This window comes from Paenibacillus mesotrionivorans, from assembly GCF_046098205.1.
Lineage (GTDB): Bacteria > Bacillota > Bacilli > Paenibacillales > NBRC-103111 > Paenibacillus_AR > Paenibacillus_AR mesotrionivorans.
This window is the reverse complement of sequence record NZ_JBJURJ010000017.1, coordinates 57,672-173,014: the sequence shown is the minus strand read 5'-3', so window position 1 is coordinate 173,014 and position 115,343 is coordinate 57,672. Positions and strand designations below refer to the sequence as shown.

Here is a 115,343-nt window from a genome sequence, read left to right as displayed (position 1 = left end):
CAAAAGGATTATGAACACCTGCTGAAGCTGCGGGCTTACTGGCAATCCGGCGGCAGGGAGAATATCCGCAATTTGCTTCTACAGGTGATCCACCTGTGGGGAGGAGAAGAGGCTTCCCGCTGGCCGTTGCCGGAGGAACCGCTGACGTTGACTGGCCTCAACCTGTTTGACCCGACTACTCGGAAGCGCTATAAGACGCTCCGGGACCATTGGCAGAAAACATCCCGCAGTCCCGATACTCCTACTATTGCTGTCCTGTTTATGGGCAGCACCTACCCCGTGGATTTGCACCCGATTGTGGCGGGAATGATGGAACGGCTTCAAGCCTTCGCCCATGTGCTTCCCATTGCTTTCGGCTCCATCACCGGCGTGGATGTGGCGCAGCTGCGGGAGTTATTGATGTATGGCAGCCCCTCAAGCGGCGCAGTCAACATGGTGGTGAATTTTATTCCTTTCCGTCTTGGCGCCGGACCGGTGGGCGGGGATTCATCGGCGGTGCTGACGCTTCTAGAGGAGCTTAAAGCGCCGCTTCTGCACCCGGTGTTCCTGTCCAAACGCCTGCGCCAGGAATGGGAGGACTCCCCGGAGGGCTTGTCCCCCGGAGAGTTCCTGGTGCAGATGATGCTGCCCGAGCTGGATGGGGCCATTGAGCTGTTGCCCCTGGCGGCGATGGATGAGGAGGGTTTCCAAGAGGAGTTTGGTATCAAGTGGCGGACTCTGTCCCTGATCGGGGAGCGGGCGGACCGTCTGGCCGCCAAGATCCGGCGGTGGCTGGCGCTTCAAGCCAAACCGCGCCATGACAAACGGCTGTCCATCCTTTGCTACAATTATCCGCCGGGGGAAGCCCATCTTTTTGGGGGCTCCTTTATAGACACCTTCGAATCCGTTTCCCGGTTGCTGACCAGACTGAAGCAATCCGGCTACGACGTTCAGGAGATGTCCGCTGCGGAGCTACGGGAAGCGTTTGTGGGTGAAGGCCGGATCAACTCTGCCCAATGGAGGGACGAAGGTGGTTCAGCCTCTATGCTGCGTTACCCCCACACCCGGTGCGAAGCATATTTCCGTCATTATCCCCACCGGGCGGAGATGGAGAAACAATGGGGTCCGCCTCCGGGGGAAATCATGAGCGACGGGGGCAGTTATCTGATTCCTGGATTGGTCAACGGCAATGTGTTTATCGGGCTGCAGCCGGCCAGAGGGATTCATGAACAATCCGAAAAAGCCTACCATGACCGGTCACTGCTCCCGCCTTATCAGTATCAGGCCTTCTACCATTATCTCCGGGAGGAATTCAAAGCCGATGCTGTTCTCCACGTAGGGACTCATGGCACGCTGGAATTTATGGCAGGTAAGGAAACCGGCATGTCCGGGACATGTCTGCCGGATGAGCTGGTTGGGGAGCTGCCCCATCTGTATTACTACTATGTGGGCAATCCCGCAGAGGCCATGGTGGCTAAACGCCGCAGCCATGCGGTGCTGATGAGCTACCAGTCCCCTCCTTTTGTGGAAAGCGAGCTGTATGGCGAATACATCCTGCTGGATGCCCTTCTGAACGAAAATCATCAGGCGGAAAAGCTGAACCCCGGCCAATGCCCGGACATCTGGACCCGGATTATGAAGAAAGCCGATGAATTGCATCTGAAGGCGGAGGATGCCGAGGCCATTGAGGATGAAATCTACCGGATGCGGCGTTCCCTGATTCCTGCCGGTCTGCATGTGCTGGGGCAGGGATATGACAGGGAGGAGGCAGCCTCATATATGAAGTTCGTCCTCCGTCATGACCGACATGAGGTCCGTTCCCTGCAAGGGCTGGTGGCAGAGGCGGCGGGGCTGGACTATGAGCAGCTGACAGCCGGCAGCCATACAGCGGAGCTGCAGCGTTTGGATGACATGGTTACTGCGCTAACAGCACGGTTTGCAGAAACGGGTGTGATTCCTTCCATGGCTTCCGACAACGCAGCTCTGCAGGAGGCTTGGGCCAAAACCTGGCAGTTCGGCCGGGAGGCCTTCCGCCTGGCATCCTCCAATCTGGAGCTGGACCAGCTCATCCGTCTGTTGGATGGGGAATATTCTCCGGCCCGGTTGGCGGGAGATGCCATCCGGCACCCGGACATTTTGCCTACCGGCTATAATCTCTACCAATTTGACTGCCGGTCGGTCCCTAGTGATACCGCTGCCTCCAGAGGGGCGGCCATTGCCGACAATGTGGTGGAGCTTTATCAACGCCGCCACGGCCATGTTCCGGATACCACTGCCCTGGTCATGTGGGGGCTGGAAACCTCCCGGACTCAAGGGGAGACCTTCGGGCAGATTCTCCGGCTGATGGGGGTCCGTATTGCCGGGAGAAGCCGGTTCAACCAGCCGGTATTTGAAATTATCCCTCTCTGTGAGCTGGGGCGGCCCAGGCTGAATGTGGTGGTGACCATCTGCGGCTTCTTCCGGGATATGTTCCCCAATTTGCTGGAAACGCTGAATGAGCTGTTCCGGCAGGTCTCCGACCTTGACGAAACGGAGGAGGAGAACCGGTTCAGGCAGCATACCCTGACCCAGTACCGCAAGCTGCTGGCGGAGGGTTATGAGGAGACGGAGGCCTGGGATCTGGCCTGCGCCCGGATTTTCGGCCCCGCGGCGGCAGAGTATGGCACCAATCTCACCAAGCTGGTGGAGACCAAAGCCTGGACTCAGGAAGCCGAGCTGGGCCAATCCTATCTGAACAGCCTCAAGTATGTGTACAGCGGCGCCAGCCGGGGAAAAGAAGCGGGGGAGCTGTTTGCCGACCGTCTCGGTTCGGTGGAGCTGGTATCCCAGGTGCGCAGCGACCATGAGCATGAGGTCACCGATCTGGATCATTTTTATGAGTTTTTCGGCGGGTTGGCCAAATCGGTTAGTATGCTGAAGGGGACGGACGCTGATATCTTTATTTCGGATACCACCGGGCTGCGTCCGCATTCGGAGGATGCCGCGGCGGCTATCGGGAGAGGGCTGCGCACAAGGCTGCTGAATCCTACCTGGATCAACGGGCTTCTGGAGCATCCGTTCCACGGGGCGCAGAAAATTGCCGAACGCTTCGGGAATATGCTGGGATTGGCGGCAACCACCGGCAAGGTGGATTCCTGGATGTTTTCGGAGCTGCATCAGGCTTATGTAGCGGATGAGGAGAGGAGCCGGCGGATGGAGGAGAATAACCGCTGGGCCTACCATCAGGCGCTGGAGAGTCTCTTGGAAAGCCATCAGCGCCGGTATTGGGACGCCTCCGAGGAGGAGCTGGAGCAGCTTCGCAGCCGCTACATGGAACTGGAAGGGGAGCTGGAGGGCGGGGTCACTTGCTAACCCGATAGTCTGCCCGATCCATCCACCTCTGGCCACCCAAGTCCGGTCCACTCACCATCGGATTTGCACACGGTGGCCCACCGTCCATCGGGTCCGCCCGCTAATCCTCGGCCCTTCCCATCGTCCGGCAAATAAAAAAGCATGGACTCCCCACAAGGAGCCATGCTTTTTTTAGCATACGCTGCCCGTTGCCGGACATTGTACTCGAAAAATCATGTTCGTACAGCCGCTTTTGACCCGATTCAGGGCATTGTACTCGAAATATCATATATAAATCGCCGCCCAGGCCACATATCGCTGAATTATATATGAAATTTCATATATACAGGGCCGAACCGCCTGCAAACGGGAAATTAAACACGAAATTTCATGTTCGATGCCCTGCTTTTCTAAACAGCAGCGATTCCCGCGGCATCCTATCCGGAATGTTTATTGGGAACCCGCACGATTGCCCTTAAACTTGATAAAAGACCATACCGCCAGCAGTACCACAACAGCGATACAAGCGCCGATGCTGACCCGGTTCTGGGCATCCACCAGGAACAGGCAGGCGATAACCGCCAAACAGCCGATGGTGATGATGGTGATGTACGGGTAGCCCCAAACCTTGAAGCCGGGCTCCTTGGGATAGCTTTTGCGCAGCTTCAGCTGGGAGAGGCAGATGCTGATCCAGACCAGCAGCACCACAAAGCCCGGCACCGCCATGAGAATCCGGAACAGGCTGTCTTGATAGAAGTAAGCCAGCATTGCACCCACACCGAGGATTACCGCGCACAGCTTCAGGCTGTTCACCGGCACACCCTTGCGGGAGGTGCGGGCCAGAGCCGCCGGTGCTTCACCCTGCGAGGCCATGGAGTGGAGCATCCGCGTAGCGCCGTAAATCCCGGAGTTGGCCGCAGACAGAACGGCTGTGATCAGAATGAAATTCATCACATGGGCGGAGCCCTTCAGGCCGATGGAAGCCAGCACCTGCACGAAGGGGCTGGTATGTCCGTCCAGCTGGTCCCATGGAATCAGGCCGCAGATGATGAGAATGGGCAGGGTGTAGAACAGGACCACCCGGAGAATGAAGCTTTTGACCACCCGGGGCAGAACCTTCTCCGCATCTTGAGCCTCTGTCAAGGTCAGTCCGATAAGCTCCGATCCGCCATAAGAGAACATAACCACCAGCAAACCGGAGAAGATGGCGGTAAAGCCCTGCGGGAAGAAGCCGCCGTGCTCCGTAAAGTTCTGCGTCAGCGAAGGAGCGTCTGTTACGGGGATAATTCCGAACAGGATGCCCGCGCCTAGCACAATAAACACAATGATCATCGTGATTTTGATGCCGGCCAGCCAAAATTCCGTTTCCCCGAAGCCGCCGACACTCATCATATTAATAATGAGGATCAACGCAGCGCTGGCTAACGTCAGGAGCCACAAGGGCATGTCCGGCAGCCAATACTGGAGGAAGCTTCCCGCCGCCAGCACTTCGATAACACACACCGTCAGCCACATGAAGCAATATAGCCAGCCCACGATGAAGGACAGGCGTTCGCCGAAGGCGTCGCGGATAAAATCCTTCATGTTCTTATTGGAGTACACCGTAGCCATCTCCGCAATGGCCCCCATGACCACCAGCAGCAGCAGCCCTGCAAATACGTAGGACAGCACGATACCGGGTCCGGCGATGCCGATGGTTTCGGCACTGCCCTTGAAGATCCCGGTGCCGATGACTCCGCCCATGGCCATAAAGCTGATATGCCGCGGCCGGAGCTTTTTTTGCAATGAATCGTCATTTCCGCTCACGATTGACAAGCCCCCTGATTGTTTCCAAAATACAGACTTGTCTAGTTTACCTTGAATGTCAGATTTGGACAATCCTTTTATATCAATTGGTCAGCGATGGCTTCCAGCAGTAAACGAACCGCTTCCCGGCTGCGCTCCTGTTCGAAATAAGAGGCGGCAAGTGTTAGCTCTTCTCCGTAGGAGCTGGCCCCCAGCATAAAAGCCGGTGCATGCATGGCAGGGGTGACGGCATATATACGTCTAGCAGAGGCTTCCCCGAATTGAAGCTTATCAGACACAATCCAGCCTAAATTGGAGAAAATGGGGGCGGATTGTCCGGCTGCTTTTACCCGGGAGCTAGCCTGCAGGAGCATGGCTTGCGCCTGCGGATAAGGAAGCCTGGCCAGGAAATCCATGGAGACGGCGCTGTGCAGACCCGGACTGCATCCCTTAACAGCCGCCATCGTCTCATGAACCCGCTTGACAGTTTGTCCAAATTCTTCGTCCGGAGGGATAGGCACAGCCAGCTTTTCCATCCCGGACAGGTTGCATACCCCGGGCTGCTGACCGGAGGGAAAATATCTCCGTAAGTCAATAGTCAGATTAACGGCGGTTTGGCGGATGTCCTCGTTATGATCCGATGAACCATGCTCCAGCCCTGCCAAAACACGGGTTAAAGCCGCGAGTAGCATATCGTTGATGGTGAAACCTTCTTCCCGAGGACGCAAGTCGGCAAACGGCACACGAATAATAGTATAACGGGCTTGACCGGAGGTTCCCTCCTGGAAGGGAATAGTGACAGAGGGAAGCGGCATGTCCTTCTTCGGCTTGTAAGCCTGACGAATATCCTGGATGCCGGCGGCTTCATAAACCTGCTTGGAGGAGCGTTCCGGAAATCGGGAGGTTATGCCTTTCTCAAGACCTTGCCCACCCGATCCGGTCTGCTCCAGATATAACCCGTTGTAGATGCCGCAGAGAAGCTGCAGATACGCCTTCGCGCCTCCGCCGTCACAGCAGGCATGGTCCAGCTTGATGCAAAGCGCATCGGCTGTGGGACTGTGGATCAGTTGGACCAGCAGCTGCCGTCCTTCTTCAAGAGGAAGCTCTTCAATAAAATGACGGATACTGTTTTCAGCAGAATCCGTTGAGCTTATTCGGAGCCAATCTTCCGGTTTGTGCAGCTGTATGGGCATCCAGCAAGGCGGAGCTTGGGTGTCATCGAAGCGGCAGGCTAGGACGGGCTCTGCTTGAAGGGATTGCAGCACCGCCTGCCTCAATATGTTGTCATCCAGTGCAGACTCAAACTCTGCAATAATATGAAGCAATGAATTGGAATCCTGGATGTGGGCAATCTGATTGGCCCAATCCTGACCTGTTGCGGCTCCTGAAAGTATATTCATTTTGACTCCGCCTCTCTCATAAAATAGTCTTATCAAGCTTCTTCCTTCAGCAGTACCCCATCCAGAAGTTCCGGGCCGGGACACTGGAAAAATTCCCTCATGGTCAGCCGGAACGCACAAAGGCCTTGAAGCGAAGCCCAATATAGAATAGCCAGCTGCATGGGATCGCCCTGCTTGAAGGTACCCTCCTGCTGCCCCTCTTCAATCAACCCGGCTAAAATTTTGAAGGGGAGAGTGGAGTTGGTCAAATGGGGGGACATGCTCCCGTCCCGCACCAATCCGGCTTGCAGCATCAAGGTGAAATACTGGGCGGTTTTGGTGCCGCGCTGCAGAATATCCGTCAGGGAACGGGAGATAAGCTGGAGCCGTTCCTTGGCTGTTCCTGGATTGCCCCTGTAACGCGACATGGCTTCACCGGAAAAGCTGACCGCACGTTTAACCAGCTCATAAAAAAGAACTTCCTTGGACGCAAAATAATGGTACAAAAGCCCGGTGCTGATTCCTGCCTCCTTGGCGATACCAGCAATATTGGTTGCCGCCAGACCGTTATGAGCGAAGAGCAGCAAGGCGGCATCCAGAATTTTATCTTGGGTTGCCTCTTTAATTTGGCGGTTTTGGTCCTGTGTGCGGGGGATAGGGGAAACCTCCTTTTTATTGATTGAATAATAATTCAACCATAAACCTGATGTATGAAATTGTCAATGGGAACATCCTTTATATTCAACGCAGGGAAAATGAACTAGAATAGAAGAAGCTTCCAGTATTCGCGAAGGAATGTGAGCAGGCCAATAACGCATGAATAGTGGTGGACTTATGAAAATGGCGCGCAGAATTGTGGATATATTGCTGGTGCTGGTTGTCCTGTTTCTTCTGTTTGGACTGATCCAGCTTCGCAATCTGAGCTGGCAGGAGGATATGCCCGAATGGGCTAAGCTTAACCTGTGGGTGCAAAAAGGGTTTGCCGTTTTATTTATTCTGACCATAACCAGGCTTTTCTTGAAAAAACAAGCCTCGAAGCCAAAGGAGACAACAGAGCGTTCCCCGCAGGAATAAGAGACTTTTAGGGAGAATAAGAAGCATTTAATCAAAAAAATAAGTTAATATATGGTATATTTAGTAACGGAGAGTAAAAAAGACTTGACACATGTATGGTACAATTAGTTTATGCGGGTAAGTCAGCAAGCTTTCATATTCCAGGAATAGGAGGATATCGAATGTTCCAGGCAGGTGAGTTTGTCATTTACGGCAATAGCGGGGTTTGTGAAGTGAAAGAGGTGGGAATCCCCGGATTCTCCGCAGGGGAAAATCCCAGATCTTATTACACCCTGTCTCCGTTGCACAGTACGGAAACCATCTATACTCCTGTGGATACCAAGGTGCTGATGCGGACGGTGATTTCCTCCGCAGATGCCCAGCATCTGCTTGAGCATTTTCCGGAGCTGCAGGAGGAGGATTATAGCGCATGCAACACCAAATGGCTGGCCAATGCCTATGAATCCTCCCTGCAGGATTATACCTGTGAAACGCTTATGAAGCTCATCAAATCCATCTGCATGCGGAACTGCGAGGTTATCCTGAGCAAACGGAAGCTGAATGAAACGGACTTGAAATATTTGAAGCGTGCCGAGGACCTGCTGTATAACGAATTTTCCGTAGCCCTGGGGTTGACGGTGGATGATGTGAAACAGATCATTGAAGAGGCGCTGGATGAGCTTATGGCCCAAAAGGCAAATAGCTAACCAGCCACTGTCAAACCGGCGAAAGAAGTCCGCGGCGCTCCAGCTCCAAAAGCCCGGTTTTCATGGATAAGCCGCCACGGTAGCCGGTTAAGGCGCCTTGTTTGCCCACTACACGGTGGCAGGGCACGGTGATCAGAACCGGGTTGGCCCCGATGGCGGCACCTACGGCCCGGGACGCCTGGGGTTTATCCAACCGGTGGGCAATGTCCGAATAGGTTACCGTCTGCCCGTAAGGTATGCTGTTCAGGGCATCCCACACCGCAAGCTGGAATGGGGTGCCGTACAAATCCAGCGGAACGGTGAAGTCCTGCCGTTCTCCCTGCAGATAGCCGGTAAGCTGCCCAGTATAGGGCGCCAGCTTGCCGGCATCTTCTGTTAAGCGGCAGCCTTGAAGCCGCCTGCATGCCCAATCCTCCAGCTCCTCATAGGAGCGGTCAGCTGAACCCACGTAACAAAGCCCTTGCTCTGTCGCCGCCACGTGCAGGCGCCATGGCCCATACGCAAACCTCGTCCAATAGACAGGCGTTCCTTTTAGGTTTCTTCTCATTCCAACTCTCCTTTATCTGCACCTGTATGCTGCTTCCGGTATTGCGCCGGGGTACAGCCTATTTGGCTTTTGAACAAAGTAATGAAATAAGGGGTATTGGCTAATCCCACATCCGTGCCAATAACCGAAACCGGCTTGTCCGTGGCAAGCAGCTCCGCTGCGGCTTGTTCGATGCGGATCTGCTGGACATATGCCGCCGGTGTTTGACCTGTGATCCGTTTGAAGGTCCGGTGCAGGTGAAACGGGCTGCTGTGGGAGATGTCCGCCAAAGTTTGCAGGTGAAGGGGGGCGGCGTAATGCCGGCGGATATATCCTGTCACCAAGGAAATCCATTCCTCATCCGGCATCCGTTCTCCTGTGGGCTTGCACCGTTTACATGGCCGGTAACGGGCGTCCAATGCTTCCCGGGAAGTAGCAAAAATGTGAGTGTTTTCTTTTTTGGGCGGCCTGGATTTACAGGAAGGCCGGCAAAAAATGCCCGTTGAGCTGACGCCGTATACAAACTGCCCGTCAAATGCGGCGTCATTGTTCAGAATGGCCCGCCATTTTTCGTCTGGTAAATAGAAATCCCCCAAACCCGATCACCTCCACACCCAGTATAACCCGGATGAGGCTGGTTTGGCGGATTTGGGGGTTGTAACAGCAAGATAACGAAACTTCAGCTTATAAGCTGCTCACCACAGGTATAATTCATTGCCCTTCAGCTTGAGCAGGGCCTCCAGAAAATAATAGTCCCCGTAGATAATCGGATGGTGATGCCGGGTCCGGAAATACGCCTCCGAGCCGCGCAGCATGATGCTGTCATTTTCCTCGGTCCAGTCACACCGGGGCTCCAGCGCACGAAGCATCTTCATCGCGGCGTTCAAATACATCGCCTGCTCCGCCTCAGGCACAGCCTTTGCAATCTCGATAAGTCCACAGGCCGCAATAGCCGCTGCGGTATCGTCCTCCAGCACCGGCTCCGCAGGCTGCCGGAAGTCAACCGGAATGACCCCGTTCTCCGGAATATTAGCCATGAAATAATGGGCCACCCGTTTGGCGGTTTGCAGATAGTCGTCTTTCCCCGTGTGCTTGTAGCTCATCATGAAGCCATACAGTGCCCAGGTTTGACCCCGGGTCCATGAGGAGCCCTCCCCATAGCCTTGTCCCCCATAAGTCCGCACCACACCGCCCTGGAACGGATCAAATTCCACAATATGGTTCACCGATCCGTCCGGCCGCACAAAAGCGGTCATAGCCGTGTCCGCATGGGCCATGGCAATCTGCTTGTACCGCGGGTCCCCGGTTTCCTCCGTGGCCCAATACAAGAGAGGGATATTGAACATACAGTCGATAATTGCCCAGCCCCGGGTATCCCCCTCGTCAAGATCATTCCACGCACGGATGAAGCGGCCCGCCAGGTTGAACCGTCCTGCCAGCAGGTTGGCGGCATGCAGCGCCCGTTTGCGGGAATCGGGATTTCCGGTAACCCGGTAATTGGCTACGCTGGTGGGCAGCCACATAAAACCTACGTCATGGTGCAGCCCGTAGAATTCCTGGAAAGCCCGGTCCAGATACCCTTCCGATATCGCAGCGGTTTCCGCATATTTGCCATTGCCCGTTTCATGATGCATGAGCCACATCAGCCCGCCCCAGAAGCCGTTGGTCCACCAGCAGATGCCATCCGCCTCAGACCCGCTGGGATTCTCCGCGGCCCTGTCATCGTGGGTTCCGTTAACGGACATATAGGGGATTTTAAATTTCGACTTTTCACTGACCCAATCCAGCTTGGTTGCAAACTTCTGAATGACACTCTCCACCCATTGTTGATCCTGCTTCTGCAGCATGGTATGCACCCTACCTTCTCTATATTTACGTGTTTGCCCTCATTTTAGTGTACGGAGGCGCCGCTTGGAATGAGGTTTTTGCAGAGAAAACCGTTCTTTTTTAAGATAGTGGACGTAGGCCCGCCGTAAAAAGGGGGAAAATGTCATGATCGGTCCATTTTTTCAGGGTGATTAAAAATCGGGGGGATCATCAGAAAACATGCCTATCACTTCCGTGGTTTCCGGTATACACTGGCTGAACAAACCGCCGGTCTATCAGTACCGGCAAGAAGTAATGGAAGGATGGGCCAACCGGATATGACGAATAAATCGGCACACGCAGATCAGCTACAAGCATGGATAGAGAAGGCCCGCAGCCTGCTGGACAGGGAGGGCCGTTATTATACCGAAGGAGCCAAAGTGGCGCTGTTGGATATGGTTCAATTGGCGGAAGAGGCCTTGGCAGGCAAGGAGGTTCCTTTCATCCGCAACCGGGAATTTTACCGGCCCCGGGAAGACGAAGCGGTGTTGTTCGCCGCAGAGCGTTTCACCATGGTTCCGCCTTTCCTGGAGAAAGGGAAGGTATATTCCCATTATGGTCTGGAGCAAGCACTGAGCTGGTTTGAAGGCCAGGATATGCGGAGAGGCGGGATAGAGAAGCTGAAGGAGAGGGCAGCCCTTGCGTTGGATAAAAGCAGGGAGCTGCTGAACACGGCTAAACCCGGAAGGGAACCAGGCTGTTACAGCCAAGATGCTATTCAAAAACTGAAGGCTACCAGCCTGGTGCTGGAGGCTTCCCTAAAGAAAGACAACGCGGACAACGGCGAAGATATTGCCTTAGCAGCGGTGGCCTCCTTCAATGCCTTGCTGGAGCTTCGTCATTCCCGGGTGCTGCGCACGGATGTGGACCCGGAGGCTTCTCTTTATCTGTCCAGGGAAGGCTTGGAGCGGGTGAAGGCGACCATTGCTACGGATCCGTTGGTCCGGGAGCAGTACAACAAAATCGCCGCCATTGCCGCTCAATACAGCGAAGAGGAGATCCGGCGGGCGACCTCCCTGATTATGAACAGCCGCCATGATTATGCGGAGCTGAACCGCCATTTTTACCTATGGAGCTCAACGGACAAAATTGCCAACTTCAAAGCACCGGAGCAGGCGGCTTCGGTCTCCGTTTCCTTCGTGCTGCCGGCGGAGGAGAATGAGCAGGAGGGGCTTGGCCATGTGTGGATTGACAACCTGGAAATCCTGTCCGCCAGCGGGGGCAGTCTCCCCATTCCCAACGGAAGCTTCGACGAAGGCGGCGGAGAAGGCCCGCTCCATTGGCGGCCTGAAGCGCGCAAGGGCAGTCCCGTCCTGAAATGGGAGGATGAATATCCTTTCTGTGGAGGGGGAGACCGGAGCCGGCCGGAAACGGCTAACCTTTCCTCCCAGGTGCAAACCCGGTATCAGGAGGGGACAACCAGACACTCCTTGTACATTTGCAACCCCACCGGCCATGATGAGGGGGCATGGACCTGTACCCGGACTGTCCCTGTTGCGGAGGGAGGAGCGTACACCTTAACCTTCCAGGCCAAGCTGGACGGCAAGCTGAAATCCGGCTTGAAGGCGGTTCTGACATTTCTGGATGCAGCGGGCCAGCCCGTTGGCCAATTTGAATACAGCTTCAACCGCAAATCCTCCATTCCCGGCGGGCGGTTCCTCCTGCCCATGCAGTGCGACGCCATCCAGTATGCCATGACGGGCGAACTGATTTATGCCCGCAAGGTGAAGGACCAGCTGCTGTTTATGTTCAATGATTTCTGCCAAGGGGCGGAGCATTGGCTGGCCACCAATTTGCGTCCCGAGGGCAATGACAGCTATGGCGCGGTCCAAGGGGGAAGGATGCTGTCGGCGGCGGCGGTCAGCTATTCCTTTATCCGCGGCGCGGGTGTATTTTCCCGGGAGGAAAAAGAGCGCTTCTACCGCATGACCGATTATTTACTCCGGTACATGCTGGATATGCGTGACCGTACGGAATGGACGCCTTATGAAGCCCAAGAGGGCTGCAGCAACTGGCAGACGGATATGTGTGCGGGAACCGGCTTTATGATGATGGCACTGACGGACTTTCCCAATCGGCACACCTGGCTCCATAATGCCCATTGTATTCTGAAGGCACAGCTGATGCTGAATGTGAACCCGGATTCCTCCTGGCCGGAATCCATCCGTTACCATCATGCGGCACTGGAGCGTTTTGCCGGATATGCCAAGGCAGCGAATCATGTGCTGGGGGAAAATTGGTTCGCTGATACGCCTCTGCTGCGGATGTTCGGATACAGCGCCTCGGTGCAGACTCCGGGATACCGCTACTTTGACGGCCGGATCGGCACACCGCCTTTCGGCGACCATGCTTTGGGCGGCGGCGGGGAATTTGGCTTTTTTGCCGCCTATCTGGCGGATGTGGCCAAAACCGACGTCCAATTGGCTGATCTTATGTACCATACCTGGGCGGCGGCAGGCAAACCCTTCAAGCGGCTGTGGGGGGAGAGCGTCGCCTTGGAGAATATCCTGGGACAAGGGGATACCTACAAGCCAACAGGAGCATTGATTCTCGGCTCCACCACCGCCTTTCCCGATGCCGGAATCCATGTATTCCGCAAGGGTTACGGCACCGGCAGGGAAAGCTACTTCGCCGTGATGTCCAGTCCGCAGCCGGTGGGCCACGGCCACTTGGACCAGGGTTCTTTTATCCTCTACAAAGATTCTGTGCCTTTGGTAATGGATTCCGGAATTGAAGGCTATTTTGACAGCAGCACCCAATGGCATATCTCTTCATACTCCCATGCCTGCATGCAGTTTGCCACCACACAAACGGTGATTCCCAAGCCTGTGGAAGGTGCCATCAATTTGTCGGCAGGCACCTACAGTCTGGAGCGGGGCTGGGTGGATGTGCCGCGGATGAGCAGAGTGCTGGGAACGGTGCTTTGCGGAGATGCGGAGAGCATCACCATCGAAATAGCCAATCCCGAAGGGGCAGGGCGGCATATCCGCCATATCCTGTGGCTGAAGGAGCCTGACCTGTACATCATCCGCGATACGGTGTGGGATTTTTCTGGCCGGGTGCTGTTCAGTCTTCCTGTTGCCTCCGGGCAATCGGTTATTGAAGGCAGCCAGGTCTACTCGCAAGGGAGATATGGAGTGGATCTGGAGACTGTGTTCCTGTCTCCTCTGGAATCCCTCTGTCTGGAGCAAGGTCGCGCTACACCTTTTTTTGGTGACCAGGCAGACCGTGTATCCATGATGGATTATATCCGGGCAGTGGCCAACGCGGAGGCAGGTTTTTTGACGGTCCTGTATCCCAAAGAGAAGGGGCGGCGGAAGCTGCTGGTACAAAAGGAATCGGACGGCACCCTGCTTCTCCGCACGGAAAGCCATTCTGTCGGAATCGACGCCACATCGCACTCTTACGGACTTGCTGTACGCCGCCAAGTGCAGATATAGCTGCCAAAGCAAAGCCTAACGTCAGACATCTACACAGGCATGAGGCTCCGGGCTTCATGCCTGCATCCCGTTATTCTCTTAAAAAACCGCACCATAAACATAAAAAACCGCATACCCAAGCCGGTCCCGGTTTTTTTATAATGAAAGTTACCCTTTGTCCATGGAGGAGCCGATGAAAGCCATCAAGACCTTTTTAATGGAAAAAAAGCTGCTGATTCGCCTGATTCTGTCCTATTTGGCCGTAGGCTTGTTAATCATCGGGGGACTGACCCTCGTCATCACCTCCAAGGTGTCGGATAACCTGAAGGAGGAGCTGACTGCGTCCACCGACCGGGCCATCGAGCAGTCCTACAATACGGCCGATATTCTGCTCAGCTTCACCTACCGCCATTTCGCCAATGCCTACTCCTCTGCAGATATCCAGGCAGGGTTCTACAGCAGTGAGTTCGATACGGCGCTGATGGGACGGATCGGAGCCAAGCTATCCGATCTGGCAGTCACCAATCCCATGGTGCATTCCGTTTACTTGGTTAACCCCAATCAGAGACTGGTGTTCTCCTCGCTGACCACGGTCCGGAGCTTCGACGAATTTTATGACCAAAAGATGCTGGAGCTTCTGGCGAATCCGATGGTTTATACAGGAAGCATCTTTATCCCGCGGAAAACGGAGTTTGTGTATGATACCAAGGTGTTCTCCGGGAATCTGATCTCCGTGGCGTATATGAGCATGCGGGATGACCGGGCTATAAGCGGAGCCATGGTGCTGAATCTCGATCAGCAGATTCTCCAGGATCTGGTGATGAACGGCACGGATAAGGGGACCAAATCCTACCAGTCCATGATTTTGAACCGCCAGGGTACGGTGGTTTCCCATACGGACAGCAGCATGATGTTTGCCGATGTATCGGATAATGAGGCCATCCGGAGGATCTTGGCTTCGTCCAGCAACAAGGGCAGTATTGAAACGGTATTCAAGGGAGAGAAGCACCGTTATTCCTATCTGAAATCCGACAGCCTGGGCTGGGTGTTCGTAGGAGACGTCAATTACGGCACGCTGCTGCAAAAGGTGAACGATATGAAGCGGTTTATTCTGACGGCAACCGCCATCATGCTGGTATTGACGTTGCTGTTCGGCATCTTTTTCATCCGCCTGATCTATAGCCCTATCCACCGGCTGGTCCAGAATGTCACCCGTGCAGACCTGGGAGGGGCGGGTCCCCGGACGGGAAGCGAATACGATCTCCTCTCCGGAACCTTCCGCTATCTGGAGCGCAGGGTACAGGACCTGCAGACCAGTATGGCCGGGTACCAATACACGGAGCGAAGAGAGGCACTGCGGCAGCTGACGCTGGGCGGCTGGAGCGAAACGGAGCTTACCCGCAAGCTGTCCCGTGCCGGAATACTGTTCCGGGAGCCGGGTTTTCAGGTGGCCCTGCTGCGGCTGGATTCCTATGACGAATGGGCCGGACCCTACAGCCCCAACGACATTTCCCTGTTGAAATATGCCATCACCAATATCGCCGATGAGCTTGGCGCCAAGCGGTTTCCCACCTACAGCTTTGACGGCGGGGAGGACCAGGTGGTGGTTGTATTCAACAAGCCGGAGGGGATGGAGCCGGAGCTGCTACATATTCTCCGGGATATCCAGGAGAATGCGGAGCATTACCTGAAGCTGTCCTTGTCGGTGGCCATGGGCAGCTATGCCAGAGGGTTCCAGGAGGTGCCGGGCTCCTGGCAGACCGCTCTGAACGGCTCCCGCTACCGGATGGTGCTGGGCCCGCGCAGCCTGATTCCTGCGGATATGGAGGAAAGCCGGGAGTCCGTCCCGGACAGTGTGTTCACCGGACTGGAGAAGCAAATCACCGATCATATGAAGCTGGGCGATCTGGCCCGGACCACAGCAGCGCTGGAGGAATATATGACGGTGTTGGGCAGGATTTCTTATGATGAGATGATGCTTCTACTGAACCAGCTTCTGTTTGCCGTCTCCCGTACGGCCAAGGCCATGGCCGCTGCCACGGATACGGGCGGCTTCCGGCCGGATATCGGGGCGCTGGGCCAGCAATTGTACAAGTTCGAAACCCTTGATCAAATCCGGGAATGGCTGGCCGCCCTGTGCGAGTCTGCCATCAGTGTGAGGGACAAACAATCCTCCCAGAAAAATTGGGCCATTGTGGAGAAGCTGAAGGAGCGCATTCATGAGCAGTATGCCGACAGCAATCTGACCGTGGACGCCTTGGCGGAATTCGGGGGGCTTTCGGTCAATTACATGCGGAAGGTATTTAAGGATATTGAAGGCATTTCCATCAATCAATATCTGACGGAATACCGCTTCGAAAAGGCCAAGTCCCTGCTTCTGGGCACCGACCTGCCCGCCAACCGGATCGGTGAGATGGTGGGCTTCGAAAACACCAAGTATTTTTATTTTTCCTTCAAAAAATATAGCGGCAAAACGCCGGACCATTTCCGCAAAAGCAGCGGGGAATGAGCCGGCCCCACGCCTCCGCCGGAGACTTTCCCCTTGTTGATACAGGCGGGAAAGTCTTTTATTGAACCGATTGTTACTTTTTGAACCCTCTGCGGAGCGGAAGAACGGGATTTTTGCATGGATTTTGGGCTACCCCGGGGAGCCGACGGTTGATTATAGTTAGGCCACGGGAACGAAAGTAAGAGACAACCCTTAAAGGAGGATCTAAATGAGTGAAACCGCTGTAACCCCGCTTGAGCGGGTTTCTCCGCCCAAGATAAAGAAACGGAGAGGGCTGGCCGCTTTTGCCCACGAGCTTGCCCGCAACAAATTTCTCTACTTCCTGGCTCTGCCGGGCATGATATGGTTCTTTGTATTTGCCTATCTGCCCATGGGCGGCATCGTTATCGCCTTCCAGGATTTCAAGGCTATGAAGGGCATCACGGGCAGCAAGTTTGTCGGGCTGAAAAACTTTCAGTTTTTCTTCCAGTCCGATGATTGGATCCGGATTGTCAGCAACACGGTTTTTCTGAACGTGCTGTTTATTGCCTTCAATACCTTTACCGCTGTGTGCATCGCCATCATGGTGACCGAGCTTAGCGGCAAATGGTTCAAGAAAATTACCCAATCGGTGATGATTTTCCCCCACTTTCTTTCGTGGACCGTCGTCGCCATGTTTATCACCGCTTTTGTGGCTACAGATGGGGGCTTCATTAACCAGATCCTGTCTGTGTTCGGTCTTGGGCCGGTCCAGTTCCTGGCCTCTCCGCAATATTGGCCGGTCATCCTGGTGCTGTTGAAGGTTTGGCATGGCGCGGGCTTCGGGTCCATCGTGTATATGGCCACCATCTCTGGCATCAACCCCGATATTTATGAGTCCGCATCCATTGACGGAGCCACCCGGCTCCAGAAGATCCGCTTCATCACGCTTCCGCTGCTGAAGCCGACGATTATCCTGCTGCTGATTCTGGCGGTGGGCGGAATTTTCAACGGGGACTTTGGCATGATCTACGCCATTATCGGCCGGAATCCTGCCCTGTATCCGACCACGGATGTCATCGACACCTATCTGTTCCGCGCCATGATGGACCTGGGGGACATGAGCATGTCCGCGGCCATCGGCTTTATGCAGTCCATTGTTGGTTTTACCCTGGTAGTCACCGTGAACTACATTGCCAAAAAGGTTGCCCCTGAATCCGCCATCTTCTAAGGAAAGGAACTCTGCCATGATCAAGGAAAGCCTGTCGGACCGCCTGTTGAAAGGTCTCTTTTATATCCTCTTGGCCGTATTCGCGGTTTATTGCCTGATGCCCTTCTGGTCGGTGGTGGCCAGCTCGTTCTCCAGCGAAGCGTCCATTCTGAAGAACGGCTACATGTTCTGGCCCTCCGACTTCAGTCTGGAAGCCTATAAGCTCATCTTCGAGGACAATACTATCTACCGAGCTTATGGCGTTACGACCTTCATCACCCTGGTGGGAACCGGCATGTCCATGGTACTGACCAGCGCTTTGGCTTATGCCTTATCGGTGAAGTCCGTGAAATACCGGAACAAAATTGCCTTCTATGTCTACTTCACCATGCTGTTCCACGGGGGATTGGTGGCGTCGTACCTGCTGATTTCCAAGTACCTGGATATGAAGGACACCATCTGGGTTCTGATCATTCCCAGTATGCTGAGTGCGTGGAACATGTTCCTGCTGCGGAACTTCTTTGCGTCCATCGATGAATCCATTGCCGAGTCGGCCAAAATCGACGGGGCCAATGACGCTTATATCCTGTTCCGCATCATTCTGCCGATTTCCCTGCCGGCCATGGCCACCATCGGGCTGTTCTACGCATTAAGCTATTGGAACAAGTGGTTTGACGCCATGCTGTATATCAACGATAAAAATCTCTACCCGCTGCAATACCTTATCCAACGGATCATGACCAATCTGGATTACATCAATGCCATTTCGGCGGATGTGAACATACCCAACTTCATTCCACCGGCCTTGACCGTACGGCTGGCTACCACCGTGGTCACCATCGGGCCTATTGTGTTTTTGTATCCGTTCCTGCAGAAGTATTTCGTCAAAGGTTTGATGGTAGGCGCTGTAAAGGGCTGATACCGTGTAAGGAGTTTGCCCGTCAAGCTTCCTGGAGCGGATTAGTATATACAAGCTCAAAATGTAAAGGGAGGAACACCATGAACGTAAAACGTATGGCTACCGCAGTTTTGTCTGTTGCCCTGCTGGGTACCGCCGCCGCTTGTGGAGACAGCACCAAGGACACCGCAAGCAGCCCCGGCGCATCCGCAGGCTCTGCCGCTTCCACACCGCCGGCGGTAACCTTGAAGGGGATGCTGTTCGGAGATGCCCCCAAGGATATGGCTGCGGTTCTGACCGAGTTTGAAGCCCGCACCAAGAACACGCTGAACACCAAGCTGGATATCCAGTGGAACCCCATCAATGACCATAAGCAGAAGGTCAAACTGATGATGGCTGCAGGCGAGTCGGCGGATTTTGTATTCGATGCCGAATTTGCCAACCTGAAGGAGCTGGTTCCCCAAGGAGCCTATGCCCAGCTGGACAAATATTTTAACAATGATGCCTATCCAGGACTTAAGAAAGCCTTTACGCCGGAATTTATTGAGGCCAACAAGCGGTATGACAATCATCTGTACACCATTCCCTTCACGCAGTATTTCTACGATATCGATGTGATTTACATCCGGAAGGACCTTCGTGAGAAATTCGGCCTTTCGCCCATCAAGAGCTACGAGGATCTGCAGAAGTATTATGATACCGTACTTGAAAAGGAAAAGGGTGTGACACCTCTTGCGTTGGGCGGCTCCCGTGGGTTCTATAAGATCTTCGGCGGCATGAATCCGGAGAACAATACCGTCCGGCCCGTGGGCATTGCCGGAGTGAACTTCTTCGTTCAATTGTCCGATGATCTGAAGACCGTCAAGGACGTGGTGGCCTTCGGCGACGCGGATTCCGAATATGGCAAGCTACCTGCTCCGTACAACACGCTGAGAACCGCACACCCTGACCATGACAAGTATGCCGAATGGAGCAAGTACCTGGAGAAGGATGTGCTGAGCCAGAAGGATGCCAAGGCCTACTTTATGTCCGGCAAGGCTGCCTCCTATGAAGGCACCATCTCCAGCTTCGCCGCCGACCGCAAAAAGCTGCAGGACACCAATTCCGCAGCCGATCTGGAATTCTTCGTCTATAACGCCAATGTGCGCGATATGAAAACCAAGGCGATCAGCACCAATTACAAGTCCAACAACAGTGTGGCAATTCCCGCCAACTCCAAGAATATCGACCGCACCATGAAATTCTTCGACTGGTTGTTCAGTGAACGGGCCAACCATGATTTGTTTGAATACGGCATTGAGGGAAAACACTGGCAGGCGGTAGGCAACAACCAGGTGAAGCTTTTGGATGAGTCCAAAAACTACACCTTCCCGGGGTATGAAATGACCTGGAATCCCAACATGATCCGCATCAACGAATCCCTGGATGACACAGCCAAGAAGTATCTGGAATATTCGGCCAAGGCGGATACCTATTATTCCCCGCCCCTTGCCAAGTTTACCTTCGACAATACCAATGTGAAGTCGGAATTTGCCAACATTAACTCCAAGTTTACGCCGTTCCTGCAAATGCTGAAGGTTGGACAGTATAAGGACTGGACAGCGGATGCGGTGAAAATGAACGGAGAATTGAAAGCGCTTGGCCTGGATAAGGTACGCGCAGAATTGAAGAAGCAGGTTCAGGATTACCTGGACAAGGGCGGCAAGTAAGGTAAGCCCTATGAACCGGCGGTGCGGAGCTGTACTCCCGCCGCCGGTTTTGCCATATCTGAAAAAACCGCACAACAAACTAAAAAAACAGCATGTTCCACAAGGCGCGTGCAGGGATAGAATGGAGAGAGGGAGCGGATAAGATGGAAACGGTTATAGATTTATGGAACTGGGAGCAGCGGCCGGGCGGTGTGAAGATAGACGAGGCGGAGGCAGACCCCAAACGGGAATTCCTGCTGATTCCCGGCGAACCGTTCACCCTGCAATATCCGGGAGTGCACAAGGAAAACCACTGGTCCCGGCTGGGTTTTGTCACCTTCAATGAATATAGCGTGGATCTTAGAGATTGGCATAGCCTTGAGCTGGAATTGGAATTTCCGGAGGGGACGGGGGTATGGGAGATCAAGGCGGAGATCGGGCTGCTTATGGATAAATCCCCCTTGCCGGAGGAAATTGAATTTTTCGAATCCTACTGCCGGGTGGCCGGTGTGGAAGAGGGGCGGACAATGCTTGTCTTTCCGCTCGGTCAATTTAACGATAAGAAGGTGTTATCCGGCAGATGGAAGTTTGTGCGCTCCGTCCGGATCACTGCGGTGGGAGACGGTGGGAGCGGGGAAGCAAAGCCGGTCCGTCTTGTGAACATCCTATTCAAAAGAAGACCGGCGCTCTATGTGCATACTCCGGTGCTGTCCCGTTCGGTTCAAGCGGGAGCAGCGGCTGAATATCCTGTGTTAGTCAGCAATTGCACCGGTAAGCCGCAAGCGGTAACCCTTTCCAGGGAGCAATACGGCTGGGAAACCATGCCGGTACGGGTGGAGCCGTCTGCTTTTGTGCTGGAGGCGCGGGAAACGCGCCAGGTGATGGTATCGGTGGAGCTGCCCGAACGGGTTGCGCCGGGGGGCCATGAGGTGCAGAAGCTGATGTTTGTGCCCAATGGCCGGGGCGATCTGGCCGAGAGTCTGGAGCTGATTACCCTGCGGGAGCTTCCCCGTCCGGTGATCAAACATACGGAAGAGGGCTGGCAGACCGTTGCCCAAACGGTGAAGGAGCAGGACTGGGCCAAAGAACTGCTTGGAATGTACGTGTTTCGTGCCGAACAGTGGATGCTTCCGGCTGGCCGGACCAGGGATTTTCTGTTGGAAAGCCATCACGCCCACGAGGCAGAGAATGCAGCGATTGCCTGGAAGCTGACAGGCAGGCAGGACTTGGGGGAAAAGGCGGCGCAGTTTCTCCGCAGGGTGGTTGATCCGGCGGAGGGATACCCCTTGACCCGTAAGGCATGTAGCCAGGAGCTGGTCCATGAAGGGGAATTTTTCAAGCACACGGCAGTGGTTTACGATCTCTTGGCTGACTGGGGTTTGCTGGCGAAGGAGGATCACGTCCATACGGAGCATACTTTCCGTCTATTTATGGAGCTTATTGATTGGGCGCTTAGTGTGGGAGGCATCTCCAACTGGACCCTGGCCGAGATGACCGGGGCCTTGTACTGCAGCCAGGCCCTTCAGGATTATGAAAGGATGCAGCGTTTTTTGTATGGAGCCGGAGGATTCACTGACCATCTGTCCAAGGGAACACTGGATGACGGCTGGTGGTATGAATGCTCTGTCGGCTATAACCTCATGTCGGCGGGGCTGCTGTCGGAGATCGTCCAGAGCTGCCGTCCCTGGGGCATCAATCTGTCGGATACCTGGGTTCCCTCCCAGTATTACGGTCAGGTCACACCCGGCGGCAAGCCGGAAAAGGATGGCTTATGCCTGGACATCTGGGGACCCAGTCGCCTGAATTACCGCTCTATCACCCAGATTTGGGACAGTCTGCTTCCTTTTGCCGATTACCGGGGTGTGCTCTTCGGCATCAACGATTCGGCGGAGTCCAAGCTTCCCGGCATCTCGCCGAGAGGGTATATGGACGGGCGTTATGACCTGGCCTATTATCTGTACCGCAAGCCGGAATATGCAGATATTCTGCTTACCTGCAGCCTGGAGGACCGTGACCTGCTGTATGCCGTACCCGGTCTTGCTCCCAGCACCTCCAAGCCTTATCTATCCTCGGCGTATGCCGACAATTCGGGTGTGGCGGTGCTGCGTTCGCAGACGGAGGGCCGGAAGCCGGAGGAGCAGATCCAGGCTGTCGTGAAGTACGGCTCTCACGGCGGAGCCCACGGCCATTATGACCGGGCCAGTCTGCTGTCCGTTATGCGGTACGGACGGAGCTTCTATAATCCGGAGAATATCTGGTACAGCTACCACACCTTTATGTACAAATTTTATGTCCAAACCTCCCTAACCCACAATATGGTGGTGGTGGACCGGAAGCAGCAGGACCCGGCGGAGGGCAGCAGGCTATTGTTCCATAGCGGCCAGCTTTTCCAGGCCTGCGCGGTGGAGAATCAGGCGCGCTGGTCCTATCCCCCTTACGGCGGCTGGATGGTGGACGGCGACAAAAGCTTTGCGGAGCGCACCTGGAATGAAGCCCGGTATATCCCCATTCCGGAGAACCCTCCGGAATATACCACCCGTACCGGGTTTACGGAGCCGGTGCTCCAACGGCGTCTGACCGTGGTCACCGACGACTATGTGGTTCTGTTCGATTACCTGGCAGGCGATGAGGTGCATGATTACGACTGTCTGTTTCACTGCAAGGGGCTGACCGGGATAGAAGCGGGAGGGCCAGTGGAACGGATCAACCATACGGAGCAGTTCGACCCTGATCCTCTCAACAGCGCCCAACTGATCACGGATTGCGACTGGTATGAGCTGGAGGGACCGGTGAAGGCCCAGTTCCGGACGGGCTTCGGTACCGGGTTCGACAACAGAGCCAACCGGACGGAGCTGAATACAGACGGTCCGCTGAACATCGACCATTACACCGTCTGGCCGCCCCAGGCAGAACTGATCGTGGGCCATACACCGGAATATTACAAGGTGGAAAAACAGCTGGAGTACGAGGTCCGCAGCGGCGGCAAAGTGCTGGCATCAGGCAGCTTTGGCGCATGGATTTTGGGCCGGGATGATCTGGATTTACAGTTGGACAGTGGGGAAACGCTGGAGCTGAGAGTGAGGGCTCAAGAAGGAATTGGAGAGCATGGAATCCGCAAAACCACAGAAAAGACCATCTTTTGGGGAGACCCGTGTATTGAGACGGAGTCGGGTGAGGTTCTGTATCTGGCGGACCTCCCGCTGGTGAGGGAGAATACCGATCCTGGCTGCGGTCCGGGTGTGGATTATTATGGCGGTCCGGTGAAGCTGCAGGCCCGCCAGTTCGATAAGGCAATCCCTGCCAACCCTGTGGATATGGACCAGGCGGGGGTCATCACTGTGGACCTGACCGGTCTGAAGGCCGTCCGGTTTACGGCATCCATCGGTGCCGATTACCCCTTGGGCGATGAAGCGGCCAGACGGAAAATGCTAAGTGTCCGCTCCACCGGCAAAACCGCCAGATTCATTACTATGATGGAACCATATGAAGACAAATCGATGGTGGCCTCCGTTCAGGCGTCCTCCGCCGATGAGCTCACGGTCAGGCTTGCCGACGGCCGGGTTCAGGTATTGCGAGTGAGCGGCCTGGAGGGCAATGGAGGGCATATGCTGGTTGAGGCTAATGAATATACGGCGGATGGCCGGGTTATCCGGAGTGAGCGGACAGCCTACTAAACCCCATAGAGGAGAATGGAGGGACCCGGTTGGAGAACGAAGCAGGCGAAGCGGGCATTAAGATTCCGGATTGGACCACGGATGCCTTCTTGGGGACGCTGTACGAGAGGACGGCTGCCCGAAGACAGGAGAACCGGCGGAATGCCGGAAAGCCGGAGCAACAGGCATGGCTGCGGAGCAGGCTGAAGGCCGCATTGGGCGGTTTCCCTGAAAGGGATCATCCCCTGCGAGCCCGGAAGCTGGAACGGACAGAATACAAGGATTTTATTCTGGAGCGTGTTGTGTACACGACCATGGAATCTGTCCATGTCCCGGTGATGGTGCAGATTCCCAAGAAGGGTCAAGGTCCATGGCCTGCAGTCTTGGCCTGCCACGGTCATGGCAGCGGCCAGCGGGATGCGGCTGGCTTGGATGAGCTGGGGCGGGAGCTGGAGGAGCCTGGCATTCATAACCGCTTCGCCGTGCAGCTGGTTCGCAAGGGTATGCTGGTGGTGATTCCGGAAATCATGGGCTTCGGGGTCCGCCGGATGGCGGAGGAGCTGAAGGCCAACCCACATTATAGCTCCTGCGGCACTTTAGCCTCGCAGCTGCTGATGTATGGCCGGACACTGGCGGGGATGAGAGTGTTTGAAGCGATGAGAGCCTTGGACTACATGGCGTCGAGACCGGATGTGGACAGCAGCCGGATGGGGGTGTTCGGTTTTTCCGGGGGAGGGCTGATTGCCGCCTTTACGGCGGGATTGGACGAACGGGTCCAGGCGGCTGTATTATGCGGCTGGGCCAATACCTTCCGGGGCAGTACCCTGGCGATGCATCATTGCATCGACAATTATCTGCCCGGCCTCCTTCTGGATACGGAGCAGCCAGAGCTGGCCGGGTTGATGGCACCGCGGGCATTGTTTGTGGAGTCCGGGGATCAGGACCCGATTTTTCCCGTGGAGCATACCAGGCAGGCCATTGCATGGCTGGAGGCGCATTATTCCGCGTGGGATGCCCCCGGACAATTTGCCTGGGATATTCATCCCGGCGGCCATGAGATAAACGGAAGAAAAAGTGCGGAATGGCTCCTCCGGAAGCTTGGCGTCGGGCAGGTGCCAGGATTAGAAGCTGAATAAGAAAGGAAGAACAATTACATGACTTCAATTAAGAATCCGATTCTGAGAGGGTTTAATCCGGACCCGTCCATTATCCGGGTAGGAGATGATTATTATATCGCTACCTCCACCTTCGAATGGTTTCCCGGCGTACAGATCCACCATTCCCGGGATTTGATCCACTGGGAGCTGGCGGGACACCCATTGAACCGGGTTTCCCAGCTGGACCTGCGGGGAGTAGGCGCTTCCCAAGGCGTTTGGGCTCCATGCCTGACCTATGACAACGGCGTCTTTTATCTGGTGTATACCGTGGTGAATTCGTTCTATTGCAAAATGTACGACACCCATAATTATCTGGTGACCGCCTCGGATATTCTTGGCGACTGGTCGGAGCCGGTGTATCTGAACAGCTACGGCTTCGATCCGTCCCTGTTCCATGATGAGGATGGCCGGAAGTATATTGTCAGCATGGTAACGGACCATCGGGTGAACAAGCAGTACAGGGGGCATCTGGTGCTTCAGGAATACTCACCGTCGGAGCAGAGGATGTTAGGGGAAGCGCGGACGATTTTTGCCAGCCACGAGGGTTTCTTCGAAGGGCCGCATATTTATAAGCGCAACGGGTATTATTATCTGTTCGCCGCCGATACGGGCACGGGAGAAGGGCATGGACAATCTATCCTGCGCTCCCGGGAGCTGTACGGACCGTATGAGGCATACGAAGGCAATTCCATTATGACAGCCCGCGACCACCCGGAGCTGCTGCTGCAGAAGTCCGGTCACGGCGATCTGGTGGAAACCCAAAACGGCGAATGGTACATGGCGCATCTATGCGGGCGGGCACTTGAGAACCGCACGGACAAAGGCGACCGTAAATATACTCTGGGACGGGAAACGGCCCTCCAGAAGGTAGAGTGGACAGAGGACGGCTGGCTCCGGTTGGCAAACGGCACACGGCTTCCGGAGGCGGAGGTGGAAGGCCCCGGTCTGCCGCTGCACCCTTTCCCGGTGAAACCGTCAAGGGATGATTTTGATGGAGAGCAGCTGGATATCCGGTTCCAGTCCTTGCGTATTCCGCTGGATGAAACCTTCTATTCCTTGACGGAACGCAAAGGATTTCTGCGCCTGTACGGCAGGGAAGGGCTAGGCTCGAAATACCGGCAAAGCCTCATTGCCCGGCGCTGGGAAAGCTTTGTATTCACTGCAAGCACCTGTGTGGAGTTTAGGCCTACTATTTACAAACAATTGGCGGGCCTGATCTGCCTGTACGATACGGAGAACTATTATTATCTCCATCTCACCCACCATGACGATTACGGGCGCTGCCTGTGCATTCTGTCTGCCGTGAATAACGTGTATGCGGAGCCTGCCGGATATATTCCCCTACCCGAGGAGGCGGAGCGGGTGTGGCTGCGTGCGGCAGTGGACCACGACAAGCTGCAGTTTTCATATTCGGTAACGGGCGAGAACGCCTTTACCCCGGTGGGGCCGGTATTGGATGCCAGCACCCTGTCTGATGAAGCTTGCCGGGAGGGGTGGTTCACGGGAGCCTTCGTAGGGCTGTGCTGCCAGGATCTGACGGGCTTCCGGAGGCCCGCGGACTTCGATTATTTTGAATACCGGGAAGAGAGCTAAACGCTGGAGGAAATGGAAAAAGCCTCTTGCTGGCATAATACCGCCGTGGTACTATAGGAATCACATCAGAAAGAAGCAACCCGCTGCAGGAAGTTTTCCGTGGAGGGTTGCTTCTCTATATATCAACGGGAGAAGAGGGGAAACCATGATGATTGAACTGAAACGGACATCCTCAGAGGATACGGATTTTGAGACCTTGACCGGGCTGCTGGATCAGGATCTGGAGCGCAGGTATCCGGGTACGAGGGATTTTTTTCAGCCTCTTAATAAGATCAAGCTGGATGCCAAGGCCGTGGTGGCCTATGAGGATGGGAAGCCGGTTGGCTGCGGGTGCTACCGGGAGGCGGCAGAGGGCCAAACCGTGGAGATTAAACGAATGTACGTTTTGGATGAAAACAGGGGCAGAGGCATTGCCGGGCAGGTACTTCGTGAGCTGGAGACCTGGGCGAAGGAAGCAGGCAAAAAACGGGCCATTCTGGAGACCGGGCGTGGCCAGCCGGAAGCTATTGCGTTATATACCAAAAGCGGCTACGCCGAAATAGACCGGTATGCACCATATACCGATAGGGAAGACAGCGTTTGTATGGGGAAGGATTTGTAGAAACAGGAGGGGCAGGCAATGGAGGTTGAGCTGCGGAAGCTGTCCGTAACAGACGGACAGGATATCTATGATATGCTGCAGGACATTCCTAAAGCGGAGAATGGGTTTATTAACGGCGGGCACGGATGCTCCCAGGTGGAGTTCCGGCAATGGCTGGTCCGTCAGGATGCTGCATCCCGTGGAGAGGGGCTGGCGGACTGGATGGTGCCGAGCACCACCTATTGGCTCTATGCTGACGGGTACCCGGTGGGCTTCGCCAAGCTGCGCCACTATCTGTCGGACAGGCTGAGGGAGGACGGCGGCAACATCGGGTATGCCATCAGGCCCGGCCAGCGGAATAAGGGCTACGGCACAGTCATGTTAAGCAAGGTGCTGGAGGAAGCCCGGCGTATGGAGCTTGGTCAGGTGCTGGTGACGATATGGCCGGGAAACCAGAGCTCCATCAACGTGGCGTTGAAGAATAACGGGACGATTACCCGGTCAACGGCGGATAAGCATTACATCTGGATCGATTGTTAGCTGACGGAGGGGAAGCTCGAATGAAGCTGGGAATGCCGACTCTTGTGGAATATGCCAGGCTTGAGGAAAACCTGGAGCTGTGCCGGAGGCTTGACCTGGAGTTTGTGGAGATTAACATGAATCTGCCGGTCTGCAATCCGGAGGTGACGGGATATGCGGAGCTGCTTCGGCTGAAACAGGAATACGGGGTAGAGCTGACGGTTCATCTGCCGGAGGAGCTGGACTTGGGCTCCATCCATGGTGCCATGCGCCAGGGACATGTACAGCGGTGCAAGGAGGCCATAGATTGGGCCAGTGGGGCAGAGATCGGAATTTTGAACCTGCATCTGAATTCGGGGGTTTATTTTACCCTGCCTGACCGGAAAATCTGGATTTATGAAGCTCACCAAGAGACCTTCCTCGCCAATCTGGCGGCTTCGTACGCGGAGCTTTACCCATATGCCAGGGAAAAGGGCGTTTTAATCTGTATCGAAAATGCCTGCAACTTCCACCTGCCGTTTATCCGGGAGGCGCTGGACAGGCTGGCGGCTTTCCCGGAATTTGCATTGACCTGGGATGTGGGCCATGACGCCAAAACCGGGTTTGCGGAGGGGCCTGTGATTGCGGGTTATCCGGACCGGTTGAAGCACATGCATCTGCATGACTTTGACGGGAAGCAGGATCATGCCCGGCTCTATACCGGACAGGTTCCGGTGGAGAACAGACTAAGACTGGCGGAGCAGAAGGGCATCGGGGTTGTGGTAGAGGTCAAAACCAGCCAGGCTCTGGAGGATTCGATCCGCAGTGTACGGACTAATTTCCATTAGAGGGGAAGTGAATCCATGAAAGCGTACATGCTCCAGCAATACAGCTACCACATGTGGGCCAATGAACAGGTTTTCCGGCATGTGGAGTCTTTGCCTGCTGAGGTATTTTTGAAGGAGGTGCAGTTGGGCTTCAGCTCGGTAGCGGAGGCGATGGCCCATATTCTGGCTGTTGATGAGATTTGGTTTGCCCGGTTGAAGGGGGAAAGCCCCGTGGGTCTTGCCACGACGTCCTTTACCTCAGTCAGACAGGCGGCCCAGAGCTTCCGGCAGCTTCTGCAGGAGAATTTGGATTATCTGAAGGAACAGGAAGACTTCCACCGGATTGTATCCTATAAGAGCATAAAGGGGGAACCCTTCCACAATACTGTGGTTGAGATTATCCAGCAGGTGGTCAACCATGGCACCTACCACCGCGGGAATATTACCACCCTCCTGCGGTCTCAGGGCTACAAGGGAGCCGTTACGGATTATGTGGCTTTTTTGAGAGCGAAGTGACAGCGTCTTATCGATTAGGCTGGAGGATGGGTGCATGAACGCCAATATAACCATGAGAGATATCGCTGAAAAGCTGGGAATCAGCACAGTGACTGTATCCAAGGCTTTGAACGGCAAGGATGGCGTCGGTGAGGAGCTGCGGGTTAAGGTAAAGGAAACAGCGGCACAGCTGGGGTACCGGTTAAACACCATCGCCAAGTCCATGAAGGAAGGCTGCTCCTACAATATCGGAGTGGTTATTGCAGAGCGCTACACAGGGGCAGGCCACTCGTTCTATATGCAGTTTTACCAGCAGCTTGTGCAGGCTTTGGAGGAATATCAGTATTCCGGTCTTCTGCATGTGCTGCATGCGGACGATGAAGCCAGTCTTGTACTGCCGCGGATCTATAACGAGAGGAAAGCGGACGGGTTCATTCTCTTGGGCCAGCTGGACAAGGCCTATGTGCATGCATTCCTGGGCACGGGGATACCCGTGACGCTGCTTGACTTTTACACGGACCAGCCTGTGGACAGTGTGGTCGGGGATAATTTCTTCGGATCCTATGAAATGACCAATTATCTGATCGCTGAAGGCCACAGGGACATTGCATTTGTGGGGAATATTTATTCCACCAGCAGCATTCAGGACCGCTATCTTGGCTATTGCAAATCATTGCTGGAGCATAAGCTCCCCCTTCGCCCCGAGTATGTCCTAAGTGACAGGGACGAGCTGGGACGGTTTACGGAAATCACCCTGCCGGTTCCACTGCCTACCGCTCTCGTCTGCAATTGTGACCAGGTTGCCTACAATCTGGTGGTGCACCTGCAGAAGAAGGGGATACAGGTTCCGGAGCAATGCTCGGTGACAGGGTTTGACAATGACTTGTACTCCACGCTGTGTGAGCCGAAGCTGACCACCATGGAGGTCAATATGCGGGAGATGGCGGAGACGGCGGTGACGATGATGATCCGCAAGATCAAGCACAACGATGAAACGGCGGGGCGTGTTTTGGTGAAGGCCAAGCCGGTATACCGAAATTCCGTTAAGCCGCAGAATATATAGTTTGCTTTTAAAAAAAGCTCTTTGCCTTCGGGCAAAGAGCTTTTTTCTCAACTGCCACCCCTTTATAGTCTTCCCTTGTCATTTCGGAAGAAAATGACAACGGAGGCCATTGACCGAGCCTGAAGCAAAAGCCTAAAATAGCTTTGATTTAGCTAATCGATAAGCTAAATCATTAATTATGACAGGAGGAAACGCACTATGGAATCTCAGCATGTGCGGATTTTAGGGCAGGCATTGCCTCATATGCCATGGCAGAACAAGCCGGAGGGAGAAGAGGGGGTCATGTGGAGGCATGACGGAAATCCGGTGATTCATTGGAATCCCATCGCTAAGGCGGCACGGATTTTTAACAGCGCTGTTTTACCGTATGGAGAAGCATTCATTGGGGTATTCCGCGCAGACCACAAGAATGGAAAGCCGCAAATTCATGTGGGGCGGAGCAAGGACGCATTGCATTGGGACATCGAAGCGGAGGAAATTCAATGGACCGACGAAGCGGGTGCACTCTGCCAGCCCCTGTATGCGTATGATCCCCGGCTGGTGGAGATTGAGGGGACCTACTACATTATTTTCTGCACTGATTTTGGCGGTGCGGCGCTTGGGCCTGGGGATGACCAAGGATTTTAAAACCTTTGTACGGCTGGAGAACCCGTTTATTCCCTTCAACCGCAACGGAGTGCTGTTTTTGCGGCGGATCAACGGCAAATATCTTCTTCTTAGCCGTCCCAGCGACAGCGGCCACACACCCTTCGGGGATATTTTCTTAAGCGAAAGCCCGGATTTGGTGCATTGGGGCAAACACCGCCGAGTTATGTCCCGAAGCTCTTCGGGCTGGTGGCAAAGCGTCAAGATTGGCGCGGGTCCTGCCCCCATTGAAACAACTGAGGGCTGGCTGCTGTTCTATCATGGGGTATCCGGCACCTGCAACGGTTTTGTGTACAGTATTGGTGCCGCGCTGCTGGATTTGGAGGATCCGTCCAAGGTGCTGTACAGAACCCGCGATTACCTGCTGACACCGGAGAAGCCTTATGAAACCACAGGCTTTGTGCCCAATGTGGTCTTTCCCTGTGCAACGCTCCAGGATGCCGAAACCGGACGCATCGCCGTTTATTACGGGGCAGCCGACACCTATGTGGCCGTGGCTTATACCCGCTTGGACGAGCTGATTGCTTATATGAAGGCCAATTCCGAGCTTGCCCCTGGAGATGAAGTGAGCTTCAAGTGACAATTGAGGACTATAAATCACAATTCAGCCTCCTATAAAGAGAAGATGCGCCGGCCTATAATACAACATGTAAGCGAATCCATGTCTGTTATAAACGAATGAGAGGGGTAAGGAAAGATGAGAAAAGCAATCCCTGGGGCCCTGGTGGCCGTTTTAACCCTGTCTTTGGCAGCCGGATGCAGCGGAAGCAGTGACAACGGCAAAACGGCGGAATCCGCCAAACCTGCTGTTACGGATACCGCAAAAGCAAGTGAAAAGCCCGGCAGCAATATTAAGGGCAAGGTTACCTTTTTGACAAACCGCACCGACATGGTAGACAAGGAATACAAGGATTACGCCAAACGTTTCAAGGAAAAATACCCCAATGCCGACATTGAATTTGAAGCAATCCGCGACTATGACAAGAACGTGAAGGTCCGGATCGCTTCCGCCGATTATCCCGATATTCTGCTGGTGCCCACCATACCCAATTCGGATTTGCCCAAGTATTTTGCACCGCTGGATGATATGGGCCTGAACGAAAAAATTTACTTCAAGGACTTTAAGGCTACCAGCGGAAAAATGTACGGAATTGCCTCCGGGGCTTCCACATCGGGCATTGTCTATAACAAAAAGGTTTTTAAGGATGCAGGCATAACAGCGGTACCTAAAACATTGGACGAATTGTATGCCGCAGCGGAAAAGCTGAAGGCCAAGGGCATTGTGCCGCTGGCGTCCAACTTCAAGGACAAGTGGCCGCTTCAATCCTGGGTTTATGATCTTCCCCCCGTCATTGCCGGAAGTGCCCAGCTGGGTAATGACCGGATCAAAACCAATACCCCGTATACATTAGATAATGGTTACGGCAAGTCCATGGGGATCTTGAAAACCATGTACGAGAAGGGCTTCCTGGAGCCGGACATCAATTCCACCAATTGGGAGCAGTCCAAAAAGGATGTAGCCACCGGCAAGTTCGCCATGTACTTCCTGGGCAACTGGGTCATTAACCAGATTATCGAAAACGGCGCCAAATCGGAGGATATCGGATTTTTCCCGATGCCCTATGACAATTCCGGCAAAACCAATGCTCCGTTGAATCCGGACTGGTTCTATGCGGTGAACAAAAACTCCAAGAATCAAGAAACCGCCAAGGCATTTGTCAAATGGATGATTGAAGAATCGGGCTTTGACAGCTTTGCCGGCTTTATCCCGGTTCTGAAGGATAAGCAGCCTGAACTGGCTCAATTAACGGAATTCAAGGCCTCCAACCCGTCATTTATCGAAGGGGTTCCGGATAACGACCAAGCCATCGCCACCCAGAATAAAGCCCAAATTGATCCTCCGGCCATTGTACAGGAATTTGTGCTGGGCAAAAGCCAAGAGGTGTTTGACAAGTTCAATAAACAATGGGCGGATGCCAAAAAGGCACTTGGTTATTAATTGGGGCTGGCGGCAGAATGGATTATCCAGGGACTCCGGGTAATCCATTTTGCTTCCGCAAGCAGCTTTTCGAAGGAAGGAAGGAAACCGACATGTTCAGCACATTGCCGTACAAAACTCAAAAATGGCTGATTGTTACCGGATTTTTGCTGGTTCCGATGGCCTTACTTTGCACCTTTACATTTTATCCGGCTATCAAGCTGGTTTACTTGAGCTTTACCAACTGGGATGGGCTTAGCCCCGACAAAAAGCTGATCGGCTGGGACAACTATGCCGAGGTATTCCGGAACCCGAAGATATTCGGGGTATTTCTGCATCAGATTCCGTATTTTCTGGTAGGCATCGTTCAAAATATCGCAGCGCTGCTGTTTGCTGTCATCTTGAACGGAAAGCTGAAGGGACGCCATTTTTTCCGGATGATTCTGTTTTTGCCCTTTATTATGAATGGCATTGCGGTTGCGTTTATGTTCCAGTTTGTATTCGACACCACCAACGGCTCCCTGAACGCCTTGTTGGGTCTGATCGGTTTGGACAGTCTGCAAACAAGCTGGCTGGGCAATGCGAAGATTGTGAATTTTTCGTTAGCCTCCGTAGGCTTTTGGCGGTTTATGGGCTACAACATGGTCATCTATATCGGTGCGCTACAGGCGATTCCCGGAGACATCTATGAGGCGGCGACCATAGACGGGGCCAACGGCTTCCAGCAATTCTGGAATCTGACCCTGCCCAATCTGGCCAAGATCATCGAATTGAATATGTTCTTAACCATCAGCGGCGCGTTATCCGTGTTTGATTTGCCTTTTGTGCTTACTGCAGGCGGACCGGCAGGGGCTTCCACTACCTTCGTATTTAAAACCGTTGAAACGGCGTTCCAATATAATAATTACGGGCTGGCATCGGCCATGAGCATTGTGCTGCTATTCATAACCATTGTGATTCTGGGCATACAAAGCAAAGTCATCAACAGGAAGGGGGAATAGGTCATGAAACAGCAGCCTGTACTGAAGAGCCTCCAATATTTTCTGTTGATGGCGGCCGTCTTTGTAGTAGTATTTCCGCCTTACGTGGTTTTTGTCAATGCCTTCAAGGATAAAAGCGAGTTTGGCTCGGCGGGGCCGTTTACGCTGCCCAAAAGCTTCGCCAACCTGGAAAATTTCCGGGTTGTTTTTGAACGGGCGCATCTGGCCCAGGCCTTCGGCAATACCTTCGTCATTATTGCGGTTTCCCTGGTGGGCAATGTTATTCTGGGCACCATGGTGGCGTATGCCATTGGCCGGTTTGATTTTCGCGGAAAAGGGCTGGTTATGGGAGCATTTCTGGCTGCCACCATCATTCCGACCATCACCACGCAGGTGGCTGTATTCTCCATCATCCAATCCCTGCACCTGTTCAACACACTGTATGCGCCTATTCTGCTGTACATCGGAGCGGATGTGGTGCAGATTTACATTTACCTGCAGTTCATCAAAAGCATCCCGTATGAGCTGGACGAAAGCGCCATGATTGATGGAGCCTCGCTGTTCCGGATTTACCGGAAAATTATTTTTCCGCTGCTTACGCCTGCAACAGCCACGCTGGTCATCCTGAAAACCATCAATATCTACAATGATCTGTACATTCCTTACCTGTACATGCCCAAAGCGAAGCTGGGGGTGGTTTCCACCTCCATCATGCGGTTTGCCGGAATCAACCAGGCGGAGTGGAACTACATCTGTGCGGCCATTCTGATCATCATGCTGCCTACCGTCATTCTCTATTTAGTCCTGCAGAAATTTATTTTTTCAGGGGTGACCAGCGGGGCCGTCAAGGCCTGAACGTCTGGAGGAGAGGCATACGCCCGAAATACTGCAACCGTTTTCTGCATGTTTATGGTAAAATGAATGTGGCAAAATGCGTTGGCTGGGAGTGAGCCTGCTTGAATGTCATGATCGTGGATGATGAAGAGCTGATCCGGTTGGGAATCGCCAAAATACTGGGCAAGTCCGAGCTTTCCGTCCAAATTGCCGGTCTATATGCCAATGGCTTGGAGGCAAGTGCAGCCATGAGCAAGCTTCAGCCCGGGGAGCTGCATGTGTTGATCACTGATATCAAGATGCCCGTTATAGACGGTCTGCGGCTGATCGAAAAGGCGAAGGAGCGGTTTCCGGCTCTTCATGTGATTGTGATCAGCGGCTTCAACGAGTTTGAATATGCCAGACAGGCCCTCCGCTTCGGCGTTTTCGATTATTTGCTGAAGCCCTTGGATAAATACGATCTTTTCCAGTCCCTAACTAAAATCAGCCGCAGTCTCGACGAGACGGAACCGGATTGCCGGGAACGGGACGCAGGGGAGCAGGAGCACCGTGTGGCGGAGCGGATCAAGCAGATCCTGGATAAGGAATTTGACAAGACCTTTAATCTGGAGCAATTGGCGGAGCGGGTGGAGCTTAGCCCCAGCTATGTTAGCAAATTGTTCCGGCAGCAAACCGGTTTGACCATGACCGATTACCTGATTGCCGTACGGATGGAGAAGGCCAAGCAATTTTTGACGGATTATCCGCAGCTGAAAAATTATGAGGTTTCCTCCATGCTGGGTTATTCCGACCCGGTTTACTTTAACAAGCTGTTTAAGAAGACAGTGGGTTTGACGCCAAAGGAATACAAGGAAAAGTATATCTCGCCGTAATCCGGGCATGCCAATGCCCGGTTTTCTGTTACCCGCCGGCAGACTGGAGGACGGAAGAATGAACTTGCGTATAAATAAGCCTCTATTGCTTCTTCTCACGGTGCTATGGATGTGCGGCGGCTGCAGCTGGATTGGTCCAAGCGGTCCTCCTGCACAGAAGGAAGCGGAGCCTTCCGGCGATTCCGGGCAAAGCGGCATCATCAACGTAGTGACCAACCGGACCGATATGATTGACGGCACATATAAGGAGTATGCCCAGCGATTTCACGAGCTGCATCCGGAGATTACAGTCCAATTCGAAGCCTTCCGGGATTATGACAAAAGCGTCAAAATCCGGCTTGCCTCGGGCGAAGCGCCGGATGTGATGCTGATGCCTTCGGTTCCGGCCTCCGATTTGCCCAAATTTTTTGCCCCCTTGGATGATTTAGAACTGGATGGCGACATGTACTTCAAGGATTTCCGCGCGTATGAGGGCGTTACCTACGGTATTCCCTCCGGAGTGGCCGTAACCGGCCTGATTTATCACAAGAAGGTGTTCGAACAAGCCGGCATTACGGAGCTGCCGCAAACGCCGGATGCTTTTTTCACGGTTTGTGAACGGCTGAAGCTGCATGGTGTGATTCCTTTGGCCTCCAATTTTAAGGACCGCTGGCCGCTGCAGGTGTGGATGTACGATGTACCGCTGCTAATCTCAGGGGATGGGGCTGTAAAAACCGGTCTGGCCTCCACTGACATTCCGTTTCATCGGGAAAGTCCCTATGTAGCTGCGCTGGAGATGATCCGGACATTGTATGACCGGGGCTACTTGGAGCCCAATCTCAATGACACCAACTGGGAACGGTCTAAACGGGAGTTGGCGGAAGGGAAAATCGGCATGATGCTCACCGGCAATTGGGCAATTCCGCAAATTATCGAGAATGGAGCCAAGCCGGAGGAGATCGGCTTTATTCCTTTTCCGGCCAATCCTTCAGGAATCCAGCGGGTCACCTTGTCTCCGGACCGCTATTACGCAGTCAGCAAGAGCAGCAAGCACCAAGGGGCGGCCAAAACCTTTATTACATGGATGCTGACACAATCCGGCTACGAGAATTACGCAGGGTACATTCCGGTGATGAAGTCCAAACCCTCGGAACTGCAGCAGCTCCTGGAGCTGGAGTCGTACCGGCCCCAGTATGTGGAGATTGTCAAGGATACTGATGAACTGAGCCAAATATTGAATAAAGCCCAGCTGGACATGCCTCTGCTGGTGCAGGATTACCTGCTGGGAGCTCCCGCAGAGGTGCTGGAAAGATATAATCAGCAATGGGCGAAGGCCCGGAGTACCGTGCTGGAGAGCCATTAAAGGGCGGGAGGAAAGCTTGTGGGGAAACGGTTGCGCAAAAGAACCCGAGTTTGGCACTCCATTGCCAACAGCAGCATGAAGAAGAAACTGATTATTGTGTTTGTGTTTCTGATCACCTTGCCCTTAACGCTCACCAGCTATATTTCATTCCAATATTACTCCAAATCCCTGCAGTCCAACGCCCAGGCATATGTTTCGCGGACCGCCTCGGAGCTGATGGACAAGCTGGAAAATTACATCTCCGATGTGAAGCGGATATCTGCTCTGCCCTTATTTATGACGGATATGCAGCAGAAGCTGGCCCAGCCCTTGAGCATCGAGAAGATGCGGAGTCTGGAGCCCGTGGTGCTGAGTCTCAACAACATTAAGAAGGACAGCACCTCGGTCTACATTATCGATAACTATGATGAGCTGTATTACAATCTGAAGACAGACGGGCTCCGCCAGGATATCCGGCAGAAAATCCCTTATTGGCGGAGTCTGGCCAAGGAGGCGGAGGGGCTGCCGGTGCTTTTGCCTGTCCAGGCGGTGGAATACTCCTCCGGAAATAAGGATTATGTGTTTACCGTGGTCCGTGAAATCCGGGATGCTGTGTCCATTGTCCCCATCGGCATGATTGTGTTTGACACATCTGTAAGCGTTATCGCTAAGACGGTAGAGGAGATGGATGCCATTACCAAGGGGCATTCGATGATCTGGGACCAGCAGAACCAGATCGTCTTCGACAGCGAGAGGGCGTTCATGATGGGCCGCGCAGAGGACCTTCCTTACTTTTCCAGGATAGAGGGGGATCAGGGAAGCTTTCCGTTGGAGCTGGACAATGCGGAATATATCTGCACATACACCACCTCCGCCAAAACAGGCTGGAAGATGGTTGCTCTCATTCCGGTCAAGGAGGTGACCGCCAAGGCTACTCTGACACGGAATGTAACCATTCTGGTGACCTTGGCCATATCCGGCTTTGCCCTTGCCGTTTCCATTGTCATCTCCCACTTTTTGACGGGGCCGCTCAGCAAGATGTCCAGACTGATGAAGCAAGTGCAGGGCGGCAACATGGATGTGCGGCTTAAGGTGAAGTATGCCGATGAGGTAGGGCTTTTGGGCAAACACTTCAACCAGATGCTGGAGCGGATTAACGAGCTCATCGGAGAGGTGGCGGACAGCCGTCTGCGCAAGAAGGAGGCGGAGATGCGGATGCTGCAAAGCCAGATCAATCCTCATTTTATCTACAACACCCTGGAGACCATCCGGATGATGGCGGAGCTGAATGATGACGACCGGGTATCCGCGATGACTTATAACTTGGGCCAAATGCTCCGGTACAGCCTGACCAAAGGAGTGGAGAGCGGCACCGTTGCCTCGGAGCTGGAGCATCTGGAGCATTACCTGTATTTGCAGAATATGCGGTTCAACGATAAATTTGCCCTGACCTTGAAGGTGCCTGAGCCGCTGCTTGGCCGGCCGATGCTGAAGCTGGTGCTGCAGCCGGTTGTGGAGAACTCTATCTATCATGGCTTGGAGAAACGGGAGGGCCCCGGGGAAATTACGATTTCCGCCTATGATCTGGGAGACGATACCTATTTCATTCTTACGGACAATGGAATCGGGATGAGCCGTGAGACGGTGGAGAGGTTGAACGGTCATTACGAAACGCTGGTGTACGATACGAATTCCAGAGGAGGCATCGGCCTGCAAAATGTGAATGAGCGGATCAAGCTCCATTATGGTCCGGCGTACGGGCTGCAGGTGGAGAGCCGGCTCGGACAGGGGACTGCCGTCATTATGAAGCTAAGGAATATGGTAGCGGAATGAGAGGTAGGAGAAGCTAAAAAACCGGCCTTGCATGGATGGATGCAGGGCCGGTATAACGACGTTAGGATTGCAGCTGTGCCGTCGTGAGGTATTGCAGATTCCGGTCCACCAGGGCGATCCGTTGCTGCACACATGCGTAAGAGCGGAGCGGGTCTTCGGGCGTATGGAGCACATAATCCAGCAGTCTGTCTACCGTGGTGGAAGCCACATGGCAGCGGGTGTCGGAGGAGGCGTAATAGAGGTATACGTCTCCGTTATCCCGGGCAATCAGACCGTTGATGAAGACAACGTTGGACACATCGCCGATCCGTTCCTCACCTTCAGGAGCAATCAGATGGCCTGCTGGAGCATGCAGCAGTTTGGATGGATCCGTCAGATCTGTCAGGAAGGCGTAGACCACGTAACGCAGTCCTGCCGCGGTGTTGCGCACTCCATGGGCGACATGCAGCCAACCCTTAGGGGTTTTGATAGGGGCGGGGCCTTGGCCGTTTTTGACTTCCTTAATGGTGTGGTAATAGCGGCGGTCGATTATGGACTCAGATGTGATGATGGCGGGATTCATGCTGTTGGACAACCCCCAGCCGATACCGCCTCCGGAGCCTGCTTCGATGAAGCCGTCCTGGGGCCGGGTGTAGAAGGCGTAACAGCCGTCGACGAATTCGGGATGCAGCACCACATTCCGCTGTTGGGCGGAGCCGGTCTTCAGGTCGGGCAGCCGCTCCCAGGTCTTCAGATCTCTGGTCCGGGCAATACCCGCTTGGGCCACTGCGCTGGAGAGATCCCCCGGTGCAGCGTCGGGGTCCTTGCGTTCGGTGCAGAAGATTCCGTATATCCACCCGTCCGCATGGTGGACCAGACGCATGTCATAGACATTGATATCCGGCTCCTCCGTCTCCGGCATCACCACCGGATGGTCCCACAGCCGGAAGCCGTCAACAGGGGAGTCGCTCTCCGCCACAGCGAAGAAGGATTTGCGGTCCACTCCCTCCATACGAGCGACGAGATAAAACTTGCCGTCCAGCTCGATGGCACCCGGATTGAAGGCGGCGTTGACGCCGATCCGCTCCATGAAATAAGGGTTGGTCTCCGGGTTGAAGTCGTACCGCCAGACCAAGGGCGCATGGGCGCCGGTCAGCGCGGGGTTGGCGTAACGTTCGAAGATGCCGTTTTCGGAGAAAAGGGGCTGGTTTTTAAGCGAGATCAGCGCCTCGTAGCGGTGTTGGATCATTTGCTTGCGTTGTTCGAATAAGGTGCTCATGGAATCACAACCTTCGTATGATTTGGGTGCGCGGGATTAAACCCAGCAGGAGCTAACGGACAAGAGGAGCGTTATATGGGCTGAAACGCCGCTTTTGGGTGGCTAACGGACTCCATGGACCTTATGTTGCCTCTCGTGGGTTAAAATTAGGGGAGAAGCAGGCAATAGCGGCGCTGGAGTCCGTTAGAATTTCAAAAGTGCCATAATCAGCAACATAGCGTCCGTGGAGTCCGTTAGAGTATGAGAGAAGCTAGCACTTGTGAAGTCCGTTAGAGTACGAGAGAAGCTAGCACTTGTGAAGTCCGTTAGAGTACGAGAGAAGCTAGCACTTGTGAAGTCCGATAGTACAGGGAACGCGGTTGGACTGGGGTACATGTGGGCGGCAAAGTTGTTGTGTACAAGAGAAGCGGGTTGTGTCAGCAAAATGCTGGGCGCACCGGCGCTGCTTTATTGCGGCTGAACGCCTTCGCCCAGCCGGGTTATAATCTCGAAGCAGGCCCTGCTGTTATGGTAGGGGCATTTCCATTCGCTTACCTTCGGGTCTTCCTGAGCCGGGGTCCCGGCCCGGTCTGTTTTCCAGAACCATTCTCCGTTGGTCCTGTCCACGATATGGTCCCGTGTGAAGCTCCAGCAGTTGGCTGCCGCTTGCCAGTACCGCTCTTCGCCGGAGAGCTGCCAGGCGTTGACGAAGCCGACAACGGCTTCCGCTTGTCCCCACCAATGTTTGTCTCCGTCAACTACACCTGCTGCATCGCCTTCCCACATTACACCGCCGTCCGTATCCACACCCTCGCGAAGGACAACATCTGCCATCTGCAGCGTTATCTCCCGGGTACGGGCCAGAAGCGCCTCATCGCCGAGAACCTCGGCGGCCTCCAGCAGCAGCCAGCTGCCTTCAATATCATGACCGTAGGAGATTATGTCTGACATGCTGGTCCAATCTTCTTCAAAGAACATCAGAAAATGTCCGTTCTCCCGGTTGACAATATGCTGCAGCGTATCCTCAAGCAGACGCCGGAGCTGAGCCTCCAGCCTGCTGCTCCTGCACACCCGGAAGTAATTCGTGTACGCTTCCAGAATGTGCAGGTGGGTATTCATGGTTTTGACCGCATTCTGGTCCTGCTCGCCCAGGCGCAGACTATCGTCCCGGGACCAATTCCGGGCAAACACGTCCACGTAGCCGCTGTGCACCGGGTCAAAGCTTTTTTCGATGACCTCAAACAGCTCTTCCGCTAAATCCAACAGCTCCGTCCTGCCTGTGGCCAGAATATATTCCGTAATACCGTAGAGGTAAAAGGCCTGGCCGTATATCTGTTTCTTCGTGTCAAGCGGCTGGCCCAGATGGTCCACTGTCCAGAAGAAGCCCGGATGTAAAGGGTCCCGGAAGCGGGTTTCCAGGTAGTGGAGAGCCCTGTCGGCTATCATCCGGTATTCCGGGCGGGGCTCATGCCGGTATGCACGGGCGAAGCTCCAGAGAATCCGGGCATGCAGCACAAGGCCTTTAGGCGCTTGCGGATGAACGGTCATGTCGGAGTCGATGCGGCCGATAAAACCGCCGTTCATATGATCTTGCGTATGCGTAAGCCAGAACTGCAGAATATCATCCAATTCCACAGACATCTCCTGCAAAAGCTGCTGGGGCTGCATAATGGTATACCTCCTGTGTTAGCTAGGGCGTGTCTGAAAACTCGTTGAGGGCATCTTTCATCGCCTTTTCGTCCCTTGCTGCGTTACTTTCCCTTGACGTACCCCCGGTACGCCTGCGGAAAAGTGCCTTGCCATGAACGAAAATTCGTTAAAATCTGCTCCTCTCGGAGTTTTCAGACACGCCTAATTACGATCAGTGTAAACCTGTTTTTTTGCTAACGTCAATGAAAATTAAGCTAACAAAATTTCTTGTAAACCGCTCCTGCTTCCGTTAGTATAAGTGGTATTGAAACAGACGGATCAAGGGGGTACCCATGGGCAAAAAGGTAAGCATGCAGCAGATTGCGGATATGGTGGGCTTGTCCAAGTATGCTGTATCCAAGGCTTTGGCGGGGAAAAGCGGGGTCAGTGCCAAAACCAGGGAGCGGATTATAGAAACCGCCACCCAGCTGGGGTATTTGAAGCAGCAGAAGACTCAAAAAAGTGCGGGTGAACAAACTAAATTGGGATCTGAAGCCGCGTCAGATTACCGGTTAGAGCCAAACAAACGAGCGGTAGTAGCTGTTCTGATGCCTAACGTTAGGCTGCAAAATATGGACTCGGGGTTTTGGGGTGTCATTGTAAATGGAATCGGCAATGCCTTATCCCGGTTGAATCTGGGGATGCTGATTCTGACGGAGCACACTGCGGAGCATCTGCAAACACTCCTGAAGCCGGAGCGGCTTCTGGGGGTGATTGGCGTAGGCGACATCTCCACCTCCATGCTGTTGGAGGTACAGCGTCTTGGTTTGCCCTTCGTATTGACGGATCACGAGGATTCCCTGGTGCCGTCCGATACGGTTTTTGCCTCCAATATGGACAGCATGGCGGCATTGACCGGGCATTTGCTGGCTTTGGGCCACAGAGCCTTCTGGTTTCTGGGGGATACGGGCTTCTCCAGAAGCTTCGCGGACAGATGGATGGGCTACCGCAAGACGCTGGAGGAGCAGGACATCCAAGTGGATCCGCGTACAGGCAAGCTGCCGCTTTCGGGAACGGACAGAGAGGCCAACATCCGCTTGCTGCAGAAGCAATTGGACGGGTTGCCGGCTGGACATCCATCCTTGCCTACAGCGTGGGTTTGCGCCAACGACGAGATTGCTATGGCCGCGTTGGCAGTGTTGGAGGAGAAGGGAATCCGGGTTCCGGAGGAGGTGTCCGTTACAGGATTCGATGATATCGGGGAGAGCCGTGAGGCCAACGTTCCGCTAACCACCGTCCATGTCAAAAAGGTGCAGCTGGGAGAAAGGGCTGTTGCCGCCCTTCTGGACCGTACCCGGGACCCGGACAAACCCTTCGAGAAAATCAGCCTGGCCTGCGAGCTGGTCATCCGCAGCTCCACAGCAGGCAAATAGGAAGTATCCGTTACTAGGTTTATTGGAGTTCAATCATTCGGGCGATGACCTGCTCCTCATACTGGGCTCTGGTAGAGTTGGCTTCCTGCTCTACCTGCTCCATATGCAGGACACTGCTTGCCTGGACGTGCTTCCTGTACTGCACCGTGCTTTTGTCCATAAAGTGAAAATCCGTCCCGGCCACCAGCAGTCGGTACCACATATCAAAGTCATGGGTGTAGGGCAGTTTCTCGTTAAACAGTTGGAATTTCACCAGCAGGCTTCTGAACACAACAACAGTGCAGCCGTTAATGGGATTGCCCCAGAGCATGTGGCGGAGAAGCTCAAGCGTATTGGAAAATTTGGCTGCCGCCGCGGTTTTGATCATATTCCCTGTTTCATCGATCAGGTCAAAATTGCTGAAGCTCGCCTCTGCCTTGCGTTCTTCCATAAACGCAATCTGGCTTTCCAGCTTGTCAGGATAATAAACATCATCTGAGCTGAGCCAAGAGATGTAAGTCCCGCCGGCAAGTCGGATTCCCCTGTTCAATGCGCTGGCGGTGCCGCCATTGGGCTTGCGAATGTAACGGATATGTTTGGTGTAAGGTTTTATCAGCGGTACATGTTTGGTTGAGCCGTCGTCGATGACGATAACTTCTACATCGGGATAGGTTTGTTGAAGCGCGCTTTCGATAGCCCGGTCTACATACGGACAATTATAGAACGGAATCAGAATGGAAACTTTGGCCGGCATCAGCTCTACGCTCCTTCATGACGGGCTCGGGAACAATTCCACTGTATTGTTACCATCACCGCCGATACGTCCTGTTGGTCTATCATATTCCGGGCTTGTGTGAATGAAACGGGAAGGCTATCCATTTTTCCGTGCGTGTGCGGATTTTTCTGGGTATCCGTTGCATCTGCAGGTTCTTGCACACCCTTGGTGCACCAACATAATATAATATTTTGAATCCACAGCAGGAGGTGATTGCATTGGGTATTTTAATTGATGGAAGGACTTCCCAGAATGCCAGCACTTCCAACTCCATCGCCATTCCGATACTGGTCGTCGATACTCCCCAGTTGTTCGGCCAGATTGGCTTGAACGCCGATGGAGCTACAGGCACTCCTCGGGTCCTGTTGACGGGGACTATCGCTGTCCAGCTTCCTTTGGCACTGGTGGGGATTACGGTCACTGTGGTGAGAGGTACCTTGGCTACCGACCCTGTCGTATATTCGGCTACCTCGACATTCAGCCTCAGCGTCCTAGCGCCCCAGATCATCACATTCTCCGCAGCCGATTATAATCCGACCCTGACTCCCTTGTTAGTCTACACGGCATTTGTATCCTCCAACCTCCTGGGGACAATCCGGATAGGACCGGAGAATTTCAACGGCATCCTGATTGCCGATGGGCTTAGCGGAGGTTGAGTTTATACGAATAATGAAACCGGTAACCCGATTCGGGCTGCCGGTATTTTTTGTTGCTACACAGGAACAAATGTTCCCGAAACAAAAAACATACACACCCTGTTTTCATATCATCTTGTAGACAACATCTTAAATTCCCGCATATCGAACTGAAAAAACCGCATACTAAAAATTTTGGGGGTATGATAGTCTTAAATCACGGAAGGGGAACAGCATCAAGTTGAATACAGGCAAGGTTCTCCGGAAGAAAGCTTGATCATATAAGGGGAGGCTAAATACAAATGGCACTTACCAAAAAAGCGTTAGCAGTATCCGTCTCGGGCGCGATGGCGTTATCCCTGGTCCTGACCGCATGCGGCGGAGACAAGTCCTCCGGCTCGGACGCAAGCCCGGCGGCATCCGCAGGAGCAACAACAGCGGCCAGCACGGCACCGAAGAAAAATGTGAGCTTCACCATCGGCTACGCCACCGGCGATCCTGCATCCAAACAAGCTATGGCAGATGCTGTAGCGGCGTTCACCAAAGCGAATCCCAACATCAAAATTACCGACCTGTCAGAAGGCGGCATGGCTTCTTACCTGGATTGGTTAAAGACAAAGGATGCCGTTGGCGAATTTCCCGACCTGGTAGAGATGCGCGATACCCAATTATTCTCCGAAGCCGGCAAAATCGCCGAGCTTCCAGCCGAATGGCTGAGCCTGTTCTCCGACGCACCGAAGCTGAACGGCAAGAACTGGACGGCTCCTATCGCAGGCACCGCACCGCAAGGCATTATCTACAGCAAGAAGGCGTATGCTGATGCGGGAGTGACTGCAGAGCCCAAAACCTACGATGAGTTCTTGGCCATCCAAGAGAAGCTGAAGGCAAAGGGAATTACACCGATCACCTTCGGCGGCAAGGATATTTTCCACTGGGGCTTCTGGATTAATAAATTCTTCATGGACGGCATGCTGGCGGATGATCCCAACTGGAACTCCAAACGGACCAAAGGCCAAGCGAGCTTTACGGATCCTGCACCGCTCCAAGCCATGCAGGACTTCACGGAATTGTTCACCAAGGGTTATGTGGAAAAAGGCTTCCTGAGCACCGCCGATAATCAGACGGCCTCCATGCTGGTTACAGGAAAAGCCGCCCAGCTGTTCTCCGGACCCTGGATGTTCTCCCAAATCAGCCAGGCTGATCCCAAGTTCGACTATGGCTGGTACCCGGTGCCGGACCGCAAGGGCAGAGTGATTGTCAACGGTCTGAACACCCTGCAGGGCTGGTCCATCTCCACCAAGGCCAATGGCGATGCCGACAAAAAAGCGGCGATTACGGAATTTGTGAAGTTCTTCTTCTCCAAGGATCAATACACCAAATATATGAAGTCTGTTAACGGCATTCCGACCACCAAGGAAGCGATTACGTATGAGGCGGTTCCGCAAATGCAGCGGGTGCTGGAGGTTATGAATGACAGCAAAACCATCAAGAGCCTGCAGATTAACTCCTTCTGGGGAGAAAATCAAATGCCTCCTCAATGGCGTAACTGGTTCTACAAGATGGCTCAGGAATGGCTGACCAAGGGCGACTTCAGCGTGGAATACATGAAGAAGGCCGATGCCGAGTGGGATGCCAACATCAAGGCGAACGCAGCGGGGAAATAAGGTAAACAGGGAATGGGGCAACCTTCCAGGCAAACCCGGGCAAGGCGGCCCCTTCCTTAAATTGCTGTTCTTAGGAGTGAGAGTATGGCAAATACAGAGACCATTCAAGCTGCAACAACCAGGGCGGCGTCAAAAAAGAAAAAGTGGCCTGCTTTCTCGATATTGTTCATTCTGCCTTCCTTTATCTTGTATACCTTGTTCGTGATTTATCCGACCTTAAATAGCTTTAATCTGAGCTTCACCAACTGGGATGGGGTCAGCGATACCATTCACTATATCGGCTTTGATAATTTTGTGGAAATGTTCCACAGTGAGCGTGTCTATAATGCGTTGAAAAATACATTGATTATATCCATCTCCCTGGTGGTGCTGGAGAATATTCTGGCCATTATGCTGGCGATGCTGGTGGATCAGGTGAAGTGGTTCAAGAATCTCTTCCGCAGTATTTTCTATTTCCCGGTGCTGCTGAGCGGCATTGTAATGGGTTTTGTATGGGCAATTATTTTCAACTACAACTTCGGTGTCATCAATCAGCTTCTGGAGCGGATCGGGCTGGAAAGCCTGAAGGTGGACTGGCTGGGCAGCCCCAAATATGCCCTGATGGCCATTATTATCACCACCGTCTGGAAAGGCGCCGGGTATTATATGATTATTTATCTGGCGGGTCTCCAGGGTATCCCCCCAGAGCTTCATGAGGCGGCCGCCATTGACGGAGCCAACCGCTGGCAGCAGTTCCGGCATGTGACCTTCCCTCTGCTGGCAGGGGCCATGACGGTATCCGTGATGCTTTCGATGATCAGCGCGTTAAAAATCTTCGACCAGATTGCCGTTATGACAGACGGGGGTCCGGGGTTTGCCACGGAAACTCTCACGTATATTGTGTACAAGGTTGGCTTCGGCGAGCTGCGGCAGGGCTACGGCACCGCATTGTCTCTGGTATTATTCGTCCTGATTCTCGTCGTATCCTTAATTCAGGCCAAGCTGCTGCGGCAGCGGGAGGTGCAAATGTAAGATGAACAAATCTAAGAAATGGATCGATATCGCATTATTGGTTTTAGCCATCTTATTGGGCATCTTCTTTTTCTTCCCGGTATACTTCAGCCTGATTTCGGCCTTCAAGTCCAACGGTGAAATTTTGCGTGATGCCATTGCTCTGCCTTCAAGTTTTTACCTGGAAAGCTTCAAATACTTGCTTACGGAGACAGATTTTCCAAGAGCTATGTTAAATAGTCTAATATTAACGGTTGTGTCCATCGCGTTCATGATTCTGCTGATTCCTATGGCGGCCTATGCCATTGAACGGACCAAACGGAAGTGGAGCAATGCGGTGTATGTGTACTACCTGGCAGGTATGATGATCCCGTTCCAGGTATATATGATTCCCCTCTTTAAGGAAATGCGCACCCTGGGGCTTTATGGAACCTTAACTGCCCCGATTCTGATTTATATTTCCGGCTCAGTGGGAATGGGTGTGCTGCTGTTCACCAGCTTCATCAAGGGTATTCCGGCGGAGATCGAGGAGGCGGCAGCCATCGACGGCTGCTCCCGGTTCCGGATTTTCTGGCAAATTGTATTCCCGCTTTTGGGTCCCTGTACGGCAAGTATGGTGGTGCTGCAGGGTCTTGGAATCTGGAACGACTTCCTGATGCCCAGCCTGATTCTTCACTCGGACAAACGGACCATGATTGTGGAAATTTTCAAATTTGTCGGCGAGCTGGCCTCCCAGTGGGATATGGTGTTCGCCGGAACCACAATGTCTATTATCCCGGTGCTGATCGTCTTTGTTGCCTTACAGAAGTATTTTGTCAAAGGAATTGCCGCCGGTGCCACCAAAGGGTAATACCATCCATAAGCCGCTTCTGGAGTGTTCAGGGGCGGTTTTTACCCCGTTTCGGATGAAAATTCGGGGTGATCGTTAAAAAAACCATCCTGATGGCCGCTCTGCCCGGAAGGTAGAATAGGTTGGACGTATATATCTATAGAGAGAGGAACCGATCCGATGAACAAAGTGGTAGTGTATGGGGCTCCCATGGGGGCTGTTGGCCGGGAGGATTTCGCCGTGCGTGTCCGGGTGCCTGGAGGAGAATGGCAGGACGTATTCGTGTATGAAGTGAAGGTGGATATGCATGAGGTGCGGCGTGCTTCCATGGTCTATTTTGATATGGGGGGAACCGTGGAGGTAGAGGTGGAAAGCTTGACGGAGCCTGTGGAGCAGGTGATAATCCGGCCGCTGTCTGTTGGGATGGTGTACAGGCGGGAGGAGAACCGGATCAGCTTCACTCTGGACCGGCCGCGGAAGCTGTCTATTGAGGTGAACGGCCGACGTTTCTCCAATCTGCATCTGTTCGCCAACCCGCTGGAGACGGATGTGCCTGATCCGGAAGCGGGTCATGTTTTGTTCCTGAAACCCGCCATCCACCGGACGGAGGATATTTACCGTTTGGCCCAAACTCCCAAGGGACCAGAGGGTAAAACGCCGGATACGCTGTATTTCGGACCCGGCTTCCATTGGCTGGAGGAGGGGATTCTGCGCATCCCCTCCGGTACCACCGTCTATGTGGCGGGCGGTGCCGTTGTAGCGGGATCCTTCGTCTGCGAGCGGGTGGAGGATGTGGTGATCCGCGGCAGAGGGCTGCTGTATTTGGCGGATTATCACCGGTTTTCGGCGCTGCGGGGTGTCCGTATTGTGTTCTCCCGGAATATTGAGGTGGAAGGCATCATCGCTGTGGATCCTCCGCATTACAGCATTTATCTGGGGAAATCGGAGCATGTCCGCATCCGCAACTTCAAATCCTTCAGCACCCGCGGCTGGTCCGACGGGATTGATATGATGGCTTGCTCCCATATCGAAATTAATGATGTGTTCCTGCGTACCTCTGATGACTGTATCGCCATTTACGGGACACGCTGGGATTATGGGGGGGACACCCGGCATGTGATAGTGCGTAATTCGGTGTTTTGGGCGGATGTAGCCCATCCGTTAATGATCGGTACCCATGGCGACCATCACCGTGACGGAGATACCATCGAGGACGTGTTGTTTGAGAATATCGATATTCTGGAGCATCATGAGCCCCAGCCTAATTATATGGGCGTTATGGCCATCAATGCCGGGGACAAAAACACGGTGCGCAAGGTGGTATACCGGAATATCCGGGTGGAGGATTTTGAGCTGGGGCGGCTGGTGGATATCCGGGTGATCTGGAATAAGGATTATAATCCCGTGCCGGGCAGACGGATCGAGGATATCCGGTTTGAAGGCATCGAATATAACGGCGCTAACCGGAACCCCAGCCAGATATTCGGGTTTGACGGGGAACGGATGGTGACGGGAGTCCGGTTCTCCGGGCTGCGGATCAATGGTGAAGAGATTCTGGACCCGGTGCAGGGGAATTTCGAGTTGAATGGTTATACTGCGGACGTAACGTTCCACCCGCTGGAGTGGGAGGGGGAGGAACGGTTTCTTGGCAGACGCGGAGAACTCCCGCCCCTTTAGCGGAAGCAAAGTTCCGTTATCCGGTGCAGCGCTGCCGTGGGAGACTCATTAGCGGAAGCAGATTTCCGCTATCCGGGGTATTTGCCTCAGCATCATGGAGGGCCTGTGGCAATAGCGGAAAATCGCTTCCGCTAATCGCTATGTTGATGCCGGTAGAAGGAGAATAACGGAAATTTCTTTCCGTTATTGTTGCTGCACTACTGGTGGTGGAAAGGAATGTCTGGCGGTGGATGGAGCTGTGTAACGCTTATCTGAGCATTGTTGCTCCAACTGGTGCGACGTGTAACTGCTTTTAACTAATATAATGGGTGTATGAGCGGAGTAGCTCTTTTGGGACGAATAGCGGAAGCCTTGTTTCCGCTATTCATACACTTCGGCCTGATCCACCGGCGGAAATCTGCAATAGCGGAAGATAACCTTCCGTTATTGCAGGATTTGTCCGCCACCTCAGCCAATAGCGGAAGGCAGCCTTCCGCTGACCGCGACAACACCTGCTTAATAATCAAATGTTGACGCTTACATCACCAGAGGTTAGGGGCGACAAGGATCGATAAAGTGCAGCAAGGGCGCGAGGTGTAACAAGGGCAGCAAATTCAGCACGGTGCGGCAAGGTGCAACAAACGGAAGCATAGATGCTTATTTTGTTCAAAAGTTTCCCCCTCCGCTCCACCACCGCTCCGCCGCCAACTAACAAAGCCCGGTTGGGCTTTCGCCCGCCAACCTGCTATGATAGAGCAAGCATAACGACTTACCACTCACCTGCTGGGGAGGGGCTCATGTTGAACACACTCCGGTTCTCCCGGTTGCGCAAAAGCATCTTCGCCAAATTTGCCTTTTCCTTTATTACCGTTGGCCTGATTCCGCTGTTGGTGCTCAGCTTTTTCGCGTTGAACACCTTCGGCAATTACATGGAGCGGTACTCCATCAACAGCTTCGAGCAGATGGTCCTGTACGCAGGCAAAAACGTAGATGACTTCTACACCAAATACAACAATATCTCCAAGCTGATGTATACCTTCGGCCAACAGGGAAGCTACGGCCAATTCGGCAGACTGCTGGCGGAGCAGAGCACACCTAAGGACTACCAGCTGACGGCGACCGTGGATGACTTCCTGCATACGGTGGTGGCCACGGATGTCCACATCCGCAGCGCCGCGTTTGTGTTTCCGGATGGCAGCTACCAGGATGTCAGTCGGGACGGGAGCCGGATCGACTTCCGCTCCCAGTTCCCGCCGTCTGACTGGGGAGGGACGCTGGCCCGAAATCCCAAGCAGCTGATCATGTTTCCCACCCATCACCAGGATTATTACCCAGGCTCCGGCACCCAGGTCCTGACCTTTGCCCGTAATCTCATTGATGTGGTAGGCAGCCCGGGGCTGGACGGGAATGTGGTGGGCAGTCTGTATATGGACATCTCCTTAAGCGCATTCGATGAAATCTTCCAATACCTGACCATCAGCCAGAAGGACGGCATGTATGTGATGGACGAGTCCGGACGTATCCTCTACAGCAACAAACATGATGTTATCGGACAAATGTTTCAGCCTGTTGCCGACTCCGAGGAGTATCACTATGTGCAGCATCTGATGCCCAATTCCGCCTGGAGTGTGGTAGGAGAGGTCAACAAGGATGAGCTGTTCGGCCGGATCAACGCCATCAAAAGCACCATTGCCATTGTCATCGGCCTTTGTATTCTTTCGCTGGTGATTGTGGCCGTGTGGTTCTCTAATAATCTGTCCAACCCCATCCGGACCATCATCCGGCACATGGCGCGGGTGGAGTCCGGCAATTTTGACACCCAGGTACAGGTGAGGTCCGCTGACGAAATCGGAATGCTGGCCAGAGGCTTCAACAAAATGACCGACCGCCTCCAAAGCTACATTGACGAGGTGTATGTGGCCCAGATCAAGCAGAAGCAGGCGGAACTCACCGCCCTCAAAAGCCAGATCCGGCCCCATTATTTGTACAACACCCTGGAGGTTATCCGGATGAGCGCGGTCGCCAACGATGATGAGGAAGTGGCCGATATGATCATCGCCTTGTCCCGACAACTAAAATATGTGCTGGATTACGGGGAGGAAACGGTCACTCTGCTGGAGGAAAAGACCAATATTGAGCAGTATTACCGGCTCATGGAGCTGCGCTACGGAGAGCACCGTCTGGCTATGGACATGCGGATCGACGGGGAGACGCTTGGCTGCCTGCTGCCTAAGCTTACACTCCAGCCGCTGGTGGAGAATGCCATCTACCACGGCATCATGCCAAAAACCGGCAAAGGCACCATCCGCATCACCACGGAGGCGGAGGAGGAGAGGCTGATCATTACCGTGGATGACGACGGTACCGGCATGACGGAGGAGCGTCTGGAGCGGCTGCGGGAGAAGCTGAAGGGCCACCCCCCCGCAGAGCCGAGCGGAGGCGGCGGGATCGGTGTCAAAAACGTGCATGACCGGATTACTGCCCTTTATGGGCCGGAATATGGCATAAAAATCAACAGCACACCCAATATCGGCACATCCGTGCGGGTGATTCTACCTTATCAGAAGGAGGCGGCGGACAGTGATAACGGCACTGCTGGCGGATGACGAACCGATTATTATCAAGGGACTGAAGAAGCTGATCCCCTGGGAGCAGCATGGCATACAGGTGATCGGGGAGGCCTATACCGGGCGCGGGCTTCTGGAGCTGATGGAAAAAGCGGAGCCGGACCTGATTATCACCGATATCAGCATGCCGGATGGCACCGGGATCGATGTGCTGAAGGAAATCGGCCGCCGCGGGCTGAAGACCAAGGTGATTTTTATCAGCGCCTACCAGGAATTCTCCTATGCCAAGGATGCACTGGCTCTGGGTGCCGTGGACTATCTCGTAAAGCCCATTGAGAAGGGGCTGCTCCTGTCGGCGGTAGAGCGGGCGGTGGCTGCATTGGAGGAAGAGTCCGAGGGCAAGCGGTTCAAGAGCAAGCTGGCGGTTTACGAGCATAAGGACCGGAAAACCCGGCTGGAGGAGCTGTTTGACCGGCTCCTAGACGGAGATATCCGCAAGGAGGAAGCCGAGGAGGAGCTGCGGACGCTGGAGGCGGGCTGCGTGTATGAAAGCTTCACCGTGCTCCTGCTGGAATCCGAGCTGCCTGCCGAGGATACCCGCTGGGGCGAGCATGAGAAGCGGCTGCTGCTTTTTGCTGTGGGCAATATGGCGGAGGAGCTGCTGCGGCGGGAGCTGGCGGGGATCGTTCTCCGCAAGGGTGACCGGTTATGCGCCGTCGTCAACCACCCTCCGGGATTGATACTTACAGCCCTCGCCCAGGACATGATACGCAGCGCGGCCAGCTATCTAAAAGTAAATTTGTCCGTAGGAATCGGCCAGGAACAGCCAGGGCCGGAGGGAATCAAGGCCTCCTACCGGGCCGCAACCCAGGTTCTGACCCGGATTTTTTTTGCCGGCGGCGGAGGAGGAGCGGTGCTGTATGACCGAGAGGAAGGCGCTGAAACCAACGGCGTTTCCGAACGGGAGATGACCGATGCCCGTCAGGAAACCCTTCAGGCTTTTCTGGCCCGGGACCCGGAGCGGATGGAAACAGGGCTTGGCCTTCTGTTCGAGCGGATGGAGCGGTATGCCGGGGGCAGCAAGGACAAGGCGGTGATGGCCGCGTATGCAACTGTGGTGGAATGGGCGGAGGGGCTGGCAGGCTTCGGCGTTTCCCTGGATCAGGGGGAGCCGGAGATGCAGCAGCATCTGAATGCCATGCGGAGCACTCGCCGGTATGATGGGCTGAAGGACTATGTGCGGAATGTTGCGGAGCAGATTTTCCGGCGGATGGAGTCGGGCAGCAGCGGCAAGGAGGCCCAGCAGCTGGTCACCGTAAAGGCCTATATCGAAAACCATTATATGGAGAATATTACGCTGGAGGGTGCCGCCTCCAAAATTTTTATGAATCCCTATTACTTCAGCAGCTTCTTCAAAAAGCATACCCAGATGAATTTCAAGCAGTATCTGACGGAGATCAGGATGAAGGAAGCAGTGAGGCTTCTGCTCCAAACGGACCTGATGGTCTACGAAATCGCCGAGCGGGTCGGCTACAACAATTCCAGGCAGTTCAGCGACATGTTCAAGAAGCACTTCGGCAAGCTGCCCCAGGAATACAAGGCCCAGGGCACGCCTAAAGGCTGACCTGGAGAAAACTCCGGCGATAACAATAAAGGGAGAGACTGTCCGGTCAAGTCTCTCCCTCAAAAGGGGGATGGATATGCGGCTGTTGAAGCGTTATAGAGATACTGTGTTCACGCGGCTTATTCTTTCTTACACAATCTTCACCCTTATTCTGGTGGGGGTGGCAGGGGGATATTTGTATTCCCGGGCCAACCGTCTGATGCTGGAGGAAATTGCCAAGGAAAGCGACAACCGGCTGCAGGCGGTCCAGAAATATGCTGAGGAGACGCTGCTGCGCCAGTATGAGGAGAGTGTGGAGAACAAGGCCAAGTCCACTTACTATTTTAACGGCAAATCGGATTTGAGCTTCTTTCTGGAAAATGGGTGGGAGAATAACCTGTACCGGATATCCCAATTCCGGGAGGAGCTGATGTTCCAGAAGCAGTCCTTGGAGGGTGTGGCGGCGGTTACCGCTTTTTTCAGCAACCGGGATTATGCGGTGGACAGCAATAATTTTTATATGACTGCAGATAATTCCACGGACAAGGAATTCTTGGGCCAGGTAGCAGAGCTGCCGGCGGGCCAATGGTTCGGCAGAGTGCTCAGCGACGGCAAGGAAGTGCTGACCTATGTGACCAAGCTTCCGTATTACAGCATCAATGAGCCGGCCAGAGGATATTTGTTCATTGATGTGGAGCGGAATTACATATATAACGCAGTTGCCCGGATTATGAATGACTCCGGCAGGCTGTACATTCTCGGTCCCGACGGCAGCACGGTTTTCAACAGCGGTGAATCTCCTGATGATGAGCTGGCGATTGTACAGACGGCTATGCAGGCCGGTACCCCTGTTAACGAATTTTCCAGCGGGGAGGACCGGTATGTGCTGGCGCAGCTCAAAAGCACCGACAATGACTGGACCTATGTGATGGTCCGGCCCTTAAACGCGTTTGCCCTGTCCACCAAGGCTTTTCAAACCCAGCTGTTTGCCTGCGGACTGGCAGTGCTGGTTTTCGGCCTCATAATCTCCTATTTTATGTCCAGGCAGCTGTACACTCCCTTGAAGGGGTTGATCCAATACATCCGCGGTGTTTATCAGCAATCCGGAGCGGGTCAGGGTAACCAGGCGTGGATAAATGAATACGCATACATCGGGAACGCCTTGAGAAATATGGACGAGAAAATCGGGCTATTGGAGGCCAAATCCAAACGCAGCGAGCTGCGCAATCTGGTGCTTGGCGCCCCCATGGGGCTGGAGCAGATGGATATGCTGCCTACGGGCTACAGGTATTGCTCGGGTTACATACGTTTGCTTGCGGGCGGTTCCGGACCTCTTCAGGAATATTACGACCAGCTGGAGCACCACATCCCCGGCATCTTTATTTCCCTGAACCAGTCGGAGGCCGCCGTTATTTATTACACCCGGGAGAATGGGGTGGAGCAGGAGCTGGTAATCCAGCAGGAGCTGACCCGGCTGCAGAGAGAGGTCAAGGCGGAAATCTGCTTCGGCGGAGCAACGGGAAGCTGGGCGGAATCCGTGGAGAATATCCCGCTTTCCTTTCAGGCAGCCCGGATGGCCTACCGGTACTGCTTCTTTTATGGAACTGACGCGATTATCCGGTATACCTCCCTGCAATCCTACACCCCAAGACCGCTGATGTTTTCCTTCGAGCAGTACCAGCATATCCTGAAGGCCGGGGATATTCCCGGCACCAACCGGTTTATTGACAGCTTCGCGGAGGTGTTAAAACAGAGTATACAGTTGGAAACGGTGGAGCTGGCGCTGCTGCAGATCTCCTCGGCCATTTATCAGGTGGTGATCGAATTGGAGCTGCAGCTTCTTATTCCGCCCTCCAATCTGTTTGATGAGCTGAAGAAGGATACCCTGGATGCAACACTGGACAATATCCGCAGTCTTTCCGTGCAAATTGCCGCCCATGTGAAGGAATCCGGAAACCAGGCCCATGCCGAGGTGGTTCAAAAGCTGAAGGCCTATATCGACGAGCATCTGGAGGATAACCTGTCCCTGAACATCTTGTCCGAGGTGGCCAATCTGGCACCCGCTTATGTATCCACGCTCTTCGGCGAGGTGATGAAGGAGTCCTTCACCGATTATGTGACCCGGGTCCGGCTGGACAAGGCCGCTGCCATGCTGCGGGAGAACAAGGAGCTGTCCGTTACCGAAATTGCCAGCCAGGTCGGGTACAAGAATGTGCAGTATTTCCACAACAAGTTCAAGCAAAAATACGGGGTGACCCCTGTTCAATACCGCCATGCCATGAAATCCTAGGCTTTATACTCTGTTCCTGTGAGAATTTAAAAGAAATTGCAAGCCCAATTAAAAGAAAACGCAATGATTTGAATGGTTTTACAATTGAAAAAACGCTTTCATGTTTGTATATTTATGAGCGAGGAGTGGAGGCAACAGAAACAATACGTGAGGTTGAAAGGAGAATGAACGCATGAACCCGGAGCATGCAACAGGTGCAGGCAGCATTGAAGGGACCGCAAGCCGGAAGACATCCCCGAAAACAGGCGGGGTTTGGACACAATATGTACGGAACAGATATTTATTCCTGATGTTGTTTCCGGTCCTGATCTGGTATGGGGTGTTCGCTTACGGTCCCATGTACGGCATCCAACTGGCATTTAAGGATTATATGATCCGAGACGGCATTTGGGCTAGCCCTTGGGTTGGATTGAAGCACTTTGAATATCTGTTTTCCCTGTCCCCGGATTTCTGGCATATTATTGGAAATACGCTGATTATCAGCGCCTACCACATTATCTTCGGCTTTCCGGCGCCTATTATACTGGCGCTTCTGCTGAACGAAATCCGTTTTCCCCTGTTCAAAAAAATCGCCCAAACGATTTCCTATCTGCCCCACTTTTTATCGTGGATCGTCATCGGCGGTATCCTGATCTCTCTCTTGTCCCCCGGGACAGGCGTCATTAATTATTTCATCAAGATGCTTGGATTTGATCCCATCTACTTCCTGGGGCAGGAGAAATACTTTCGCTTTACCCTGGTCACCTCGGCCATCTGGAAGGAAGTGGGCTGGGGCACCATTATCTATCTGGCGGCCTTGGCGGGTGTGGATTCCCAGCTGTATGAGGCGGCCGTATTGGATGGGGCCAACCGCTGGAAGCAAACCCTGCATGTGACCATACCGGCTCTTTTGCCTACCATTGCCATTCTTCTGATTATGCGGGTCGGAGGCATACTTGACGCGGGCTTCGATCAGATTTATACCCTGTATTCACCGGCGGTTTATGGCGTTGCCGATGTGTTGGATACGTATGTATACCGGGTGGGTCTCCAGGGCATGCAGTTCGGCATGACCACAGCCGTGGGTCTGTTCAAGAATATCATCGGACTTGCACTGGTTCTGTCCACCAATTATATCGTCAAGAAAATGGGACAGGAAGGGCTTCTGTGATGCGCAGAAGGGTGTGGATGCGATGAAAATGTCAGCAGGAGAAAAGGTGTTCCAGGTTTTTCTGATTTTGTTTTTCACCATTCTAAGTGTGGCCATGATTTATCCGTTTTTGCATGTGCTCTCCATCTCCTTAAGCACCGCCAAGGAAGCGCTGCGGCCGGGTTTGCATTTTTTTCCGCATGAAATCTCGTTATTCGCCTGGAAAAAGGTCTTTACCACCAATACGGTGTGGCTGGCCTTCGGCAATACAGTTTTCCGGACGGTGATGGGGACATTCCTATCCCTGATCGCCATGTCCTTGGCCGCTTATCCGCTCTCCCGGAAATACTTACCGCACCGCAGCTTTTATATGACGTTCATTATCATCACCATGTTTTTCAGCGGGGGGCTGATTCCCAGCTACCTCTTGATCAAGTCCCTGGGACTGGTGGATTCCCGGTGGGTTCTCATCATTCCCGGCTTGATCAGCACCTATTCCATGTTTATTCTCCGCAATTTCTATATGGGGATCCCGTCGGAGCTGGAGGATTCGGCCAAAATGGACGGGGCCAACGATATCCGCATTCTGTTCAGTGTGATCATTCCTCTCTCCAAGCCGGTATTGGCCACCTTGGCCCTCTGGTCTGCAGTGGGACACTGGAATGCCTGGTTCGACGCGCTGATCTATCTGCAGGACCCGGACAAGATTGTGCTGCAAACCTACCTCAGACGGCTGGTTATTACCGCTGAGGGGGATCCGATATTGCCTCTCCGCACACCGGATATGGAGCCTGAAACTGTCAAAGCGGCGGTAATCATGTTTACGGCACTGCCGATTCTGATCCTGTATCCATTCCTGCAGCGTTATTTTGTCAAAGGTGTTATGGTGGGATCGCTTAAGGGGTAAAGAGACCGGTTTAAGCGGCGCGTTCCAGTGGGCGCCCGTCTAAATAATACTCGCATTCAAAACGGGAGGAATAAACACAATGGGTCAAAGAAAAAAAGCTGCTGCTGCCGCTACGGCGGTGCTGCTGTCGGCATCCCTCATGGCAGGCTGCAGCGGGGATAAAAATTCAACCGCTTCCTCAGCCCCCGGCTCCACGGCCAAAAGCGAGAAGCCCATCGAGATCGTCATTGCAAACAACTACAACGCTCCAGAGACAGACGACAACTATGTCCAGAAGAAGCTGGAGGAAAAGCTGAATATCAAGATCAAAAATGTGAAATACGAACGCAGCAGCTGGCGGGAGAAGTTTAGCGTCCTGTTAGCCTCCGGCGATGTGCCCGATTTGTTCCCGGTAGACGTTACCGAAACGGATATGGTGCAATGGGCGGACCAGGGAATTATCGCTCCCGTGCCGGTGGAGGACATTAAGCAGTATATGCCCAATTACGTGAAGGCCTTGGATGCAGTTGACAATACCGCTTGGGAAATCGGCTTGTACAAAGGCCAGAACTATGGGGTGCCCCGGGTCTACCTGGGCGGGTTGAACGGCTTTCTGCCGGCTTACAATGAGCAATGGCTGAAGAAAATCGGTTATACCTCCACACCCAAAACACTGGCCGAGGTGGAGGATGTGCTGAACAAGTTTGTCAACAATGATCCCGACGGCAACGGCAAGAAGGACACCTACGGTCTGGGCGGCAGAGGAAAGCTGACCAATCAGCTGTTCCCCAGCATTTTTGCAGCCCATAATGTGGCTCCTTACCAGTTCCGGCTGGGCGCCGACGGCAAGGCGGAGTATGGCGGCGTGTCCGAAAGCTCCCGTGCCGCTCTGAAGCTGCTGGCCAAATGGTACAAGGCCGGATATATTGATCCTGAATTCATCACCTCGGATAATAACGAGAACAATGTGAAGGTGGCCAACCAAAAGATCGGAATGCTGGACAATGTTCAGCCCGGCAACACGTATCTGGAATCCGGCTACATCGGCAAAGCTGCCTACGAGAAGGGTTTGAGCTATATTCCCGGCTCCATCGTCTCTACGGACGGACAGCTCCATGCTGTAGCCTACGGTGCCCGCCAGGCGCCTATCCTGATTGGAACGGATGCGGTGAAGGACAAGGCCAAGCTGGCCAAGATCCTGCAACTGCTGGAATATGTGTCCACAACCGATGAGGGCTGGCTGCTCACCCAATACGGAGAAGAAGGCAATACCTACACCAAGGATCCGCAAACCAATCTGGTGACAGCCAGTACAGACCCTAACAAAGCAGGCAACAAGGTGGGCGCCTCCGGCTTTTACAATATGCTGGGCGGTGTGGACCGGTCCAAGACCAAGTTTAATACCAAGCCTGTGTATGATGAATTGGCCAAGAAATATTACACCGATCCCGGCATTAAGCTGATCACCGACCTGATCGGGCCTACCTCCTTGACCAGCAAGCCGAAATACTGGACCAATCTGCAGACCCTTCAGGACAGCTATTTCATTAAAGCGATTCTGGGTGAAGTCAATACGGACGGCGATTTCGATACCTACAAGGCCAATTGGCTGAAATCCGGGGGCCAAGAGGTGACCAATGAAGTAACCAAGGTATACGAGGACCGCAAGAAAAAATAAGGATAGGGCAGACAGAGGACTGGAGCAGAGTATTGGTGTTCCGGTCCTTCTGCATATCCGATACCAATAGAAAGGACAGGATGTGCACCATGAAAGGGCAGTTGAAGGTTTATCCGGCTCCGGCGGAGGCTACAGCCAATTCCGATTATGCGGTTCGGGTCAGAGTGCCGGATGGGGAATGGCAGGAGCTGTTTACGTATGAGGTCCTGGTGGATATGCATCAGGTGCGGAAATCCAGTATGGTCACCTTTGATTTTGTGGGCGCCGTAGAGATGGAGGTGCTGTGCCGCAGGGGAGCTCCCCGGGAGGTGGAGCTTAGGCCCAAGGCACTGGGGATTGTTCCGCAGCTGGAGGGAGACATGGTTCTGTTCCGGCTGGACCACCCTTGCAAGCTGAGTGTGGAGACGGATGGCGACAGGTTCCATAATCTCCATGTGTTTGCTAATGGCTTGGAGACGGACGCGCCTCAGCCGGAGGATGGCGGTGTGGTATTCATTGCACCGGGAGTGCATAAAAGTGCCGATCTCGTTGAAAGATTGAGTGGAAAGGGGAGCGGCGGTCCCGAACCAGCGGTTCTTTATTTCGGGCCGGGTTTTCACCTGCTGGAGGAAGGGCTTTTGGCAGTCCCCTCGGGTAAGACTGTGTATCTGGCAGGGGGTTCTATGGTTGTTGGATCCATGCTGTGCAAGCATGTAGAGGATGTCACCATACGGGGACGGGGAATGATCTTCTTGCGGGATATTGCCAAAACCACCTATTGGCGGAGCGTGCAGATCGATTTTTCCCGGAATATCCGGGTGGAGGACATTATATCTGTTGATCCTCCCCATTACAGCATCCATCTGGGCCAATCGGAGCAGGTATATATCCGCAATTTCAAATCCTTCAGCACCCGTGGCTGGTGCGACGGCATCGATATGATGTCCTGCAGGGATATCGTCATTGAAGATGTGTTCCTGCGTACCTCCGATGATTGTATTGCCATCTATGGCAGCAGAGGAGACTTCAATGGGGATACACGGTCCGTTATGGTCCGCAATTCCATTCTGTGGGCGGATGTAGCCCATCCGGTAAACATCGGCTGCCACGGCGATCATGGCGGCAATGGGGATATCATAGCGGACATTCATTTTGACCAGATTGATATCCTGGAGCATCATGAGCCGCAGGACGGGTATTGGGGCTGTATGTCCATTAATGTAGGGGACAAGAATACTGTCCGGGACGTCAGCTTCCGCAATATCCGGGTGGAGCCCTTCGAGCTGGGCCGTCTGATCGATATCCGGGTGCTCCAAAATGAAAAGTACAACCCCTATCCCGGCCAGGGGATCCGCAATGTGGAATTTGAGAATGTCAGCTTCGACGGGGAATGTCCCCATCCATCGGTCATCGAAGGTTATGACGAGACTCGCACCGTGGAGGGCGTTGTGTTCCGCAACCTGCGGATTCACGGGCAGACTGTCCTGACACCGGAAGCAGGCAGCTTCGTCATCGGCCAGCATACACACCATATTCGATTTGAAGAATAAGCGGGGAGGTTTGTTATGAACAACAAGCAGCATAAGCGGCTCCACAAACTATGGAGTCTGCTGTTGGCGGTAACACTGGTAGCAGCATATTTGCCATTTGGCCAGCAGAAGGCGGAGGCGGCAGACGCTGCCCCTGCTGGCTCGGATAAGGTAGTGATTACCTCTGTCACCTCTCAGGAAGGGTTCACCCATCCGGGTATCAGCCTGACCAAAGAGATTCTGGAGAATGCCAGGGCACAGGTGATCGCCAAGCAGGAGCCCTGGTATTCCTATTACGTGACCATGAGCCAATCTGCATATGCCTCTAGCACCTTCTCCGCCAATATATTCGGCAGCGCCAATGCGGATGGCACGGATAATCCGAAGAAGCGCAGTGTGAACAGCAAAGGCGAGTTTGTGGCCGACGGATTAAGAGCCTATACACAAGCACTGATGTATGTGTTTACCGGAGAGGATAGCTATCGGGCCAATGCCATGCGGATCATTCGTTTGTGGTCCCAGATGGACCCAACCCAATATGCCTATTTTACCGACTCCCATATCCATATGGGGGTGCCTCTGAACCGGATGGTAACCGCTGCCGAAATTCTCCGTTATTCCGGGGCCCCCGGGGAGGACCCGAAATGGGCATGGACGGAGGAGGATACAACTCATTTTACAACCAATCTGATTACGCCCATGATCGAAACCTTCTGCCATTTTAACGATAAGTTTATGAACCAGCATTTATATCCGCTGCTTGGCGCCGTTGCGGGTTACATCTTTAGTGACAATGCGGATAGGTATGCAGAGGGTGTGGAGTGGTTTACAGTCAATGCCACGGCTCCCGACCAAGGACAGAATGGGGCCATTATACGGTTATTCCGGCTGGTGACGCATAATGAGAGCACTGGAGAGCCTCTGGAAACGCCCAGAGTCCAGCATGTGGAGATGGGACGTGATCAGGCCCACGGTGCGGGAGATCTTACCAATGCGGAAATTTTGGCCCGGCTGCTGGAGGCTCAGGGGACGAAGGTGGATCCAGAATCGGGTACCATCTCCACTGCGGGAAACGCTGTAACCGCTTACGCGTTTCTGGGCAACCGGATTCTTGCCGCATCGGATTATTTCGCCCGGTTTATGCTGGGGCATGATACCCCGTGGACACCTGTCATCGCCCGTTATGACAATGGTGTTCCCATTGTGTATCAGATTCTGTCCGGTAACTATCGGGGGCGGATCGGCGGCAATGTGTATGGCCAGTATTATTACTACAAATACAACCTGGGTTTGGATCTGGAAAAGGAAGCCCCGTATTATGCCGATATGTTCCGGAAGCGCCATATGTTCTGGTGGGAATCTCCTGATGCGGGAGCCGATTATTGGCTGTTTATTCCGGCGGAAGCGGCCGGAGAAGGCGACTCCACATTGCCGAAGGTATCCTCAAGCGGCTTGCAGGAGATGGAGTACCGGACGGCCACGGATCTGAATGGCGGGGAGTATGCTGCGGTCGGAACCGATGAGGGCGGAGCCTCTTATGTCCGAATTCAGGCAACGGCGGAGGGCAGCCGGGTATCGTTAGTGGCCTCCGGCACAACCTTGAAGACGGTGGCATTGAAAGTGCGCACCAATGGCACGGCCCGCTTAGAGCTGAATGGCTGGAAAGACAACGGGATAGTGCTGCCGGATACCAAAGGACAATGGCAATATGCGGTCCTCAACATGAATGAATTTCAGGGTCTGGGGGATCTGATTTATCTTAAGGCAACCGGAAACGGCACGTTTGTTGATATTGACCATATCCTTCTGGATGCGGCGGCGCAGCTGACACCTCCAGCTTTTGCGGCGGGCAAATCGGACTTGAATTTGTACGCTTACACGGGCTCACAAGCAACCCTCACCTATGATTTCTCGGCTGGGGATGCGGGAGCGGGAGAGCGTGTACGCTATCAGATGGACAACAAACCTGAGGGAGCTATGTTCGATGAAGCTACAGGGGCCTTCTCCTGGAAGCCTGTACAGCCGGGAAGCTATTCCCTGGTGGTCAGCGCCGGTGATGGGACCTCTGTAATCGCCAGATCAGTCACCATTACAGTGGCCAATGATCGCCAAGGAGCGGTGACAGCGGCTATTGCTCCGTATAAACCGGAGACTCATTATATTTCTGTCACATTGGAAGCTTTTCAAGCAGAATATGCGAAGTCCCTCCAAAAGCTGCAAACAGCGGCGGATGAGGAATTTTATAGGCAGTTATTCCAATTGGACAGCGCGGTCCGGGGGCTGCGGCTGCTGACTCCGCTTATGGAAGACGGGAGTATGGATTATGTCAATATGGTTGTCACCTCCACCTTTGGCACTCAAATTGCCAGTTTGGTAGACAATGCTCCCGACAGCTTCGCAGGTTATTATCTGACAGGTGACCGCAGCTTTATTATCGACTTCGGAGCAAATTTCAAGGTTTCCGCCGATGCTGTTAAGCTTCAGGTGAGAGCCGGATTTCCGGAACGGATCGGCGGGGCAGCCTTATACGGCTCCAATGACAGAGAAAGCTGGATCCGCTTGACGCCTGGGCGAACGGTTGCAGCCGATGATATGCAGGAGCTGCAGGTGAGCGGGGAGCTGCGGCAGAATCAGTACCGGTTTCTGAAGCTGCATATGAATGATGCGCCTACCAGCACCATGTTTGAATTATCGGAGCTGCGGATTATCGGCACCCGCCATGAAACCCATAACAAGCTGGCATCGGTCTCCGTCACTTCCCCCCAAGCTGTCCAAGGCCGGGTCAGCACCGGAGATACGGTGTCCGTTTCCTTCACCTCCACCGAACCGGTAACGGGTGTGCAGGTGGCCATCCAAGGACGGCAGGCGGCAGTTATTTCACCGGACCAGCGGACATGGACGGCGTTTGCGACAATGGACAGCACAATGGCTATGGGCAAAATAAGGTTTGCCATCGACTACAAAACGGCCGCAGGCATCTCTGCGGATACGGTGATGTTCACCACGGACAATTCATCGCTGTATTACATCAACCGGTCCGGATTCCTGGATGTTTCCAAGCTGGCTTCCGTCACTGCCTCCAGCGCGGGCTATGGCAGCGGAGGTCTGCCGGCAGACAAGGTGGGTTCCCTGCTGTTTGACGGCAATCCGGCCACCTTCGGTGATCTTGCTGCCGGTACCGATGCCTATTACACAGTGGACTTTGGCGAAGGGGCTTCCGTCCGCCTGAACGGTGTGGTCTTGATGCCAAGAACCGGTTATGCCGCCCGGATGAACGGCGTTGTTGTGAAGGGCTCCAACGATAATGCAGTATGGACCGACCTGACTCCGGCTGTATCCGGGGCGGCGGACAATGCCTGGACCTATATCAACGGGGAACAGATCAAGGACGGGAGTGCTTACCGCTACATCCGAATTTCCAACAGCGGGGCATGGAGCGGCAATATTGCGGAGGCAGAACTGTACGGCGAATATGACATTCCGGATATCAGCTCCAAGGTGCTGGGGCCGGAGGGTTACACCAGACTCAGCTATTATCTGTATAAACAGACGGCCGACCGTATTGTGGAAGCCTTCGGTCAGCCAGGTGCCAATAAGCTGGAGCTGCTGAATGAGCTGAAGGAAGGGGAGAAGCTGCTGGTCTTAAGCACTACTCTGCCGTCGGGATCGGAGAAGGTTGCGCTTGCTCCGGATATGGTAGCGGCTTCGCATAAGTCATGGGGAAGCTCCACAGATAACCGCGCTGCCAACGGCTGGAGGGCCTTCGACGGCAACACGGTTACCTATACGGATAATGAAAGCAATCCCGGCTGGATCGATGTGGATTTGGGAGCGGGCAATGAAAAGGCATTAACCAGCTTCAAGTTTTATCCCAGACCAGGCAGGGCAGGCAAACCGGCCAATGAATATGTCAGCCGGGTTAACGGGGCGGTTCTGCAGGGTTCCGCAGACGGTGTCTCCTATGTCAATCTCCACACCATCAGCGGCGCCAGCGCATTGGAATGGTATACAGTTGCTTTAAGCGGCGGAGCTCCATACCGATATCTGCGCTATTATTCGCCGTCGGGAGGGGCCAATGTTGCGGAGCTGGAGTTCTATTCCGGCGTTTCCATTGACAAGACGCTGCTGGCATATTTGATTGAGAAGTCGGCCGATTTGAACATTGAGCTGTACACAGCTTCCAGTCTGCTGGCCTTCCAAACGGCTCTGGAGGCAGCGGATGAGGTAAATAACAGCAGCGGCTCCAATCAGACTAAGGTGGATCAAGCTGTTACGGAGCTTCTGTTGGCACAGGGCAATCTTGCGTACAAAGAAGGCGTGCCCTTGATCGCCCCTATTCCGGATGTGTCGGCAGATGCGGAAACCCGGATAAGCTTTACGGTCCGGACGTTGAACAATATGCCGGGCACCCTATATTCAGTGAATCCGCTTCCCGCAGGTGCGTCTTTCGACCCCTCCACCGGCGGGTTTATGTGGACCCCCACCAAGGAACAAGGAGGAGTATACAAGCTGGTTTTCACCGCAACTGCAGGCATCTACTCCACCTCGGACACGGTCCATATTACCGTGAGGGGAGCGCCGCAGCTGGAGCAGGTCGCCAATGCGCAGCTGACAGCAAGACAACCGTTCACCTATCAGGTTACGGCATCTGATCCGTCCGGCCAGACCTTGGTGTACCAGGCGCTGCATGTGCCGCAGGGTGCAACGTTTAATCCTGCCAACGGTACGTTATCATGGACACCGCAGCAGACAGATTACGGAAGCCATACGGTTACCTTTGTCGTCAGCAACACCCAATATTCTGCCACCCAAACCTTGAGCCTGGAGGTAGGGCTTCATATTTACCCTGCCGGAGATTATACCCGGGGCAGCTATTATGGGTATCAGCAGGAAGCGGAGCGGATTACGGCTGAATTGGCGAAGCCGGGAGCAAATATCCAGCAGCTGCTTGCGGAGCTGGCGAAGGCGGAGGATTCGCTGGTGCCTAACCCTTTGTCAAAGTATGCCTTTGAGGGGAATCTGGAAAATTCCTTCGGAGCCGCCTCTGCAACAGGCATAGGTTCGCCCGTTTATGCGGAAGGACGGCATGGGCAGGCAATTCAATTGAACGCACCGGATCAGCAGTATCTGCAGCTGCCTCAAGGGCATGCTCTGGCCGGTTATGACGAAATGACAGTGGCCTTTTGGGTATATTGGACTTCGGGAGGCCAATGGCAGCGGATCTTCGATTTTGGCAATAGCACCACCCAATATATGTTCCTGACGCCGCAGTCGGGCAATAATACCCTGCGTTTTGCCGTGAAGAACGGAGGGGCGGAGCAGGTGGTCAATACGGATCAGCTTCCGCTTCAGCAATGGGTGCATGTGGCGGTTACTCTGGGCGGCGGCAATGGCAGCATTTTTATTAACGGAGTGGAAAAAGCATCCGCACCCGTAACCATTAAACCGAAGGATATCAAAGCAGGGCTGAATTATCTCGGAAAAAGCCAATTTGCGGCAGATCCGCTGTTTAGCGGCAAGCTTGACGAGCTTGTGATTTACAACCGGGCATTGGATGGGCAGGAAATAATCCGGCTGTACGAAGGGAATGCAGCATGGCGGGATGACTCTCTGCTGGAGCTCCTGCTGGCGGAGGCGGCAGCGCTTGAGCCCGGGGATTATACGGACAGCACACGGTCAGCACTTCAGACGGCCGAGTCTGCCGGGCAAGAACGGCTGCATGCCGCCGCCAGCACGCAGCAGCAAATCGACGAGGCCGCCGGAAGCTTGCGGCTAGCGCTGGAACAATTGGAGAAGCTTCCGTTTATCGAAAGCCTGAAGCCTCTGGAGGTTCGCACTGCGGTAGGCATACCGCCTGAATTGCCAAGTGTCGTCGACGCGGTTTACAACAATAAGACGGTTCTGCCCGTTCCGGTGGTTTGGAATCATGTGGACCCGGTGTTGTACAGCGTTCCGGGGAGCTTCAGCGTCTCAGGTGCTGTGTATGGAACAGCATTGCTAGCTGCTGCTCATGTAACAGTGGTAGATCCCGATGCGCCGCTGCCTGCGGCGGATCAAACGCCGCCCTCGGCACCTGCCGGGTTAACGGCCACGTCCGTCACCACCAGCTCATTGGTCCTAGGATGGACGCCATCCACCGACAACGTGGGTGTCACCGGATATGAAGTGTACCGGAACGGACAGTCAGCAGGTACGGTAACGGCCTCCACTTACAGCTATACCTTTACCGGTTTGGCATCGGGCACTGCCTATACCTTTAAGGTGGCGGCATTCGATGGGGCGGGAAACCGTTCTGCAAGTGACGACTTTACCGCCAGGACGAATTCCTCCGGAAGCGGCTCCCAGGGTGGCTGGTCAGGTGGTGCAGGCAGCACGTCCGGTACAGAAGCAGGGACGGTTGTGGAAGGCGCACGGATCAAGATAAAACCCGCCGTAAAGAACGGAGCGGCAGAAGCCCTGTTGGATGCGGCTAGCTTGAACAAGGCACTTGCTCATGCGGCAGAGGCCCAGGAGAAACGTCTGCTAATTGATCTGGCGCCGGAGGGGCATGCCGCCTCCATCTCCTTGGAGCTTCCACTGGAGGCCTGGACCAAGGCCTTCAAGCAAGAAATTGATGTCGTAATCGTTCAAACCAGCCTCGCGACCTTGAACATACCGGTTCAATCCTTTGCCGGACTAACCGGGAAATGCAGTCTGATATTCTCCTTAAAGACCGGGCCTGCTCCGGAATGGCCGGCTGCACTCCATCAAGCGCTTCATGAAAAGCCGGTGCTTGAGATCAGCATCTCGGCTGATGGGAAGCCGCTGGAAATCCTCACGCCCGGCGGTGATATAGAGGTGCGTATTCCGTATACGCTCCAAACCGGGGAGTCCCGGCACAGCCTGGTGGCGGCATCTGCCGGTCAGCAAGGACGTTTGGACATTGTCCGCCAATCCAAGTATGAAACCGGAACCGGAGAGCTTGTTTTCGCCATGAAAAAGCCCGGCATCTACGGTGTGGCCGTATTTAACTCAGTCTTCAAGGATCTGGGAGATTACGGCTGGGCCAAGGATAGTGTGGATGCTTTGTTTGCCCGCCGGATTATCGATGGAATAAGCCAGGAGCATTTCGCACCGGGGGCTGCTGTCTCCAGGGCAGAATTCCTGAAGATGATGCTGGAAGCCTTCGGCCTGCTACAAACAGGTCAAACCGCTTCCTTTACGGATGTAAGGGCGGGCGAGTGGTATTCCGACTCCATCGCATCAGCACAGACACTCCACATCATCAACGGTTATGAGGATGGAAGCTTCGGTCCCGCTCAACCGGTGACCCGGGAGGAAATGGCCGTGCTGGTGATACGGATTCTGAAAGCGGGAGGAATAGAGCTGCAGCCCACCCGAAGTGGAACAAATTTCCAGGACGGCGCCCAAATCGCTGATTACGCGGTGGATGCGGTAAGAAGCCTGAATGAAGCCGGGGTGATCCAAGGCCAGGACAGCGGTCGTTTCTCCCCTAGGTCCCCAACAACCCGTGCGGAGGCTGCCGTGATAATCACACGCATCCTGGGTTTGGAATAGTCACTTAGCAAGCAGAGTGTCTCATCGGATTGCAGCAGGTGGGATACTCTGTCTTTTGCTTTTATGAAGGGAGGTGAGGAGGGAGTAAGGGATTAGTAAGTGCCGGATAAGGTCCGGAACTGAATCGAAGGAGAGGATGAAGCAATGAAGAAGAAGTGGCTTGTATTCACCGTTATTTTGAGCCTGTTGGTTGGAGGAATGGCCGGATTGGTGGGGGAAAAGAGGGCCGAGGCGGCCCCAGCGGCTTTTGCCCATCCCGGTCTGCTGCATACCCAGACGGACCTGGACCGGATGAAGCAAATGGTCAACGCAGGTACGCAGCCTTATCTGGAAGGTTGGAACCAATTGGTCAATAGTCCCTTGTCCCAAGCGGGATGGACGCCCCGTGCTGCCGCAACCATCATCCGCGGCGGCTCAGGGGATAATGTGGCTCTGTTGTTTAATGATATTGCCCGTGCCTACCAGAACGCCCTGCGCTGGAAGATCAGCGGCAGCACCGCCCATGGGGATACAGCACGGGATATTCTCAACGCCTGGTCCTCTACCCTGACCACACTGTCCGGGAATGCGGACCGGTATTTGGCCTCCGGGCTCTACGGGTACCAGCTGGCCAATGCGGCGGAGCTGATGCGGGATTATCCCGGGTTTAACCTGACCCAGATGCAGAGCATGCTGTTGAACGTATTTTACAAGCCGCTGGTGGAGCGTTTCCTCATCGGCAATGAATATGGCAAGGACCACAATGACGCCTATATCCAGAATTATTGGGCCAACTGGGATCTCGCTAATATGGCGGCAACCGTTGCTATCGGAATTTTCTGCGACCGGCGGGATATTTACGATATGGGTGTAGAGTATTTCAAACATGGGGCGGGGAACGGCTCCATCTACAATGCAATTCCTTTTCTCCATCCCAACGGGCTGGCCCAATGGCAGGAGTCCGGGCGTGACCAGGCGCATACCCAGCTGGGTGTGGGACTCATGGCCGTCGTCAACGAAATGGCCTGGAATCAGGGAGAGGATCTTTACGGTTGGGCCAACAACCGTTTCCTGCGTGCAGCAGAATATGTGGCCAAATACAATAACGGAGATGACAATGTTCCCTTTGCCGCTTATGAATGGGGCTCGGGCACCAACGGAGCAGTGCAGACCCACGCGGTAATTTCCGCTGACAACCGCAATGAATACCGGTCCATCTGGGAAATGATCTATAACCATTATGCCAAACGCAAGGGGCTTTCCGTGCCCAACATTGCGGCAAGAGCGGCTCTGGTAAGACCGGAAGGCGGACCGAACATTCAATATCCCTCCACCTTTGACCAGTTGGGCTTCGGTACCTTACTGTATACCCGGCCAGCGGGCGGGGGCGGTACGGCTGCACTCCCCGAAGGGAATATTCCTGACGGCATATACCGCTTCTCCTTACGTCTGGACGGCAAGGTTATGGAAGCGGCCGGAACCGCCGGAGGTGCGCAGGTGCGCAAGTCCACCTACACGGGAGCAGCCCTCCAGCAGTGGACAGTGACCCATCTGGGCGGTGGCCAATACAGCATTAAGAACACCCAGAGTGGCTTGGCTCTGGAGGTGGCAGGAGGTTCATTGGAGCATGGGGCCAAGTTTGTGTTGGGGTCCAGTAACGGCGGGGATAACCAGAGGTTTGCCTTTATCCCCACCGGAGCGGGGTATCACCGGATTACGCCGGTGCAATCCAATAAACCTGCGGATGCAGCGGGCAATAACACTGCCGAAGGCGCACTGATCCAGCAATGGCGGTACGTGCTGGGAGCCAACCAGCAATGGAGAGTGGAGCCGGTTGCGGTGAACGTCCGCCTGCAGTCCTTTAATTATCCGGACCGTAATGTCCGCCACAGCAGCTACCGGGTCCGGCTGGACGCCAATGTGTCTCCGGCTGCTGATGCCCAATTCAAAATGGTTGCCGGACTGGCGGATGCTGCCGGTATCTCCTTTGAATCCGTCAACTTCCCGGGCCGTTATCTTCGGGTTCGCACCAATGGAGAGGTATGGCTGGACCTGAATGACAGCACCGCCGCCTTCAAGAACGAGGCTACCTTCCGCCGGGTCGCGGGTTTGGCCGATCCGCAGAGAGCCTCCTACCAGACCTGGGCGGACTCCGCCAAATACCTGCGGCATACCAACTATCTGCTTTATGCCCAGGCTGGCACGGAAGCCACCTTCCAGGAAGATGCCACTTTCAGGGAAGTGAGTCCTTAAAAGAATAAAAAAATAACAAAATACAATAAAAATATATTGTTAATCGATAAATCGGATGCTACAATCAACATGACATAAATGAATTGGAGTGATGTTGTCATGGCACGGGGATCGACGCTTTTTTTGAAGGCGACGGTTGTTCTGATTGGGCTTCTGATTCTGGCCGTATGCATACTGGGTTTGCCTTTGGTTGGCAAGGAGCTGCTGGAGGATTATCCGGGTTATGTGATTTATCCGATTGTGGGTGGTTTGTACCTCACCACCATACCGTTTTATTATGCGCTTTTTCAGGCATTGCGGCTGCTTGGTTTTATCGACAGGAATAACGCCTTCTCGGAATTGTCGGTGGCCGCCCTGAAGCGGATTAAGGCCAGCGCCGTCGCCATCAGTCTTGTGTTTGTAGCCATTCTGCCGTTTTTCCTCATCCTGGGGCAGCAGGACGATGCACCTGGCATCGTTTTAGTCAATTTGGTCTTCGTTTTCGCCTCTATGGTAATCGCCGTTTTTGCAGCTGTCCTGCAGAAGCTGTTGAAGAATGCCATCGATATCCAATCAGAGCTTGATCTGACGGTTTGAGGTGACGGATATGGCTATTATTATCAACATTGATGTCATGCTGGCGAAGCGGAAAATGAGTGTCACGGAGCTTTCGGAACGGGTTGGCATTACCATGGCAAACCTGTCCATTCTCAAAAACGGGAAGGCCAAGGCTATCCGGTTTTCAACACTGGAGGCCATTTGCAAGGCACTGGAGTGTCAGCCCGGAGATATTTTGGAATACAAAACGGATGAGCATAATTAAAACCGGTCTTTCGTGTAATACCTCTCCCTTGAAACATGCAGTTTCCGGGGAGGGGTATTTTTATCTGAAAATACCCCTTCCGGGCCCAGGTTGACGGCACTGGCGGACACTGTAAAATAGAGGATATATCCTTTAAACCAAACCTGAAAGGAAGACTGCGAGATGGAGGAGCCATCCTTGTTTGACGACCGGGCCTGGAGCAGTCCCTTGGCCAGCCGCCTGCGTCCGGACAGCTTGTCCGATTATGTGGGCCAAAGCCACCTGTTGGGTGAGGGCAAGGTGCTCCGGCAGATGGTGGAGCAGGACATCGTGCCCTCCATGATCTTCTGGGGTCCGCCCGGTGTGGGCAAAACCACCCTGGCGCGGATTATCGCCCATAAAACCAAAGCGCAATTTGTGGACTTCAGCGCGGTAACCAGCGGCATAAAGGAAATCAAGGAGGTTATGACCCGGGCGGAGCACAACCGGCTGATGGGGGAAAAAACCATCCTGTTCGTAGATGAAATCCACCGGTTCAATAAGGCCCAGCAGGACGCATTTTTGCCCTTTGTGGAAAAGGGAAGCATCATTCTCATCGGAGCGACCACGGAAAATCCCTCCTTTGAAATCAACGCGGCTTTGCTGTCCCGCTGCAAGGTGTTTGTTTTGCATGCGCTGTCGGCGCCGGATCTGCTGCAGCTGTTGAAGCTGGCAACAACCGACCCCCGCGGCTTCGGCTGGACCCGGCTTGTTATAACGGAGGAGATGCTGCTCCTGATTGCCAATTTTGCCAATGGAGATGCGCGGGTGGCGCTGAATACTCTGGAGATGGTTGTGCTGAATGGTGTTCAGGATGCGGAGAGCATTACCGTCACTAAGGAAATCATCGAGCAGTGCATCAGCAAAAAGTCTCTTTTGTACGATAAAAACGGCGAGGAGCATTACAACCTGATCTCCGCGCTGCACAAATCCATGCGCAACTCCGATGTGAACGCCGCGGTTTATTGGCTGGCCCGTATGCTGGAAGCGGGGGAGGATCCCCTGTATGTGGCCAGACGGCTGGTTCGGTTTGCCAGTGAGGATATTGGCATGGCGGATAGCCGAGCGTTGGACATCGCAGTCAGCGTGTATCAGGCCTGCCATTTTATCGGGATGCCGGAATGCACCGTTCACTTGACCCATGCGGTGACTCATCTGTCCCTGGCGCCCAAGTCCAATGCGCTGTACGAAGCATACAGCAGCGCCAAGGCGGATGCCCTTCAGATGATGGCGGAGCCGGTGCCTCTGCATCTGCGCAATGCCCCTACAAAGCTGATGCAGGAGCTGCGCTACGGGGAAGGCTACCAGTACGCCCATGACACGGAGGAGAAGCTGACCATGATGGAATGCCTGCCCGAATCCCTGCGGGACCGGCAGTATTACAAACCTACCACCCAGGGGAACGAGGCACGGGTCAAGGAATGGGTAGAGAAAATCGCCGCCTGGCGGGCCAAGCATCAGGAATAACCGCAGAGTAAAGCAAAAACCCGTGCAAGAGGCGCACGGGTTTTTGCTTTTGAAATAAATATTATTCATCTAAGGTTTCCACAATCAGCCGGTACAGGTTGGAGGACACCTCCCCACGGAACACATTTCCATTCAGGGTGAAGGTGTAATACAGGACTACGCTGCCTGTAAGGGTAGGGCTGACGATAAACGGGCTGACAATGGCCCTGTACGTGATCACGAGACGCTGCTGGGGGGAAACAACAGTCAGACCCAATAGACCATCCCGCCCTGGATCGGGTGCAGAGGTGCCGTTGATGCGGAAGCTGCCGGGCACTAGGATGAGCTGACCCGGGATCAGCCTGCCCAGATCGGCCACCGCCTCGAGGTTTCCGGTATTGATAATGGTGACGATCAAATCAACGGGCTCCTCTGGCGCAACAATGCCGGGCATCGCTGAAATGTCTACTTGAAATACAGGAAAATACAGGGTAGTGGAAACCGGATTGGAGACGATCTGTTCCGTTTCGATTTCCTGCCGGTCCGGCAGGGTGTAGGTGGCGGTTACGTTGGCTTGATCCTGCAGAATGAGACCAGGATAAGCGGTCCCGTAGCCCGGCACGGTTACCTCGAATGAAACGGTCACTTCACCCTGCGGAAGAAGAATCCCCAAAGAAATGCCGCTTGGCGGAAAACTGCCGCTGCGCAGAATGCCGTTAACGGTCAGGCTGTTGGGAACAAACAGTGTGCCCTCCGGGATGGGAATGAAGGCAGTCACCTCCGCAGACAGTACCCCCTGGTTGACAATCAGAAGCGTATAACGCAGGGCTTCACCTGGCGCAGCGCGGCTTTTGTCCACCGAAAGCACCACCGCGAGCTCAACGCCGCTCACCGGGTCCACCGCGATGCTGACCTCGTTGGACAACACCTCCCCGTCAACCAACCGGCCGTCTCCTGAGGTAAACACATATCTGGCCAGCAGCCGGTTTACCAGCTGTCCGGCAGTGCTGGTGGCGCTCACCATTAGCTGGTAGGCAATTACCGTTTGCGTTCCCGGATAAATAAGACCCAGATGGTATCCAGCCGCCAAATCCGCCCCTGGTATCGGAACCTGATCCCGGCTGACGCTGTTCGGCACAAATTGTGTGCTGCCCGGCAACAGATCATAAAGCGTCACATCGGCTGCACGGTTGCCTGTGTTGGCGATGACCGCGTAGAAGGCAACCGGTGCACCCGGTTGCGCTTCTACAGCGGCAGTTCCTTTTGTAATGGACAATTGCGGTCCCACAAGGGGGGTATCGGTAATATTGGAATAGGTGACAAAGCTGTTCTCGCCGAAGCTATACCTGATGTGGGATTGATTCCGAACAACGTTGTTTACCGGCGGGTTGATGCTCATGACAAGACCAGCACCTGGAAGGTTACAATAACAGTCGCTCCTGCTGCGATGGAGCCCAACTGGACACCTGCTGCCGGATTAGCGGCGGGAACGGGTGTGCCGTCAACAGCCACGCTGCCCGGTACAAAGGAGGTTCCTACAGGCGCCGGATCCACCAGGACCACATTATTAACAGGCGAAATCCCGTTATTGGTGACTGCGATGGAGTAGGTGATGATGTCGCCGGATACGGCGTCAATTGCGGTGGTGCTCTTCACGGCGCTGACATTCGGAGAGGATACCGGAATTACAACCGTATTGGAGGTGGAGGAGCCCGGCAGAGTTCTGCCGTCAGGCAGCAGATAGGTGTAGTTGGCCGTCGCGGAGTTCACCAATTGCTGGGACGGCGGCAGGGTATCGATCTCCACCTGCAGGGTAAGCGTAATGGTTACTGTTCCACCCGGAGGAATCGTCCCCACAGGAATTCCGGCGGTCGGATCTACCCCCGGCACAGGCACACCGTTGACGACAACGCTGTTGGGCACAAATTCTCCTCCGGCGGGAACCGGATCACTTAAGGTGGCCAATGCGGCAACATTGCCGGTGTTGGTTAAATTCACGAAGTAAACGATGGTGTCGCCAACCGTGGCTACCGTTACATTAGAGCCCTTAACCACAGAGAGAATTGGGACAAAAGCAGGAGTGCTCACTGTGTTGGAGAAGGACACACCGGAGAAAGCTCCGGAGGTAAAGCTGGCGCTGGCGGTATTGGTCAGGAGTTGGCTAACGGGCAGTGAAGTGACCGTGACGTTGAATGTGACCGTTACGGTGGCTCCCGGCGCAATTGTGCCGATGGAGACCCCGGAGGCCGGGTTGGCGGTAGGACGGGCAGCCCCATCCACCACTACGCTGCCGGGAACGAAGGCGGAGCCTTGCGGAATCGGATCCACCAGAACCACATCATTGACGTTAGCAATGCCTTCGTTGGTGATGATGATCGTGTACGGAACCACATCGCCAACGGATACGGCGGTGAAGGTGGTGCTTTTGGCCAGGGTTACCGTAGGCGAAGAGACGGTAGTGGTGGAGGTATTGGACGGCACAGCGCCTGTCAGTGTCCTTCCGTCCGGCAGCGTAAACGTGAAGTCTGCAGTGGATTGGTTCACCAGCTGCTGGGTGGGCGGCAGTGAGGTGATGATTACCGAGAAGGTGACGGTTACCGGTACACCAGGCACAACGATGCCCGCATTAATGCCTGTAGCAGGATCGGCTCCGGCGAGGCTGTTGCCATTGACAATAACGCTGTTAGGCACAAAGGTAGTGCCCGCCGGTATCGGGTCGGTGAGGATGACCGCTGCCCCGAAGTTGCCCGTATTGGTGATGACAGAGGTATACACAATGGTATCCCCCACGGTGGCGTTGGCAGAGCTGGAGGATTTGGCTACAGACAGAACCGGTTGGAAAACAGGTGTGCTGACAACATTGGAGAAGGAGGTTGCCGAGAACGAGCCGGATGTGAAGCTGACTGATGATTGGTTGGTAATCACCGCCGGGTTCAGCAAGGAGGTGACCGTGATGCTGAAGCCTACCAGTACAGTGGCTCCAGGAGCAATAGTGCCCAGGATGATGCCGGCAACCGGGGTAGCGGAAGGCTGCGGAATACCGTTGATGGTGACGCTGCCGGGTACAAAGGCTGAGCCGGCGGGAATCGGGTCGGTTAACACCGTATTGCTGATGGCGGTAATGCCGTTGTTGGTGACGGAAATGCTGTAGGCAATCACATCGTTTATGGCTGCTACGGTGGACGGGGTGGATTTGACGACTGTTACATTCGGCGCCGTTACCGAAACCGTAGCCGTGTTGGATACAATGGAGCCGGTGAAGACTCTGCCGTCCGGCAATGTGTACGTAAAGGTTACGGTAGCCTGGTTGTTCAACTGCTGTGGAGTCGGCAGGAAGTCGATGATGACGGAGAAGGTGACTTGAACGGTCTGGCCCGGGTTGACGATTGCGATAGGAATGCCTGTAGCGGGTGATACTCCTGCTGCGGGAACACCGTCGATAATGACGCTATTGGGCACGAAGGAGGTGCCGGAGGGAATATTGTCCGTCACAACGGCAGCCGCACCGAAGTTGCCGGTGTTGGTAACGGCAATCGTATACGACAAGGTATCGCCCACCGTTGCATTCGTGACGCCGGGTGTTTTGACGGCGGACAGGATCGGTTGGAATACCGGAACAGACAGGGTATTGGAGAAGTTGGTCCCGTTGAACGCCCCGGAGGTGAAGGAGACGGACGCTTGATTGGTGACAGCCGCCGGTGAAGGCAGTGAATTCACAAGCAGGCTGAAGGTTACGGTGGTCGAGGCGCCAGGAGCGATTGTCCCTATCGGTATACCGGCTGGCGGGAAGGCGGCGGGCACAAGAACTCCATTGACGAAAACGGTACCGGGCACAAAGGATGTGCCGGCGGGCACCGGATCCGTTACCACTGCGTTGGTGATAGCAACGATGCCATTGTTAGTGACCACAACCGTATACGGAATGGTATCGCCCACAGTGGTGGTTGTGGTGGTGGTACTCTTGACGATGGCTACACTGGGCTCCGTGACAGGCACCGTCTGCACGTTGGATACGGCGCTGCCTGTCAGAGTGCGTCCGTCAGGCGGTACAAAGGTAAAGGCGGCGCTGGCCTGATTGGACAGCTGCTGGGTCGGAGGCAGAGATGTGACCAGGACAGAGAACAAAACGGAGATGGTTGCACCCGGCGCCACGGTTCCGACTACAATGCCGGCTCCCGGATCGGCTCCCGGCACACTGCTTCCGCCCACAATGACCGTGTTCGGGATAAAGGTGGTGCCTGCCGGGATAATGTCCGTCAGGGTCAGTTGGGCCGCTACATTCCCGGTATTGGAGACTGCAATTGTATAAACAACGGTATCGCCTACCGTCGCCAATGCCGTATCAGCAGTTTTCACCAGTGTGATGGTCGGCTGGGTGACAGGAGTTTGGGTAACATTGGATAAGGAGGAAGCGGAGAATACTCCGGACGTAAAGCTGACAGAAGCCTGATTTGATAATATGGCCGGAACCGGCATAGAAATGATCACCTCGAAGGTCACGGTTGCAGCGGCGCCTGCGGCCACTGTGCCGATTGGGATGCCGGTAGCAGGAGAGGCGGACGGCACCGGAGCACCGTTAACCGTTACGCTTCCGGAAACAAAGGTGGAGCCTGGCGGGACGACGTCGCTAAGGACTGCATTGTTGATGGGCGAGAGGCCGTTGTTGGTCACAACCGAGATATACGTCAGAATGTCGCCGTTGACTGCATCGATTGCGTTGACACTCTTTACAACCGAAACATTAGGAGCAGAAACTCGCACTGCAGTCGTGTTGGAGGTGCTTGAGCCAGACAGGCTTCTGCCGTCCGGCAACGTATATGTGAACGGGCCTGCTGCTGTATTATTCAGCGTCTGGTTGGCGGGGATAGAGAGAATGGCCACCGAGAAGCTGACAATATACGTTTCCCCGGCGGCCACGGTATCCAGGGGAATGCCCGTATCCGGGCTTACGCCGGGATTGGGAAAACCGTTGATAATGACGCTGTTGGGCACAAATTGTGTTTCGGGAGCAAGGGCATCAAACAGGGTGACCTGCGCCGGGTAGTTGCCGGTATTATTCAACGTCAACGTGTACGAGAAGGTGTCTCCTACCGTGGCGTTGTTGGTGCTGGAGGACTTGGCGACGCTGATGACGGGAAGATAAGCCAACGTATTGATCAGCGGGGACGAAGAGGTTCCCGTGAAGGCACCGGAGGTATAACTGACATTGGCCCGGTTGCTTAAAAAAGCAGGATTGGCGTTGGGGATGGAGACCACCCGTGCGGAAAAAACCACGGTGGTGGTCACACCCGGCGCAATGGGAGACAAGGACATGCCGGTGGTGGGATCTGCCGCAGGAGAGACCACTCCGTTGACGGTTACCGAGCCTGGGACGAAAACGGTGCTGGCAGGAATGGCATCGGAGAAAATCACATTGTTTACGGTCTGGGCTCCGTTGTTGGTGATCACGACAGTGTAGACAATAACATCATTCAGGGTGACCGTGGTAAAATTGGCGCTTTTGGCGACAGTGACGTTGGGGGCAGTAGCCGGTATATCCACAATGTTGGAAACGACAGGGGTCCCGGTTATGCTCCGTCCGCTGGGCAGGGTAAAGGAGAAGGCTGCTGTAGCCTGGTTAACCACACGCGGCGGGGCGGGAAGGGTCTGCAGCAGGTATGAGAAGGTAACCCGGACAGCACTGCCGGGAGCAACCGAGCCTACAGGAATTCCGGTGACCGGTGAAGCCCCCGGAACAGGAAGGGAGTTTACGGTTACGCTTCCCGGGACGAATGCTGTGCCCGCGGGGGTGGTATCCGTTAAGGTGACCTGGGCGGCATAGTTGCCCGTATTCTGGACAATGACCGTATAAACCAGGGTGTCTCCCACAGTGGCTACGGACTGGTTGACGGATTTGATCAGATTGAGAATCGGCTGGAAAACGGGAATGGTGACGGTGTTGGTCAGGGTCAGACCCTGAAATGCCCCTGAGCTATAGGCAACGGATGCCCGGTTGACGAATTGGGCCGGATTAGGAAGGGTGGTGGAGGTAAACTGGAAGGTAACGGTGGTGCTGGCTCCCGGTCCAAGGGTGCCGATGGGTATGCCGCTGGCGGGATTGCCCGAGGGCTGCGGAGCCCCGTTCACAGTTACTGAGCCAGGAACAAATACCCCTCCGCTGGGCCCAGGATCGGTAACAATTACATTGGTGACGGCAGCGATACCGTTGTTGGTGACTACGGTGGTATAGGTAACGGCCTCCCCGACTGTAACATCCGGGAAATTGGCGCTTTTGACTGCCGTTACATTGGGCAGCGCCACTGGAATGGTGACGGTGTTGGATGCAGCGGAGCCGGATGAGGTTCTGCCGTCAGGCACTGTGAAGGTATAGGCGGCTGAAGCTTGGTTGTTCAGCTGCGGCGGAGAAGGCAGGCTCTGCACCAGCACCTGGAAGGTAATGATTGCCGATGAGGAGGGCGCAATGGAGCCCACGGACACACCGGTAGCAATGTTGGCACCCGGTACAGTCACCCCATTTACCGTCACGCTGTTCGGGACAAAGGTGGTGCCGGCGGGAATCGGGTCAGAGACCGTGGTGGTGGCGGCAATATTCCCGGAATTGCTGGCCTGGATGGTATAGGTTACAGTGCTGCCAACTGTGGCGTTGGAGGTGTTGGCGGTTTTGGCAAGCACAAGAATGGGCGAGTATACAGGGATTGCTACGGAATTGGACGGGATGATCGCAGAGGTTACCGGCCCCCCCGGAATGCTTTGGAAGTTGAAGGAGACGTTGGCGGTATTTACGGTTTGCTGGTTCTGGGGGGAGGAGGTAATCTGGACGCTGTAGGCCACGGTGAAAGAAGCGGAAGGTGCCAGTGTGCCTAAGGAAACGCCGCTGGAGATCACAGCATTGGGCCGGGGAATCCCTCCAACCGTAACACTGCCGGGAACAAAGGTGCCCCCTGAGGGAATGGCATCGGTAATGACGACATCAGTGGCATTGGCCGTGCCCGTATTGGTTATGGTTACCGTATAGCGGATGGTATCGCCTAACAAGGCGCCGGTCACATTGGCACTTTTGCTAACATTGACACGGGGGGCGTTAATGTCGATCTGGATAGCGTTGGCGTTAAGCACATAGGCGTCACCCGAAGTGGTAAGGCGGAGAACGGCGGTGGTCTGGTTGTTGACCAGCGTGGAGGAAACATCCACATTGGTAATATCCCAGCCCTGCCTGCCCCCCACAATATTGGTGCCCGGCGCACCATTGGTCTGGTTGCGGGTGCCGAAGGTTCCGGTGGTATCCAATTGTCCCAGACTGTTATTAATCTGCGATGCAAAGAAGTTGGCGGCAAAGTTGTTGGGTCCCGACAGAGCAACCAGCGAATTCGCCGTGGGTCCGAACAGCGCCTGGTCCCCTGTCCGGTTTGCGTCTCCCTCCTGGGCGCTGAACAATGCCCTTGCCCCTACTGTCCCGGAGGTTGGTGTGGAGAAGCCGGTGATGGTGTTGGTTACCGGTGAGGAGTTGGCCTGAACCAGGACGGCTCCGGCCCGGAGCGACATGTTCCGGAAGGGCAGCCCCGGATTGGAATAGATAACGCCCAGGGTCCAGCCTGTGTTGTTGGCGGTGGGATCGTTGCTGGTGACGATTGTGCCCACTACACGCCCGGTGGTATAGGTCCCAGAGCTTCCCTGGGCAACCAGAGTGGTCACATTGGCGGTTCTCACATAACCAAGTGCGCCGTTGCCCAGGTCGAACTGGTTGTATGTAGCGGTATCCGGCGTCACATCGAAGGTTCCGGCGGGGGTCGTGAAGGAAACAGGGTTGTTGATGGCGGAGACCAGATTGACGTTTCCGTTGGAATACGTCCCTCCCCATATCAACTCCGCATAAAGCACCGTGCTCCCCGCCGGCATACTCAGAACAGCGGAGGAACTGTTGAGCAGATACTGGTCAGTAGTTCCAAAGGGATAGGTGCCGTAACGCAATGCCGTGTTGGTTGTGACGAAGGCTCCAATGCTGTCCTGCGTTCCGGGCACTCCGGAGGTGTCGGAACGGCTCAGACCCAGCGTATTGCCGGTAAAGACAATGGCGCCGGTAGCATTGACGGTGGAACGAACTATGAGTGGAATGATATCCACCTCCATGAGAAAAATTCCGCATGGGCAGGCACACAAGAGGCGCACCCATACCACTATATGGCAAACCTGTTTTCTTTTTGTTTGTCCTTTAGAACCTTATTTGGAAAAACTAGTAATGGATTCGTGAACGCTTTTTGCGGCTGCGGTGGAGGAGCGGTTTCTTTTTGCGGAAGCGGGTGGAGGTGGAGGAGGTGGCAGCCGGGGCTGTGACATGCTCTGCGTCTCCGGAGGTTTGGGAAGGACCGGCTTCCTCCCCGTCGGGCCAGCTCTCCCTTTCCAGACGCAAGCGGGACGCACAGAAAGGCTCCGGGAAGGATTGCCGGGCCAGCTTCTCCAGCTCCTCCGCAGCAACGGGCGCCTTCACGGCCACCAGATGGTACATGATTTCGTCCACCAGATTGACCTGCAGGGATAAGAGCATTTCAAGCTCCTCCTGGTCATAAAAGGGGGGCCGGAAACTCTCGGCATAGAACAGCTCCATACGCAGCAGGCGGAAATCAAACGGAACGTCCAACCCTTCTCCGTAATCGGCAACGGGTGGCGATACAGGGCAGTGGGGAGGCTGAAAAAAATCGCCGGTCCAATACCTGGGGGTCCGTTCGTCAAAACGGTGTTTGAGCAGCGGGTTGGAGATGTGACGGAAGCTATGGGCATAAGGAGCAAGAATACAGACAATGCCGCGATGGATCAGCACCCGGTGGATTTCCGACATGAAGGCCTGCCAATCGTCCACATGGGCAAAGCGGCAAACCATCACCCATTCTGCTGAATTATCAGGAAGAGGTATCCCTTTGTTAAGATCCCATACCAGATCAACCCCCTCCAGCTGCTTCTTGTCAATCCCGAAAAAACCCTCATGCTTGCTGCTGCCGCAGCCCAAATCAAGCTTCATCCGAATCGCTCCTTGCGTCAGGCGGATATCATGAGGCGCATATTACATGGAATGCGGCATGCGGCAAAATCATGCGTACCTTCTGACGCCTTCTCACAAATGCCAAAAAAAGCTGATAGCATGTACCTCCCTGCGGGATACTTATGGTATAATGCACCTGTTATCGATAACGCTTACGGCACCGCCTTTGATTCATCCATCTCATCTCATGAAAAAGGGGAGCAAGGAAATGCGTTTTGAACAAGCTGTCGATGTTTTGTTTCAAGGAGATTCTATTACCGACACCGGCCGGAACCGGGCTGATGCATACAGTCTGGGCCATGGATATTCCGCCCGGGTTGCAGGCAAGCTGGGGGTTCAGCTGGCGGAGTCCACACCAGTTTTTCTGAACCGTGGAGTCAGCGGAAACCGGGTTTCGGATTTGTATGCCCGTTGGAACGAGGACGCCATTTATTTGTATCCGGAGCGCTTGAGCATTCTGATCGGTGTGAATGATGCGTGGCGGATCGTGAACGAACTCCCGGAGGGCGCCGCAGACCGGTTCGAAAGCTCGTACCGCCATCTGCTGGAGATTACCAAGGTTTATTTGCCCAAAACCGGACTTATCCTGATGGAGCCGTTCATTCTGAATTGCGGCGCTACCCAGGAGCGTTGGGAAGAGTGGAAGAGTCTGGTGGGTGCCTACCAGGCGGTGGTCCGGCAGCTGGCCGAGGAAACGGGCGCTGTGTTCGTTCCGCTGCAGCAAGCCTTTGATGAGGCCTCCAAACGGGCGGCAGCCTCCTTCTGGGCTGCAGACGGTGTCCACCCTACGGCAGCCGGGCATGAACTGATCGCCAGCGTTTGGATCGAGACAGTCCAGAACAGTCCGTTGGCGCTGCGTCCATAAATATAAAAACCCCCGGATACCCGCAATAAGCGGCGGTTCCCCGGGGGTTTGGTATTTATCAACTATTCCTGCGCGGGCTGCTGGTTTCCGGCGTCCGAGAATTGGTAGCGGCATCCTGTAAAATCTCCGGTGCGGTCCACATGGACCCTGTTTTCTTGGTCCACTTCTACCTTGAGCCAATTATGCCGGCCTTCCCGGTATGCATACGAAATTCCGTCATCTTCATATAAGATGCATTCCCGGGCACCGGTACCGAAGGCATGCAGCTCCACCTGAAACATGGCATCGTCCCCTACAAACGGAAGAGGTTTGGCCAACGGCAATAAGGTACCGTCCTTCACGAATACGGGAATCTGCTCCAATCCCGGTGCAAGTGTGTAGGTTTGGCCCCCTTCGTAAGTTCGGCGGGTCCAGAAGCAGTGCCATACACCCTCCGGCAAATAAACCTGGCGTTCCGTAGTACCCGTTATGACGGGAGCCACCAGGAGTGAATCTCCCATCATGTACGCGTCATCAATGCCATAGGTGCGGGGATCCTCAGGATAGTCCATCACCAGAGCGCGGAACGGCGGCAGCCCTTCCTCACTGTAACGGGCATACGCCGTATACAGATAGGGGATCAGGGACATCCGGACCTGGAACAGAGTGCGGCACAGGTCTCGGATTTCCTCATAATTAGGAAGGAACTCTCCGGCCACATTTTTATCCCGGTCCACTTGCATCCAGGGCGGGTTGGGGATCCGCCAGCAGTTCAGCAGAGCCATAGGCGAAAATACGGCAGTTTGGATCCGGCGGACCAGATCCTCCGGGGATTCCGCCTGGCGGACCTCGGGGGACCATAACAGTCCGGAGAAGCCGCAGTTGACCACTCCACGGATGAAGACCTTATGGTTATAGAGATCACTGTACAGCACAAAAGGCATCGGGGCCGCCATAGCGCCGGAGGCTCTCACCTGGGAGAGAGTCCGTTTGCCCGCTTCTTCGTAAGGGGCCAATATGGTCTGCTGGTAAAGAGTGCCCAATTGGTTATGCATCTGCTCACCATCCATGCCGGAGGGAAAGGCCGCAATGTCCGGGAAGGACCAATTGGAGTGGACATAATCGGAGCTGTCGCATTCATCCAGCTTGAAGCCGGCAATCCCCTTGTCCACGAAGGCTTCCTTGTGATGTCGGGCAAATATGGCGGAGGCCTCCTCCACAGACAAATCAGGCACCAAACCCTCCCAAACCTCATAATCCCCGGAATGGGGCTTCAGGCTTTCATACATGGGAGAAGAGGGATGCACGAATAGATGCTCCCACAGGTTCACACGGTAGTCCATGCCGTACAGCTCCTGAAGCATAGCTTCGTGGTCCGGGAAACGGCCTTCGTCCCAGACGAAGGAGCAGGAATAGGCCTTGGTCTGCCAGCCCGGCTCAAAGCCGAACACATCCACCGGCATACCGTCCTCCCGGAAGGTGCGGGCCAGCCGCATCACATCCTCCTTCTTGGCAGCGCTGTAGGCGCGGTACCACATGCCCAAGCCCCACATCGGCGGGAGAGCGCCTCCTCCTGAGAACAGATTGTAGCGCTGCACCGCCTCCAGGAGCCCCGGCCCTTCGAAGAAATAAACTTCAATTCCCTGTGCGGAGGGAATATCCACTGACACCGTGCGGTTGCCCTCCGATACCTGGTAGCCGTACAGCTCGATTTCGGAGGTGCCGATGGCCTTCTTCTCCTGCTTCTTGTGCTCGGATTCCCCTTTACGGAGATTGGTTCCGCAATAAAAGGCGGCATACCGGTTGGTATCCACCAGCACTCCGTAGCCTTTGGTGGATACATAGAAGGGGACAGGGGCATGACTGTCTCCGGTATCGGCGACAGGGTCGCTGTTGACACGGATCACCTTTTTGCGGCCGGTGTGGTCCACCGCATGGAGCTGCAGGCCGAAGCCATAGATATGCTCGTCCCCGTCTAGAGGCAGCTCAATGAGGATTCCTCTGGGTGTTGCCCGGATGGAAACCTCATCCTCAACAAACGGCGGTTTGCCCGGACAATCCAGTTTCAGAAGAGCCTCTTCCTTGGCGGGAGCGCTGCGGTACCGGACAGGCGTATGCGGCTCAGGTTCACCAAAGCTCATTTTCCAAATGCCGTTTGTCACTTTTTCCATATGGACACCTCATATATTAAATAGTAGAATAACCGGATTTATCCCGATTATAGCATTGCCGTACAGGCGAAAATTATGGCATACTATGAGGAAATATCACTATTCTATCGAACTGGGGTGCCTGATGAATAAGCTGTTCGAGCCTGTCTATTTTGACCACTCCACCATGTTCTGGGATCACCGGATCCGCATCGAGAAGCACTTCAAGGGATATTACCACTGGCATCAATGCTGTGAATGTATGCTGGTCCACCAAGGGAAGGGGACGGTTGTCCTGAACCGTCAGACCTACCGACTGCAAAAGGGGATGCTGTTCTTTTTCCAGCCGTACCAGCTCCATCAGGTGTATGTGGAGGTATCCCCGGAGGAGCCTTATGAACGGTCGATCTTCTATGTGGACCCGTTGGCGGCAGAGGAGCTCCTGCGGGCATTCCCGGTCCGGCGGGCCAGGTTCGAGGCGCTGTGCCGGGACAGCAGCGGGAACCCCCATGCATATGATCTTAAGCAGGATGCGCAGCGGATGGAATGGGTATTTGACAGCTATGAGCAAGCCCATTCTGGCGGCAAAGGAGAGGACCCGGAGGAGCTGACGCTGTTTTTTCTGCAATTTCTGGAGCATCTGCCTGGGGCGGCCTTTGCGGGCAGCGGCCCAACCGGTCAGCCCAAACCCTTGCGGGGAGCCCGGTATTCGGAGCGGGTGATGAGCTGGATTGAAGCACATTATCATGAAAAAATCTCCATGGACCAATTGGCGGCAGCCCTGCATTTGTCCAACAATTATATTTCCCGGATTTTCCGGGAGGAAACAGGGAGCAGCATCAGCGATTATCTCATTGCCCGGCGGATTAAACAGGCCTGCCGGCTTCTGGACACCACGGACCTGCCGGTCAGTTTGATCGCCGATACCATCGGCTACGACAACCCCTCTTATTTTATCCACCTGTTTAAGAAGGTGATGGGGGTCACCCCCCTTAAATACAGATCCGCCCACAGCCGCACCCGCAGCTAACGAGAGGAGAAAGCATGGAACCCTTATCCTTGTATCCGCAGGAATTGGAAAGCAGAGTCCGTACCTTGATCGGCCCGTATGAGGTGCTGGGCAACTACCGGCCCAACAGTCAGCGCACCGGTGTTTGGAAAGTGCAGTCCCACAGAGATAACCGGTATTATTATGTCAAGACATATACCCGCAAGCAGCGCTGGCATCCGGAGGTGTATGCGTACCGGCACTGGATTTCCCCCTTGGGCGCTTACGCGCCGGAGCTGGTGAGTGTGTTCGAAGGAGAGGATTGGCAGGCAGTTCTAATCACTTCTATTGAAGGAACGATTATGAGGGAGACTGAATTAACCCCGGAAGCCTCCCAGTCCGCTTACCGCAAGGCGGGGGAGCTGACCCGGCTTCTTCATGATTCACAATCGGGGGAATGGTTCGGGCGGCCGGACAAGGACGGGAATCCTATCGAGCTCAGCCACCACCGTGACCCGGTGAAGTATGTGCAAACTGCGGTTCAAGAGCTTGCCGATTCATGCAGAGCGCAAGAGTTATTGAGCCCTGCCGAAGCGGAGCTGGCGGATTGGGCTCTTCGCCATACGGGAGTCTTCGAGAACGTCAAACCCGTTCCCATCAGCTGGGATTCCACGCCGGGCAACTGGATGGTGGACAACCGGGGTATGTTTGCCGGCATGATCGATTTTGAGAATATGCTGTGGGGCATTGATGCAGATACCTTCTCCATTCTGTTCGAACGGTATTTCGCGGAGGATACTCCGGGGATGCTGGCTTTCTTCCAAGGCTACGGTCTGGAGGTACTGGAGGCTAAGAGAGAACACATCCACATTTGCTGCATCAAAATGGGCTTAGGGGACATTTATTGGGGCACACAGAACCGGTCGGCGCGGATAGTCGACTACGGCAGGCAGCTGCTGGACCGGATTCATCAAGGCAAGCTGGTTCCGGATGTTCCGGTTCGGGAGCCGTTGAAGTAAAAAGCACAATCGGTCAGGAATTGACCAGGATAGACAATTGTGCCGGGGAAAGCCTCTCCATAGAATGGAGAAAAGGAGATGGATGACCCCATGAAGATAAAACCTGTATTGCATATTGATTGCGGATCGCCGGTTACCCCGCTGAACGATTTGTTCGGCATTTTTTTTGAGGACTTGAACCATGCCGCCGACGGGGGGCTGTATGCCGAGCTGGTGCAGAACCGCTCCTTCGAGTTTGACCCCATTGACCATCCGTCTTATCATGCCTTGATGGCGTGGGAGAAGGTGGAGCGGGGAGGCCAGGCGGAGCTTACGGTGGAAAATGAGGCGCCTCTGAATGCCCGTAATCCCCATTATGCAGTGCTGGAGCTGAAGGGACCGGGATCGGCCGGTTTGATGAACACAGGCTTTAACAGCGGAATTTCCATCCGCCAAGGGGAGAAGTACCGCTTTTCTTTTTATGCCCGGAGGGAGGGCGGTCTGGAGGAGCGGGTGACGGTTTCGCTTGAATCGGCGGCCGGTGAGGTTTATGCCCATGCACGGCTCACAGTGGGAGCTGTGGGGTGGGAAAAATACGAAACTGTGCTGGAAGCGGGGGAGACGGATTTCAGCGGCAGACTGGTTATTCTGGCGGAAGGCCAAGGCAGACTGTATCTGGACATGGTGTCGCTGTTTCCGGTGAATACCTATCTGGGCCGTGAAAATGGCTTACGGGCGGACATTGCCAAGCTTTTGGCGGATATGAAGCCGAGGTTTATGCGCTTCCCCGGAGGCTGCCTGGTCCATGACGGCTCCCTGAATGAAGAGGACCGGGATTCCATGTACCGGTGGAAGAACACCTTGGGTGATCTTGCCCAACGGCCGGCAAGGCGGAACAATTGGCAGTACAACCAAACCCTGGGTTTGGGCTATTATGAGTATTTCCTGTTCTGCGAGGATATCGGGGCGAAGCCCCTTCCGGTACTGCCTGCCGGATACGATCCCCATCACCAGGCTGCGGTTCCCTTGGACGAGTTGGGACCATGGATCGATGATGCTCTGGATCTGATTGAATTTGCCAACGGGGCGGCAGATACAAAGTGGGGGGCCGTGCGGGCCTCGCTTGGCCATCCCGAGCCTTTCGGTTTGGAGTATCTGGCTATCGGGAACGAAGAAGTGGGAGAAGCCTTCTTTGAGCGGTACGCCTATTTTCACCGGGCCATCCGGGAGCGTTATCCAGAGATCCAAATCATCAACAGCAGCGGTCCTTTCGCCGCCGGCAGCGAATATGACCGCGGGTGGAAGTCCGCCAGGGAGAACGGCTCCGATCTGGTGGATGAGCATTATTACCAGTCGCCGGAATGGTTTCTTGCCAATATGGACCGGTACGACAGCTTCAAGGCGGATGAGCCCAAGATATTCCTGGGGGAATACGCCACCTGGGGCAATACTTATTACAATGCGCTGGTGGAGGCTGCCTTCATGACGCGGCTGGAGCGGAATGCCCATGCAGTAGGGTTGGCCTGTTACGCCCCGATGCTCTGCAATGTAGACTATGTCAATTGGAAACCGGATATGATCTGGTTTAATAATCATCAGGCCTTCGGTACAGCCAACTATTATGTGCAGAAGCTGTTTATGAACCATCAGGGCGATGAGCTGCTCCGGGTTGAGGCGGCCGGACTGGGACAGCCGTGCAAGCCTGAGGAAACCCCGGTAACGGGAGGTTTGGCGTTGGTGGCCGACCAGTCGGACGTGGCCTTCGAAAGCATCAGTCTGACCAATGACGAAACGGGAGAGGTTCTGGATCTGGGCCATTCCCCCGTGCGGCTGTCCAATTTGCCGGAAGCGGAAGCCGAAGGAATTGCCGCTGCGCTGGAACTGGGCAAAACAGACTGGAGTGCTTACACCCTGCGACTAAAATGCAGGAAGCTGGCCGGGCGCCGCGGGTTTGTGATCCGCTTCGGCATTACGGACGCGGACAATTTCCTGTATTGGGAGGTAGGAGGCTGGCAAAACCAGGACTCCATTATCGGAGCCCGGGTGAATGGGCGGGGAAGCTGCCTGACGCAGAATATGTTTACGCTGGAGCTGGCCAAAGATTATGAGCTGGTGCTGGAGGTGCGGGGACGCAGGATCCGGTCCTTTATCAACGGGCTGCCGGACCATCAAACGGAGGACCGTCTTCCCAATGTAGAGCCGCTCTATTTCACCGCAAGCCGTGAGCAGGGCACCGGAGATGTGATCGTCAAAGCTGTGAATGTGCAGGAGCAGCCTCTGAGTGCTCGTGTGATGCTGGAAGGGCTTGGTGTGACTCCAACTGCCGTCCGGATATATGAGCTGGCGGGTTATGCCCTTACGGATGAGAACAGCTTCGCGGAGCCGGAGCGGATCGTCCCCAAGGAACGCGGCTTCGATATCCAGGCAAACGGCTTTGACTATGAATTTCCGGGTCATTCGGTGACGGTATTCCGTATTAAACCATAAACAAGGAAGAAGAGAGCGGATGGGTTGAGTGCCCGCTGCTCTCTTTTAAATTGGGGATGGATTTTCTCCGGGTTAGAAGTATGATGATAGCATAGCCTCAATATGTGAATCGGTGGAGGGGTAGTGCTATGTTTGAGAACCATCGGGACAGCATCAGACAATATACTGCGGATGTAAGCCAGGACAGCGGGGTGCTGGCCGTCATCATCGGCGGCTCCATTGCCCACGGATATGCGACGGAGGCATCGGATATTGATGTAATGCTTGTTGTGCCGGAGGAGGAATTTGAGAGACGGTTAGCTTCCGGAGACATTCAATTTCTGCACAAGCCGTATCATGTGGACGGGAAATTTATCAGTCTGGAATTTATCCGCAGAGTAATTGCCTCCGGGAATGAAGCAACACGGTATTCCTTTGAAGGCGCTTTTGTTTCCTTTTCGCGGGTGGAGGGAGTAGAGGAGCTGATCGCCCGGGCGCAAGCTTATCCCCTGGAGCTTAAGGAGGACAAGATCAACCGGTTTTACGGCCAGTTCAAAGCCTGGCATTGGTACTGCAAGGATGCCTTGAAAAAAGGAAATCCGTACCTGCTGGATTATGCGGTCTCCAACTTGGTCTTGTTTGGCGGCAGGCTGATTCTCGCTTACAATGAAAAGCTCTTCCCGTACCAGAAATGGTTCCTTCGGGTACTGGACAGCTGCGAGAACAAGCCTGATTTGTTGATGGAAAAGCTGGGGGCGTTGGTGGAGAAGAAGGGACTGGCGGAGGTGGAGGCATTTCAATCGGCAGTGGACGGGTTCTGCGAGTGGAATACCAGCGGGAGGCGCTGGCCGAATTTATTTCTGTACGACAGCGAATGGAAATGGATGTATGGAGAGCCGCCTGTAGCAGATTTGTAAGGTGCACCCACTTTATACATAAAAGCCTTTTTATGCAAAATTACCGTTTTGCACAATCCGCCGCGCTGTTGGCTGCATCTTCTATACTATCATCATAGTAAAGAGGTGTATCCAATGGCAGCGTGGCAATGGGCAAAAATCAGAAGGACCATCCACATTTTGAAGAAGCAGCGTGTTGTGCTCCTGAGGCAGCTGGAGGAAATCAACGAAAATCTGCGTTTGGTGCCGAACCCCAGCCGGGCCAGACGTAAGCTGCTGGAAGCCAGAGTCAACATCAAGGAAGCTCTCCGGTTGAATGCAAGGGCTCTGCGGAACTTACAAAGCCTCTTTCACGTGCGTCCGTAGCAGGTAGGCGGTCCTGTCCCTTGTGGAGCAGGACCGCTTTTTTTTGCGGGGGCCGGGGAGGGGACGCGCTTCCCGGCGGGAGGGCTCGTTGTGCTGTCTTGCGGAAAAATCGGCCGTTTTCCATTTCTACGGACCGTGGGGCCGTTAGTTGACTGTAACCGGGGCTCACGGATGGCAAAACCAGAAAATAAGGTCCTGTGAGTCCGCGAAACTCTAAAAAGAAGGCAATTGCGCAAAATAAGGGATCGTCAGTCCGTTAGACAGGAAGCACGCGTTTCGAAGCCCCATCTACAGACAAAAGCCGCCAGGTAATGCTGTACCGGGCGGCTATCATTACTTCAGGAAAACCACTCCCTGCCCGCCCAACCGTGCATGCAGCGTATCCATCGGAATCTCCGCAACAGGCAGCTTTTCCTCTACAGCCAAAGAAGCGGCAATGCCGGCAGCTTGGCCCAGGGCGTAGCAGGTAGGCTGTACCCGCATAGAGGACATGGCTACGTGGGTGGCGGAGATGGAGCGGCCGGCCACCAGCAAGCCCTCCACCTTCACCGGGACCATACAGCGGTAGGGGATATCGTAGCCGTCGATGTGGCGCTCGTCGGTTCCTTTTTTGCCGTCGGGGGAGTGGATGTCGATTTCGTAATTGGTCTGCGCCACCACATCCGGGAAACGCCGGCCGTTCAGGAGATCCGCCTCTGTCAGAGTGTACAAGCCCTCGATCTGGTTGGACTCCCGCACGCCAGTCTGTCCCGCCACATGGGAGAGGATGTAATTCTCGAATCCGTTGCGCTGCAAATAATGGGCCACAGAGAATACCTGCTTCAGCGCTTCCTTCTCCGCATAATTGGTATCCCGGATCAGGCCGCCGTTGCCCTTCACCCGGGTCATGTTCACCAGCAAAGTTCCGTTGCCGCACCGTTCCCAATACAAGTGCCTGCCCTGGGGAAGCTCCGCCACGGTTTCGTAAGTATAACAATCCTCCGGCAAAAAAGGCTTAACCGGTTTGCCGGTATCCTGCATCATAAACATCAGAGTCATGGGCTGGGTCATGCCGTCTTCATCCCGTCCGCTTCGGATGGGCACTCCTGCCTCCATAGCCACAGCTGCATCCCCGGTGCAATCAATCACCACCTGAGCGGCAAAGGCCTTAAGACCTTCCCGGGTATGGGCGATCACGCCGGTCACCCGGTCTCCTTCCTTCATAGCGGCTATGAAGGAGGTATGATAGAACACGTCTACCCCTTCCCGTTCCAATCTGCTGTTCAAATAGTGTCTCAGCTCAAAAGGGGAATACTGCGGCGCTATGGAGTCCTTATGGGTGGCAGGCAGCGCGTTTGGCACAGTTTCCGCCACAATCTCCCGGTAAATACCGGTTGTGTTGCCCACAGGCATATAGATGCTTACGTTCCCCAAGGTTCCCATTCCGCCCAATTGGCCTGAACGCTCCAAAAGAATCGTTTTGCGTCCGCATCTGGCTGCGCTGATGGCCGCTGCCGTTCCGGCAGGACCTCCCCCCACCACAAGAATCTCCGTTTCCGCATAAAGGGGTATTTGGCGTTCCAAAGCAATCATCGTTTGTGTCATTGTTTTTTCCTCCCGTTGATTTCAACCCCATTATAAAAAATGAAACCGTTTCATTATACCTTCATTTCTGTTACATTTATCTAAGTGGGTGTTTGCAACCCCTAGGGGAATTGGAAGAGGGAGGCAGGACCATGCCGCGAAGGAAGAAGGTGACGCTCCGGGAGCTGGCTGCAGATTTGGGCTTGACTGTGCATACGGTCTCCAAAGCGCTTCGCGGGCTTCCGGGCATGTCCGGGGAAACCCGTGAGGCGGTATTTCTCCGGGCCAGAGAGCTGGGTTACCGCACCAAAGCCCAGGAGGCGGGGCTGACTGCAGAGCGGTTGCCCTGGGTAGCCGGACCGCCGCGGCGCTTCGGCATGTTTCTGGACGGGACATTGGATTTTCACCGACATCAGCTGGAGGGGGCGCAGAAGCGGCTGAATGAGCTGGGCTGCGCGCTGCATCCTTTGCTTGTTCCGCCCGAATTGAGCGGTGAAGCAGCCTTGGAGCAATGGCTGGCGGCCAACGGAGTCCCTTATATGGACGGGATTTTTCTGACCGCCACGCTGCCGGAATGGATGGAGCAGCCGTTATTGGCCTTGCCCATGCCCAAGGTCCTGTTAAATTATCCGCCGGCCGCCGCATTGGTGGACAGTGTGATCTGGGATGTAGAGCATGCCGTGTATCAGTCGATGGAAGCCCTGCACCGTAACGGGCACCGCAGCGTGTTATATGTAGGGGACAAAGGCCCTCACAGAGGATTCCGGTTACGGTGGCAGGCATTTTTGGATGCGGCGGAACGGTTGGACATGACGGTGGCGGGGGATACAGGGACTGCGCTGCACAGGGGGAGAGATCAAACCCGGTGGCTGCAGGAGCTGGGGGAACAGCTGGCCTCCGGCACCTTCACCTGCGTCCTTAGCGCTATCCCCGACACCGCTACCTGGGTGTATATGGCGGCAACCTCCCGGAGACTGTCTGTACCGGAGGATTTTTCGCTGGTATCCATCGAGAATGCGGCGGTTCCCCATCTGCCTGACCTGTCCCGGCCTATCCTCTTCCAACGGGAAACAGGAGAACGTGCTGCAGAGCTGATGCTGCGGCGTATTGCCAACCCGCTTTTACCTTATGAACATGTACGGCTGCGCGGGCCTTTTCACGAAGGGGAAACCTTGCGGATCATCCGGGCACCGGATGTTGTTGGGGGCATGAACGGAGCATAATCAGCAGTTCAGAAACTTATTTTTCTGCGGAGGCGGTCCTTTGAATCCGGTTGTGCATTATTACGAGCAATATAATGAAGATGCAAGATTGACCACGGATCACTCCAGAAGGCTCGAGTATATTACCACCACCCATCTTTTGGACAAATACATACCTATAGGCTCGGAACTCTTGGATCTGGGTGCAGGGACAGGCATTTATTCCTTTTATTTTGCCGGAAAGGGCTGTAAGGTTACCTCCACTGATCTGACGCCCAAACATGTAGAGTTGATCCGGGCTATAATTGCTCAAGAAGGTCTTACCAATATCGTTGCTGAACCGGCTGATGCTACAGACCTGTCCTCCTATGCCGACGAAAGCTTCGATGCGGTGTTATGTCTGGGCCCCATGTACCATCTTAAAGACCGCGCTGCCCAACTGAACTGTCTCCGGGAATGTATGCGCGTGCTGCGGCCGGGCGGAATCGTGGGAATCGCTTATGTAAACAGGCTGTTTATTTACCCTCACCTGGTGCGGATGGACCAGCGTTATCTGACCCGTGAATGGATGGACCGCATCTTGGATAAGGGGGAGATCAGTGCTTCTGACTCCGATTGCTTCTGGACGGATGCCTATTTTCACTTGCCGGAGGAAATGGAGGCGCTGTGCGGAGAATGCGGCATCATCCGTCTGGAGCACGCGGCCACAGACGGCATCGGCATGTATATGCGGCAAACGGTTAACGGCTTCACCCCGGAGGAGTTTGCGCTGTGGGTGGACTATCATCTTCAAACCTGCACTGCACCTTCTACTTTGGGGGCAAGTAATCATGGTTTATACATCGGGCAAAAGCCGTTGTAAGCTTAAAATTTGAAGTCAGCAGAGGAGAATATCAATGGGAACGGTCTTATGTGTCATTACGGAGGATTTTGCGGATTTTGAGATCACACTGGCGCTGCATAAAATCCGGAATGTGGGCAAACGGAATGTCGTTACGGTTGGTTATGATAAACAAGCAGTCACCAGTGAATCGGGCTTGACGTATCTGCCGGATATCACGGTGGCGGAGGCCATGGAGCTTGCGGATGTAGAAGGGCTGCTGATTCCCGGAGGGCCTATTCTTGAGCAGCGGGCGGAGCTGACGGAGCTGATCCGCAAGCTCAACCGGGAGGAGAAGCTTCTTGCGGCCATTTGCAACGGACCACAGTATTTGGGACGTTCCGGTATTTTGGATAACCTGAGCTTCACTACCTCCTGCTCGGAGGAACAGATCGGCAAGCTTGGTGTTGAGGACCCGTTTCCCCGGATCAATTTTATCGAGAAGCGTGTTGTCCGGGATGGCCATGTCATTACGGCCCAAGGACGGGCCTTTGTAGATTATGCCTTCGCCGTATACGATTATCTGGGTATCTATGATGGGAAGGAAGAGAAGCAGGCGCAGCTGTACAAGGATGTGATGGACCGTTAGTACAGGAACGGAACAGGGACGTATGAAAAGCCCAGACATACAAGTGAAGAGATATGTGGAGATTGGAGTCGGTAATCGTTGGTTGGTCCGAACCGAAACGGAGTACCACGACGGAACGGAGGAGGAATGTCGAGGCTTTGCCAAACCCTTCACCATGGAGTCGCTCTATGTGCGGATATGGATCGGCCGCCGGGTATGGATATGGGATTCCAAGGAAGGGATGAAGCGTGCCACCAAAGCAACCAGGCGCTTCAAGTGTGTGATCGGCTTTAAGGGGCGGTAAAACCGATAAAGAATGGGTAAAGGGCGGATACTGGTGCGGGCATTATACTTGATTCTATCTATATTTTTGAATACGGTGGTTTCCTCCAGCTCTTCTCCTGCAACGGTGCAATGGACGCCCAACGAGTTTACGGATAACGACTTTGCTTTGATGAGGACTTCTGACGGAATGGTTATCCGTTTAGGGGACAGCAGGGAGTATGTAGAGGAACGATTGGGTGCTCCCATCGGTACATTCGGCTACAATTATTCTTATGAGTATGAAGGATTCAAAATCCATTATCGGGATGGCGTGGCGGATGCCATGTTTATCGACCGGAGTACAACAGCGAAAGAGCTGTTTCAAACGGTCAAGCAGGTTACCATTGGTGATCAGATGGAAGAGGTTATGGCGAAATACGGCGAGCCCGTTAATTTGAGGGAGGATGACCGTGTCACTACAGCGTCTTACTATATGGAAAGGCACAACGGAAGCTATCGTATCGTTCACAAGCTTACCCATTCCAATAACCCGGACAATATGTTTACCTTTAACCTTCAGTTTGATGAAGAAGAGAGGCTGGAGCTCATCGTCTTTTCCGAGTACCGGTTTTTCGTCCCCGCCAAGGGGAAATAGCCTAGTCTTACCGGGAAAATCCATGCCGCGCCGCTCTAACGGAACTCAGAAGCTCTTAGCGGACAAAAAGTACACTTTTTGATTTCTAACGGAACTCAGCGACTCTTAGCTCACTTTTTGCACCTCATTTGGCCCGGTTAACCCGGCTAAGTGCTTCTGAGTTCCGTTAGTGAGCGGAAACGGCAGATTTCTGGCTCTAAGCGTCGCTTAGTTCCGTTAGCGCACGGAGGCGGCGGATTTCTGACTCTAAGCGTCGCTCAGTTCCGTTACCGCCCCGAGGCAGCGGAATTTTGCCTCCGTTACCGCCCCGAGGCAGCGGATTTCTACACAGTAAACAAAAGGATCAATACCGGACTCCGGTTTTGATCCCTTTTTCATCTTATGGAGCCTCACTAAACAGCTCCCGGATATCCCGCCGCATACTGAGCGGCGCTTCCTTCACAGGCTGGCCGATGCGCACCAGCATCTGAAGGGTGCCTCCCTGCGGTGCGTAATCCCGGTGGATAGCGGCATAGATGTTAGCCATTTCCGGGTATTCCTCCAGCGCTTGGCTGAGGGGTTGGACGGCCAGGCCCAGTGAATGGGCCTGCAATACCAGGCGGCTGTACAGCATGCCGCTTAGAATCTGGCTCTCCCGGCTATTGTCCCGGCTGCGGATCAGGGCATATGCCGGGGTATGATCGACTGCCGCCTGGGTGGATTGAACAAACCGGTCCGAAGCTGCTTGGCCCCGGTTCATGGAAGGGAAAAGGGTAACTACTCCCTGAATCACATGCTTCATAATCCCGGTTGTGCCTTGACCCTCCACGGAAAAGCCGTAGCGGTAGCGGTTTTTGGCGAATTCGTTGGCGCGGAAAATCTGCTCCGATTCCTCCATAACCCGGGGTACGCCCGCTTCCGCTTTTGCAGCCTGCATGACGTTTCCGCCCAGCCTGCCGAGGTCATCCTTGTTACGGAATACCTCCACCGCCAGCTTATCCGTACCCAGCGACTGCAGCGCCTTCGTTTCTTGGTCCGTCAATGGGGCCGGCCGGTAAGGTCCGCGGTTGGTATCCGGTTGGAACAAGAAGGCATACAAGGGGGAAGGGGAGACGGCCGCTTTCCGGAGGGTAACCTTGGCAACAGCCTTCCGGACCATACTCTCCTCGAGACGTCCTTCATCGTAAGCCCCATGTGGAAAAAGCCCGATGTCCACCGTATAGCCCAGCGCCGTACCGGCAACCCGCACATATTCCAAAAAGGCCCCCTGCGTCACCATCAATTGCCGGGCCATGGGGTCCACCTCCGGGGTTTGCCGCGAGGAATCGGCATACAGGTAGAAGCTCCCGGCATCCCCCGCATCGGTCCGGATAAACCAAGGCTGCATATTATGCCCGTTAGCCGCCAACAGGCCATGAGCCGCTGCTTGAACCCGCACATCCTGGAATTGCCGGTAATAATCCTTCTGCCAAGGCTCCAGATAAGCAGGGGACCTGAAAATTCCGCTGGCCGCAGACAGCACAACCGCCGGCAGCAAAACACATCCGCTGACCGCTGCCGCAATCCTCCCTAACATCCGCTTCGCCTTCCTTTTGTCCATCACAAGCTTCCTCCGTCAGGCGCTGCAATGGAGCGGAGCAGCAGATCGAAGGCTTCTGCGATCAGCTGTTCCTCAGTCGTCTCGTAGTAGTGCTCCAGGTACCGTTTTTTCCTGCGGGCCATGTTGAAGATGCCGACAATGGCTGCCCAAAGCACCAGCGCCGTTCTGCGGGAACCGCCCTCGAAGTGCAGGCTTCCTTCCGCAAGCCCCCGGTCCAAAGCGGTGATAAGCCGCTCCATAATTCTCTCCCCCAGCGCGTAGCACTCTTCCCGGGAGGAATCGGGCACCCCCTTGAGAAAATCCATTTCCCCGTTTTCGTATTCCATAATCGCTTGGAAATAATCCGGGAACTCTGCGCCGAATCGGTAAAAAAGCAAGCCCAGCCGCCGGATTTCTCCTGGTGCATCAAGCAGCCGTGAGCCGTCTTCCTCCTCTTCCCAAAGCTCGAGGAGCCGCCGGTAGCCCCGGGCCATGATCTCGAAGTAAATCTGCTCCTTGCTGTTGAAATAGATGTACACCGTCCGTTTGCTGAATTGAGCCTCCTTGGCCACATCATCCATGGTTGCGGCAGTATACCCCTTGGCAAAAATGACCCGCTCCGCCGCTTCAATAATGTCAATTCTGCGGATTTCCTTCTGCCGCTCCTTGCGGTCGGCAATCCCCATAGCCCCGGCACCTCCTTATATTGCACGTACATGAAGAAAAGTAAACTATCAGTTTACTTTAATTATAATCCAGCTGAGCAGGATGTCAACCCCCTAAAGAACAACCGTTCTATTCTACGCTGGAATTTTATGATAGACTGGTACAAGAAAATGGACAGACGGGTGAGGCATCTATGAAAGTCTATCCGCCGTACCGGAACGGAGGAATTATGGATACCAGCATTTATTTGATCAGACATGGCCAATCTCCCAAAACTGACGGGAACGAGCGCAGCCGGGGATTAACGGAAAAGGGGTTAGCAGACGCCCAACGGATTGCGGAGCATCTGAGTAATGAGGGAATCGACACCTTTTATACAAGCCCCTACCATCGGGCCAGCCTTACCCTGGAGCCATTGGCGCAGCTTTGCGGAAAAACTATAACCCCTGTAGAGGACTTGAAGGAAACGGTTTTCGTGGGGGGAGACGTGATTATGCAGGATGACACGCTTATTCCCACCGTTTCCCGAATGTTCCGTGAACCGGATTTTGCCCTGGCTGGGGGAGAATCCCTGACGGCTGCCAAGGATCGGGTAATGGCGGCATTCAACACTATCCTCGAAGCCCATCCCGGTCAAAAGGTTGGCATCGGCACCCATGGCATGGTGATGACCTTGATATTGGGACATTACGATAGCAGGTACGACTTTGATTTTCTGATGAAAACCTCTAAGCCTGACGTGTACCGCATGACCTTCCGGGAAAAAAGGTTCTTGGAATCAGCCAGACTGTGGCTTTCATAACATTATCGGATAAGGAGAACACAACATGTCAAGTTCACGTTATTCCACCGTTTTGTTCGATTTGGACGGTACCTTGACCGACCCGAAGATCGGCATTACCAAAGGTGTTCAATATGCCTTGGCCAAAGCGCAGATCGTTGTTGACGACCTGGATTCGCTGGAGTGTTTTATCGGACCGCCGCTGGCGGTGTCGTTCCGCGAATTTTACGGCTTCTCCGATGCGGATGCCCATGCTGCGGTGGCGGCTTACCGGGAATACTACTCCGTAACCGGCCTTTACGAAAATCTGTTGTACGGCGGTATTCAGGAGCTGCTGGAGCTGCTCCGGGCACAGGGACGGAAGCTGATTGTCGCTACCTCCAAACCCACCGTTTTTTCCAAAACGGTTGTCGAACACTTCGGGATTGCCTCGTTCTTCGATGAGATTGTTGGCAGCAACCTGGATGGAACCCTATCTGAAAAAGGGGAGATTATCGCCCACATTCTGAAGCAGCATCAGCTGGACCCGGAGACAACCGTGATGATCGGCGACCGGAAGTTCGATATCATCGGGGCTCAAGCCAACGTGGTGGATTCCATTGCTGTAGGGTACGGGTATGGCAGCGGAACTGAGCTTTTGGCAGCCCAGCCAACTCATTTTGCGGGGACCGTCGATGAGCTGAGGGCTTTTTTTGCAGAGGGGAAGGAAGGCCGATGATTGCGATTCAGCGGATTAAAGCGGAGGATCAGGGTCATCTGTCTCTCCTGCTGCAGGAATTGACCGGCACCCAAACCGATGCTGCCGTGTTTGGCCGGACCTTTCATATGATCTTGGACGATAAGCAGTATATACTGCTTGGCGCTTACCATAACGGTGAATTGGCGGGAACCGCCATGGGGATTGTCTGTATGGATCTGACCGGCGATTGCCGTCCGTTTATGGTGGTGGAGAATGTGGTGGTCTCCGCCAACCACCGGAAATTGGGGATTGGCCGGCAGCTGATGCTGGCGATGGAGGAACATGCGAAGGAGCGGAATTGCTGCTACGTCATTCTGGTTTCCGGAAAGCAGCGGGTGGAGGCTCACCGGCTGTATGAGAGCCTGGGCTACCGGGACGAAGGGGCCGAGGGCTTCCGCAAGCATTTCTGAAGAGGTTATGGAAAAGAAAACCAATATCCGGGAGGCTGGACATGGGGAATCTGATCATTACGGATGCGTATGAGGGCAATTTGAAGCATGTGAGCTTGGAAATCCCGCGGGACAAGCTGGTGGTGCTGACCGGCTTGTCGGGTTCGGGCAAATCCACCCTGGCCATGGATGTGCTGTATCAGGAATGCCAGCGCCAATATTTGGAGGCTATCGGCTATCAGGGCATCCGCAAGCCGGGCGTAGGCTCCATCAAGAACGTATCCCCCGCCATCCGGATTACCCAGTCGGAATCCAACAAGAATCCCCGCTCCACCGTCGGCACTCTGACAGATATGTATACGGGCCTGCGGATGGTGTACGAAAAGCTCAGCACCCGCCAATGTCCCCATTGCGGGCAAGCCGTTTCGGCAGCGGACTGCAGGGAGGAAACGGAGAAAAAGGACAACGCGTTTCATGTGTATATGCATTGTCACCTCTGCGGGCACAAGATGGATAAGCTGACACGGACCCATTTCTCCTACAACACCCGGGAGGGAGGCTGTCCAACCTGCCAGGGCCTTGGACAAATGCTGCAAATTAACATGAACGCAACCCTGCACGAGGAGCTGTCCTTGGAGGAAGGGGCGGTAGAGTATTGGAACCGGGGCTATAAGGAGTATCAGACGGCGGCGGTTTATCAAGCTCTCCGCCATTATGGCTTGCCTGTTCCCGAGAATGTGCCGGTGAAGGAGTTCGCGCCATTGCAGCGGGCTATCCTGCTTTACGGTTCGGAATGTGATGCGGTGAAGGAGGCTTTCCCGGAGACCGCACCGCCCAAAACAGTGGCCCTTGGCAAATTCGAGGGGGTGCTGTCCACCCTGTGGAGACGGATGTCGGAAAAAGGCGGGGATGCGAAAAATCTGAATGGCTTTTTCCACTCGGATACCTGCCCGGATTGCAAGGGAGAACGTCTGGGGCCGTTAAGCAGGTCGGCTACTGTGAACGGATACCGGCTGCCGGAGCTGACGGTGCTTTCCCTGGAGGAATTGGACGATTGGGTTGCCGGGTTGGAAACGGCTTTAAGTCCGGCGAGTCTGCGGCTTGCAGAGCTCTATCTGTCGGACATCCGCACCAAAATCCGGCGGATCGCCCATACCGGCTTGGGCTACCTGTCGCTGGACCGCCAAATCATCACCCTCTCCGGCGGCGAAATGCAGCGGATCAAGCTGGCGGCCGCTCTGGATTCGGACCTGACCGGCGTGATTTACATTCTGGATGAGCCTACCGTCGGGCTGCATCCCAAGGATACCCAGGGCATGATCGGCATCATCAAAAAGCTGCGTGATTTGGGCAATACGGTGCTGGTGATCGAGCATGACCCGGATGTGATGGCGGAGGCGGATTATATTGTAGATATGGGCCCAGGCTCGGGAAAACATGGCGGAGAAGTTATCGGGTCCGGCACCTTAACCGAGCTTCTGGCGAACGAGCAATCTGTCACCGGCCGATTCCTTAAGGAAAAGCGGGTTCTCCGCAGCCAGGTCCGGCCGGGGAACGGCGGGCATATTCATATCCGTCATGCTTCCCTTCATAATTTGCAGGATGTGGAGGTCCGTTTCCCGGCAGGCTGTCTGGTGACGGTGACGGGTGTATCCGGCTCCGGCAAATCCACTTTGGTGTTTGATGTGCTGGCCAAGCTGTGGGAGAAGGAGCGGGTAGGGGACGCGGAGGTATCGGGACTGGAGCTGTTTGACCAGATGATTACCATTGAGCAGGGGGCGATTACCCGAATGAAACGCTCCAACGTCGCCACCTATACCGATATGTACACGGATATCCGCAATCTGTTCGGCGGGCTGGCGGAGGCCAAGGCCAAAGGGCTGGCAGCCAAGCATTTTTCCTTCAATACCAAGGGCGGCCGTTGTGAAAATTGCGAGGGGCTGGGCGTGATCACCAGCAACATGCTCTTCTTTGAAAATATTGAAGTCACCTGTCCGGTCTGCGGCGGCGCCCGGTTTAACGAAGAGGTGCTATCGGTGCAATATAAAGGGTTGAATGTCAATGAGGTGCTTCACCTCTCCGTCGAGGAGGCGTTAGAGGTATTCGCCGGCCATCCGGGTCTGGAGGGGATGCTGAAGCTGCTCCGCGAGGTGGGGCTGGATTATCTGGAGCTGGGCCAAACCCTGACCACACTCTCCGGCGGGGAGGGGCAGCGTCTGAAGCTGGCCAACGAGCTGATTTCCAATAAGGGCAAATCGGTGCTGTATCTGATGGATGAGCCGACCACTGGATTGCATCCGGCGGATGTGGGGAATTTCCTGAAGCTGCTGAATAGAATGGTGGATGCGGGAAGCACCATCCTTGTGGTGGAGCATAACGAGCAGGTAATCCGCGATTCGGATTGGGTCATTGACCTGGGGCCGGAGGGCGGCCGGAACGGCGGGCAGATTCTGTTTACGGGAACGCCCGGGGAGATGGCTGCGAGTGGAACCACAGTGACGGCTGAGGCCTTACGGCAAGCGGCGGCTTCCGTGATGGGCGGGGAGTGATAGGAGGAGAGAGCATGGGGGTGCAGGTCATCAGCCTGGATATGTTCCAGACGCTTGTGAATGTGAATAGCAGGCTGAATCAAATCTGGGGAGCGATATTGGCGGAGCAGTTCCACCCGGAGAAGGCTGGGCGTCATTCTACCGCTTTGCAGGCTCGGTTTATGGAGGAGTGGAGCCGTTCCAGAGAGACGGAGGCCTTCATCCTGCTAAGGGAAATTTACGGCCGCAGCTTCGAGGAGCTGTTCCGTGAATACGGTATTGCTTACAGCCATCAGGAGGCAGCGGAGATCCTGTTCCGGGAGCACCGGCTGGCCCACTTTTATGAGGATACGCAGGATTTCCTGGCTTCTGTTGCCGGACGGTACCAGCTGTGTATTACCAGTGATGCCGATGATGCCATGATCCCGGATTTCTACAGGGGTTACGGCGCCAGGTTGTTCACCTCCGAGCAATGCCTCTCCTACAAGAATGACAGCGGCAACAAGATATTCAAGGATTTGATCCGCCATTATCAGGTTCCGCCCGGGGATATCCTCCATATCGGCGATTCCAGGTCCGATGTTCTGGGGGCCAAGCGGGAAGGTATTGCCGCCTGCTGGATCAACCGTACCGGGCAAACCTGGGAGCATGAGCTGAAGCCTGATTATACCGTGAGTTCTTTTGCGGAGCTGTCCGGAATATTGGGGAGCGCCGGATAGCGTGTGGGGGAGTGGGGAGAGTAAGTTGGGTAGAATAGAGCAGGACAGAGCAGGACAGAGCAGGATAGTAGAGTTTGGTGGAATCTAGTAGAGTAGAATAATGTACGTCTGAGCAGGATAGCTCGGTGCAGGGCAGGCTCAGGGCTCAACGCTGCTTGGGGACAGAAGCTCAGAGCGATGCAGCGGGAGCATCGTATATGAAATTTCATATATAACATCCCGGATACGCGGCAAAATAAGGTTTGTATATGAAATATCGAGTATAATTTCCCGGGTACGGGGTTGGTAGGGTAATTATATATGAATTTTCATATATAACCGCCTAAATCAGCATTCCGCAGCAAATTAATATGAAATTTCGACTATACCTTTCAGGGTAGTGGCTTTCTCCCTAGGGATAACCGGTCCGGACACCGGGTCTTGACACCGGCTTGGCGCCGCTTTATAATTCAACTAATTTCATAACCGAACAGCTGTGAAGAGAAAGAGTACCGCGGTCACGTCTAATACAGAGAGCCCTGTTATCTGCTGAGAAGGGGCATGGAACAACCGGGGGAACATGGTCTCGAAGCTGCGCACCGAAGCCTCATGTGGCATTAGATTGCGCCGGAGCCTGCATCCGTTATTAGTGCTAGGGTATACTCGCATGGTTTTGCGCCGTACCCGAAAAGGTGAGTGCCGCGAGGCATTCGTGAAAATTGGGTGGTACCGCGTGAGCCATAGCTCTCGTCCCTTTGTGGGATGAGGGCTTTTTTTTGCTTTCCTTGACATTTCATTTCAAAAAGGAGGAATTGGCATGGCTCAGATTTTTATTGGCGGGGCATGGCCCTACGCCAACGGCTCGCTGCATTTGGGAAGAGTGGCCGGCATTCTGCCGGGTGACGTATTGGCCCGCTACCACCGGGCAAAGGGAGACCGGGTGCTGTATGTATCCGGCAGTGATTGCCATGGTACCCCTGTGGCAGTATCAGCGGCTCTGGAAGGAGTCTCTCCCGGGGAGGTGGCCGGCCGGTTCCATTCGGAATTTGTGGCGTGTTTCCGGCAATTGGGGTTTTCTTATGATTCGTATACGCGGACAGATCAGCCCTTTCATCATGAGGGAGTAAAGGAGCTGTTCCTGCGGTTGTTGGACAACGGCTATCTCTACCCAAAAACTGTCAGCCAGGCATATTGTGCTGCGGACGGGCGGTTTTTGCCCGACCGTTACGTGGAAGGCATATGCCCCATCTGCGGCGCTAAGGCCCGGGGGGACCAGTGTGAGCAATGCTCCACGCTGTTAGACCCGGCGGATTTGCAGGAGCCTGTCTGCAAGCTGTGCGGCCGGACGGTGGAGTGGAAGCCAACGGAGCATTATTTCCTGGCGCTGTCCCGATTCCAAGAGAAGTTGGAATCTTATGTGGCGGAGAAAGCCGTCCATTGGCGGGAAAATGCAGTTTACCTGACCCGGCGTTATCTGTCAGAGGGGCTGCTGGACAGGGCGGCCACCCGGGACCTGGACTGGGGAGTGGATGTGCCGCTGCCGGATACGGAGGGCAAGAAGATTTATGTGTGGATCGAAGCGGTCAGCGGGTATTGGACGGCCAGCAGACAATGGGCAGAGGCGACAGGAGAGCGTTGGGAGGATTTTTGGGTGGAAACGCCGGAAGGGACAGACATTCAATCCGGTGAACAAGGAATAACCGCATACTATGTACACGGCAAGGACAATGTGCCCTTCCATACGCTGATCTGGCCGGCGCTGCTGTTGGGCGCTGGGAAGCTCCATCTGCCTGACCGGATTTTTGCTTCGGAATATCTGACCCTGGAAGGGCGCAAGTTCTCCACCAGCAGCAATTGGGCGGTATGGGTGCCGGATCTGCTGGCGCGTTATGATCCCGACTCTATCCGGTATTATCTGATTGCCAATGGCCCGGAGAAGCGGGATGCCAATTTCACATGGCGGGAGTTCATCCACAGCCATAACGGTGAATTGCTGGGAGCCTGGGGCAATTTCGTCAACCGGACACTGGCGTTTATTGCCAAGTCCTTCGATTCCCGGGTGCCCCTGGGGCAGCTCCCGGTCGGCTGGGCGGAGGAGGTGGGCGCACTCTATCTGGCTGCAGGCGAACGTCTGGAGCAGGGGAGAATGAAGGAGGCGCTGGAGGGGATCTTCGCTGCCATTCGGGACGCCAACAAATATTTTGACGCGCGTAAGCCCTGGGCTGCGCTGAAGGAAGATCCCGCCCACTGTGCAGAAACCCTCTATATCTGTGTGCAGTGGATGGTCAATTTCGCCAATCTGCTGGAGCCGTTCCTGCCCTTCAGCTGCGCCAAGCTGCGGCGTATGCTGGGAGTGACGGAGGAGCCCCGCTGGGCGTTGGTGGCAGTAGAGGCAGGGCAGGTAATCGGTCCGGTGGAACTGCTGTTCCAACGAATCGATCCTTCCCGGATTGGGGAAGAGGAGGAGCGGCTTACTGCCAGCCTGATCCGTTGACGGTTCTCTGAGTAAGTGGGGAAGATGAGGGGAAGAGGCAGGGGGTGGAACTGGGGACACTCCTGCGGGAACTAACGGACGGGAAAGCACCTATTTGCCCACAAATGAGGATGCAGAAATTCTAACGGAAACAGGCGACGTTATTTGGCTAAAAAGGAGCCTGGGGCGGCTGAGTATAGCACAATAGCATCTCTGGCCGCCGTTAGAAATTCCTATGCCGCATTTTTGAAGGAATAGAGGCTTCTGCCGCCGTTAGAATTCCCATGTTGCAGCGAAAGTGCCCACCCCCATCACCAAACGCTGAAATGGTCCGGTGGCAGCTACTGCTCCAAAATTCTGGACTATAGTGACGCAAGAAGCCGCCCTATACAAGAGCTGGTGTCGGGAAGCACCCGCCTGTAATCTCCCCCTGTTCGTGTAACGGTAGCGGAACTGAGAAGCTCTTAGCCAGCCAAATCGCGTCTTTTGACCGGTTAACGGAACTCAGACGACCTTACAAGCAAATTCCACCCCTTGCGCTACTTTCTACCCCCGCTAAGAGCCGCTCACTTCCGTTAGCCGCGGAAAAGGCCATTTTTAAGGCTGTAAGGGTCTGTGAGTTCCGTTAGCGCTAGATGCCAGCCGGTTAACCCGAGTTTTTGAGGTGCAGGAGCAATTGTGGATGCCTGTTTTCATGCGCTTTACTTAGCTTTACATCAAAAAGAGCCCTGCCCACCGGCACGGCTCTTGCTTTTGCCATTCTACTTCACTGCATAAATCGGCGGCTGCGCGAAGGAGAGGGTCCGCCCTTCATGGATGGCCCGGTCCGCCAGCAGAGTGATCTGCATGGCCTTGTACACGTCCTCCAACGTCGGGGTTGCCGCTTTAGTGCCTTCAATCATCCCCACAAAATGCTCGAATTGAACGCCTGTTGGCTTCAGCGTATAGTCCACATTGATATCCTCGCGGGTGCCGCTGGGATAATGCTCGAACTGAATCAGGTTGCCCAGATGCTGCTCACTCTTGGGGCGCTGGTCCTTGTAGATGATGCGGATGCGGCCCTTGGGACCGATAAATTCCTTCAGATTGTCGCTGGGCATGGTATGTCCCCAACCGGCCTCGTAATAACCGATGGACCCATCGCTGAATTTCATGGTGATCATGCCGTAGTTGTAGGTATTCTCCGGTACACCTGCATCCAGACGCTGGCCTACACCGCTGACAGAATCCACCTCCGCGCCTGTCACCCAGCGCATCACATCGATATAATGCACGCCGCAGTCCACGATGGGGGAGGCGTCATGCAGAAGCGCCAGATGGGACTCCCAATTATGGGTCCGTTTCACCTGAGACATCCGCATGGCAAGGGGGGCGCCGATGGCTCCAGAGCGGATCATGTCCGCCACCCGCTGATAGGTGGAGTTGTGACGGAGAATATGCCCCACCAGCACCTTGGTTTTGGCGGAACCGGCCAACCGGATAAACTCCTCGGTTTCCTTCATGTTGCCGGCAATGGGCTTCTCACAAAGGATATGTTTGCCTGCCGCAATAGAGGCCTTTGCTATTTCCAGATGAGTGGAAGGATATGTAGCGATGATGACGATGTCCACGTCTTCCCGTTTGAGGAGATTGCGGTAATCGGTATCCCAGGCCTCAGCTCCATACTTGAGGGCGAATTCCTGTGCCTTCTCGGGCCGCAAATCGGCTACGCCGACAATCCGGGCCCGGTTATGCTTATAAAGGCTGTCCAGGTGTACGGCCCCCATGTAACCGCACCCCACCAAGATGATGCCATATGTCTTCATCGCCGTTCACATCCTGTTTCGTTAAGGTTGAAGGTTTCCTGTTGTTTCAAGCTTACAGTCATTATATGAAAAGTGGCTTTCAAAAGATATTTTCATTCTGGCGCAGTTTATATTCTATTTTGGCATTGTGGGGCAAAGCAGGCCCATTGACATCAGCGTACATGACCATTATGATAAAAGCAAGCATACATTTAGATGGTTGGCTAAATATTAAATTAAGGAGATATCTGGCGATGAATGATTCCTTTAAAGCTCTATCTGACCCTACTCGGCGCCAGATTCTCCGGCTGCTCCGGGAGAAGGACCGTACCGCCGGTGAAATCGCCGATTTTTTTAACATGACGAAACCCAGCATCTCCCATCACCTGAATGCGTTGAAGCAAGCGGGTCTGGTGCTGGACGAGCGCCAAGGGCAGCATATTCTCTATTCCATTAATACATCCGTGCTTGAGGAAGTAATGGGCTGGTTTTTGGATATGCTGGGTAAGGAAAATACAGACGAAACAGGGAGGAACGACTGATGAAATGGGAGCGGAAGGACTTTTTCATGCTGCTGATCGGCCTCATTCCAACGATTGTGGCATTAATCAATTACAATAAGCTGCCGCTTCGAATGGGCACCCACTTTAACTCTTATAATGAAGTGGATGGTTATATGGACCGTCCGGCAGCGATTGCCATGCTCCTTTTTTTGGGGCTAGGCCTACCTCTGATATTGAAAGTAGCCCGCAGAGTGGATCCCAAAAGCGAGAATTATACCAAATTTGAGGGAGTTTACGAACTGCTTCGCTGGGCGATGACCGTATTTATGCTGATCGTTGGGATGTTCCTGGTGGTATACAATCTGGGCTACCGTTTAAATGTCAAAATGGTCACAAGCCCGCTTGTTGGACTGCTGTTTATGATTCTGGGCAATTTTATGGGCAAAATCCGCTATAATTATACCATGGGCATCAGGACTCCATGGACCCTGTCCAACGAAACCGTCTGGAGGAAAACCCACCGGATGGCAGGCCCCATGTGGATGGCTGCAGGGGCAGTCATGATCCTGGGCGCATTCCTCCCGGGAAGCTGGTCCTTGCCTGTGACTCTCACCTGCGTAGGGGTGGTGGTGCTGGTACCGACCGCCTACTCCTATTGGCTCCACCGCCGTCTGAAGGCTTGAACACGTAAGGATGCTTCTGCCTGCCACATTGTGTTATCATAAAGAATATTGTCATTATGATGTGGGAGGCACCGTGTAACATGAAGCTTCTAATGAGTTTGCTTAAAATCGCTTTGCCCCTGATTGTGATCTTCTTCTTGCTGAAGGTCCACATTCTGCTGGGCATTGCCGCGGCCGTAGCCCTTGTGGTCTACACGTTCATCCGCAACAAATCTGCTTTTTTTGCCTATCTGGGCAACATGAACTACCAGCAGGGCAAGGAGAAGGAAGCATTGATGTGGTTGAATAAGGCAGCTGCCGAAAAGAATTGCAAGGCCATGCATCTGCTGGGTTTCAGCTTCCTGTTGCTCCGTCTGGGCAAGCTGGAGCAGGCCCAGGAGATTCTGGTGCGGGCAGAGCGTATGTCCTTGACCAGGGAGGAAAAAATGGCTTACCTGACCAATGCCTCGCTGCTGCTATGGAAGCAGGGAAGGCTGGATGAAGCCACAGCCATGCTGGAGGAAGCCCAAGGTGAATACAAGAATACCAACCTCTATGGAAGCCTGGGATACTATTATATTTTATCCGGAGACTTGGACAAGGCGCTGGCCTATAACCAGGAAGCCTTCGACTACAATAACAAAAGCGCGGTAATTGCGGACAATCTGGGCCAGACCCGGCTGCTCCGTCGCGAATATGAGGAAGCCCTGGCCGTTTATGAGGAATTGGCAGGCCAGAAGCCGGCATTCCCGGAAGCATATTTTAACTATGGTCTGGTGCTCGAAGCGTTAGGGCGTAACGAAGATGCGTTGGAGCAAATGGAGAAGGCGCTGGATTACCCCACTTCCTTGCTCAGTACCGTTACCCACGAGGAGATTAAAGCCAAAATTGCCGAGCTCCGGCAACAATCCGGAATCATTGGCGATACCGATGAGGAGCAAGCATAACCACATAAGGATTTAACAGCTCTGCCGAAATCATTCCGGCGGGGCTGTTTTTTTTGTCAGCGGCGGTGAAACAATAGGGGAAACATTCTAAGCGGCAGCTGCCGCTTTTGGACCGGAGGTCGGACAACAGAATGAACCGCCGGATATTGATCGTTGAGGATGAGCAGAGGATTGCCAGGATCTTGGAGCTGGAGCTGATTAATGAAGGCTATTACGTCGAGCTGGCCGCCGACGGTGTCGAGGGTTTGGCCAGAGCCGTTCAGGAGGACTGGAGCTGTATTCTGCTGGATTTGCAATTACCGGGGCAAAGCGGGTTTCAAGTGCTGGAGAGGATCCGCGCCCAGGATTCGAGGACGCCGGTTCTCATTCTGACTGCTCGGGAGGCGGTGGAGGATAAAGTGAGGGGGCTGGATCTGGGCGCTAATGATTACGTCACCAAACCCTTCGATTTTATGGAATTATCCGCCCGGATCCGGTCCCAAATAAGGGCCAGGCTGAGAGAGGAAACACCTTCGCCGGAGGATCTGCTCAAGGTGGATGCGTTGACTGCGGACGTAAAAACGAGACAGGTTCAAAGGGAGGGCAAGCTCATTGATTTAACGCCCAGGGAATTTGACCTGTTGGCTTATCTGCTCAAGCACAAAGGCCAGCCGGTAGGACGGGAAACACTGCTGTCCGAGGTATGGGGGTTTGATTTTGCCGGGCAAACCAACCTTGTGGATGTGTATATCCGCTATCTCCGCCAGAAGGTGGATCAAGGCTTCAAGAAAAAGCTGATCGCGACCGTCAGAGGTATCGGATACAGCATCCAGGAGCCGTAAACGATGAAGCTGAAAACGAAGATCCGGATTTATACGATCGGCGGACTGGTTTGTATCCTTGTGTTTTTCAGCCTGTTGATCTATGTGTTTTTTGTGCGGTTCAGCACCAATGCCGAAATCAGGCTGCTGTGGACCCGGGCCCAGACCATCCTCCGCAAGCCGGAGGTGCGCTCGGAGCAGGCCTGGGAGGAGCCGGAGCTGCTCCGGGAGTTCTTGGGCGACCGGATGATGATCCGCATTATTGACCCTTCCGGCACAATCCGCTCCAATGTGGAAAATGATCCCGGGCTGGCTTCTTATGCCCCGGTGTACCGGACTGCTTACCACACCCGGGTTGTGCCGGTATGGGCGGAGCGGCGGATCTACATCCAGGTGCCCATTTTGACAGTGAAAAACAAACGCCAGGTCGGGGTGCTGGAGCTGGGCAAATCCTTCCACCTGGCCCGGGGTTATCTGCGTGTTCTGCTGATTACATTAAGCTCCGGGACCTTGGTGGGCATTTTGGTTGCCATCTTCGCCGCCTTTTTTTATGTGAAGTGGATTTATAAACCGGTGGAAGCATTGGCGGAAACCATGGAGCAGATTGAACAGAGCGGCAGCTTCACCCGGCTGGATCCGGTATTTGCGGAGGGGGATGACGAGTTCGGCCGGCTAGGCGGGACCTTCAACCGAATGATGGACAGGCTGGAGGAGAATTACCGGCGGCAGCGGCATTTTGTGGAGGATGCCTCCCATGAGCTTCGCACTCCCCTGACCGTGATTCAGAGCTATGCAGGCATGCTCCACCGTTGGGGCAGCGAGAATCCCGCTATCCGGAAGGAAGCGGTAGACGCCATCCAAACGGAGGCGGACAGGCTGAGGGATCTGGTGGAAGGGCTTCTCCAGTCAGCCGATAGCCAGGAAAGCCAGCCAGATGCCCCTTACATGGAGGTGGATCTCTTGGAACTTGCCGGCAAAACGGCGGAGGAGCTGAGTCTGTCCTTCCAACGGCAAATCTCCCTGCACTCTGAACCGGACGTCCAATTCCCCGTGTTCGGCAACGGGAAGAGGCTGAAGCAAATGCTGATCAATCTGCTGGATAATGCCATCAAATATAGCGGGCTGTCCGTTGAGCTTCGTTTGGAGCGTGACGGTGTTTGGGTGGTCCTCCATATTGTGGATCAGGGTGAAGGTATAGCGCCGCGCCATCTTCCACGGATTTTCGAACGGTTTTACCGGGTGGATGAAGCCAGAACCCGCAGCACCGGGGGGAGCGGGCTGGGACTGTCCATTGTGGAGCAAATTGTGAAGGAGCATGGGGGGACGGTTGAGCTTGTGAGCAGCCGGGGCGAAGGGACCACTGCCACGGTCAGACTGCCGGCATATATGCAGGAAGACCACCCTGTGGAATAGGGTGGTCCAGTTGTGTGCGCTTAAAGCACGCGGCGGGCGGTAATGTAGTGGGAGCTCCACCAGGAGGAATTCAGGCTGGAGTATTTGACTCCGCCAGCTCCATAGGTGTGCAGGATCTGTCCGTTTCCGGCATAGATTCCCACGTGGGCAACTTTACCGCCGGATTTGCTGGTAGAGAAAAAGACCAGGTCGCCTTTGCGAAGATTGCTTTTGGAGACATAACGGCCCACCTTAGCCTGGTCGCGGGATGCCCGCGGCAGGGAAATACCAACTTTCTTATAGACATATTGGGTGAAGGATGAGCAGTCGAATGTAGAGGTTACGCCGGAAGGCGATCCGAACTTATAGGGTGTGCCGAGATAGCGTCTGCCGATGGAGATGACGCTGTCCGCTTTGGTGGCCGAAATGGAGGCAGTTGCTTCCGTCTCGCCAGTCACGGAGACGGAGGCTGCCGAGGCTTGGGATGGATGCGCCAGGCCCAGGCCTGTCCAGGCCAGGGTCGCGCTGAGTCCAACAACAGCCAAAGGTCGGAGAATGCGAGTACGTATAGTCATGATGATGCCTCCTGTTTGATTGGATTTGGCCCGGCAGCCGGATTTGGGGAGAGGTCCGGTCAAAGGATGGGAATGTAAGCGATATAGTGCCTTGGCTTACCGGGCTAACGCCAGTATAACAGAACTATAATTGTATGAATTTGGAAGAAGCCCGGCAAACCCGCGTAATATCTGGATTTGAAAGCGTTTATTAGAATCTCATGAGAATTGCCGTGTCAAAATGTCTTGACATTTTCCCCGTCTATGCATGTGCCCATTTTCTCCTTCCTGCATAAAGTGAAGAAGGCGACTGGTGATGACTTAGAACGGAAGGGACGGAGCATATGCCAAACACACGCGGGATACCGGACGGGAGTATGGATGAAGCGGCCGCTTTTGCCGCTGTCAGGCGGAACATCATCGGTGGGGAACGGATGATCCGCACACCCGACGGCCCCCGAAAAATGATATACGCGGACTGGTGTGCAAGCGGCAGGCTCTATAGGCCTATCGAGGAATATATGGAACGTTACATAGGGCCGCTGGTCGGCAATACCCATACGGATTCCAATGCGACCGGGGCATCGATGACCATGGCCTATTCTCTGGCAGGAAGCATTATTAAACGCCACGTTCATGCCTCTTCACGGGATGTGCTTATGTACTGCGGCACGGGTATGACGGGGGCTGTGAATAAGCTTCAGCGGCTCCTGCAAATCCGCGCTCCCAAAGGGCTGCAGGACCGGTTATGTCTGCCCGCGGAGGAGCGTCCGGTCATTTTCATTACGCATATGGAGCATCACTCCAACCATATTTCCTGGCTGGAAACCACCGGAGAGGTGGTAATGGTTCCCCCGGACGAAAACGGATTGGTCAGTCCTGCGGTGCTGGATTGTACCGTATCGTGTTATGCTGACCGGCCCTTGAAAATTGGAGCCTTCACCGCCTGCTCCAATGTGACGGGTTTGATGACGCCCATTGCGGAGCTGGCTGCGGTCATGCACCGGCATGGGGGGCTGGCTTTTGCAGATTACAGTGCCTCTGCGCCGTATGTGGACATGGATATGCATCCGCCGCTCCCCGGAGGGTGGCTGGACGCGCTGTATTTCTCACCTCACAAATTCCTGGGAGGCCCCGGCACCAGCGGCGTGCTGGTTATGGCAGGGCGGCTTCTGGGCAGTCCAGTGCCGGATGAACCTGGCGGCGGGACGGTGATGTGGACAGACCCATGGGGGAAACGGACCTATCTGGGGAACGCGGAGGAGCGTGAGGATGGGGGTACGCCGGGGTTTTTGCAGGCGGTACGCACGGCATTATGCATCAAGCTGAAAGAGGAGATGGGGACAGAGGCTATGCTCAGAAGGGAAAAGAGGCTATTAGAGGTGCTCTGGCCTTATCTGGATAGCTGCCCGGGCATCCATGTACTGGAGAGAGAGCACCGCCATAGGCTTGGCATTGTCTCTTTTCATATAGAAGGGATGCATTACAAGCTGGTGACCCGGCTCTTAAATGACAGGTTCGGGATCCAGGCCCGGGGCGGATGCTCATGTTCGGGGAGCTATGGCCATTACCTGTACGGAATTGGACCGGATGCGTCGGATTATATCCATCATCAGATTTTGAACGGAAATTTGGAATGGAAGCCGGGCTGGGTGCGGATTTCCCTTCACCCGGCTATGTCGGAGGAGGAGGTCGCTGTCATCGGCCGCGCGGTCCGGGACATTGCCCGGCACGGCCGTATCTGGGGAGAGGCTTACTGCTTGGACCGGGATACAGGAGAGGTCCTTCATACGGGTGGCGGGCATGCGGCGGAGTGGGATACTCCCGATGAGCTGGAGGCGGAGTGGCAGGTTTTACTGCAGCAATCCCTCCAGCTCTCCCACCTGGAGAATGTCCACCGTGGAATCGTCGAAGGTGATCCAGCCCTGGTCCCGCATGTAGCACAATTCCCGTGACAAGGAAGGCCTGGCGCTGTTCAGGTGCTCCGCCCATACCCTTTTATTGAACGGAATGCGGATGCGTTCCGTTTTTTGCTGCTTCATTTCCTTGATCAGAAAATGGGCAATCCGCTGGCGGAGTGTGCCCAGGGAAAGAATTTCAATACGCTGGTTCAGCAGAATAAGCCGTTCGGACATGTTCTGCATAAAGAGCGCCATAATTTCCGTATCCAGCGCGAATAAGGCCAGAAGCTCCTTTTTGGTAAACATGAGAACACTGGCGGATTCGGCGGCAATCACGGTAGCGGGGTAGGTGTTGGTTTTGGAGAAAATTACCGCTTCTCCGACGGTGCTGCCTGTGGAAAACCGGGATACGGTCATAACCTTGCCCGTGGAGTACATTTTCTGGACCTCCACGATGCCGGTAATGACAATGCCCATCCGTTCAGCAGGTTCTGCCTCTCTGACAATATGCTCATTGCGTGAATAATTGCGGAGAGTTGGATTAATTTTGGCCAATATGCCGGTGATCTCCTGCTCCGTTTTGTTCCGGAACAGCATGTTCTTCTTGAGGGCTTCTGCAAGAGCGTTCATAAATGTGACACCTCTGTGACAAGAATGTGCCGGTAACATCCGTTACCGTTTATTTAGACTCAGTCTACTATACTAAATGTAATAAAAGCAACGACAAGATGTCTGCCGGACCGGGCAGGCAGAGTCCCGGAAAGGGTGACGGATGATGAAACGCAGTATTATCCATATCCATGAAGAGCTGTGCAACGGCTGCGCGTTATGTGTGGATGCCTGTCACGAAGGCGCCATTGAAATCGTGGATGGCAAGGCAGTATTGATCAGCGATATTTATTGTGACGGCTTGGG

At 54.5% G+C, this 115,343-nt stretch carries 83 protein-coding genes and 2 pseudogenes (2 of these 85 cut by a window edge); 65 read left to right on the top strand and 20 right to left on the bottom strand.

Features of this window, described 5'->3' with window-relative positions; genetic code table 11:
• A protein-coding gene (locus tag ACI1P1_RS23555; RefSeq protein WP_416218902.1) for a cobaltochelatase subunit CobN crosses the window boundary here: on the top strand, positions 1–3,330 show its 3' portion. It extends 402 nt beyond the left edge of the window; the window shows 3,330 of its 3,732 coding nt (coding positions 403–3,732); its start codon lies off the left edge, out of view; the stop codon is at positions 3,328–3,330.
• Between the two features lie 429 nt (positions 3,331–3,759).
• On the opposite strand, the gene ACI1P1_RS23550 is transcribed toward ACI1P1_RS23555, so the two are convergent.
• The 3 genes from ACI1P1_RS23550 to ACI1P1_RS23540 all read right to left on the bottom strand — a co-directional run bounded on the left by ACI1P1_RS23550 (position 3,760) and on the right by ACI1P1_RS23540 (position 7,168).
• Positions 3,760–5,115 (bottom strand): amino acid permease, encoded by a 1,356-nt coding sequence (locus ACI1P1_RS23550; RefSeq protein ID WP_416218901.1) that lies wholly within the window; start codon positions 5,113–5,115, stop codon positions 3,760–3,762.
• A gap of 77 nt (positions 5,116–5,192) precedes the next feature.
• Positions 5,193–6,494: a hypothetical protein gene (locus ACI1P1_RS23545; RefSeq protein ID WP_416218900.1), complete on the bottom strand. Its 1,302-nt coding sequence runs from the start codon at positions 6,492–6,494 to the stop codon at positions 5,193–5,195.
• 32 nt (positions 6,495–6,526) lie between these two features.
• On the bottom strand, positions 6,527–7,168 hold the full coding sequence (locus ACI1P1_RS23540; RefSeq protein ID WP_416218899.1) for a TetR/AcrR family transcriptional regulator: 642 nt from the start codon (positions 7,166–7,168) through the stop codon (positions 6,527–6,529).
• Between the two features lie 145 nt (positions 7,169–7,313).
• Between ACI1P1_RS23540 and ACI1P1_RS23535 the strand changes: the two genes are divergently transcribed.
• On the top strand, positions 7,314–7,547 hold the full coding sequence (locus ACI1P1_RS23535) for a hypothetical protein (RefSeq protein WP_416218898.1): 234 nt from the start codon (positions 7,314–7,316) through the stop codon (positions 7,545–7,547).
• 161 nt (positions 7,548–7,708) lie between these two features.
• Positions 7,709–8,233, top strand: coding sequence for a CarD family transcriptional regulator (locus ACI1P1_RS23530; RefSeq protein ID WP_416218897.1), 525 nt, complete (start codon positions 7,709–7,711; stop codon positions 8,231–8,233).
• A 10-nt stretch (positions 8,234–8,243) separates the two neighbouring features.
• Here ACI1P1_RS23530 and ACI1P1_RS23525 read toward each other — a convergent pair whose 3' ends face one another.
• From ACI1P1_RS23525 to ACI1P1_RS23510, 4 genes and pseudogenes are all read right to left on the bottom strand, one after another.
• Complete coding sequence (locus tag ACI1P1_RS23525) at positions 8,244–8,780, bottom strand: methylated-DNA--[protein]-cysteine S-methyltransferase (RefSeq protein ID WP_416218896.1); 537 nt, start codon at positions 8,778–8,780, stop codon at positions 8,244–8,246.
• Positions 8,777–9,127 (bottom strand): helix-turn-helix transcriptional regulator, encoded by a 351-nt coding sequence (locus tag ACI1P1_RS23520; protein WP_416218932.1) that lies wholly within the window; start codon positions 9,125–9,127, stop codon positions 8,777–8,779. The genes ACI1P1_RS23525 and ACI1P1_RS23520 overlap by 4 nt, the downstream gene beginning before the upstream one ends.
• A gap of 24 nt (positions 9,128–9,151) precedes the next feature.
• Positions 9,152–9,355: pseudogene (locus ACI1P1_RS23515) on the bottom strand (Ada metal-binding domain-containing protein); the annotation flags it as partial.
• 99 nt (positions 9,356–9,454) lie between these two features.
• Positions 9,455–10,606 carry an AGE family epimerase/isomerase gene (locus ACI1P1_RS23510; protein WP_416218895.1) on the bottom strand — a complete coding sequence of 384 codons (1,152 nt, stop codon included), beginning with the start codon at positions 10,604–10,606 and terminating at the stop codon, positions 9,455–9,457.
• Between the two features lie 297 nt (positions 10,607–10,903).
• Here ACI1P1_RS23510 and ACI1P1_RS23505 point away from each other — a divergent pair, with 297 nt between their 5' ends.
• The 20 genes and pseudogenes from ACI1P1_RS23505 (at position 10,904) to ACI1P1_RS23410 (ending at position 38,636) form a co-directional block, all read left to right on the top strand.
• The gene (locus ACI1P1_RS23505; RefSeq protein ID WP_416218894.1) at positions 10,904–14,065 is read left to right on the top strand and encodes a heparinase II/III domain-containing protein; all 3,162 of its coding nucleotides are present in this window, start codon (positions 10,904–10,906) and stop codon (positions 14,063–14,065) included.
• A 172-nt stretch (positions 14,066–14,237) separates the two neighbouring features.
• Positions 14,238–16,553, top strand: a complete 2,316-nt coding sequence (locus tag ACI1P1_RS23500) for an AraC family transcriptional regulator (protein ID WP_416218893.1) — start codon at positions 14,238–14,240, stop codon at positions 16,551–16,553.
• Between the two features lie 208 nt (positions 16,554–16,761).
• The gene (locus ACI1P1_RS23495) at positions 16,762–17,742 is read left to right on the top strand and encodes an ABC transporter permease (protein WP_416218892.1); all 981 of its coding nucleotides are present in this window, start codon (positions 16,762–16,764) and stop codon (positions 17,740–17,742) included.
• Positions 17,743–17,758: 16 nt separating this feature from the next.
• Positions 17,759–18,640 carry a carbohydrate ABC transporter permease gene (locus ACI1P1_RS23490; protein ID WP_416218891.1) on the top strand — a complete coding sequence of 294 codons (882 nt, stop codon included), beginning with the start codon at positions 17,759–17,761 and terminating at the stop codon, positions 18,638–18,640.
• 80 nt (positions 18,641–18,720) lie between these two features.
• Positions 18,721–20,328 carry an extracellular solute-binding protein gene (locus tag ACI1P1_RS23485; protein WP_416218890.1) on the top strand — a complete coding sequence of 536 codons (1,608 nt, stop codon included), beginning with the start codon at positions 18,721–18,723 and terminating at the stop codon, positions 20,326–20,328.
• A gap of 143 nt (positions 20,329–20,471) precedes the next feature.
• The gene (locus tag ACI1P1_RS23480) at positions 20,472–23,981 is read left to right on the top strand and encodes a COG1470 family protein (RefSeq protein ID WP_416218889.1); all 3,510 of its coding nucleotides are present in this window, start codon (positions 20,472–20,474) and stop codon (positions 23,979–23,981) included.
• 29 nt (positions 23,982–24,010) lie between these two features.
• Positions 24,011–25,096: an alpha/beta hydrolase family protein gene (locus ACI1P1_RS23475; RefSeq protein WP_416218888.1), complete on the top strand. Its 1,086-nt coding sequence runs from the start codon at positions 24,011–24,013 to the stop codon at positions 25,094–25,096.
• An 18-nt stretch (positions 25,097–25,114) separates the two neighbouring features.
• Positions 25,115–26,710: a glycoside hydrolase family 43 protein gene (locus ACI1P1_RS23470; protein ID WP_416218887.1), complete on the top strand. Its 1,596-nt coding sequence runs from the start codon at positions 25,115–25,117 to the stop codon at positions 26,708–26,710.
• Between the two features lie 145 nt (positions 26,711–26,855).
• Positions 26,856–27,311 (top strand): GNAT family N-acetyltransferase, encoded by a 456-nt coding sequence (locus ACI1P1_RS23465; RefSeq protein WP_416218886.1) that lies wholly within the window; start codon positions 26,856–26,858, stop codon positions 27,309–27,311.
• An 18-nt stretch (positions 27,312–27,329) separates the two neighbouring features.
• Positions 27,330–27,830, top strand: coding sequence for a GNAT family N-acetyltransferase (locus tag ACI1P1_RS23460; RefSeq protein WP_416218885.1), 501 nt, complete (start codon positions 27,330–27,332; stop codon positions 27,828–27,830).
• A gap of 20 nt (positions 27,831–27,850) precedes the next feature.
• A complete protein-coding gene (locus tag ACI1P1_RS23455; protein WP_416218884.1) occupies positions 27,851–28,636 on the top strand; it encodes a sugar phosphate isomerase/epimerase family protein in 786 nt (261 codons plus the stop codon).
• Positions 28,637–28,651: 15 nt separating this feature from the next.
• Entirely contained in the window at positions 28,652–29,131 is a 480-nt protein-coding gene (locus tag ACI1P1_RS23450) for a DinB family protein (protein WP_416218883.1), read from the top strand.
• A 34-nt stretch (positions 29,132–29,165) separates the two neighbouring features.
• Positions 29,166–30,173, top strand: coding sequence for a LacI family DNA-binding transcriptional regulator (locus tag ACI1P1_RS23445; protein WP_416218882.1), 1,008 nt, complete (start codon positions 29,166–29,168; stop codon positions 30,171–30,173).
• 198 nt (positions 30,174–30,371) lie between these two features.
• Positions 30,372–31,398 (top strand): annotated as a pseudogene (locus tag ACI1P1_RS23440) (glycoside hydrolase family 130 protein).
• A 117-nt stretch (positions 31,399–31,515) separates the two neighbouring features.
• A complete protein-coding gene (locus ACI1P1_RS23435; protein WP_416218881.1) occupies positions 31,516–32,817 on the top strand; it encodes an ABC transporter substrate-binding protein in 1,302 nt (433 codons plus the stop codon).
• Between the two features lie 92 nt (positions 32,818–32,909).
• Complete coding sequence (locus ACI1P1_RS23430; protein WP_416218880.1) at positions 32,910–33,797, top strand: carbohydrate ABC transporter permease; 888 nt, start codon at positions 32,910–32,912, stop codon at positions 33,795–33,797.
• Positions 33,798–33,800: 3 nt separating this feature from the next.
• Positions 33,801–34,631, top strand: a complete 831-nt coding sequence (locus ACI1P1_RS23425; protein ID WP_416218879.1) for a carbohydrate ABC transporter permease — start codon at positions 33,801–33,803, stop codon at positions 34,629–34,631.
• 110 nt (positions 34,632–34,741) lie between these two features.
• Positions 34,742–35,482: a response regulator transcription factor gene (locus ACI1P1_RS23420; RefSeq protein WP_416218931.1), complete on the top strand. Its 741-nt coding sequence runs from the start codon at positions 34,742–34,744 to the stop codon at positions 35,480–35,482.
• Between the two features lie 58 nt (positions 35,483–35,540).
• Positions 35,541–36,824, top strand: a complete 1,284-nt coding sequence (locus tag ACI1P1_RS23415; RefSeq protein WP_416218878.1) for an ABC transporter substrate-binding protein — start codon at positions 35,541–35,543, stop codon at positions 36,822–36,824.
• 18 nt (positions 36,825–36,842) lie between these two features.
• Positions 36,843–38,636 carry a cache domain-containing sensor histidine kinase gene (locus ACI1P1_RS23410; protein WP_416218877.1) on the top strand — a complete coding sequence of 598 codons (1,794 nt, stop codon included), beginning with the start codon at positions 36,843–36,845 and terminating at the stop codon, positions 38,634–38,636.
• A 61-nt stretch (positions 38,637–38,697) separates the two neighbouring features.
• Here the strand turns inward: ACI1P1_RS23410 and ACI1P1_RS23405 are convergent, their stop codons facing one another.
• The gene (locus ACI1P1_RS23405) at positions 38,698–39,894 is read right to left on the bottom strand and encodes a glycoside hydrolase family 130 protein (RefSeq protein ID WP_416218876.1); all 1,197 of its coding nucleotides are present in this window, start codon (positions 39,892–39,894) and stop codon (positions 38,698–38,700) included.
• Between the two features lie 447 nt (positions 39,895–40,341).
• Positions 40,342–41,541 carry an AGE family epimerase/isomerase gene (locus ACI1P1_RS23400; protein WP_416218875.1) on the bottom strand — a complete coding sequence of 400 codons (1,200 nt, stop codon included), beginning with the start codon at positions 41,539–41,541 and terminating at the stop codon, positions 40,342–40,344.
• A gap of 314 nt (positions 41,542–41,855) precedes the next feature.
• Here ACI1P1_RS23400 and ACI1P1_RS23395 point away from each other — a divergent pair, with 314 nt between their 5' ends.
• Positions 41,856–42,935 (top strand): LacI family DNA-binding transcriptional regulator, encoded by a 1,080-nt coding sequence (locus ACI1P1_RS23395; protein ID WP_416218874.1) that lies wholly within the window; start codon positions 41,856–41,858, stop codon positions 42,933–42,935.
• 19 nt (positions 42,936–42,954) lie between these two features.
• On the opposite strand, the gene ACI1P1_RS23390 is transcribed toward ACI1P1_RS23395, so the two are convergent.
• A complete protein-coding gene (locus ACI1P1_RS23390) occupies positions 42,955–43,668 on the bottom strand; it encodes a glycosyltransferase (protein WP_416218873.1) in 714 nt (237 codons plus the stop codon).
• Between the two features lie 239 nt (positions 43,669–43,907).
• Between ACI1P1_RS23390 and ACI1P1_RS23385 the strand changes: the two genes are divergently transcribed.
• The 17 genes from ACI1P1_RS23385 to ACI1P1_RS23305 all read left to right on the top strand — a co-directional run bounded on the left by ACI1P1_RS23385 (position 43,908) and on the right by ACI1P1_RS23305 (position 73,200).
• The gene (locus tag ACI1P1_RS23385; RefSeq protein ID WP_416218872.1) at positions 43,908–44,345 is read left to right on the top strand and encodes a hypothetical protein; all 438 of its coding nucleotides are present in this window, start codon (positions 43,908–43,910) and stop codon (positions 44,343–44,345) included.
• 281 nt (positions 44,346–44,626) lie between these two features.
• Entirely contained in the window at positions 44,627–45,988 is a 1,362-nt protein-coding gene (locus ACI1P1_RS23380; RefSeq protein ID WP_416218871.1) for an ABC transporter substrate-binding protein, read from the top strand.
• A gap of 84 nt (positions 45,989–46,072) precedes the next feature.
• The gene (locus ACI1P1_RS23375) at positions 46,073–46,999 is read left to right on the top strand and encodes a carbohydrate ABC transporter permease (RefSeq protein WP_416218870.1); all 927 of its coding nucleotides are present in this window, start codon (positions 46,073–46,075) and stop codon (positions 46,997–46,999) included.
• 1 nt (position 47,000) lies between these two features.
• Positions 47,001–47,828, top strand: coding sequence for a carbohydrate ABC transporter permease (locus ACI1P1_RS23370; RefSeq protein ID WP_416218869.1), 828 nt, complete (start codon positions 47,001–47,003; stop codon positions 47,826–47,828).
• A 159-nt stretch (positions 47,829–47,987) separates the two neighbouring features.
• A complete protein-coding gene (locus tag ACI1P1_RS23365) occupies positions 47,988–49,484 on the top strand; it encodes a glycosyl hydrolase family 28 protein (RefSeq protein ID WP_416218868.1) in 1,497 nt (498 codons plus the stop codon).
• A gap of 776 nt (positions 49,485–50,260) precedes the next feature.
• Positions 50,261–52,069 carry a cache domain-containing sensor histidine kinase gene (locus ACI1P1_RS23360; protein ID WP_416218867.1) on the top strand — a complete coding sequence of 603 codons (1,809 nt, stop codon included), beginning with the start codon at positions 50,261–50,263 and terminating at the stop codon, positions 52,067–52,069.
• Positions 52,044–53,654 (top strand): response regulator, encoded by a 1,611-nt coding sequence (locus ACI1P1_RS23355; RefSeq protein WP_416218866.1) that lies wholly within the window; start codon positions 52,044–52,046, stop codon positions 53,652–53,654. Before ACI1P1_RS23360 ends, ACI1P1_RS23355 begins: the two co-directional genes overlap by 26 nt.
• 76 nt (positions 53,655–53,730) lie before the next feature.
• The gene (locus ACI1P1_RS23350) at positions 53,731–55,923 is read left to right on the top strand and encodes an AraC family transcriptional regulator (RefSeq protein WP_416218865.1); all 2,193 of its coding nucleotides are present in this window, start codon (positions 53,731–53,733) and stop codon (positions 55,921–55,923) included.
• 172 nt (positions 55,924–56,095) lie between these two features.
• Positions 56,096–57,073, top strand: a complete 978-nt coding sequence (locus ACI1P1_RS23345) for an ABC transporter permease (protein ID WP_416218864.1) — start codon at positions 56,096–56,098, stop codon at positions 57,071–57,073.
• 22 nt (positions 57,074–57,095) lie between these two features.
• On the top strand, positions 57,096–57,959 hold the full coding sequence (locus ACI1P1_RS23340; protein WP_416218863.1) for a carbohydrate ABC transporter permease: 864 nt from the start codon (positions 57,096–57,098) through the stop codon (positions 57,957–57,959).
• A 79-nt stretch (positions 57,960–58,038) separates the two neighbouring features.
• Positions 58,039–59,616 (top strand): extracellular solute-binding protein, encoded by a 1,578-nt coding sequence (locus ACI1P1_RS23335; protein WP_416218862.1) that lies wholly within the window; start codon positions 58,039–58,041, stop codon positions 59,614–59,616.
• 89 nt (positions 59,617–59,705) lie between these two features.
• The gene (locus ACI1P1_RS23330) at positions 59,706–61,145 is read left to right on the top strand and encodes a glycosyl hydrolase family 28 protein (RefSeq protein WP_416218861.1); all 1,440 of its coding nucleotides are present in this window, start codon (positions 59,706–59,708) and stop codon (positions 61,143–61,145) included.
• 15 nt (positions 61,146–61,160) lie between these two features.
• Positions 61,161–68,681 carry a LamG-like jellyroll fold domain-containing protein gene (locus tag ACI1P1_RS23325; protein ID WP_416218860.1) on the top strand — a complete coding sequence of 2,507 codons (7,521 nt, stop codon included), beginning with the start codon at positions 61,161–61,163 and terminating at the stop codon, positions 68,679–68,681.
• Between the two features lie 144 nt (positions 68,682–68,825).
• On the top strand, positions 68,826–70,913 hold the full coding sequence (locus tag ACI1P1_RS23320; RefSeq protein ID WP_416218859.1) for an AbfB domain-containing protein: 2,088 nt from the start codon (positions 68,826–68,828) through the stop codon (positions 70,911–70,913).
• 99 nt (positions 70,914–71,012) lie between these two features.
• Positions 71,013–71,489: a DUF2975 domain-containing protein gene (locus ACI1P1_RS23315; protein WP_416218858.1), complete on the top strand. Its 477-nt coding sequence runs from the start codon at positions 71,013–71,015 to the stop codon at positions 71,487–71,489.
• Positions 71,490–71,499: 10 nt separating this feature from the next.
• Positions 71,500–71,715, top strand: coding sequence for a helix-turn-helix domain-containing protein (locus ACI1P1_RS23310; RefSeq protein ID WP_416218857.1), 216 nt, complete (start codon positions 71,500–71,502; stop codon positions 71,713–71,715).
• 162 nt (positions 71,716–71,877) lie between these two features.
• The gene (locus ACI1P1_RS23305; protein ID WP_416218856.1) at positions 71,878–73,200 is read left to right on the top strand and encodes a replication-associated recombination protein A; all 1,323 of its coding nucleotides are present in this window, start codon (positions 71,878–71,880) and stop codon (positions 73,198–73,200) included.
• A 61-nt stretch (positions 73,201–73,261) separates the two neighbouring features.
• Here ACI1P1_RS23305 and ACI1P1_RS23300 read toward each other — a convergent pair whose 3' ends face one another.
• From ACI1P1_RS23300 to ACI1P1_RS23290, 3 genes are all read right to left on the bottom strand, one after another.
• The gene (locus ACI1P1_RS23300; protein ID WP_416218855.1) at positions 73,262–74,578 is read right to left on the bottom strand and encodes a COG1361 family protein; all 1,317 of its coding nucleotides are present in this window, start codon (positions 74,576–74,578) and stop codon (positions 73,262–73,264) included.
• Positions 74,575–81,306, bottom strand: coding sequence for a DUF7507 domain-containing protein (locus tag ACI1P1_RS23295; protein WP_416218854.1), 6,732 nt, complete (start codon positions 81,304–81,306; stop codon positions 74,575–74,577). Before ACI1P1_RS23295 ends, ACI1P1_RS23300 begins: the two co-directional genes overlap by 4 nt.
• A 103-nt stretch (positions 81,307–81,409) precedes the next feature.
• Positions 81,410–82,192, bottom strand: coding sequence for a methyltransferase domain-containing protein (locus ACI1P1_RS23290; protein ID WP_416218853.1), 783 nt, complete (start codon positions 82,190–82,192; stop codon positions 81,410–81,412).
• 229 nt (positions 82,193–82,421) lie between these two features.
• On the opposite strand from ACI1P1_RS23290, the gene ACI1P1_RS23285 reads away from it, so the two are divergent.
• The gene (locus ACI1P1_RS23285; protein WP_416218852.1) at positions 82,422–83,078 is read left to right on the top strand and encodes an SGNH/GDSL hydrolase family protein; all 657 of its coding nucleotides are present in this window, start codon (positions 82,422–82,424) and stop codon (positions 83,076–83,078) included.
• Between the two features lie 62 nt (positions 83,079–83,140).
• On the opposite strand, the gene ACI1P1_RS23280 is transcribed toward ACI1P1_RS23285, so the two are convergent.
• The gene (locus ACI1P1_RS23280; RefSeq protein WP_416218851.1) at positions 83,141–85,228 is read right to left on the bottom strand and encodes a glycoside hydrolase family 31 protein; all 2,088 of its coding nucleotides are present in this window, start codon (positions 85,226–85,228) and stop codon (positions 83,141–83,143) included.
• Between the two features lie 124 nt (positions 85,229–85,352).
• Between ACI1P1_RS23280 and ACI1P1_RS23275 the strand changes: the two genes are divergently transcribed.
• From ACI1P1_RS23275 to ACI1P1_RS23255, 5 genes are all read left to right on the top strand, one after another.
• A complete protein-coding gene (locus ACI1P1_RS23275) occupies positions 85,353–86,237 on the top strand; it encodes a helix-turn-helix domain-containing protein (RefSeq protein WP_416218850.1) in 885 nt (294 codons plus the stop codon).
• 14 nt (positions 86,238–86,251) lie between these two features.
• Positions 86,252–87,214, top strand: coding sequence for an aminoglycoside phosphotransferase family protein (locus ACI1P1_RS23270; protein WP_416218849.1), 963 nt, complete (start codon positions 86,252–86,254; stop codon positions 87,212–87,214).
• A gap of 90 nt (positions 87,215–87,304) precedes the next feature.
• Positions 87,305–89,680, top strand: a complete 2,376-nt coding sequence (locus ACI1P1_RS23265; RefSeq protein WP_416218848.1) for an alpha-L-arabinofuranosidase C-terminal domain-containing protein — start codon at positions 87,305–87,307, stop codon at positions 89,678–89,680.
• A gap of 128 nt (positions 89,681–89,808) precedes the next feature.
• Positions 89,809–90,576, top strand: a complete 768-nt coding sequence (locus ACI1P1_RS23260; RefSeq protein WP_416218847.1) for a nucleotidyltransferase domain-containing protein — start codon at positions 89,809–89,811, stop codon at positions 90,574–90,576.
• A 114-nt stretch (positions 90,577–90,690) separates the two neighbouring features.
• Positions 90,691–90,921: a hypothetical protein gene (locus ACI1P1_RS23255; protein WP_416218846.1), complete on the top strand. Its 231-nt coding sequence runs from the start codon at positions 90,691–90,693 to the stop codon at positions 90,919–90,921.
• A gap of 333 nt (positions 90,922–91,254) precedes the next feature.
• On the opposite strand, the gene ACI1P1_RS23250 is transcribed toward ACI1P1_RS23255, so the two are convergent.
• A complete protein-coding gene (locus tag ACI1P1_RS23250; RefSeq protein WP_416218845.1) occupies positions 91,255–92,505 on the bottom strand; it encodes an FAD-dependent oxidoreductase in 1,251 nt (416 codons plus the stop codon).
• 131 nt (positions 92,506–92,636) lie between these two features.
• Between ACI1P1_RS23250 and ACI1P1_RS23245 the strand changes: the two genes are divergently transcribed.
• The 5 genes from ACI1P1_RS23245 to ACI1P1_RS23225 are packed head-to-tail and all read left to right on the top strand — an operon-like array spanning position 92,637 to position 96,053.
• The gene (locus ACI1P1_RS23245) at positions 92,637–93,707 is read left to right on the top strand and encodes a LacI family DNA-binding transcriptional regulator (RefSeq protein WP_416218844.1); all 1,071 of its coding nucleotides are present in this window, start codon (positions 92,637–92,639) and stop codon (positions 93,705–93,707) included.
• A gap of 40 nt (positions 93,708–93,747) precedes the next feature.
• Entirely contained in the window at positions 93,748–94,548 is an 801-nt protein-coding gene (locus ACI1P1_RS23240; protein WP_416218843.1) for a class I SAM-dependent methyltransferase, read from the top strand.
• Between the two features lie 34 nt (positions 94,549–94,582).
• Entirely contained in the window at positions 94,583–95,155 is a 573-nt protein-coding gene (locus tag ACI1P1_RS23235; protein ID WP_416218842.1) for a DJ-1/PfpI family protein, read from the top strand.
• Positions 95,156–95,177: 22 nt separating this feature from the next.
• Positions 95,178–95,438, top strand: a complete 261-nt coding sequence (locus tag ACI1P1_RS23230; protein WP_416218841.1) for a DUF3977 family protein — start codon at positions 95,178–95,180, stop codon at positions 95,436–95,438.
• A 48-nt stretch (positions 95,439–95,486) separates the two neighbouring features.
• On the top strand, positions 95,487–96,053 hold the full coding sequence (locus ACI1P1_RS23225; protein WP_416218840.1) for a hypothetical protein: 567 nt from the start codon (positions 95,487–95,489) through the stop codon (positions 96,051–96,053).
• 379 nt (positions 96,054–96,432) lie between these two features.
• On the opposite strand, the gene ACI1P1_RS23220 is transcribed toward ACI1P1_RS23225, so the two are convergent.
• Positions 96,433–97,632 carry an Acg family FMN-binding oxidoreductase gene (locus ACI1P1_RS23220; protein ID WP_416218839.1) on the bottom strand — a complete coding sequence of 400 codons (1,200 nt, stop codon included), beginning with the start codon at positions 97,630–97,632 and terminating at the stop codon, positions 96,433–96,435.
• Positions 97,632–98,297 carry a TetR/AcrR family transcriptional regulator gene (locus ACI1P1_RS23215; protein ID WP_416218838.1) on the bottom strand — a complete coding sequence of 222 codons (666 nt, stop codon included), beginning with the start codon at positions 98,295–98,297 and terminating at the stop codon, positions 97,632–97,634. Before ACI1P1_RS23215 ends, ACI1P1_RS23220 begins: the two co-directional genes overlap by 1 nt.
• A 173-nt stretch (positions 98,298–98,470) precedes the next feature.
• Between ACI1P1_RS23215 and ACI1P1_RS23210 the strand changes: the two genes are divergently transcribed.
• From ACI1P1_RS23210 to metG, 6 genes are all read left to right on the top strand, one after another.
• Positions 98,471–99,079 carry a histidine phosphatase family protein gene (locus tag ACI1P1_RS23210; RefSeq protein WP_416218837.1) on the top strand — a complete coding sequence of 203 codons (609 nt, stop codon included), beginning with the start codon at positions 98,471–98,473 and terminating at the stop codon, positions 99,077–99,079.
• A gap of 25 nt (positions 99,080–99,104) precedes the next feature.
• Complete coding sequence (locus tag ACI1P1_RS23205; RefSeq protein ID WP_416218836.1) at positions 99,105–99,776, top strand: HAD hydrolase-like protein; 672 nt, start codon at positions 99,105–99,107, stop codon at positions 99,774–99,776.
• Entirely contained in the window at positions 99,773–100,207 is a 435-nt protein-coding gene (locus ACI1P1_RS23200) for a GNAT family N-acetyltransferase (protein ID WP_416218835.1), read from the top strand. Before ACI1P1_RS23205 ends, ACI1P1_RS23200 begins: the two co-directional genes overlap by 4 nt.
• Before the next feature lie 41 nt (positions 100,208–100,248).
• Positions 100,249–102,735 carry an ATP-binding cassette domain-containing protein gene (locus ACI1P1_RS23195; RefSeq protein WP_416218834.1) on the top strand — a complete coding sequence of 829 codons (2,487 nt, stop codon included), beginning with the start codon at positions 100,249–100,251 and terminating at the stop codon, positions 102,733–102,735.
• A gap of 14 nt (positions 102,736–102,749) precedes the next feature.
• Positions 102,750–103,433, top strand: coding sequence for an HAD family hydrolase (locus tag ACI1P1_RS23190; RefSeq protein WP_416218833.1), 684 nt, complete (start codon positions 102,750–102,752; stop codon positions 103,431–103,433).
• A 796-nt stretch (positions 103,434–104,229) separates the two neighbouring features.
• Positions 104,230–105,906: a methionine--tRNA ligase gene (gene metG, locus ACI1P1_RS23185; protein ID WP_416218832.1), complete on the top strand. Its 1,677-nt coding sequence runs from the start codon at positions 104,230–104,232 to the stop codon at positions 105,904–105,906.
• A 740-nt stretch (positions 105,907–106,646) separates the two neighbouring features.
• Here metG and ACI1P1_RS23180 read toward each other — a convergent pair.
• Positions 106,647–107,690, bottom strand: a complete 1,044-nt coding sequence (locus tag ACI1P1_RS23180) for a Gfo/Idh/MocA family protein (RefSeq protein WP_416218831.1) — start codon at positions 107,688–107,690, stop codon at positions 106,647–106,649.
• A 233-nt stretch (positions 107,691–107,923) separates the two neighbouring features.
• Here ACI1P1_RS23180 and ACI1P1_RS23175 point away from each other — a divergent pair, with 233 nt between their 5' ends.
• The 5 genes from ACI1P1_RS23175 (at position 107,924) to ACI1P1_RS23155 (ending at position 111,994) form a co-directional block, all read left to right on the top strand.
• The gene (locus tag ACI1P1_RS23175; RefSeq protein WP_416218830.1) at positions 107,924–108,211 is read left to right on the top strand and encodes an autorepressor SdpR family transcription factor; all 288 of its coding nucleotides are present in this window, start codon (positions 107,924–107,926) and stop codon (positions 108,209–108,211) included.
• Positions 108,211–108,855, top strand: a complete 645-nt coding sequence (locus ACI1P1_RS23170) for an SdpI family protein (protein ID WP_416218829.1) — start codon at positions 108,211–108,213, stop codon at positions 108,853–108,855. The genes ACI1P1_RS23175 and ACI1P1_RS23170 overlap by 1 nt, the downstream gene beginning before the upstream one ends.
• Positions 108,856–108,935: 80 nt before the next feature.
• The gene (locus tag ACI1P1_RS23165) at positions 108,936–109,781 is read left to right on the top strand and encodes a tetratricopeptide repeat protein (RefSeq protein WP_416218828.1); all 846 of its coding nucleotides are present in this window, start codon (positions 108,936–108,938) and stop codon (positions 109,779–109,781) included.
• Positions 109,782–109,912: 131 nt separating this feature from the next.
• Positions 109,913–110,602 carry a response regulator transcription factor gene (locus ACI1P1_RS23160; protein ID WP_416218827.1) on the top strand — a complete coding sequence of 230 codons (690 nt, stop codon included), beginning with the start codon at positions 109,913–109,915 and terminating at the stop codon, positions 110,600–110,602.
• Positions 110,603–110,605: 3 nt separating this feature from the next.
• Positions 110,606–111,994, top strand: a complete 1,389-nt coding sequence (locus ACI1P1_RS23155; protein WP_416218826.1) for a sensor histidine kinase — start codon at positions 110,606–110,608, stop codon at positions 111,992–111,994.
• A gap of 20 nt (positions 111,995–112,014) precedes the next feature.
• On the opposite strand, the gene ACI1P1_RS23150 is transcribed toward ACI1P1_RS23155, so the two are convergent.
• Positions 112,015–112,548 (bottom strand): C40 family peptidase, encoded by a 534-nt coding sequence (locus ACI1P1_RS23150; protein WP_416218825.1) that lies wholly within the window; start codon positions 112,546–112,548, stop codon positions 112,015–112,017.
• 323 nt (positions 112,549–112,871) lie between these two features.
• Between ACI1P1_RS23150 and ACI1P1_RS23145 the strand changes: the two genes are divergently transcribed.
• Positions 112,872–114,482, top strand: coding sequence for an aminotransferase class V-fold PLP-dependent enzyme (locus ACI1P1_RS23145; RefSeq protein ID WP_416218824.1), 1,611 nt, complete (start codon positions 112,872–112,874; stop codon positions 114,480–114,482).
• Here the strand turns inward: ACI1P1_RS23145 and ACI1P1_RS23140 are convergent.
• A complete protein-coding gene (locus ACI1P1_RS23140) occupies positions 114,381–115,058 on the bottom strand; it encodes a Crp/Fnr family transcriptional regulator (protein WP_416218823.1) in 678 nt (225 codons plus the stop codon). The two genes, ACI1P1_RS23145 and ACI1P1_RS23140, sit on opposite strands and share 102 nt — an antisense overlap.
• 142 nt (positions 115,059–115,200) lie before the next feature.
• Here ACI1P1_RS23140 and ACI1P1_RS23135 point away from each other — a divergent pair, with 142 nt between their 5' ends.
• A protein-coding gene (locus ACI1P1_RS23135) for an ATP-binding protein (protein WP_416218822.1) crosses the window boundary here: on the top strand, positions 115,201–115,343 show its beginning. Its footprint extends 700 nt past the window's final position; the window shows 143 of its 843 coding nt (coding positions 1–143); it begins with the start codon at positions 115,201–115,203; its stop codon lies beyond the right edge, outside the window.

Bases quoted from the DNA above. Each gene is read 5' to 3' on its own strand.
- ACI1P1_RS23545 (WP_416218900.1), bottom strand. From the start codon at position 6,494: ATGAATATACTTTCAGGAGCCGCAACAGGTCAGGATTGGGCCAATCAG.
- ACI1P1_RS23535 (WP_416218898.1), top strand. From the start codon at position 7,314: ATGGCGCGCAGAATTGTGGATATATTGCTGGTGCTGGTTGTCCTGTTT.
- ACI1P1_RS23530 (WP_416218897.1), top strand. From the start codon at position 7,709: ATGTTCCAGGCAGGTGAGTTTGTCATTTACGGCAATAGCGGGGTTTGT.
- ACI1P1_RS23525 (WP_416218896.1), bottom strand. From the start codon at position 8,780: ATGAGAAGAAACCTAAAAGGAACGCCTGTCTATTGGACGAGGTTTGCG.
- ACI1P1_RS23520 (WP_416218932.1), bottom strand. From the start codon at position 9,127: ATGCCGGATGAGGAATGGATTTCCTTGGTGACAGGATATATCCGCCGG.
- ACI1P1_RS23510 (WP_416218895.1), bottom strand. From the start codon at position 10,606: ATGCTGCAGAAGCAGGATCAACAATGGGTGGAGAGTGTCATTCAGAAG.
- ACI1P1_RS23505 (WP_416218894.1), top strand. From the start codon at position 10,904: ATGACGAATAAATCGGCACACGCAGATCAGCTACAAGCATGGATAGAG.
- ACI1P1_RS23500 (WP_416218893.1), top strand. From the start codon at position 14,238: ATGAAAGCCATCAAGACCTTTTTAATGGAAAAAAAGCTGCTGATTCGC.
- ACI1P1_RS23495 (WP_416218892.1), top strand. From the start codon at position 16,762: ATGAGTGAAACCGCTGTAACCCCGCTTGAGCGGGTTTCTCCGCCCAAG.
- ACI1P1_RS23490 (WP_416218891.1), top strand. From the start codon at position 17,759: ATGATCAAGGAAAGCCTGTCGGACCGCCTGTTGAAAGGTCTCTTTTAT.
- ACI1P1_RS23485 (WP_416218890.1), top strand. From the start codon at position 18,721: ATGAACGTAAAACGTATGGCTACCGCAGTTTTGTCTGTTGCCCTGCTG.
- ACI1P1_RS23480 (WP_416218889.1), top strand. From the start codon at position 20,472: ATGGAAACGGTTATAGATTTATGGAACTGGGAGCAGCGGCCGGGCGGT.
- ACI1P1_RS23470 (WP_416218887.1), top strand. From the start codon at position 25,115: ATGACTTCAATTAAGAATCCGATTCTGAGAGGGTTTAATCCGGACCCG.
- ACI1P1_RS23465 (WP_416218886.1), top strand. From the start codon at position 26,856: ATGATGATTGAACTGAAACGGACATCCTCAGAGGATACGGATTTTGAG.
- ACI1P1_RS23460 (WP_416218885.1), top strand. From the start codon at position 27,330: ATGGAGGTTGAGCTGCGGAAGCTGTCCGTAACAGACGGACAGGATATC.
- ACI1P1_RS23455 (WP_416218884.1), top strand. From the start codon at position 27,851: ATGAAGCTGGGAATGCCGACTCTTGTGGAATATGCCAGGCTTGAGGAA.
- ACI1P1_RS23450 (WP_416218883.1), top strand. From the start codon at position 28,652: ATGAAAGCGTACATGCTCCAGCAATACAGCTACCACATGTGGGCCAAT.
- ACI1P1_RS23445 (WP_416218882.1), top strand. From the start codon at position 29,166: ATGAACGCCAATATAACCATGAGAGATATCGCTGAAAAGCTGGGAATC.
- ACI1P1_RS23435 (WP_416218881.1), top strand. From the start codon at position 31,516: ATGAGAAAAGCAATCCCTGGGGCCCTGGTGGCCGTTTTAACCCTGTCT.
- ACI1P1_RS23430 (WP_416218880.1), top strand. From the start codon at position 32,910: ATGTTCAGCACATTGCCGTACAAAACTCAAAAATGGCTGATTGTTACC.
- ACI1P1_RS23425 (WP_416218879.1), top strand. From the start codon at position 33,801: ATGAAACAGCAGCCTGTACTGAAGAGCCTCCAATATTTTCTGTTGATG.
- ACI1P1_RS23420 (WP_416218931.1), top strand. From the start codon at position 34,742: ATGATCGTGGATGATGAAGAGCTGATCCGGTTGGGAATCGCCAAAATA.
- ACI1P1_RS23415 (WP_416218878.1), top strand. From the start codon at position 35,541: ATGAACTTGCGTATAAATAAGCCTCTATTGCTTCTTCTCACGGTGCTA.
- ACI1P1_RS23405 (WP_416218876.1), bottom strand. From the start codon at position 39,894: ATGAGCACCTTATTCGAACAACGCAAGCAAATGATCCAACACCGCTAC.
- ACI1P1_RS23400 (WP_416218875.1), bottom strand. From the start codon at position 41,541: ATGCAGCCCCAGCAGCTTTTGCAGGAGATGTCTGTGGAATTGGATGAT.
- ACI1P1_RS23395 (WP_416218874.1), top strand. From the start codon at position 41,856: ATGGGCAAAAAGGTAAGCATGCAGCAGATTGCGGATATGGTGGGCTTG.
- ACI1P1_RS23390 (WP_416218873.1), bottom strand. From the start codon at position 43,668: ATGCCGGCCAAAGTTTCCATTCTGATTCCGTTCTATAATTGTCCGTAT.
- ACI1P1_RS23380 (WP_416218871.1), top strand. From the start codon at position 44,627: ATGGCACTTACCAAAAAAGCGTTAGCAGTATCCGTCTCGGGCGCGATG.
- ACI1P1_RS23375 (WP_416218870.1), top strand. From the start codon at position 46,073: ATGGCAAATACAGAGACCATTCAAGCTGCAACAACCAGGGCGGCGTCA.
- ACI1P1_RS23370 (WP_416218869.1), top strand. From the start codon at position 47,001: ATGAACAAATCTAAGAAATGGATCGATATCGCATTATTGGTTTTAGCC.
- ACI1P1_RS23365 (WP_416218868.1), top strand. From the start codon at position 47,988: ATGAACAAAGTGGTAGTGTATGGGGCTCCCATGGGGGCTGTTGGCCGG.
- ACI1P1_RS23360 (WP_416218867.1), top strand. From the start codon at position 50,261: ATGTTGAACACACTCCGGTTCTCCCGGTTGCGCAAAAGCATCTTCGCC.
- ACI1P1_RS23350 (WP_416218865.1), top strand. From the start codon at position 53,731: ATGCGGCTGTTGAAGCGTTATAGAGATACTGTGTTCACGCGGCTTATT.
- ACI1P1_RS23345 (WP_416218864.1), top strand. From the start codon at position 56,096: ATGAACCCGGAGCATGCAACAGGTGCAGGCAGCATTGAAGGGACCGCA.
- ACI1P1_RS23340 (WP_416218863.1), top strand. From the start codon at position 57,096: ATGAAAATGTCAGCAGGAGAAAAGGTGTTCCAGGTTTTTCTGATTTTG.
- ACI1P1_RS23335 (WP_416218862.1), top strand. From the start codon at position 58,039: ATGGGTCAAAGAAAAAAAGCTGCTGCTGCCGCTACGGCGGTGCTGCTG.
- ACI1P1_RS23330 (WP_416218861.1), top strand. From the start codon at position 59,706: ATGAAAGGGCAGTTGAAGGTTTATCCGGCTCCGGCGGAGGCTACAGCC.
- ACI1P1_RS23325 (WP_416218860.1), top strand. From the start codon at position 61,161: ATGAACAACAAGCAGCATAAGCGGCTCCACAAACTATGGAGTCTGCTG.
- ACI1P1_RS23320 (WP_416218859.1), top strand. From the start codon at position 68,826: ATGAAGAAGAAGTGGCTTGTATTCACCGTTATTTTGAGCCTGTTGGTT.
- ACI1P1_RS23315 (WP_416218858.1), top strand. From the start codon at position 71,013: ATGGCACGGGGATCGACGCTTTTTTTGAAGGCGACGGTTGTTCTGATT.
- ACI1P1_RS23310 (WP_416218857.1), top strand. From the start codon at position 71,500: ATGGCTATTATTATCAACATTGATGTCATGCTGGCGAAGCGGAAAATG.
- ACI1P1_RS23305 (WP_416218856.1), top strand. From the start codon at position 71,878: ATGGAGGAGCCATCCTTGTTTGACGACCGGGCCTGGAGCAGTCCCTTG.
- ACI1P1_RS23300 (WP_416218855.1), bottom strand. From the start codon at position 74,578: ATGAGCATCAACCCGCCGGTAAACAACGTTGTTCGGAATCAATCCCAC.
- ACI1P1_RS23295 (WP_416218854.1), bottom strand. From the start codon at position 81,306: ATGGAGGTGGATATCATTCCACTCATAGTTCGTTCCACCGTCAATGCT.
- ACI1P1_RS23290 (WP_416218853.1), bottom strand. From the start codon at position 82,192: ATGAAGCTTGATTTGGGCTGCGGCAGCAGCAAGCATGAGGGTTTTTTC.
- ACI1P1_RS23285 (WP_416218852.1), top strand. From the start codon at position 82,422: ATGCGTTTTGAACAAGCTGTCGATGTTTTGTTTCAAGGAGATTCTATT.
- ACI1P1_RS23280 (WP_416218851.1), bottom strand. From the start codon at position 85,228: ATGGAAAAAGTGACAAACGGCATTTGGAAAATGAGCTTTGGTGAACCT.
- ACI1P1_RS23275 (WP_416218850.1), top strand. From the start codon at position 85,353: ATGAATAAGCTGTTCGAGCCTGTCTATTTTGACCACTCCACCATGTTC.
- ACI1P1_RS23270 (WP_416218849.1), top strand. From the start codon at position 86,252: ATGGAACCCTTATCCTTGTATCCGCAGGAATTGGAAAGCAGAGTCCGT.
- ACI1P1_RS23265 (WP_416218848.1), top strand. From the start codon at position 87,305: ATGAAGATAAAACCTGTATTGCATATTGATTGCGGATCGCCGGTTACC.
- ACI1P1_RS23260 (WP_416218847.1), top strand. From the start codon at position 89,809: ATGTTTGAGAACCATCGGGACAGCATCAGACAATATACTGCGGATGTA.
- ACI1P1_RS23255 (WP_416218846.1), top strand. From the start codon at position 90,691: ATGGCAGCGTGGCAATGGGCAAAAATCAGAAGGACCATCCACATTTTG.
- ACI1P1_RS23250 (WP_416218845.1), bottom strand. From the start codon at position 92,505: ATGACACAAACGATGATTGCTTTGGAACGCCAAATACCCCTTTATGCG.
- ACI1P1_RS23245 (WP_416218844.1), top strand. From the start codon at position 92,637: ATGCCGCGAAGGAAGAAGGTGACGCTCCGGGAGCTGGCTGCAGATTTG.
- ACI1P1_RS23235 (WP_416218842.1), top strand. From the start codon at position 94,583: ATGGGAACGGTCTTATGTGTCATTACGGAGGATTTTGCGGATTTTGAG.
- ACI1P1_RS23230 (WP_416218841.1), top strand. From the start codon at position 95,178: ATGAAAAGCCCAGACATACAAGTGAAGAGATATGTGGAGATTGGAGTC.
- ACI1P1_RS23220 (WP_416218839.1), bottom strand. From the start codon at position 97,632: ATGGACAAAAGGAAGGCGAAGCGGATGTTAGGGAGGATTGCGGCAGCG.
- ACI1P1_RS23215 (WP_416218838.1), bottom strand. From the start codon at position 98,297: ATGGGGATTGCCGACCGCAAGGAGCGGCAGAAGGAAATCCGCAGAATT.
- ACI1P1_RS23210 (WP_416218837.1), top strand. From the start codon at position 98,471: ATGAAAGTCTATCCGCCGTACCGGAACGGAGGAATTATGGATACCAGC.
- ACI1P1_RS23205 (WP_416218836.1), top strand. From the start codon at position 99,105: ATGTCAAGTTCACGTTATTCCACCGTTTTGTTCGATTTGGACGGTACC.
- ACI1P1_RS23200 (WP_416218835.1), top strand. From the start codon at position 99,773: ATGATTGCGATTCAGCGGATTAAAGCGGAGGATCAGGGTCATCTGTCT.
- ACI1P1_RS23195 (WP_416218834.1), top strand. From the start codon at position 100,249: ATGGGGAATCTGATCATTACGGATGCGTATGAGGGCAATTTGAAGCAT.
- ACI1P1_RS23190 (WP_416218833.1), top strand. From the start codon at position 102,750: ATGGGGGTGCAGGTCATCAGCCTGGATATGTTCCAGACGCTTGTGAAT.
- metG (WP_416218832.1), top strand. From the start codon at position 104,230: ATGGCTCAGATTTTTATTGGCGGGGCATGGCCCTACGCCAACGGCTCG.
- ACI1P1_RS23180 (WP_416218831.1), bottom strand. From the start codon at position 107,690: ATGAAGACATATGGCATCATCTTGGTGGGGTGCGGTTACATGGGGGCC.
- ACI1P1_RS23175 (WP_416218830.1), top strand. From the start codon at position 107,924: ATGAATGATTCCTTTAAAGCTCTATCTGACCCTACTCGGCGCCAGATT.
- ACI1P1_RS23170 (WP_416218829.1), top strand. From the start codon at position 108,211: ATGAAATGGGAGCGGAAGGACTTTTTCATGCTGCTGATCGGCCTCATT.
- ACI1P1_RS23165 (WP_416218828.1), top strand. From the start codon at position 108,936: ATGAAGCTTCTAATGAGTTTGCTTAAAATCGCTTTGCCCCTGATTGTG.
- ACI1P1_RS23160 (WP_416218827.1), top strand. From the start codon at position 109,913: ATGAACCGCCGGATATTGATCGTTGAGGATGAGCAGAGGATTGCCAGG.
- ACI1P1_RS23155 (WP_416218826.1), top strand. From the start codon at position 110,606: ATGAAGCTGAAAACGAAGATCCGGATTTATACGATCGGCGGACTGGTT.
- ACI1P1_RS23150 (WP_416218825.1), bottom strand. From the start codon at position 112,548: ATGACTATACGTACTCGCATTCTCCGACCTTTGGCTGTTGTTGGACTC.
- ACI1P1_RS23145 (WP_416218824.1), top strand. From the start codon at position 112,872: ATGCCAAACACACGCGGGATACCGGACGGGAGTATGGATGAAGCGGCC.
- ACI1P1_RS23140 (WP_416218823.1), bottom strand. From the start codon at position 115,058: ATGAACGCTCTTGCAGAAGCCCTCAAGAAGAACATGCTGTTCCGGAAC.